This is a genomic window from Acidovorax sp. 69 (assembly GCF_002797445.1).
Taxonomy (GTDB): Bacteria; Pseudomonadota; Gammaproteobacteria; order Burkholderiales; family Burkholderiaceae_C; genus Acidovorax.
Map to the genome: position 1 here is coordinate 3,866,947 of NZ_PGEP01000001.1, position 115,343 is coordinate 3,982,289.

Genomic DNA, 115,343 nt, shown 5'->3' on the forward strand with positions numbered 1-115,343 from the left:
GCCCAGGACCCTGTCAAATAAAAAGGGCCACCCCAGGGCGGCCCTTTATCACAGCAGCTCCGAAGAACTGCCGATGGACGCGGTACGAATTATTTCTTGTCGCCGCCAGGGATCTTGCCTTCCACGCCCTTGACGTAGAAGTTGATGCCGCCCAGGAACTTGTCGTCAGCCACCGCGTCTTTTTCGAGCACAGGCTTGCCGTCCTGACCCACGATGGGGCCCTTCCAGATGCTGAAGCTGCCGTCGGCCAGGCCCTTCTTCACGGCTTCGACCTTGGCCTTGGTGTCGGCAGGCACATCTTCAGCAATGGAGACGATGTCGATAGCGCCTTCCTTCACACCCCACCAGCTCTGGCCAGACGCCCAGTTGCCATCCAGCACATCCTTGGTGGCCTTGACGTAGTAAGGGCCCCAGTTGATCACGGCCGACGCCAGGTGGGCCTTGGGGCCGTAGGCGGTCATGTCCGAATCCCAACCGAAGGCGCGCTTGCCCTTTTCTTGGGCCGTCTTGAGCACGGCGGGCGAGTCGGTGTTCTGGAACAGGATGTCGGCACCGCCGTTGATCAGGCTGGTCGCGGCTTCTGTTTCCTTCGGTGGGCTGAACCATTCGTTCACCCACACCACCTTGGTCTTGATCTTGGGGTTGACCGACTGCGCACCCAGCGTGAAGCTGTTGATGTTGCGGATCACTTCAGGGATAGGCACCGAGCCCACCACGCCCAGCGTGTTCGACTTGGTCATGGCGCCCGCGATGATGCCCGCCATGTACGCGCCTTCGTAGGTGCGGCTGTCATAGGTACGCATGTTCTCGGCCGTCTTGTAGCCGGTGGCATGTTCGAACTTCACACCCTTGTTGTCTTCTGCCACTTTGAGCATGGACTCCATGTAGCCAAAGGTCGTGCCAAAGATCACCTTATTGCCCTGGCCAGCCAGGTCGCGCAGCACGCGCTCGGCGTCGGCCGATTCAGGCACGCTTTCAACGAAGCTCGTCACCACCTTGTCGCCAAACTCCTTCTCGACGGCCTTGCGGCCGTTGTCGTGGGCAAACGACCAGCCACCGTCACCCACAGGGCCGACATAGGCAAACGCAATCTTCAGTGGCTCGGGCTTGGGAGCCGGTGCCTCTGCCACAGGGGCCGGAGCAGGCGCGGGGGCCGGTGCCGGTTCTTCCTTCTTGCCACAGCCCACGAGGGCGGCAGCAGCCACGGCGGAGAGCGCTGCCACTTTGAGCAGGGAGCGTTTCTGCAGATCAGTCATGTCGGTTTCCTTATTGAAGAAGTGAGGCTTGCAAAGGTTGGGGGGCGAAAACAATCATTATGGTGCGATCTACTGCCGGGTCATCTGCAATTCTTGGGCCTGGAGCAACTACGAGCCCGGATAGAACGACTTGCCCAGCGACGCCGGCATGTTGATACGGATCCACGCCGGGTTGCGCGAGATCAGCGCCAGCACCACGATGGTGGCTACATAGGGCAGCATGCTCAGCAACTGGCTGGCCACCTGCACGCCCGTGGCCTGCAAATGGAACTGCAACATGGTCACCCCACCAAACAGGTAAGCACCAAGCAACACCCGTGCCGGGCGCCAGGTGGCAAAGGTGGTGAGCGCTAGCGCAATCCAGCCGCGCCCGGCCACCATGCCCTCCACCCACAGCGGGGTGTAGACCGTAGAGATGTAGGCACCCGCCAGCCCGCACAGCGCACCCCCGACCACCACGGCCGCCAGCCGGATACGGCGCACCGGGTAACCCAACGCGTGGGCCGACTCAGGGGATTCACCCACCGAACGCAGCACCAGACCCGCACGCGAGCGGTACAAAAACCAGATCAGCCCCGCCACCAGCAGCATGGTGAGGTACACCAGCGGGTGCTGCTGGAACAGCGCGGGGCCGAGCAGCGGCACATCGCCCAACACAGGAACGGCGTACTTCGGCAGCTCGGGCAGCTTGGCCTGCACATAGCTGATGCCGGCAAAGGCCGAGAACCCCACCCCGAACAGGCTGAGCGCGAGCCCGGTGGCGTACTGGTTGGTATTGAGCCAGATCACCAGCACACCAAAGATAGCGGCCAGCACGGCGCCAGCGGCCATGCCTGCCGCAAACCCGAGCCAGGTATTGCCCGTGTGCACCACGGTGGCAAATCCTGCAATGGCGGCGCACAGCATCATGCCCTCGGCGCCCAGGTTGACGATGCCGGCCTTTTCGTTGATCAGCAGGCCAAGTGCTGCAATGGCCAACACGGTGCCCGCACTGAGCGTGGCGCCGATAAGCAGTGCATAAGACTCCATCAGACACCTCCTTTCTTGCTGCCAACCCAGCGCACGCGGTAGGCAATCAACGTGTCACAGGCCAGCAGCGTGAAAAGCAGCAGGCCCTGGAACACGCCCGTCAACGACTTGGGCAGGCCCAGGCGCGACTGCGCCAGCTCACCGCCGATATAGAACATGCTCATGAGGATGGCCGACAAAATCATGCCCACCGGGTGCAGGCGCCCCACAAAGGCCACGATGATGGCCGCAAAGCCATAGCCTGCCGGCACATAGGGCGTGAGCTGGCCGATCGGCCCCGCCACTTCCAGAGCGCCCGCCAGGCCGGCTGCGCCGCCCGAGATCAACAATGCCGTCCACAGCGCGCGGCGCGACGAAAAACCCGCGTAGCGCGCCGCCGCTGGCGCCAGCCCGCCCACCTGCTGGGCAAAACCCGCACGGGTACGGAACAGGAACACCCACAGCGCACCCGCACCGGCCAGGGCCAGCAGCAGGCCAATCGACATGCGCGAGCCCTGCATCAGACGCGGAATCTGCGTGACCTTTTCAAAGTTCTTGGTCTGGGGAAAGTTGTAGCCCATGGGGTCCTTCCATGGGCCATAGACCAGGTAGCCCAGCACCAAAGTGGCCACATAGACCAGCATCAGGCTCACCAGAATTTCATTGGCATTGAACTTGTCACGCAGCAGCGCCGTGAGCCCCGCCCATGCCATGCCGCCCAGCACGCCGGCCAGCAAGATGGCGGGCACGATCCACGGCCCCGTGGTCTTGTCGGCCAGCAGCGCCATGCCCCCCGCCGCCACGGCGCCGATGACAAACTGCCCTTCGGCGCCGATGTTCCACACGTTGGAGCGAAAACACACGGCCAGCCCCAGAGCGATGAGCAAAAGCGGCGTGGCCTTGACCATGAGTTCACCGATGGCGTACGGCGTCTTGATGGGTTCCCAAAAAAACACCTGCAGCCCCCGAGCCGGGTCTTTGCCCAGCGCCATGAACAAAACCACCCCAATCAACACCGTGAACGCCAGCGCCAGCAAGGGCGAGCCGTAGGTCCAGAGCTTCGAGGCCTGAGGGCGCGCTTCGAGCTTAAGCATGCTGCGCCTCCCCTTCCCGGGCCTGTTGTTGATGCTGCTGCGCCAGATGGGCTTGCACATCGGCATGCCACAGGCCGCTCATCCATTCGCCAATGCGTTCCACCGTGGCCTCGGTACGCGGCACCGAGGGCGACAGGTGTCCCTTGGCCACCACATGCAGCCGATCGCAGATTTCAAACAATTCGTCCAACTCCTCACTGACCACCAGCACCGCACAGCCCGCGTCGCGCAGCGCCAGGATGGAGCCGCGAATCTGCGCCGCCGCGCCCACGTCCACGCCCCAAGTGGGTTGCGAGACGATGAGCAGCTTGGGGTTGGCGTCCATCTCGCGCCCCACGATGAACTTTTGCAGGTTGCCACCCGACAGCGACTTGGCCGCAGCGTGGGGCCCTCCCGCCTTCACGTTGAAGCGCTGGATGATGTCCTGGGCATGCTTTTGCAATGCCCCCACCTTGATCCAGCCGCTGCCGCCCACCGAGTTGGTGCGCGTGAGCAGCAGGTTGTGCGCCAGGCCCATGGTGGGCACGGCGCCCCGGCCCAGGCGCTCCTCGGGCACAAAATGCAGACCCAGCGCGCGCCGCTGGCCCGGGCCCATGCGGCCCGCGTTCTGGCCTGACACCTGGATGCTGGCGGGCTCGGCGCGCTGGTCTTCGCCCGACAGGGCGTACAGCAACTCCTTTTGCCCATTGCCCGATACGCCCGCGATGCCCACCACCTCGCCCGCCTTCACCTCGAACTGCAGGTCGATCAGGTCTACACCAAACTGGTCCACGCGCGGCAGCGACAGGCCCTGCACGCGCAGCACCGTGGCGCCGGTCTGCACGGCGCGGTGTTCCAGCGCGGGCGGTTCGGCGCCAATCATCAGGCGCGACAGGGATGCATTGGATTCTTCGGCCGGGTTGCACACGCCCGTGACTTTGCCGCCGCGCAGCACCGTGCAGGCGGTGCACAGGGCACGGATCTCGTGCAGCTTGTGGCTGATATAGAGGATGCTGCAGCCCTCGCTGGCCAGCTTGCGCAGCACGACAAACAGCTTTTCGACGGCCTGGGGTGTGAGCACCGAGGTGGGCTCGTCCAGGATCAGCACCTTGGGGTTGGTGAGCAGCGCGCGGATGATTTCCACCCGCTGCATCTCGCCCACGCTCAGCGTGTGCACCGGGCGCAGCGGGTCAATGTCCAGGCCGTACTCGGCCGCCTTGGCGGTGATGCGCTGGGTGACCTCGGCCAGAGCCTGGCTTTTGTCCAGGCCCAGCCACACGTTCTCAGCCACCGTGAGGGTGTCGAACAAACTGAAGTGCTGGAACACCATGGCAATGCCTAGCGCCCGCGCCTCTTGCGGGTTGCGCACCTGCACGGCCTGGCCGTTGAAGAACACGCTGCCTTCGTCGGGCTTGACCGAGCCGTAGATGATTTTCATCAGCGTGGACTTGCCCGCGCCGTTTTCGCCCAGCACGGCATGGATTTCACCAGGCAGCACCGTGAGCGACACACCACTGTTGGCCACCACGGCCGGGTAGCGCTTGGTGATGCCCACAAGCTGCAGCCGGGGCGGCGGCGATGCGCCCGGTGCGGAAGGAGTAGGGGGTGAACTCATGCGGGGGATTGTCTCTCAGTTTTACAACTTGTTATAAGAATGAAAACACCTTCTTGCGCTTGTTCAGCATGCGCTAGCAGCTATTCTTTTCGTAGCGAAGCAGCCACGGTTTTTACACAGTCGCGCAACCAGGCGGCCGCTGCCGAGTGGTGCGTGCGTGCATGCCACAGCTGGTAGTACATGAGTCGGGGAAACGCCACCGGGCAGGGCAGGATGGCCAGCGGAAGCTGCTCTACATACCGTTCGCAATACTGGCGGCCCGTGGTCAGCACAAGCAAGCTCGATGCCACGATGCTGGGGATCAGGCTGAAATGCGCGCAGCGCGCCGTGATATGGCGCTGCATGCCCAGGCTGTCCAGGTGGGCGTCGATCACGCCGCGCGCACCGGGGTGGGTGGGCGTGGGGGCAATGTGTTCGGCGGACAGCCAGCTTTCCACGTCCCAGCCACGCCGCACGGCGGGGTGGTCCTTGCCGACCAGGCAGACCACCTCGTCGCCAAACAGGCGGCCCATGTGCAGGTCGTCCGGGGGCTGGGGCCAGTTGCCAATGACCACATCCACCTCGCCCTGGGCCAGGTGTGCGTGGTAGTGCGTGTCGGCCGACAGGGGCAGGATCTCGATGGGGCACAAGGGCGCCTCGACCTTGATGCGAGCCACCAGTTGGGGCAAGAACAATGGGTCCAGGTAATCGCTGGCCGCCACACGGAAGGTGCGGGTGGCCGTGCGTGGGTCAAACCCGCGCGCGTCGGAGAACAGCGCCTCTGCCGACCGCAGGATGGCCCCAGCGGGCTCCACCATGCGCAGCGCAGCGTCGGTGGGCATCATGCTGGCGCCGGAGCGCACCAGCAGCGGGTCGCCCGACAGGTCGCGCAGCCTTTTCAATGCAGCCGACACCGCCGGCTGGTGCATGCCCAGGCGGACGGCGGCCCTCGATACGCTGCGTTCAGTGAGCACGGTGTGCAAGACCCTTATCAGATGGAGGTCTATCTTGTCGAAAAGGGCGTGGTCTCTCATAGCGGTGCGGGCATGGGTGTCATAAGCTTGTGCTTATGCTGGTGGTGGCGCTGCGCTCTACCCTCTGTTGAACTGTAAAAATCGAAGTGGCCTCTGTGATGACAACCCGACCCTTGCAATTCCTGCGCCGTGGCCAACCAGTGGCGCTGGCCAATGTACCACCCGACCGCACGCTGCTGGAGGTGCTGCGCGAGGACCTGGGCTGCACCGGCACCAAGGAAGGCTGCGGCGAAGGCGACTGCGGCGCCTGCACGGTGGTGCTGGGCGAGGAACGCGGCGGCCAACTGCACTACAGCGCCGTGAACAGCTGCATCCGCCTGGCCCATTCGGTGGACGGCATGGCGCTGTGGACGGTGGAAGACCTGGCCGAAGACCCGCTGATCCAGCCCGTGGGCGACGCCCCCGCTGCGGCGCGGCAGGCCATCACCTTGCACCCAGCGCAAGAGGCGATGGTGCAGTGCCACGGCTCTCAATGCGGTTTTTGTACGCCCGGTTTCGTGATGAGCCTCTTTGGCATGTACCAAAACCATGTGTGCCATGGCGAGCCCATCACCCGCGAACTGGCCCAGGAAGAACTCTCGGGCAACCTGTGCCGATGCACCGGCTACCGCCCCATCCTTGATGCTGCCCAGCAGATGGCATCGCTGCCCGGCATGGCGGTCAACGAGGCCGAATTGCTACAAAAACTAGAGCTGCTCCGGCATGATTCACTGGCGCAAGCGGCCGATTCAGCCTACATCGCGCCCTCCACCCTCCCGGAACTGCTCGCGGCCCGTGCGGCGCACCCTGGCGCCCAAGTGGTGGCCGGTTGTACCGATGTGGGGCTGTGGGTGACCAAGCAGCACAAGCAGTACACCCAGGTGCTGGACGTGACCCGCGCGGCCGAGCTGCGGCAGGTGGCACAGCACCCTGACGCCATCCACATCGGCGCTGCTGTCACGCTGACCGACGCGTTTGCAGCCCTCACCACCCAGTGGCCGCAGCTGCACCGTTTTGCCACGCGGTTTGCCGGGTTGCCGGTGCGCAACTCGGGCACGCTGGGCGGCAATGTCGCCAACGGCTCGCCCATTGGCGACTCGATGCCGCTGTTGATCGCGCTGCGCGCCCAGGTGGTGCTGGCCAGCCAGGCCCGGGGCGAGCGCCAGCTGCCGCTGGAAGACCTGTACACCGGCTACCGGCAGAACGTAATGGCGGCCGATGAGCTGCTGATGCGCATCGTGGTTCCCCGCCCCTCGGCGCATGAACAGCTGCGGGCGTACAAGATCTCCAAGCGGTTTGACGACGACATCTCCGCCGTCTGCCTGGTGCTCAACCTCGACATCGCGGGCGGCACCGTGCAACGCGCCAGCATTGGCGCGGGCGGCGTGGCTGCCACCCCGGCCCGCGCACGGCAGACCGAGGCGGCGCTGACTGGCCAGCCCTGGACCGAGGCCACCGCGCAAAGCGCTGCTGCAGTGCTGCAGGCCGAGTTCAACCCCATCTCCGACATGCGCGCCAGCGGTGCCTACCGCCGCCAGGTGCTGGGCAGCCTGCTGCAGCGCTACTGGCTGGAGAGCCAGGGCCAGCCCTCTGTCAGCCTGGACACCCTGACGCTGGAGGCCGCCGTATGAACGCTCCCCACACCATCGCAGACACCGCCCTGCCCGCGCCCACCCGCGCCGCCATGGGCCAGTCGCACATCCACGAAAGCGCCCGCGCCCAGGTGGCCGGGGCTGCGCACTACATCGACGACCTGCCCGAGGTGAAGGGCACGCTGTACGCCGCGCCCATCCTCTCGACCGTGGCGCATGGCACCCTGAACGGCGTGGACGCCACCGCCGCGCGGGCACTGCCCGGCGTGCGCGGCGTGGTGCTGGCGGCCGACGTGCCCGGCGACAAGATCCTGGCCGCGTTCGGGCACGACGAGCCCGTGTTTGCGCTGGGCAGCGTGCAGCACATCGGCCAGGTCATCGGCTTGGTGGTGGCTGACTCGGTGATGCAGGCACGTCGCGCCGTGCGTGCCGTGAAGCTCGACATCACCCCCTTGCCCGCCGTGCTGACGGTGCAGGAAGCGCTGAAGACCCAAAGCTATGTGCTGCCGCCCGTGTTCGTGCGGCGGGGCGACGCAGCAACAGGTTTGACGCAATCGGCGCACCGCATGCAGGGAGCGTTTGAAGTCGGCGGGCAAGAGCATTTCTACCTCGAAGGCCAGATCGCCTACGCCATGCCGCTGGAGCAAAAGCAGTGGTGGATCTACTCCAGCACCCAGCACCCCGGCGAGGTGCAGCACTGGGTGGCGCACGCTTTAGGCATAGACAACCATGCGGTGCGCGTGGAGTGCCGCCGCATGGGCGGTGGCTTTGGCGGCAAGGAAACCCAGGCCGGGCACCTGGCCGTGTGGGCCGCTGTGGCCGCCAACAAACTGGGTCGCCCCATCAAGCTGCGGCTGGACCGGGACGAGGACTTCATGGTCACCGGCAAGCGCCACCCGTTTGCGTACGAGTACGACGTGGGTTTTGACGACACCGGCCGCGTCACGGGCTTGAAGCTGCAGATGGCCGCCAACTGCGGCTTCAGCGCCGACCTGTCGGGCCCCGTGGCCGACCGCGCGGTGTTCCATGCCGACAACGCGTACTACCTGAGCGACGTCGAGATCGCCTCGTACCGCTGCAAAACCCACACCCAGAGCCACACCGCGTTTCGGGGCTTTGGCGGGCCCCAGGGCGTGATCGTGATCGAGGCCATCTTGGGGGATATCGCGCGTGCGCTGGGCCGCGATGCGCAGGACGTGCGCCTGGCCAACCTGTACGGCAAGGACGCGAGCAGCGGCCGCAACGTCACCCACTACCAGATGGCGGTGGAAGACAACATCCTGCACGCGCTGCTGCCTGCGCTGGAGCAGACCTCGGGCTACCGCCAGCGCCAGGCCGAGATCGCGGCCTGGAATGCGCACAACCCGGTCCTCAAGCGCGGCATGGCCATCACGCCGGTCAAGTTCGGCATCAGCTTCACGGCCACGCTGTTCAACCAGGCGGGCGCGCTGGTGCATGTGTACACCGACGGCAGCGTGCAGGTGAACCACGGCGGCACCGAAATGGGCCAGGGCCTGCACACCAAGGTGGCGCAGATCGTGGCGGATGAGCTGGGCGTGCCCCTGCACCGCGTGCTGGTCACGGCCAGCGACACCAGCAAAGTACCCAACGCCAGCGCCACGGCGGCCAGCAGCGGCACCGACCTGAACGGCCGCGCTGCGCAGTACGCTGCGCGCAACGTGCGCGACAACCTCGCCTCGTTCGTGTGTGGGCTGGACGGTTGCGGTGCCGGGGCCATCCAGTTTGCGGGTGGGCAGGTCATCTCACCCAAGACGGTGCGCCGTTTCGAGGACGTGGTGCAAGCCGCGTATGCCAACCGCATCCAGCTGTGGAGCGATGGTTTCTATCGCACGCCCAAGATCCACTACGACAAGACCACCCTCACCGGCCGACCGTTCTACTACTTCAGCTACGGCGCGGCCTGCTCCGAAGTGGTGATCGATACGCTGACCGGCGAGAGCCGCGTGCTGAAGGTGGACATCCTGCACGACGTGGGCCACAGCATCAACCCGGCCATCGACATTGGCCAGATCGAGGGTGGTTTTGTGCAGGGCATGGGGTGGCTGACCACCGAGCAACTGGTGTGGAACGACAAGGGCCTGCTCACCACCCACGCGCCCAGCACCTACAAGATACCGGCCACGGGCGACATCCCGGCGCACTTCAAGGTGAATTTGTGGCCAGAAGCCAACCGCGAGGACAACGTGGGCGGCAGCAAGGCCGTGGGCGAGCCGCCGTTCATGCTGGCGATCAGTGTGTATGAGGCGTTGCGCAATGCGGTGGCAGCGGGGCGTAGCGGGGTGGATGCTGCAGCGCCGGTGGCGTTGATGGCGCCGGCGACGGCGGAGAATGTGCTCAAGGCATTGGGGCGGTTGGAAGAGTGATGGTTTTGGCTGCTGGTGCCAGTGGGATATGGGCTGGTAGCTATTGATTTTGAATCAACCTCCCTGTTCGTCGATTGATGTGCCGGTGTGACTGCATGCTTCGTCTAAGGGCGGAGGCCGGGAGTCGCCCGGCATGCGAGTCCCTTTCTTTCGCGTCGCCGAAAGAAAGGAACCAAAGAAAGGGCGACCCCACTGTCTGCGTCCCCTGCGCTTCGCTCCGGGGCAACCTGCGGTGCTCGGGTTTGGCGGGGTCTCGCTCAACTCGCGCCGCTGCGCGTCGCTCAGACACACGCGAGCCCTGATCCGCCAAACCCTGCGCTCCTCGGCGCATCCACAGGGGCAAGGCGGACAGAACAGCCACACGGGTCTTTGCTGCGCTCGGCCCTACATCGCGGGCGCAAGCGCCACGCGCTGCGCAGGCGTGGCCGAGCGCAGCGATGGCCCGAGTGGATGTCCGGCTGTTCGGTTGTTTGGATGTTCGGCTGTCCCCCCTGCTGGCTGCGCCTGCGGCGGGGCGGTTGCGGGGTGGCACGCGCGTCGGAGCGCGCGTGCTTCGTGTACTGACTCGCCGTGGATGTCTGAACGAAGCTGCAACGCAGCGCAGTGAGTTCCACGGCGCACCCCGCAGCCGCCACGACGCAGGTTTGCCCCGTAGCGCCAGCGAGGGGGTCGCAGACTGGGGGTCGCCTTTCTTTTGGGTACTTTTCTTTGGCGAAGCAAAGAACAAGTACCTCGCCCGCCGGGGCGACTCCCGGCCTCCGCCCTCAACCAAGGCACGCCACCCAATCAACGCACAAAAACCAACACTACAAAATCAATAGCTACCACCGCATATCCCACTAGCGCATCCAGCCCAAAAGCCCTCAAACAGGCCCCAAAGCCATCCGCCCCGAAGAAGTCACCGACGCATCCCTCGCATGCCGCGTCTCCACCCGGTTGCGCCCCGCCCGCTTGGCGTCATAACAAGCCATGTCCGCCGCATACAACACCGACGGCACATCCTGCAAACTCGCGTCCAGCACCACCAGGCCAATGCTCACCCCCAGCGTAAAGCTGCGCCCCTGGTACGACGGCTCCCAGGCATGCACCGCGGCACGCAGCTGCTCGGCCACCGCCTGCCCCCGCGCCAGCGCACAGCCGGGCAACACCACGGCAAACTCATCGCCGCCCAGCCGCGCCGCCCAACCGATCGGACGCACCTGCGAGGCCAGCAGGCGGGCCACGTGGCGCAACACATCGTCGCCCGCATCGTGGCCAGCGATGTCGTTGACCACGGTGAAGTGATCCAGGTCGAGAAACAGAACCACGCCATCCCCCTGCGGCTCACTGCCCTCGTCGTCGGCACCACGCAGGCGCGTGGAGCGCTCCGCCATGAGCAGGCCCAGCCGTTCATCGAAGGCCGCGCGGTTGTAGAGCTGTGTGAGTGCGTCGTGCATGCGCTCCCACGACTGCTGTACCCGCGCCTCGCGGGCGGCGGTGATGTCTTCCAGGATCCAGACCGTGCCGCCATGCATCTCGTCGGGCCGCACGCCCCGCCCCTGCACCCGGGCCCACACGGGCGTGCCGTCCTTGCGCATAAAGCAGATGTCGCCATCGAACGCACCGTGGGCCGCCATCTCGGAGCGCACCCGCGCACCCACCTGGACATAGTCCGCATCGCTGGCGTAAACGGTGCGTGCGGGGCGCCCCTGCAGCTCTTGCGCCGTGTAGCCCAGCATCACGCAGGCCTGTCGGCCGACCACATCCAGCATGCCGTGGCGCGAGATGATGATGCCCACCGAAGCGCTGTCCAACACGGCCTGAAATTGCCCATCAAGGGTGTCCTTGTGCTGCTGCTGCAGGTTGCCCTGGTAAACCAGGCCCTGGAAAACGCGCACCAGATCACCCACTTCGCCCCCTGCGCGCGGCCAGTCCATGTCTTCAGGCGATTGCTGACCGGCGCTGGTCTTGAGGAGCTGGCGCGCCTTGTGGGTGAGCTGTGCCAGGGGATGAGCCATCCAGCCCATCAAGACCACCGCCAACAGCATGCACAACGCCATGCTCGCCACGGCCAGCCACCAGGCTTCGCGCTGGGCGCCCCGCAGCGGCGCCAGCAGCGCCTGCGACGTGCTGACCCGCGCCACGATCCACTGGGGCAGGGGCATGCCGGCCATGCTCACGATGTGGTCAGGCTGCACATGCGTCATGCCCCGCCCCACCACCGGCTGGGCCTGGGTCAGCCAGCGCCCGTACACGGGTGCCAGCCCGGCCTCGTCGCGCACCTGCCCCAGGATGCGGGTGGGGTCAGAGTGCGACAGGATGGTGCCGTCGCGCGTGAAAACAATGAGCTGCGAATCATCGCGTGCGGGCAGCGTCATCGACGGGGGCAACAGGCTTTGCGATTGCAGGCGCAGCGCTCCCGCCACCACCCCCAGCACCGTGCCGTCCTCGCGGTGCAGCGGCATGGTGAACATGACGCGTGCGTCGCTGGTGCGGCCCGCAATCAGCTCAGACACCAGCGGCTTGCCATCGACCAGGGTGCGGCGCAAGGCATCACGCTCGGCGGGGTCCAAGTCGGCGGCTTTTTGCAAAAGCCCGGCGCGCAGGTTAAGGCGCAGCTCGCCGTTGTCGCGGGCCACCTGCATCGTGTCGAAAAACTGCACAGCGGGAAGCCCCTGCTGCAGCAGCCATTCCAGTGACGAGGGGGATTCCAGCATGCCCGGCGTGATGCCTGCAGCCACGGTGCGCAGCACCTTCTGGCTTTGTTCGATCTTGCTGGCCAGCAGGCGGGCCACCACCTCGACCTCATCGGTTTGCTGACTCACCATCCGGCGCACGGCCTCTTGCCCCGATGCGCGGGTAACCAGCCACGCGGCCACCGCGCCCGACAAGGCCACAGCCAGCACCGCCACCAGCATGAGCCGCAACACCAACGCCCCCGGCACCAACCAGACTGGCGCGTCGTCGGGCGCAGCCGAAGGTGCTGGAGAGGTCATGGCCGCTCCGACAAGGGCGCGCCGCAGGCTCGCAGGGGGTTAGGCATGGGGACGGGTCACCAGAGACATGTCCCAACAAATATACGCAGCCCCCGATCGTCGGGGCTTGGGTGGAACCCTTGGTAAAACGCAAGGAAAAACCCTGAGTCCACAGCCCTGCCAAGGGCGCAGAAAGGGCCGGCCTCAGCAGCCCGCCATTGATTGCAATGCCCGGGGTTGGGGCAGGTTCAACACATTGCCGGTGCCGTGGATCAGGCCCAACTCCCGCAAATGGCGCAGCACGCGCGAGAAGGTCTCGGGCGCAATGCCCAGTTGGGCGGCAATCAGGCGCTTGCGCTGGTGCAGCGTGACCTGCATGGCACCGCTGTTGTCGGATTCGGCGTGTTTGAGCAACCACTGCGCGCAACGGGATTCGGCATCTTGCGCCAGGCGGCTCACGGCCAACTCGGACTGTTGCCGGTAACCCTGTGCCATGTCGAGCAGCAAGCCCCTTGCACCGGGCGCCATGGCGGCAAGGCTGCGGCGGAACTCCTCGATGGGCAGGCGCCGCACTTGCAGCCTTGTGTCGGCCACCATGTCCACCGGGAAGGGCATACCCATCAGGGCCGACGCGGCATCCAGCCAAAACGGCCCCTCTACGGCACCGAGCTGGTGACGCAGGAAGCCGTCGTCCAGCACGCCGCGCAGCACGCGACCGCTTTCCAGGTGCAGCACGGAGGTCAGCACCTCGTTGCGCCTGCGCAGCACTTCGCCAGGGGCGATCACCTCGGTTTCAGCGGGCAAAGAGAAAAGTGTAGAGGGCAGCATGGAAGCCACTTTGCCGTGCTGCCGCCGCCATCGCATTGAGCAAGATCAAAGCAAAACCACGTGAGAAGCCCCGCCACACAAGCCTTTGAGAAAAAGCACACGAAGGCTGCATCAATAACGGCGAAGCAACACGCTCCATGCAAACCACCCCAGCCGTCGGGCCCTCCCGCCATTGAAACCGGAGCTGTAAGAACCTGTTTCAGCAAAGGCACGGAAATTGCAAAGTACAGCGGGCTGGCCGTGGCCCTGCACCACGGTGCAACAAGGGGCCAGCCACAACCCGCCAACGCCGGAGGTCCGGCACTTTCTCTCCCAGGAAATTCCATGAAAAAAAACCTGATCGCACTGTCTTTCTCACTGGGCGGCGCACTGCTGTGCGCCACCGGGGCCCAGGCCCAGAGTTCTGTCCAACTGATGGGCCTGACCGATGTGTTTGTCGGCTCCCTGAAAAACGCTGGCGACGCTGGTAGCAGCAAGGTGGTCAACAGCGGTGGCATGACCACGTCGTGGTTCGGCGTCAAGGGCACGGAAGACCTGGGCGACGGGCTCAAGGCCAACTTTGCACTCACGTCTTTCATCAAGGTGGACAGTGGTATCCAGGGCCGGTTCGTCAACGACACGTTCTTCTCGCGCGATGCCAACGTGGGCCTGAGCGACAGCTGGGGCACCGTGACCGTGGGGCGCGGCCTGGCCCCCAACTTCCTGCCGTCCATCCTGTCGAACCCGCTGGGCGACTCGTTCACCTTTGCGCCGCTGATCCTGCACATGAACGTGCCGCTGTTCAACGGCACGGGCTGGGGTTCAACCACGCCGTCCGACACCGGCTGGTCCAACGAAATCATCTACAGCACGCCCAATTTTGGCGGGCTGACCGCCAACCTGCACTACCAGTTTGGAGAAATTGCGGGCGACAGCGGCAAGAAGAACATCGGCGTGAACGCGCTGTACTTCAACGGCCCCATCACCGTCACCGGCTTCTACGAACGTGACCAGATGAGCAACCCCGCCGTGCCCAGCACCTACCTGGGCACCACCAAGACCGACTGGATGCTGGGTGGCGCCTATGATTTCGCCATCGTGAAGGCCTTTGCCAGCTACGGCCAGGCCAAAGCCGACAACACAACCAACAAGGCCAAGACCACGCAGCTGGGTGTGTCGGTACCCGCAGGCGCCACCGGCAAGGTGCTGGCATCGTGGGCACAGACCAAGATGACGGCCACCGACATCTCACGCAAGACCTTCACCGTGGGGTATGACTACTTCCTGTCAAAGCGCACCGATGTATACGTGATGGCCATGAACGATCGCATCACCAACCAGACCAAGGGCAACAGCTTTGGCGTGGGCATCCGCCACCGGTTCTGAGTCCTGCACAGGCCCTCTGGGGCCTTTTTCAAGCCAAATGAGCCCCAAGCGCTAGTGCAGAATGCCTGAGCAGCTACAAAATCAGTAGCGCACGGAAATCATTCACATTGGTGTGTGTGGGGCCAGTGACCAGCAGGTCATCGAGCCCCGCAAAAAAGCCCCAAGCATCGTTGCGCGCCAGGTGGTCGTCGATGCGCAGGCCCGCAACGCCCGCGCGCGCCAGCGTGTCGGGGCCCACAAACGCCCCCGCGTTGTCTTCGCTGCCGTCGATGCCATCGGTGTCGGCGGCCAGCGCCCACACGGCGCCCTCGCCCTGCAGCGCCTGGGCCAGGCCCAGGCAGAACTCACCCGCCCGCCCGCCGCGCCCCCGGGGCACATCCGGCGCACGCGGGCGCACCGTGACGGTGGTCTCGCCCCCCGACAGGATCACACACGGCGCCACAAAAGGCTGGCCGCGCCGCGCCACCGCACGGGCCAGTGCTGCATGCACCTTGCCCACTTCGCGCGACTCGCCCTCGATCTCGTCCGACAGCACATAAGCAGGCAACCCCGCCGAACGGGCCAGCGCTGCCGCTGCCTCCAGCGCCTGCTGCGGCGTAGCAATCAAATGCACGGCGTGCCCGGCAAAACGCGCGTCGCCGGGTTTGGGAGTTTCCAGGCTGCCCGCCTGCAGCGCGGTGCGGATGGCCGGGGGCACCTCGATGCCATAGCGCGCCAGGATGCCCAGCGCATCGGCGCAGGTGGTGGCGTCGGGCACGGTGGGGCCGCTGGCAATCACCGAAGGGTCGTCCCCCGGCACGTCGCTGATGGTGAGCGTGACCACCTGCGCCGGCGCGCAGGCCGCCGCCAGGCGCCCGCCCTTGATGCGCGAGAGGTGCTTGCGCACGCAGTTCATCTCGCCAATGTGGGCGCCGCTGTCGAGCAGGGCGCGGTTGATGCGCTGCTTGTCTTGCAGCGTCACGCCGTCGCAAGGCAAGGTCAGCAAAGACGAGCCCCCGCCGGAGATCAGGCACAGAACCAGGTCGTCTTCCGTCAGCCCCTGGGTCAGGTCGAGGATGCGTTGCGCCGCCGCCAGCCCGGCCGCGTCGGGCACGGGGTGGGCAGCCTCCACCACCTCAATGCGCTGCGGCAGACCCGTTGGCCGCGGTGGAACATGCCCATAACGGGTGACCACCAGGCCCGACAAAGGTGCGTCCTGCGGCCAAAGCGCCTCCAGCGCCTGCGCCATGGCACCGCCAGCCTTGCCAGCGCCCAACACAAGGGTGCGGCCCTTGGGGGGCTCTGGCAACTGTGCGCGCATGCCGTGCAGGGGCTGGGCGCTGCGCACCGCGGCATCAAAAAGGGCCCGTAAAAAATCACGGGGGTGGGACCGGAAATTCGGCAAGGGGGGAATGGCCGATGCTGCGGCGTGGGCAGGCAGGTTTTCGTGCATGGCGCACATTGTGCAGTGGCGTGTTGCCCACAGATCTGTAACCAACCTGTCACAACCTGCCGCTATCTTTGGCAACTTGCTCAGGGACCCACAGACGCGATGCAGAACACCCAATGGAGTCGGCTGGAGGCCATGATGGCGCTGCTGTCGCCCACCGCACGCAACGGCACAGGCCCGCTGGCACGGCTCATGCGCGAGGGGGGGCTGCACTGCGTGTTCCAGCCCCTGGCAGATCTGCGCGAGGGCTGCATCTATGCCCATGAAGCCCTGATCCGGGGACCCAAAGACACCCCTTTGCACACCCCCGATGTGCTGCTCGACCTGGCCCAACAAGAAGGCATCCTGCAGGACTTCGAGCTGTTGTGCGTTTTCAAGGCCTTGAGCCAATGGGGTCGGCACGAGGCCCCTGGTCGCCTGTTTGTGAACATCAGCGCCGACGCGCTGGTGCATGGCGTGGCGCTGGTGGGCCCCGATCAGCTCGGCGAGACGGTGCGCAGTTTTGGTGTGAGCGCCCGCATGCTGGTGCTGGAGATCACCGAGCACGAGCGCGTGACCGACATGCCCCAATTGCGCCAGGCCATCAAGGCCGTGCACGCCTGCGGTGCGCGCGTGGCGCTCGATGATTTTGGCGATGGTCGCTCCAGCCTGCGGCTGTGGTCCGAGGTCAAGCCCGACTTCGTCAAGATCGACAAATACTTCGTCCACGACATCAGCGACCATCCCGAAAACCTGCAGATGCTGCAGGCCATCAAAGGCATTGCAGATGTGTTTGGCACCCAGCTCATCGCCGAAGGCATCGAGACCAGCGACGACCTGCGCGCCCTGCGCGACCTGGACATCCCTTTTGGCCAAGGCTGGTTGCTGGGCCGCCCCGCCCCCGCGCCGCGCGAAGCGGTAGATGGCCCCGCGCTGGAGGTGATGCAAGACCGCCGCGTGGCCGTATTGCCCCACCTGGGACAAACGGCGCGCCCGGGCATTTTGCGCAGCCTGCTGGTGGTGCAGGCGCCCACAGCAGCCCCGGGCACCAGCAACGATGCCGTGGCAGCGATGTTCCACAAGCATCAAGGCCTGCACGCCCTGGCCGTGGTGGATGGCACCCGGCCCGTGGCCCTCATCAACCGCCAGCAGTTCATGAACCACTACGCCACCCTGTACTTTCGGGAAGTACACGGGCGCAAGCCCTGCATCGCGTTTGCCAACAACGCACCGCGGGTGGTGGAACTCGATTGTGATGTGGACCAACTTGTGGGCATCCTCACCTCACAGGACCAGCGCTACCTGAGCGACGGCTACATCGTGACCGACAACGGCCGCTACCTGGGCCTGGGCACCGGCGACCAGCTGGTGCGCGCGGTGACCGAGACACGCATCGAAGCTGCCCGCCACGCCAACCCGCTGACCTTTCTGCCGGGCAACATCCCCATCAGCCTGCACATGCAACGGCTGCTGGAGAGCGGTACCGAATTCGTGGCCTGCTATGCCGATCTGAACAATTTCAAGCCCTTCAACGACCACTATGGCTACTGGCGCGGCGACCAGATGATCCGCCTGGTCGCGCGCCTGGCCACGGCGCACTGCGACGCGCGGCGCGACTTCGTGGGCCACGTGGGCGGGGACGATTTCATGCTGATCTTTCAAAGCAGCAACTGGCTTCAGCGCTGCAAGAACATCGTTCATGACTTTGCACGCGAGGCCATCACCCTGTTCGACGAGCCCGCGCGGCAGGCCGGTGGCATCCAGGCCGAAGACCGGCACGGCGTGCAACGGTTTTTCCCGTGCACCACACTGGCCATCGGCGCCGTGCGCATCACGCCCGGGCGCTTTCGGCATGCCGAAGAGGTGGCCAACCTGGCCGCCGTGGCCAAACACGAGGCCAAGCAGGCCGCCACAGGGGTCGTGCTGTATGGTGGGTTTACCGAGTCGAGTCTGGGCGCACTGGCTGCGACGCGCGCGCTGCAGGATGTATTGGCGGCGTAAGGTCTGGCTGGATCGCGTCCCAAGGACGTAACACCGACGCAAAGACAGGGTTTGGCTCAACGGCATTAGGTTATTGACGTCAAACGGTTTAGGGCAAACAGGTCCGCTTGGCGCCCACAGCGGTCCGTCGGAGCACCGCCACAAAGCCGTCAATGGTGATGTAGGGAGCTATGGCCTGGGCGAGCAAGCCGCTTGCAGTATTTTTGCGAAGCAAATTTGTGCCCAGAGTGCAAGACATACCCTGCGAATTGGTCCGGTCTACATAACGTTGGGCGTCTTGGGGTAGTTCTCAGCGTATGCGACACTAGTGATTTACTATTGACACTAGTGTATTTCAGTGTGACACTAGTGCCTACATACATATAGGAGACTCAAATGCCACAGTTCACCGTTGATGAAGACTTGGCCGCATTGGTTGAGAAGTTAGCCAAGCCAAAGCCTTTCGAGAATCTTTCCTTCAATGCCGCATTGCGCCGCGTGCTCCAGGCGCAGATCCAGCCAAACAAAGTCGACTCCGAGTTGGAGCAACTACTTGCTGAATCTATGGCTTTGAAAAAGGGAACGAAAAAGGCTGCCTCACCTAGTCCTCAGCAATGGGCGGCAAGTGTCTCTGAATTGAAGACGAAGAAAGGCTTGGGTACATGGCAGGCTATCTGCGACGTCCTAAAGATTGAAACGGCCGGAGACTCGGCGAGAAGGAAGCTGCGGAATTGGGTGAAGACCAATCGTCCTAGTTGGCCACCGGTTCCTGAGCTCAGCGGGGATTGAAGATGCGACGCCCAACCCTTCATACCAGTGGACCTGAGTAAAAGCCGCGTAGACCCCTCAATTCGAACGTTGAGAGTCCGCCTCCACTACTAGTCGTAGAGTGCTCCTGGCCGATTCCTGCCGCCGCCCTCAACCCTCTCAAGGCACCGTAGACGCACCCGCCTCAAACCAACGGCCAATAAGCGCACGCTCTGCGTCGGTGATGCCCGTGGCGTTGTTCATGGGCATCAACTTTTGCACCACGGCCTGCTGGTAGATGGCCTGGGCGTGTTGCTTGACGTTGTCGGGCGAATCCAGCCGCAGGTTCTTCATCTGCACCTGCTCGCCGTGGCACATGTAGCAGCGCTGCTCCAGCACCGCCTGCACGGATTTATAGTCATTTTGGCCGCTAGCGCTGGATGCGATTGCTCCAGCAGCTCCTGAAACAGGAGCAACCGCCGCCGGCGTGGCCACCGGCGCCGGGCGCATCCACACGATGGCCCCCAAGATCACGGCCACACCGACCAAGGCGTAGGGCAGCGGGTTGCCATTGCGACCCAGCTTGTAGCCGTGGCGCATCACGAAAAATTGGCGGATAGCGGCACCCGCGAACATCATCAGGATGAGCACCAGCCAGTTTTGCGGGTGGCTCCAGGTAAAGCTGTAGTGGTTGCTGAGCATGGCAAACAGCACGGGCAGCGTGAAATACGTGTTGTGCACGCTGCGCTGCTTGCCGCGCTTGCCATGGATCGGGTCCACGGGCTGGCCGGCCTTGATCTGGCTGATGACCGTGCGCTGGCCGGGGATGATCCAGAAGAACACATTGGCGCTCATGGATGTGGCGATCATCGCGCCCACCAGCAAAAATGCGGCGCGGCCCGCAAACCAGTGGCAGGCCAGCCACGAGGCCACGCACACCAGCACCAGCACCAGCGCGCCCACAATGGCGTCGCCGTTCTTCTTCTGGCCAAAGATGCGGCAGATCGCGTCGTACAACAGCCAGAACACCACAAAAAATGCCAGGGCCACCGCGATGGCCGTGGCGGGCGCCCAGTCCATGCGCGACTTGTCTATGAGGTAGGTGCTGGCGCTGTACAGGTAAGACACCGTGAACAGCGCAAAGCCGCTGATCCAGGTGCTGTAACTTTCCCAGAAGAACCAGTGCAGATGGCCGGGCAGTTTGGGGGGCGACACCGCGAACTTGACCGGGTGGTAGAACCCGCCGCCGTGCACGGCCCACAGCTCGCCGCTGACACCCTGTTTTTTCAGGTCGTCGTCCTCGGGCGGCGTGAGGCTGCTGTCCAGAAAGACGAAGTAGAACGACGAGCCAATCCAGGCAATCGCAGTGATGACATGGACCCAGCGCAAGAGCAGGTTGGCCCAGTCGAGAAAGTAGCTTTCCATATCTCAACCTTGGTGGCGCAGGGGCGCCACATTGAACGTGTTTGTGATCTCGCAGGGGACCGCGTTGGAGCGCAATCGGGATGAGTGGATGCTCCGGATGCGCCGCATGGGCTAATGCCCATGCAAGCAGCCGGGGCGTCCAATCGCCCAATTTCGCTCCAACCCTTCGGGCAGTGGTCTTTGCGGGCGGTCTACGGCGTTGCGGCGCTTGCGGATAGCCGAGCTATCCACTGCGCACCGCGCCTAGCATTCCATCCCGCAAAGACCGCTGCGCGGCCCCTGAGAGACCACAAACACGTTCTTACAACCTGCTCACCACTGCGGGCGCTCTGAGCAGAAGAAGAGGTCGCGCACCTGGGCAGGAATCCTGCTGGGCACCGCTGCGACCGATGGATCAAAGTGTATGCAGGAATTGTTCCCGATTCCAGCCCCACCCTGGGGCCGCGGGGCCGGAGTTACCCTCGGTCTCCTCCGTTCAGGGTCTGCAAAAGCTGCGCCGCCACGGCCACGGCAATCACCTCGGGCTCTTTGCCCGCGATGCCGGGGATGCCAATGGGACAGGTGACCTCCGCCATTTCTTCGGGTGCAAAACCGCGCCCATGCAGGCGGTTGGCAAACGTCGCCCATTTGGTCTGGCTGCCAATGAGCCCGATGAAAGGCAGATCCCCCTGCTCGCGCTGGCGGCGCAGGCAGGCCGCCACCACATCCAGATCTTCGGCGTGGCTGAAGCTCATGATCAGCACACGGCTGCCCGGGGCCAGGCGGGGCACGGCCAGTTGCACGGGCTCGGAGTGTTCGCACACCACCCCCTCGGGCGGGTCGGGCGGGAACACACCGTCCCGGCTGTCGATCCAGGTCAATGCAAACGGCAAAGGGGCCAGCACCCGCGCCAGCGCATGGCCCACATGCCCGCCACCAAACAGCGCCACAGGATGCAGCCGGGGCGCGAGGCGGCTGGCCAGCCCGGCGGCGTTGCCCGCAGCCAGCGTCTCAAAGCCCAAGTGCACCACCCCGCCACAGCATTGCCCCAGTGCCGGACCCAGTGCAAACCGCAGGGGCGTGGGGCCGGCATCGTGCCCCCCCACCAGACGGCGGCGCGCCTCGGCAATGGCCTGCAGCTCCAGGTGCCCGCCACCGATCGTGCCGACCAGGCCGTCGGCAAACACCGCCATCCAGGCCCCGGGTTCACGCGGCACGGACCCTTGGGTAGACTCCACGGTTACCAGACAGGCTGGCCCGGCAATCAAGCCATCCAGCAACCTACGCAAATTCGTCACCGTTATCCCTTTGTAACGCCCCACCATCGCTGCCGGGTTATCGTGCCAGCAGCCCCTGTAACCCTTCACACCATGCCCGATACGCCGTCCACCCGCCCCACCGGAAAGCGCAGCCACTGGTTGCTCGCAGGCATCATGGCCGCTGGCGCAGCACTGCTGTCGGCCTGCAAAGCCCCCCCTGAACCAGCACCCGCCCCCGACAGCATCCCATCCACCAGTGCGGACACGAGCGGCGTCAAAGGCCCCGTCCCTGCAACAGCTGGCTCAGCGCGCCCCTCGGCAGCGGCCACGCCCCAAGCCTATCGGCAAGATGCGGCCACGCACCTGTATGGCTTGAACCGCGAGCGCGTCTTCAAAGGCAAGCTCCCCCCGCAGTTGTATGCCATCGGCGTGCTGCAGCTGGACATCGACCGCACGGGCAAGGTCACCCGCCTGCACTGGATGCGTGCCCCCCGCCATGCGCCCGAAGTGGTCACCGAGATCGAGCGCACCGTGCGCGCTGCAGCACCGTTCCCGGTGCCAACCCGCATGGGCAAGGTCACTTACACCGAGACCTGGCTGTGGGACAAGAGCGGGCATTTTCAGCTCGATACATTGACCGAAGGCCAACTCTGAAACACCGTCTGTGCCTCGCCCCCGTGACTGGTGCGCAGCGCCCGACTCACACCTGACACTGGCGCGGCACAGGCCAGGGCTGCCGCGCAAGGGCCGCCCCGCCGCGCTGGCGGCGTCGCCCTGCGGGGGGAGATGCGAAGCGGCGCAGGGGGTTTCTCATCACGAACCTCGGTACGTCGAATAGCTCCAGGGGCTGACCAACAAAGGCACGTGGTAGTGCTGGTCGGTATGGGCAACGCCAAAATCCAGGCTCACCTGGTTGAGGAAATTGGGTTCAGGCAGCTCCACGCCCTTGGCCTTGAAGTACCCCGCCACGTCAAAACGCAACCGGTACGTGCCGGTGCGCAGGCTGGTGTTGTCGAACAGGGGCGCATCGGTGCGGCCATCGTGGTTCAACACCAGACGCTTGATGAGCGTGGCAGCATCGCCATGGGTCGAGTACAGGGCGACCTCCATGCCGGCGGCGGGGCAGCCATGCATGGTGTCCAGAACGTGGGTACTGAGGCCCATAGGGAATCTCCTGAAGTGGGAACCACGGTCCATCGGCGACGATTGCCGGATCGCAGTGTGTAGACCAAAAGTGTATACACTTTTCGCCATCCACCGTATCATGCAGCCATGGAATCCTCATCCACCAGCGCCATTGTTGAAGCGCTGACCCGCGCCATCGTAGAACATCGCCTGCAGCCCGGCACCAAGCTCGCCGAGCAAAAGCTGGCCGACCACTTTGGCGTGTCGCGCACCCTGGTGCGCCAGGCGCTGTTTCAGTTAGCACAGAACCGTCTGGTCACGCTGGAGCCCGCGCGCGGCGCGTTTGTCTCCACCCCCTCGGTCGAAGAAGCGCGCCAGGTGTTTGCCGTGCGCCGCATGCTGGAGACCGAGATGACCCGCGCTTTTGTGCGCAGCGTGACACCCGCCAAGATCAAGGCCCTGCGCGCCCACGTCGCCAGCGAGAAAGCCGCCATGGGCACGGCCGATGCCAGCAGCCGCACCGAGCTGCTGGGCGACTTTCATGTGCGCATGGCCGAACTCATGGGCAACGAGGTACTGGCGCAGATGCTGGGCGACTTGATCTCACGCTGCGCCCTCATCACGCTGATGTACCAGTCGGCCAGCGCAGCCGAGCATTCGCACGAAGAACATGCCGACATCGTGACCGCCCTGGCCGCGCGCGATGAAGACCGCTCCGTGCACCTCATGCAGAGCCACCTCGAACATGTGGAAGCCAGCCTGACCTTTGACCGCAAGCGCCCGGCCAGCGACCTGGCCGCAGCCCTGGCCCCCATGACAGCCTGACCCCTGACGTTTGTTTTCACCGCCCATGATCTACGACTCCACCCAAGCCTACCCCCGCGACCTGATCGGCTACGGCAAGAACCCGCCCCACGCGCACTGGCCCGGCGGCGCCCGCATTGCCGTGCAGTTCGTGCTGAACTACGAAGAAGGCGGCGAGAACGCCGTGCTGCATGGCGATGCGGGCAGCGAACAGTTCCTCTCCGAAATGTTCAACCCCGCCAGTTACCCCGAGCGGCACATGAGCATGGAAGGCATCTACGAATACGGCTCGCGGGCGGGCGTGTGGCGCATCCTGCGCGAGTTTGAAACGCGGGGCCTGCCGCTCACCGTGTTCGGCGTGTCCACCGCCCTGCAGCGCCACCCCGAACTCACCGCCGCTTTCGTGGAGCTGGGCCATGAAATTGCCTGCCACGGCCTCAAGTGGATCCACTATCAGCACATCCCCGAAGAGGTGGAGCGCGCCCACATGGCCGAGGCCATGGCCATCATCGAGCGCCTGACGGGCCCGCGCGCAAGCGCGGAAGGCCAGGTGCACGGCCTGGGCTGGTACACCGGCCGTGACAGCCCCAACACCCACCGCCTGGTGGCCGACTTTGGCGGTTTTGAGTACGACAGCGACTACTACGGCGACGACCTGCCCTTTTGGATGAAGGTCCAGCGCAGTGACGGCAGCGTGGCCCCGCAGCTTATCGTGCCCTACACACTCGACTGCAACGACATGCGTTTTGCGCTGCCCCAGGGCTTCTCGCACGCAGACCCGTTCTTCCAGTACCTGAAAGACACGTTTGATGCGCTGTATGCCGAAGGCGACCCCGCCGGCGACAACGCGCCCAAGATGATGAGCATTGGCATGCACTGCCGCCTGCTGGGCCGCCCTGGCCGGATCACGGCGCTGCAGCGCTTTCTGGACCACATCGCGCAGCACGACAAGGTGTGGGTGGCCCGGCGGATCGACATTGCCCGCCACTGGGCGCAACACCACCCGGCCCCCATTTTTTGAATCAAATCGACCTCTAGCGCATACAAAATATGCGCTAGCAGCTCACTTTTTTGAAGCACACACCATGCCCCTGACGCTGGAACAAATCAACACCGCGGGCACCGCCGACGCCCTGCAAATGCTCGACGGCGTGTACGAGCATTCGCCATGGATCGCCGAGCAGGCGCTCGCGCAGCGCCCATTTCGCGCGCTGGCTCACCTCAAGCATGCAATGGCCCAGGTGGTGCGCACGGCCCCAGCCGAGGCGCAGCTCGGCCTGATCCGTGCCCACCCCGAGCTGGCAGGCAAGGCCATGGTGGCCCAGAGCCTCACTGCCGAATCCACCAACGAGCAATCGAAGGCGGGCCTGACGCAGTGCACGCCCGAAGAATTCGCACGCATCCAGCAGCTCAACGCCGACTACAACGCGCGTTTTGGTTTCCCGTTCATCCTGGCCGTGCGCGGGCCACGCGGCACGGGGTTGAACAAGCAGCAAATCATCGACACCTTTGCGCGGCGGCTGGACAACCACCCCGCGTTCGAGGTGGCCGAGGCGCTGCGCAACATCCACCGCATCGCCGAAATTCGCCTCACCGACAAGTTTGCGGCCGAGCCCCTGCTGGGCAACGATGTGTGGGACTGGCACGAGAAACTGGCAGAGCACTCTGACCCCGGCTTTGCCGAAAAGGGCCAGCTCACGGTGACTTACCTCACCGACGCCCACCGTGCCTGCGCCCAGCGCATCAGCCACTGGATGCGCGACTGTGGCTTTGACGAGGTCGAGGTCGACGCCGTGGGCAATGTGGTGGGCCGCTACCACCCGGCTGCTGGTGCAACGACGCCAGGCAAGTACCTGATGACCGGCTCGCACTACGACACCGTGCGCAACGGCGGCAAGTACGACGGCCGCCTGGGCATCTTCGTGCCCATGGCCTGCGTGCGCGAGTTGTACCGCGCGGGCAAGCGCCTGCCCTTCGGTATCGAGGTGATCGGCTTTGCGGAAGAAGAAGGCCAGCGCTACAAGGCCACCTTCCTGGGCTCGGGCGCACTCATCGGGCATTTCAACCCCGCCTGGCTGGACCAGAAGGATGCCGGCGGCGTCACCATGCGCGAGGCCATGCAGCATGCAGGCCTGTGCATTGACGACATTGCCAAGCTGCAGCGTGACCCGGCGCAATACCTGGGCTTCATCGAAGTCCACATCGAACAAGGCCCCGTGCTCAACGAGCTGGACCTGCCACTGGGCGTGGTCACATCCATCAACGGCGGCGTGCGCTACGTGGGCGAAATGATCGGCATGGCCAGCCACGCAGGCACCACCCCCATGGACCGCCGCCGCGATGCCGCCGTGGCCGTGGCCGAGCTGGCGCTGTACATCGAGCAGCGCGCCGCCAAGGACGGCGACTCGGTGGGCACCATCGGCCTGCTCAGTGTGCCCGGCGGCTCCATCAACGTGGTGCCGGGCCGCTGCCAGTTCAGCCTGGACCTGCGCGCCCCCACCGACCCGCAACGCGACGCGCTGGTGAAGGACGTGCTCGACCAGTTGGGCCAGATCGCCGCACGGCGCGGCATGCGCTACACGCTGGAAGAATCCATGCGCGCCGCCGCCGCCCCCAGCGCAGCCGCCTGGCAGCACCGCTGGGAGCGGGCCGTGGACGCCCTGGGCGTGCCCGTGTTCCGCATGCCCAGTGGCGCAGGCCATGACGCCATGAAGCTGCACGAAATCATGCCGCAGGCCATGCTGTTTGTGCGCGGAGAGAACTCCGGCATCAGCCACAACCCACTCGAATCCACCACCAATCACGACATGCAGTTGGCGGTGGATGCCTTCTCGCATGTCCTGCAACAGCTCTCCGAGGAAACGCCCGCATGACCACCACCGCACCGACCGACTACAGCGCACTGGATGCCTGGATCGACCAGCACTTTGACGAGGAAGTCCGCTTTTTGCAGGCCCTGGTGCGCGTGCCCACCGACACACCGCCCGGCAACAACGCACCCCACGCCGAACGCACGGCCGAGCTGCTCAAGGACTTCGGCTACGAGGCCGAAAAACATGCCGTGCCGACCGCTGACGTGTTGGCCTATGGCATGGAGTCCATCACCAACCTCATCGTGCGCAGACCGTATGGCGATGGTGGCAAGACCATTGCCCTCAACGCCCACGGCGACGTGGTGCCCCCCGGCGAAGGCTGGACACACGACCCCTACGGCGCCGAGATCGTCGACGGCAAGATGTACGGCCGCGCCACCGCCGTGAGCAAGGGCGACTTCGCCAGCTTCACCTTTGCACTGCGCGCGCTGGAAGCCGTGGCCCGACCCGCCCGTGGTGCAGTGGAACTGCACTTCACCTATGACGAAGAGTTTGGCGGCGAACTCGGCCCCGGCTGGCTGCTGCAAAAGGGCCTGACCCAACCCGACCTGATGATCGCCGCGGGCTTCAGCTACGAAGTGGTGACGGCCCACAACGGCTGCCTGCAGATGGAAGTGACGGTGCACGGCAAGATGGCCCACGCCGCCGTGCCACACACCGGCGTAGACGCGCTGCAGGGCGCGGTGCACATCCTGAACGCGCTGTACGCACAGAACCAGGAGTACCTGAAAGTCACGTCCAATGTGGCGGGCATCAAGCACCCCTACCTCAACGTCGGTCGCATCGAAGGTGGCACCAACACCAACGTGGTGCCCGGCAAGGTCACGTTCAAGCTCGACCGCCGGATGATCCCCGAGGAGAACCCGGTGGAAGTGGAAACCACCATTCGCCGCATCATCAATCAGGCGGCAGCAGAGCGCGCGGGCATCAGCGTCGATATCAAACGCCTGCTGCTGGCCAACGCCATGACGCCGCTGGCGGGCAACCAGCCTCTGGTGGATGCCATCCAGAAGCATGCACAGGCGGTGATGGGCGAGCCCTTGCCCGCCGTGGGCACTCCGCTGTACACCGATGTGCGCCTGTATGTAGAGCGCGGCATTCCCGGCGTGATCTACGGCGCTGGCCCGCGCACCGTGCTGGAGTCGCACGCCAAGCGCGCCGATGAGCGCCTGGACCTGGAAGACCTGCGCCGCGCCACCAAGGTGATCGCGCGCACGCTCAAAGACTTGCTGGCGTAAGCCGCCGATACGCGGGCTGCATGGCCTGCGTATGCAATCTGCATAACCCAGTAGCGGCGCGCACAGCGCGCCAGTTCTACACTTGCTGCGGGCACATTCCTCCGGGAATGCGCCCGCATTTCATTTGGAACAGATCAATAACACCGGAGCACCTACCAATGAACATCCGCCACACCCTGCTGGCTGGCAGCGTCGCGCTGGCACTGGCCAGCCTGACCGCCTGCGGCAGCACACCGCCAACCGCCAAGGCCAGTCCGCCGGCCTCTGCACCCGCTGCACAACAGACGGCAGCGGCCCAGGCCGCCAGTGCCGCCTATGACTTCGACATGGATGTGTTCCACCCCGTGGTGGCGCGCAACGGCATGGTCGCCACCGAGCAGGAACTCGCCTCGCAAGTGGGCCTGGACATCCTCAAGGCGGGTGGCAACGCAGTAGACGCGGCCGTAGGTATCGGCTTTGCACTGGCTGTGGCCCTGCCCAATGCGGGCAACCTGGGCGGCGGCGGATTCATGATGGTGCACGACGCCAAGACCGGCAAAAGCGTGGCCCTCGATTTCCGCGAAGTGGCACCGATCAAGGCCACGCGCGACATGTACCTCGATGCCAAGGGCAACGTGGTGGATGGCAAGTCGCTGTTCACCCACTACGCCGTGGGCGTGCCCGGCACCGTGGCCGGTATGGAGCATGCGCTCAAGAGCTGGGGCACCCTGCCCCTGTCGCGCGTGATCGCCCCGGCCATCGAGCTGGCGGACAAGGGCTTCCCGGTCAGCGAAACGCTGGCCAAGATCCTGCAGCAGGAAAAGAAGAACATGGGCAAGTGGCCCGCCACCCAGGCCATCTTCTGGAAGAACGGCGAGCCCCTGAAGGTGGGCGACGCGCTGGTGCAAAAGGACCTGGCCCAGTCCATGCGCCTGATCAGCCAGCAGGGCGCCAAGGCATTTTACGAGGGCGAAATTGCCCAGAAGATCGCGGCCGAGATGGCGCCACATGCTGGCGCCCTCACCCTGCAGGACCTGCGCGAGTACAAGGTGGCCGAGCGCGTACCCACGCGCGGCACCTACCGTGGCTATGAGATCGTGACCATGCCGCCACCCTCCTCCGGCGGCCCACACCTGGTGCAGATCCTGAACATGCTGGAGCCCCTGCCCCTGGCCCAGTGGGGCCCCAACAGCGCGCAGACCATCCACTACATGGCCGAAAGCATGAAGTTGGCGTACGCCGACCGCGCAGAGTACCTGGGTGACCCGGATTTTGTGAAGATCCCGCTCAAGGGCCTGACCTCCAAGCTCTACGCCGAATCGCTGGCCAAGGGCATCGACGCCAACACCGCACGCTCGGGCAAGAGCATCAAGCCCGGACAGCCCCAGCCGTATGAAAGCGACCAGACCACCCACTACTCCGTGGTGGACAAGGCCGGCAACGCCGTGGCGGTGACCTACACACTGAACACCAACTTCGGCAGCGGCATCGTCGCCAAGGGCACGGGCATTTTGCTGAACAACGAGATGGACGACTTCTCGGCCAAGCCCGGCGTGGCCAATGCCTACGGCCTGGTCGGCGGCGACGCCAACGCAGTCGCAGCCAAGAAGCGCCCCCTGTCGTCCATGACGCCCACCCTGGTGCTCAAGGACGGCAAGCCCACCCTGGTGACCGGCAGCCCCGGCGGCGCGCGCATCATCACCACGGTGCTGCAGACGGTGGTGAACACGATTGACTTTGGCATGAACCCCGCTGAAGCCGCTGCGGCACCGCGTGTGCACCACCAATGGACGCCCGATGAGTTGCGTGTGGAAAAGGGCCTGTCGCCCGACACCATCGCACTGCTCAAGCAACGCGGCCACAACATCGCCGTGAAGCCCTCGATGGGCCGCACGCAGACGATCCAGCTGCGTGGCGGTGCGATGTACGGGTATTCGGACCCACGCAATCCCGACGGCAAAACCCTGGGCTATTGAATACGTCAAATTTGATAGCAATGAGCGCTTGATGGACAAGCGCTAGCAGCCAAAATCACGAAAAATCCCGCTCGCCCCCAAGGCCTGCGGGATTTTTCATGGGCCGCGCCACAGGGCACGCCCCACCCCGCCCCGCCATACGCATGGATTTGCCCGCGATCGTTCGCAGAAAAAGTGGGCCGCCAGCGTCGCAGTGCGCCATGCCCCCGCTCAGGTGTCCACCCTGCGTCCGCTCCATAGACCGCACCCGGCACCAGAGTGAGGCCATCGCTTTCCCCGCTGGGCGAGGCGGGGTGGAGTGGGGTGGGCAAGAAGACTGCGGTGTTGCGCAGCGCGCGCCTTTCTGCCAGCGGAGGCCATGGACCACCGCAGCCTCAGTGACATCCAGTGCGGCCTCACAGCACGCACCACGCGGGGAGCATCGCTGTACCCACAAGCACATGCTGGCGCGCGTGGGCCACATGGAAGGCACACTGCCCCCTGCCCCCTGGTATCGGCCGCCTGCGTGAATCCCTGGCGCCACTGACCAGAAAACGCGCCACGGCACCCTCCAAGAATCAGGACTGGACACAGCCTCCACCGGCTCCAGGCAGCTACAGGCGGCGGCCCCACACTGTCAGGCGGCCCTCACTTCAAAGGTGTGGCCGGTTTTTGGCCGCCTGTTCTAAGGGTTTACCGGGATAAGCGTGTTCGATCATTTTGTATACGATTTTTGTATGGACATCTGTGCACCATCTGGCGCCCGTGTCCATGCCGTATTCACACCGAAACACCCGAAGGACACCCATGAACCCGCCCGTACACCCCGTGGACGAACACCTGCCCCTGGGGCGACTCACGGCGCTGGGCCTGCAGCATGTGCTGGTGATGTACGCCGGCGCCGTGGCCGTGCCGCTCATCGTGGGCCGCGCGCTCAACCTGACGCCCGACCAGGTGGCCAAACTGATCTCGGCAGACCTCTTCGTCTGTGGACTGGTCACGCTGATCCAGGCACTGGGTGCCTCGCGCTGGTTTGGCATCCAGCTGCCCGTGATGATGGGCGTGACGTTCGCCTCGGTGGCGCCCATGATCTCGATGGCGCAAAGCACGGGGGGTACGGCCGGGGCCGGGCTGATTTTTGGCTCGGTGATCGGCGCGGGGGTGATCTCGATCCTGATTGCACCGCTGGTCAGCCGCATGCTGCGGTTCTTTCCACCCGTGGTCACCGGCACCATCATTGCGGTCATCGGCATCAGCCTGATGCGCGTGGGCATCAACTGGATTTTTGGGAACCCGGTAGGCCCCACGGCACCCAATGTGGTGAACCCAGAACACATCAAATGGCTGAGCGAGATGCAGTCCGTCGCCGGCGCACCAGGCTCATCGTTGCCGCCCGTCCCCAAGGGCTTCGCGGTGGTGCCCACGGTGCCCAACCCCAAATATGCGGACCTGACCGGCGTGGGCATCTCGGGTCTGGTGCTGTTGTCCATATTGCTGATCGCCAAGTTTGCCAAGGGCTTCATCGCCAACATCTCGGTGCTGCTGGGTATCGTGATCGGTGCGGTGGTGGCGGTGGCCATGGGCATGATGAACTTCGACAAAGTGACCAAGGCGCAGTGGTTTGACCTGGTGCTGCCGTTCGAGATTGCAGGCCCCGTGTTCGACCCTGTCCTGATATTGACCATGACCCTGGTGATGATCGTGGTGATGATCGAATCCACCGGCATGTTCCTGGCCCTGGGCGAAATGACCGACCGCAAGGTGGACCAGGCCGCTCTCACACGCGGCCTGCGCACCGACGGCCTGGGCACGCTGTTGGGCGGCATCTTCAACACCTTTCCGTACACCAGCTTCTCGCAGAACGTGGGGCTGGTCGCCGTCACGGGCGTCAAGAGCCGATTCGTCTGCGTGGCGGGCGGCGTGATCCTGATCGTGCTGGGGGTGCTGCCCAAAATGGCCGCGCTGGTCGAATCGCTGCCCACGATGGTGCTGGGCGGCGCGGGCCTGGTGATGTTCGGCATGGTCGCGGCCACGGGCATCCGCATCCTGGGCGGGGTGGACTTCAAGAACAACCGTTTCAACGCCATGATCGTGGCGGTATCGATCGGCGTGGGCATGGTCCCGCTGATTGCGCCCAACTTCCGCCAATGGATGCCACATGCCATCCATCCCCTCATTGAATCCGGTATCCTGCTGGCCTCGATCGCGGCTGTGGCCCTGAACGTTTTCTTCAATGGCGCCAGCCGCGACACCTCCGCCGCTGTGAACGCCGCACGCCAGGCCGACGCCCACTAGGCCTGACGCCTGCCCGCTGCCTGAAAACTGCACACCCCCTGACAGCCCCGGCTGCCAGGGGGTTTTGGTTTCATGCTGCATACGCATAAACCTGCATGCCAGCGCCCCACGCCATCGGGTACGCTTGTTTTGCATTCCGCCGAGGACTTCCAGGATTTTTGTATGACACAGAACATTTCCGCCGCCGAGCAGGCCCTGCGCGACGCTGCCCGCGAATACCACCGCAACCCCACCCGCGGCAAGATTGCCGTCACCCCTACCAAACCCTTGTCCAACCAGCGCGACCTGTCGCTGGCGTACTCGCCGGGCGTGGCCTACCCTTGCCTGGACATCGCGGCAGACCCGTCCAAAGCGTTTGACTACACCTCGCGCGGCAACCTCGTGGCCGTGATCACCAACGGCACGGCCGTGCTCGGCCTGGGCGACATCGGCCCGCTGGCCAGCAAACCCGTGATGGAGGGCAAGGGCTGCCTGTTCAAGAAGTTTGCGGGCGTCGATGTGTTCGACATCGAGCTGGCCGAGCGCGACCCCGACAAACTCATCGAGATCATTGCGGCGCTGGAGCCCACGCTGGGCGGCATCAACCTGGAAGACATCAAGGCGCCCGAGTGTTTCTACATCGAGCAAGAGCTGTCCAAGCGCATGAACATCCCGGTGTTCCATGACGACCAGCATGGCACGGCCATCATCAGCAGCGCCGCATTGCTCAACGGCCTGGAGCTGGTGGGCAAGCAGATCGACCAGGTCAAGATCGCGGTCTCGGGCGCGGGTGCCGCTGCCATTGCCTGCGTGAACGTGATGGTGGGCCTGGGCGTGAAGCTGGGGAACATCTTCATGTGCGACTCCAAGGGCGTGATCTATGAAGGCCGCCCCGGCGGCTATGACGAATCGAAAGCGCGCTACGCCCAGAAGACCGAGGCCCGCACACTGGCCGATGCCGTCAACGGCGCCGACGTGTTCCTGGGCTGCTCGGCCCCTGGCGTGCTCACCGCCGAGATGGTCAAGACCATGGGCACCAAGCCCATCATCCTGGCGCTGGCCAACCCCGAGCCCGAGATCCGCCCCGAACTGGCCAAGGCCGTTCGCCCCGACTGCATCATCGCCACAGGCCGCTCGGACTACCCGAACCAGGTCAACAACGTCCTGTGTTTCCCCTACATCTTCCGGGGCGCACTCGACTGCGGTGCCACCAAGATCACCGAAGCCATGAAGCTGGCCTGCGTGCGCCAGATTGCCGACCTGGCCAAGGCCGACATCAGCGAAGAAGTGGCCAGCGCCTATGCGGGCAAAGAGCTGACCTTCGGCCCCGACTACCTGATCCCCACGCCGTTTGATTCGCGCCTGATCCTCAAGATCGCGCCCGCCGTGGCCAAGGCTGCGGCTGAATCGGGCGTGGCCACGCGCCCCATCGAAGACATGGAGGCCTACAAGGAAACGCTGTCGCGCTTTGTCTACCAGACCGGCATGCTGATGCGCCCCGTGATCAACGCGGCCAAGGCCCTGCCCGATGCCCAAAAGCGCGTGGCCTATGCCGATGGCGAAGACGAACGTGCGCTGCGCGCCGCACAGATGGCGATCGACGACAAGATTGCCGTGCCCATCCTCATCGGCCGCCCCGCCGTGATTGCGGCCCGCATCGAGAAGGCCGGGCTGCGCATGCAGCTCGGCAAGGATGTGGAGGTCTGCAACCCTGAGGACGACCCCCGCTTTCGCCAATACTGGGAGCACTACCACCAATTGCTCAAGCGCGACGGCGCGACGGCCGAGGTGGCCAAGGCCGCCGTACGGCGCTCCAACACCATCATTGCCTCGCTGATGGTCAAGCTGGGCGATGCCGACGCCATGATCTGCGGCCTGGTGGGCACGTACGAGACGCATCTGGAGCGCATCCACAGCATCATCGGCCGCCAGGAAGGCGTGAACGACTACGCCGCCCTGAACGCGCTGATGACCAGCCGAGGCACGCTGTTCATCGCCGACACCTACGTCAACGAAGACCCCACGGCGCAGCAGCTGGCGGACATCGCCTGGATGTCGGTGCAGGAAGTCCAGCGGTTTGGCCTGCCCCCCAAGGTGGCCTTCCTGTCGCACTCCAGTTACGGCTCATCCAAACGCGCATCGGCCAAGAAGATGCGCCTGGCCCGCGACCTGTTCGTAGCCGCCCACCCCGAGATCGAGTGCGATGGCGAACTGCACGGCGACGCCGCGCTGGAGCCGAACATCCGCAACGCCTACATGGCGGACTCGACACTGACCGACTCGGCCAACCTGCTGATCTGCCCGAACCTGGACGCGGCCAACATCCTGTACAACGTGCTCAAGACCACCACCAGCGGGGGTGTCACGGTGGGGCCCATCCTCATGGGCGCCGCCGCCACGGCCTACATCCTGACCCCGGCCGCCACCGTGCGCCGGGTGCTCAACATGACGGCCCTGGCCGTGGCCAGCGCAGCCGCCCGGCCACGCTGAGTGCGCTGGGCCGGCCGTGCGCAGGCCAGTCCACCCACCGTTTCAACGGGGCCTACGGGCCCCGTTTTTCATGGGTACGACAGCCCTTCGCACCGCGCCTGCACCATTTGGGGAAACCCAGCATGTCTGCATGCACCACTTCGGTGAACAATGGGGCACGGCAAAACACCCACATGCGCAAACCGGGCATCGTTTTTGCTGACTGCAGGTGTATGGCCCCTGGATGGGGCCCATGCCTTCCCTCACCGCATTTCCCCTCGCCCGACAGGAGCCCCCGATGAAAAAAAGACTGTTCATGCAAACCGCTGCCGCCCTGGCCCTGATCGGCAGCACCTCGCTGGCCCAGGCGCAAGCCACCACGCCCATCAAGTTTCAGCTCGACTGGCGTTTTGAGGGCCCTGCCGCCCTGTTCCTGCAGCCCGTGGCCAAGGGCTACTTCAAGGCTGCGGGCCTGGACGTGACCGTGGACGCCGGCAACGGCTCGGGCGGTGCCGTGCAGCGAGTGGCCTCGGGCACCTATGACATGGGCTTTGCCGACCTGGCCGCCGTGATGGAATTCCACGCCAACAACCCCGACGCGCAGAACAAGCCCGTGGCGGTGATGATGGTTTACAACAACACGCCCGCTTCGGTCATGGCACTCAAGAAGAGCGGTATCACCAAACCTGCCGACCTGGCCGGCAAGAAGCTGGGCGCACCCGTATTCGACGCAGGCCGCCGCGCGTTCCCCATCTTCCAGAAGGCCAACGGCATCGGCAGCGTGCAGTGGACCGCCATGGACCCCCCGCTGCGCGAAACCATGCTGGTGCGCGGCGACGTGGACGCCATCACGGGCTTCACATTCACCTCGCTCCTGAACCTGGAAGCCCGTGGTGCCAAGGCGGCCGACGTGGTGGTGCTGCCCTATGCGGACTTCGGCGTGAAGCTCTATGGCAACGTGATCATCGCGTCGCCGAAGCTCGTCAAGGAGAACCCCGCTGCCATCAAGGCCTTCCTCTCGGCGTTTGCCAAGGGCGCCAAGGAAGTGATCGCCAACCCCGCCGCTGCCATCGAGCATGTGAAGGCGCGTGACGGCATCGTGAACGTGCCGCTCGAAACCCGCCGCCTGCAGCTGGCCATCGACACCGTCATCAACAGTCCCGACGCCCGCGCCGAAGGTTTTGGCAAGGCGGTGCCGGGCCGCCTGTCGCTGATGGCGTCGCAGGTGTCGGATGCTTTCAACACCAAGACGCGTGTGAACGCCGACGACGTGTGGAACCCCAGCTTTTTGCCCAGCGCGACCGAGCTGAACATCCTGCCCAAGAAGTAATCACTATTAATTTGATAGCTTCAGGCGCATGATTGACTAGCGCTTGCGGCTATTTTTAGCAAAAAACTTCCATGCAGGCTGCTGACAACTATTTTGTGGATTTCCGGGACGTCTGGCTCGCCTACAACGACGAGCTGCGTGCCAAGAACCAGTTTGCGGTCGAAGCCATCGACCTGCAGGTGCGCCAGGGCGAATTCATCGCCATCGTCGGCCCCTCGGGCTGCGGCAAGTCCACCTTCATGAAGCTGGCCACCGGTTTGAAGATGCCCTCCATGGGCAAGATCCTCATCGACGGGCAGCCGGTGACGGGGCCGCTCAAGGTGTCGGGCATGGCCTTCCAGGCGCCTTCGCTGCTGCCCTGGCGCACCACGGTGGATAACGTGCTGCTGCCGCTAGAAATCGTCGAGCCCTACCGCAGCCACTTCAAGCAAAAGCGCAAGGAATACGAAGAGCGCGCCCGCAAGCTGCTGCAAAAGGTGGGGCTGGCGGGCTATGAGGACAAGTTCCCCTGGCAGCTGTCGGGCGGCATGCAGCAGCGCGCCAGCATCTGCCGCGCGCTGATCCACGAGCCCAAGATGCTGCTGCTGGACGAGCCGTTTGGCGCGCTGGATGCCTTCACCCGCGAAGAGCTCTGGTGCATCCTGCGCGACCTGTGGACCGAACAGAGATTCAACGTGATCCTCGTCACCCACGACCTGCGGGAGTCGGTCTTTCTGGCCGACACCGTGTATGTGATGAGCAAGAGCCCCGGGCGTTTTGTGGTGCGCAAAGAGATCGAGTTGCCCCGCCCACGCGACCTGGAGGTGACCTACACCAAGGAGTTCACCGACATCGTGCATGAACTGCGCGGCCACATTGGCGCACTGCGAAAAGCAGGCGCGCCCATCCAGCAGTAACCCGGAAATCTCCCCACCATGCACAAGAAAACCGTAGAGCGCTGGTCCCCCTGGATCTTGCTGGGCGCCACCATCCTGCTGTGGCAAATCGTCTGCTCGGCCTTCAATGTGTCCGAGTTCATCTTCCCCAGCCCCTGGGCCATTGCCACCCAACTGGTGGAATTTGGCGGCGTCATCGCAGGCCATGCCTGGCGCACCTTCTGGGTGACCATGGCAGGCTTTGGCCTTGCCATCGTCGTAGGGGTGCTGCTGGGCTTTGTGATCGGTAGCTCACGCCTGGCCTATGCCGCCGTGTATCCGCTGATGACGGCCTTCAACGCACTGCCCAAGGCGGCGTTCGTGCCCATCCTCGTGGTGTGGTTCGGCATTGGCGTGGGCCCGGCCATCCTCACGGCCTTTCTCATCAGTTTCTTCCCCATCATGGTCAACATCGCCACCGGCCTCGCCACCCTGGAGCCCGAGCTGGAAGACGTGCTGCGCGTGCTGGGCGCCAAGCGCTGGGACGTGCTGACCAAGGTGGGCCTGCCGCGATCCATGCCGTACTTCTACGGCTCGCTCAAGGTGGCCATCACGCTGGCGTTTGTGGGCACCACGGTGTCGGAGATGACCGCTGCGAATGAAGGCATTGGCTACCTGCTCATCAGCGCGGGCTCGTCCATGCAGATGGGCCTGGCGTTTGCGGGCCTGATGGTGGTGGGCGCCATGGCCATGGTGATGTACGAGCTGTTCAGTGCCATCGAAAAGCGCACCACCGGCTGGGCGCACCGGGGCTCGCAAGGCGAGTGAATTGGCACGGACGGCCGTCAAAAAAACAGCCGAAACACCCCTAGCGCTTATCTGCAAAGCGCTAGCAGCTACATTTTTAGGAGTGAATAACACCATCCACGGTGTAAGAGCACCGCCGCCGCTATACTTCGCGCCCCGTTGCACCGCAGGATCGCCCGGCATGCGCTTGACCGCTTTTTTCCACCCGCTGGCCACCCACGCCACCGTGACCGTGCTGGCAGCCCTGGCCCTGACCGCATGTGGTGGCACCACGCCCACCCGGCCCGACGCGGGGACGCAGCCCCCTCTTCCCACCTCCGCTCCCCCCATTCGCGTGGGCATTGCACTGGGCGGCGGTGCGGCCAAGGGTTTTGCGCACATTGGCGTGATCAAGATGCTGGAGGCCAATGGCTTTGCCCCCGCCGTCATCTCCGGCACCAGCGCGGGCAGCGTGGTGGGCGCGCTGTACGCCAGCGGCATGAACGCCTTTGAAATGCAGGAAAAGGCCGTGGCGCTGGATGAAGCAAAGATCCGCGACCTGCAACTCTCGTCCGGCGGCCTGGTGCTGGGCCAGAAGCTGGAAGACTATGTGAACGAGCAGGTGCGCCGCAAACCGCTGGAGCAGATGGCCAGGCCCTTTGTGGTGGTGGCCACGCGGCTCGAAGACGGCGAGCGCACCGTGTTTGCGCGTGGCAACACCGGCCAGGCGGTGCGTGCATCCAGCAGCGTGCCTGGCGTGTTCCAGCCCGTCGCCATCGGCAAATACCATTTTGTGGATGGCGGCATCGTGAGCCCCGTGCCCGTGGACGCCGCGCGCCAGCTGGGTGCGGACATCGTGATTGCCGTGGACATTTCCAACAAGGCCCGGGGCCAGACGCCAGCCAACATGCTGGGCGCATTGAATCAGTCGATTGCCATCATGGGCCAGAAGCTCGGCCAGGCCGAGCTGGCACGCGCCGACGTGATCATCCGCCCGCAGGTGCTGGACATTGGCGCGGCCGACTTCAGCCAGCGCGCCAACGCCATCGTGGAAGGCGAAAAAGCCGCCCTGGTGGCCATGCCGCAGATCCGTGAGCGCATTGCCCAGTTGCAGGCCGAGCGCGCCCGGTCCGCGCAGCAGGCGCAACAAAAAGTGATCGAGGCCGAGCACAGGGTCTGTGTGGACAACCGCTCGCGCCTGCAACGGCTGGCGGGCATGGCGGGGCTGGACGACTCCTGCGCGGCGCCGAAGTAGCCCACCGCGCAGCCGGGCCACCCCTGAGCGTTGCACATGGGGCGCGCCGTAAGCTTCGGGGCTTGGGGTACAGTCAACCGCGCCGCAGGCTGGGCATCGCCAGCACCACCGCAATCACCCCACCACCTGTTTTCCCATGTCCTCCCCGTTCTCCGCCATCAAACCCGGCATCAAGCTGGCCGATCAAGTCGCCAGTGCGCTGGAGGCCGAGATCCGCACGGGCCGCATTCAGGCAGCCGAAAAGCTCCCCACCGAGGCCGCGCTGGCCCTGCAGTTCCAGGTCAGCCGAACCGTGGTGCGCGAAGCGATTTCGCGCCTCAAATCGTTGGGGCTGGTCGACTCACGCCAGGGCAGCGGGGTGTATGTGCAAGCGCCGGGCATAGAGCCCTTGCAGTTTGAGCTGCCCCACGCCGCACCGCGCGAGGCCGTGATGCAGATCGTGGAGGTGCGCCGCGCACTCGAATCCGAGGTGGCTGAACTGGCCGCCCTGCGCCGCACCAGCGAAGACATCGCCGCCATCCGCCAGGCCATGCAACACATCGCCGAGGCCGTGCGCGCGGGCCGGGATGGCGTGGAAGAGGACGTACTGTTCCACCGCGCCATTGCCCATGCGGCGGGCAACCCCTTCATGATCAGCACGCTGGACTACCTGGCGCAGTTCCTCAAAGGCGCCACCCGCGTAACCCGCGCCAACGAGGCGCGGCGCGAGGATTTTGCCGACGCGGTGACCCATGAGCACACGCAGATCGTGTTAGCCATCGAGGCCGGCGACCCCGTGGCTGCGCGCGCGGCGGCAGCACAGCACATGAAAAATGCACTGGCCCGCATTGCGCAGGCCGACCTGGCGTTCTGGGCGCAAGACGGTGCGCGGCTGGCCCAGCCGCTGGTAGCGGCGTCGGCACCGCTGGTGTTCTAAACCCCAACTCGGGGCGAGCGATAGCGGCTGCGGGTTGCCTCTGCCATCCCTAGAACGCTATCAAAGACATAGCTAGCAGCGCATGCAGAATGGGCGCATCAACCCCAAAAGACCCCTAATGGGGTGCATTCCGCCCACACCCAACCCATCTGATACGGGTTAACCCGCACCAAAAGGATGCGCAATAATTTGTATGATAACCATATAAACACACCAACCAGAGTGCCTGCGGGAATGGCAACAAGGGGTTTGCAAAGCCCCGTTCCCCGTATTGACACCCTTCCATCCCGGAGATATCCCGCACATGTCCACCCTCGCACTTCTCGGCATCGGCGCCGGCAGCATTGGCCTGCTCCTGTTGCTCATCATTCGCTGGCAGGTCCACGCTTTCGTGGCGATGATGCTGGTGAGCTTTCTGGTGGCGTTTGCCACGGGCATGCCCATTGGCGACATCATCAGCACGCTGATTGCGGGCATGGGCGGCACGCTGGGTTCGGTCGCCATCCTGGTGGCGCTGGGCTCCATGCTGGGGCGCATGATCGAGGTCTCGGGCGGTGCGGCCAGCCTGGCCAACCGCTTTACGCAGCTGCTGGGCCCCACGCGGGTGCCCATGGCGCTCACGGCGGCTGCGCTGGTGTTGTCGATTCCCGTGTTTTTTGATGTGGGCTTCATCATCCTGGTGCCTATCGTGTATGGCTTTTGCAAGGCGGCGGGTGTCAACCCCATCAAGTTCGGCCTGCCCGTGGCGGGCATCATGCTGGCCGTCCACGTGGTGGTGCCTCCGCACCCCGGCATCGTGGGCGGCGCCGCCATCGTCAAGGGCGATATCGGCTGGATCACCATCATTGGCCTGGCCATCTGCATTCCGCTGGCGGTGCTCTCGCAGTACGTGGCAGGCTGGCTCAACCGCAAGGGCTATCCCATGCTGCCCACCACCGCCGAGCAGTTTGCAGCCTTTGGGAAAAGCGACGAAACGGCCCCGTCCAAAACCCGCAGTGCACCCGGCGTAGGCACCATTCTGGCGCTCATCCTGATCCCGCTGGCCCTCATCATGGCTGGCACCACGGGTGCTACCCTGCTGCCCAAGGGCGACAGCCTGCGCAACGTGCTGGGCTTCATCGGCTCGCCCATTTTTGCGCTGATGGTGGCCGTGGGCCTGGCGATGTTTTTGCTGGGCCGCAACCAGGGCTGGAACCGCGAACGCACCAACGCCATCATGGAATCGGCCCTGCCCCCTGCCGCCACCGTGATCCTGGTGACCGGCGCGGGTGGTGTGTTTGCCAAGGTGCTCACGGCCAGCGGCATTGGTGCTGCGCTGTCGCAAAGCCTCACGGCCACGCACCTGCCGCTGATATTGCTGGCGTTCATCATCTCGCTGGCCCTGCGCGCCGCACAGGGTTCGGCCACCGTGGCCATCATCACCACCTGCGGCTTGCTGGCCGATGCGATGGCCGGTGGCGGGTATTCCCCCTTGCAAGTGGCGCTGCTCACGGTGGCCATTGGCTTTGGCAGCCTGGGCCTGTCGCACGTCAACGATTCAGGCTTCTGGATCGTGACCCGCTACCTGGGCCTGAGCGTGGGCGATGGCCTGCGCACCTGGACGGTGCTGACCACTGTGCTGGGCCTGGCAGGTTTTGCAATGACCGCCCTGCTCTGGGCCCTGGTGGCCTGAGCCCCTTTTTCCTGATTCACTGAAGGACTGACAACATGACCCAACCCACCGTAGGCATCATCGGCCTGGGCGCCATGGGCGCCGGCATTGCCAAAACCTTGCGCAACAACGGCTTCGCCATCCACGTGTGCGACGTGCGCCCCGGCGTGGCCGAAGCCTTTGTGGCCGAAGGCGGCACCGCACACGCCACCACGGCGGCCCTGGCGGCAGTGAGCGATGTGGTCGTGTCGGTGGTGGTCAACGCCGCGCAGACCGAGAGCGTGCTGTTTGGTGAGAACGGTGCAGCAGCTGCCATGCGCCCTGGCAGCACCTTCGTGATGTGCTCCACCGTGGATCCTAGCTGGTCAGTGGCCCTTGAAGCGCGCCTGAATGCGCTGGGCCTGCACTACGTGGACGCACCCATCTCCGGCGGCGCTGCCAAGGCGGCATCGGGCCAGATGACCATGATGACCTCGGCCCAACCCGAGGCCTATGCCGCCGCCAACGCCGTACTCGACGGCATGGCAGGCAAGGTGTACCGCCTGGGGGACAAGGCGGGCGCGGGCAGCAAGGTCAAGATCATCAACCAGCTGCTGGCCGGTGTGCACATTGCCGTGGCCGCCGAAGCCATGGCCCTGGGCTTGCGCGAAGGGGTGGATGCTGCTGCGTTGTACGAAGTGATCACAAACAGCGCAGGCAACAGCTGGATGTTTGAAAACCGCATGGCCCATGTGCTGGCGGGCGACTACACGCCGCTGTCGGCTGTCGATATCTTTGTGAAGGACCTGGGCCTGGTGCTGGACACCGCCCGCGCCAGCAAATTCCCCCTGCCGCTGGCCGCCACCGCACACCAGATGTTCATGCAGGCATCGACCGCAGGCTTTGCCAAGGAAGATGACAGCGCCGTGATCAAGATCTTCCCTGGCATCACCCTGCCCGAAGGGAAGGAGAAAAAGGCATGACGCGCGCACGTGCACTTTTGGGCTGCATTGCCGACGACTTCACCGGCGCGACCGACCTGGCCAACAACCTGGTGCGTGCCGGCATGCGCGTGGTACAGGCCATGGGCGTGCCCACGGCCCCGTTGGATACCGAGGCCGATGCCATCGTGGTCGCGCTCAAGTCGCGCACCATTCCCAAAGACGCAGCCATCGCCCAGTCGCTGGCCGCGCTGCAGTGGCTCCAGGCGCAGGGCGCCGAGCAGATCTACTTCAAGTACTGCTCCACGTTTGACAGCACGGCCGAGGGCAATATCGGCCCCGTGACCGATGCGCTGATGCAGGCCCTGGGCACCGATTTCACCATCGCCACGCCCGCCTTCCCCGACAACAAGCGCACCGTGTTCAAGGGCTACCTGTTTGTGGGCGATGTGCTGCTGAGCGAGAGCGGCATGCAGAACCACCCGCTCACGCCCATGGCCGACCCCAACCTGGTGCGCGTGCTGCAAGCGCAGACCGCAAGCCGCGTGGGCTTGATTGACCACAGCGTGGTGGCGCAGGGCGAGGCCGCCATCCGCGCACGCATCGATCAACTGAAGGCCGAGGGTGTGCGCATGGCCGTGGTCGATGCGGTGTCGAACGCCGACCTTCTGCGCCTGGGCCCGGCGCTCAAGGGCATGCCGCTGGTCACCGCGGGCTCAGGCGTGGCCATTGGCCTGCCGGGCAACTTTGGCGTGGCGCCCAGCAACGAGGCAGCCCGCCTGCCCGCCGCTCAAGGGTTGCAGGCCATCGTGTCGGGCAGCTGCTCGGTGGCCACCAACCAGCAGGTGATGGATTTCATCAAAGCGGGCCAACCCGCCCTGGCCATCGACCCGCTGCGCATCGCCGCAGGCGTGGACGTGGCCGCCGAAGCGCTGGTATGGGCGGAAGGCCACATCGGCCAAGGCCCGGTGCTGGTGTATTCCACCGCCGAGCCATCGGCTGTGCGCGCCATACAGGGCAAGCTGGGGTCTGACAAGGCCGGTGCCATGGTGGAAGACACCATTGCGGCCATTGCACGTGGCCTGGTGCAGCGCGGCGTGCGCCAGCTCATCGTGGCGGGCGGTGAAACCTCGGGGGCCTGCGTGCAGGCCTTGGGCATCACGCAAATGCGCATTGGCGGTCAGATCGACCCCGGCGTGCCGTGGTGCCATGCCGTGGCCCCCGATGCGAAGGACGGCCTGCACATCACGCTGAAATCGGGCAACTTTGGCAGCACCGATTTCTTCACCAAGGCTTTTGCACAATTGCAGGCATGAGCAACACCGCCGCCACCACCTCCGCCTTCATGGATGAAAGCGAAGCCCGCGCCGAAATCTGCCGCGTGGGCCGCAGCCTGTTTGAGCGCGGCTACGTGCACGCCACCGCGGGCAACATCAGTGTGCGCCTGGCCGATGGCTATCTCATCACCCCCACCGATGCGTGCCTGGGCACGCTGCAGCCCGAGCGGCTGGCACGGCTGGACGCGCAAGGCCAGCAGGTGGCTGGCGACCGGGCCAGCAAGACGATTGCGCTGCACCGGCAGATCTACGAAGCCTCTGCAAACACCAAAGCGCCCGCACGCTGCGTGATCCACACGCACAGCACGCACCTGGTGGCTTGCTCGCTGCAAGCCGACACCGCTGCAGGCGGCCAGCTGGCGCCCGATGCCCAATTGCTGCCGCCCATCACGCCCTACTTTGTGATGAAAGTGGGCCGCGTGCCGCACATCCCTTACCACCGCCCCGGAGACGCCGCAGCGGCGGCGCTGGTGGCGCAGACGATCACCCGGTACGCCACTCAAGGCAGCCCTGTGCGCGCCGTGATGCTGGCACGCCTGGGGCCCAACGTGTGGCACGACACGCCCGCCGCCGCCATGGCCGTGCTGGAAGAGCTGGAAGAAACCGCGCGTCTGTGGCTGCTGTGCCAGCCCCGGCCTGCGCCGCTGACCGAGCCCCAGATCGAAGAACTGCGCCATACCTTTGGCGCCCAGTGGTAAGGCCACGCCTTAGCCCAAGACAGAAGGAATCCGATGCCCCGCTTTGCCGCCAATTTGTCCATGCTCTACAACGACGTGGACTTTCTAGACCGCTTTGCCGCTGCCGCCCACGACGGCTTCAAGGCGGTGGAATACCTCTTCCCCTATGCCTACCCCGCCCAAGAGCTGGCCGCACGCCTGCAGGCCCACGGCCTGCAGCAGGTGCTGTTCAACGCCCCGCCCGGAGACTGGGACGCCGGTGAGCGCGGCCTGGCCAGCCTGCCGGGGCGCGAAGCCGAGTTCCGCCAAGGCATCACCAAGGCCGTTGAATACGCCCAGGCCCTGAAGTGCCCCCGCATCCATGTGATGGCAGGCCTGGTGCCGCAGGGCGCAGATGCCGCCACCGTGCGTGCCACCTACATCGCCAACGTGGGCTACGCCGCCGAGCAGGCTGCGCCCCACGGCATCCAGATCCTTCTGGAACCCATCAATGGCCGCGACATGCCCGGCTTCTTCCTGAGCCGCCAGGACCAGGCCCACGCACTGATCGCGGAGATCGGTGCGGCGAATGTGAAAGTGCAGATGGACCTGTACCACTGCCAGATTGTGGAAGGCGACCTCGCCATGAAAATCCGCCAGTACCTGCCCACCGGCAACGTCGGGCACCTGCAGATCGCTGGCGTGCCCGAGCGCCACGAGCCCGATGTGGGCGAGCTGAACTACACCTACCTGTTTAAGCTGCTCGACAGCCTGGGGTATGACGGCTGGATTGGCTGCGAATACCGCCCGGCCCGCGGCGCCGCTGCGCACGCCACCTCGGATGGATTGGGCTGGCTCAAGCCCTGGCTGTAAACCGGTCTCTCTGCGCTGGCACAGACCCGCACCAAAGCAGCTACAGCATGCCAGCCGCTGGTGCGGCGCGCACCATCGCGCAGCACACCGGGCGTCTTCCGGCGACTGCACGCGACACCCAGGCATGGCACAGATCCTGCGAATACCTCGCTACCAAGAGTAGAAGCGTTCAGCGGCCACCGCCCGGAAATTGCTCTTGAAGCATGCAATGGACCGACGCCCTCGGAGGGTGCCGGGTCTGGCAGCGTGTCTTCAGGATGCGGGGAATCCTCTCTTGCCTGAACGCGTTGTGGGTTGCATGCCCGTTCGGCTGGGTGTGAGGCGCGGCTTTTGCACCCGGCTGTGGTTGACCCACCATCGCCAATGGAGTGCCTCATCATGCAACGCCGTTCCCTTATCCGCGCCACCGGCGCCGCCGCCCTGCTGTACGCCACACCCTTTGTGCGCGCCCAGGGCAATCTGCAGAAATTCAAGTTCAACCTGGGTTGGAAAATCGAGGCCTCGGGCGCAGGTTTTTTGCTCGCGCAGCAACGTGGCTACTACAAGGACGCCGGGCTGGATGTGGCCGTCGACACGGGCAACGGCTCGGCATCGGCGATCAGTCTCGTGGCAGGTGGTGCGTATGACGTGGCATCGGCCGACCTCTCGACCATGATCGAGTTCAACACGGCCAACCCGCAGGCCAAGCTGGCGGCCGTGGCCATCCAGTACGACCTGAACCCCAATTCGGTCATGGTGCGCAAGGACGGCGCCATCAAGAAGCCCACCGACCTCGCGGGCAAGACCATCCTGGGCCAGCCCTTCAACGCCTCGCGCAAACTGTTTCCGGCCTTTGCCAAGGCGCAGGGCTTTGATGGCAGCACGGTGAAATGGGAGAACGTTGCGCCCGACATCGGCGACACGCGGTTCGTCAAAGGCGACTTCGATGCCGCTGCGTACTTCTTCTTTACCGGTCTGCTCAACCTGAAGGCGCGGGGTCTGGGACCCGATCAGATCACGGTCTTCCGCTTTTCGGACTACGGCCTCAAGTCGTACGGCAACGGGCTGATCGCCAACGCCAAGAGCATGCAGGAAAACCCCGAGGCCATGAAGGCGTTCGTGAAAGCCACCACGCGCGGCTGGGTCGATGCGATTGCCGACCCGCGTGCAGGGGCTGCAGCCATCAAGGCGCGCGAGCCGCTGGCCAATGAAGAGATCGAATTCGAGCGCCTGCAGCTCATCGTGGACGGCACGATGAAAACCGCTGAGACACGCGCCAACGGCTGGGGCGCTGCCACTGCCACACGCCTGCAGGCCACCATCGACGAGACCGTGGCGGCCTTTGGCCTCAAGAGCACTCTGGCGGTGGCTGACATCTGGACCGACCGCTTCCTGCCCACAGCGGCCGATCGCAAGCTCAAGGCCTGACCAGGGGATCGCCATGGGCATCCCCCTCATCGACCTCAGCGGGGCGCTGCAGTCTGGTGCGCCCCACAGCCCGGCCGTAACTGCTGTGGCGACCCAGCTGCGCCAGGCCTGCATGGGCACTGGCTTCTTCTACGTGCTGAACCATGGCGTTCCAACAGAAGTCATCGCGCGCCAGTTTGCCCTGGCGCAGCAGTTCTTCGATCTGCCGCTGGCGGACAAAGAAGCCATCTCGCTGCACCGTTCGCCCTCCATGCGTGGCTACGAAAGCCTGGGTGGGCAGACGTTGGACGCCAGCGCTCGCCCGGACCTCAAGGAAAGTTTTTACTGCGGTCTGGATTACGCGGCCGACCACCCCTATGTGCAGCGCGGCTACCACTCTTACGGCTGCAACCAGTGGCCCGAAGCGCTGCCCGACCTGGCCGTACACAGCCGCACCTACATCGCCGCCCTGCAGCAGTTGGCGCTGCGGCTGATGCAGTTGCTAGCGCTGTCCCTTCACCTTCCGGAAGACTTCTTTGACCACACGCACCAGAGTCCCATGCTCACCCTGCGCCTGCTGCGCTACCCGCCGCACCCCGAGGGCGCCGATGCGTTGACCTTTGGCGCGGGCGAACACACCGACTGGGGCGCGATCACCCTGCTGGCGCAAGACCGCCACGGCGGGCTGGAGGTGAAGCTGCCCGATGGCGAATGGGCAGCGGCCACGCCGGTGGACGGAGCGCTGGTGGTGAACCTGGGTGACATGATCCCGCGCTGGACCAATGGGCTGTACCGCTCCAACCCGCACCGCGTGCGCAATGTGCACAGTGGCGACGCACCACGCCACTCCATTCCGTTCTTCTACACGCCCGACTACGAAGCGCAGGTGGTGCCTGTGCCCACCTGCGTTCCCGCAGGCGAGGCACCGCGCTTTGAACCCTGCACCGTGGGCGAGCACTTGCAGGCGATGTACCGCAAGACCTACGGCATGGGGCACGCCACCACTTCGGCCAGCGCAGCGGTGATGGCATGAAGCTCTGGTTCAACTTGCTGTGCCGTGACATCGATGCACAACTGCAGTTTTATCAAACCCTGCTGCAGTTGCCCGAGGCTGCGGGTACACGCTCGGCCATCTACCGTGCGGTGGAGACAGAGCACTTTCAGCTCGGTTTCAACGCGCACGAGGCCTATGCCCTGCTGGGCGTTGCCGACCGACAACCCGACGCGGCGGTACGGCCACCGCGCAGCGTGACGGGCTACGCCACTTTCATGCTGGACACGGCGGATGCCGTGGAGGCGGCAGGGGTGAAGGTGACAGCCCTGGGAGGGCAGATCATCAAGCCGCCCTACGCCACCTACTACGGCCAGTGGCAGGCGGTGCTGGCCGACCCGGAGGACAACGTGTTCCGCGTCAGTGCCATGGGTGGGCCGCGCAACGCCGTGTGAAGCAGGCGCCCACCCGATCCGCAATCAGCCATCCAAAGCAATGACGAGGTCACCCAACGGCTACCCCGTCCGCACACATCAATACGCCTTGAAGTTGGCCGCCACCCGCTGGTTCAGGTAGGCGCCCGCGGCAATCGCCGGGTACTTCTTGCCGGGCCCTTCGATGATGGCGTCGCGGTTGGCTTGCGCAAAGAATGCCATGCTGTAGCGCGGACCCATGTACTCGCCCGGCAAAGGATTCTTCACGCGGTGAAAGTTGCTGGGCAGCTGGTCATCGCTCCAGCGCATCAGCATGTCGCCGATATTGCAGGTGATCGCCTGCTCGTCGGGCGTCACCGACGTCCAGGCCTGGCTGTCCATCTCCTTGCCGGGGCACACCTGCAGACCGCCCTGGCCCTGGCGCTGGAAGAGCAAGGTCAGGCAGTCAAAGTCGGTATGAGCCCCAGCGCGCCACAGGCCCAGGTGGGCCTGCTGCTCGGGGGCGTGGCAAAGTAGTGCAACAGGCGCAAGGTGCTTTGGTAGCTGGCCTGTGCAGGGTCGTGCGCGCGGGCAAAGAAGTCCTCGTCAAACCCCAGCTTCCATGCAAAACACGACAGCACCTGCATCGCCACCTGCCAGCACTGCCCCTCGAAGGCGAGCATGGTGGCCTGAAAGCCCGCCAGCTCCTCGTCGGTAGGCCACAGGCCATCCATGTGCGGGCGGGTGATCTGGTACGACTCCTTCTGGTCGGGCGTTCCGGTGGATGGCCGCACCTGGGCGCGGCTTTCCCAGCCCACGTTGAGCGCCTTCTTGAGCGAGTATTGCGCCTTCACGGCATCCGGCAGCGCAAAGAAGCGCTCGGTCATCGCAAAGGCGTTGCGCACCTCGGCCAGGTCAATGCCATGGTTCACGATCTGGAAGAAGCCCACATCGACGGCGGCATTCCATAGCTGGTCGGCAATCTCGGTCTTGCGCTGTGCAAAGTGTGTGAGGTCGATGCGGCGGATCTCGCGGCTCGCGGTTTCCGAACCCATCGCGCCCATGCGCGTTTCTTTTTGCAGCTCGGCGAGGTCATACGTGGCGGTGCTGGTCATGCGGTTCTCCTGAAGACAAGTGGAAGGAAGAAAGGCCCTCCCGCCTGGCGCTTCAAGAGTGGATGGCACCGCTTGCACAGGCAGGGTGCCGTCACATCTTGAAGCCACGGTGTGCACGGGCGCACACCGCTGTGCGCACAGCGGGCTTCAAGAGCAATTTCCGGCTGGCGTCGTTTCATGCGGGGTGGCATGTTGGCTACGCAGTGAACGCTTCTACTCTTGCCCTGGATGATGCAAGAACAATGCCCAAGGCACCCGCGAGTGCACCCTGCAAGGCAGGCAGTGGGCGCATCAAAGCCATGCATACATGTCACTGTTTGTGACTGGCATGCCAAATGCATAGCGCAACCCATCACAGCGGCGGGCTCGCAGACAGCCCGGCGTTGCACGACGGCCAAGCACCCCACCACACCACAAACGGAGACAACCCATGCACGCACTCATGTCCACATCCCCCGCCCCGCTTGAAGAACCTGTGCTTTTGGATGACACCGATGGCACCTATTTGCGCCAAGCCATTGCCTGGTCGTGCACAGCGCGCGCGCGCGGCAACCGGCCCTTTGGTGCGGTGGTGATCGGCGCCGACGGCAAGCTGCTGGCCGAGGCCTATTGCAACACCACCGAAACCGGCGACTGCACCGGCCACGCCGAGACCAACGCCGTGCGCCAGCTCAGCCCCCGCATGGACCGCAACACGCTGGCCAAGGCCACGCTCTATTCGTCGGCAGAGCCTTGTGTGATGTGTGCAGGAGCCATCTTCTGGTCTGGCATCGGGCGCGTGGTGTTTGGCATTGATGCTGTGCGCCTGCGCGTTTTTCGGGGTGAGCGCGCCGAACAACGCGACGCCGAGCTGTCGTGCCGCGACGTGTTTGCGGCCTCGCCCCACGCCATTGAATGCATCGGCCCGACGCTGGTGGAAGAAGCCAGCGCACCCCATGTCGGGTTCTGGAAAACCTGAAACCCGCCAGTGCAGGCAGAATCTGCGCCGCCCCTCACGCATCACCCATGCCCCGCACCACCGTCATGACTGAATCCGACGCCGAAGCCGCCTCCGGCGCCCTGCTCAGCCGCGCCAAACAAGGCCGTGAGCGCATCCTGGGGGCCATCCGCGAGGCGGCCATTGCCGAGTTCAGCCGCCATGGCTTCAAGGGCGCATCCACCAAGGCCATTGCCGAGCGCGCGGGCCTGACCAAGCCCCAGCTGCATTACTACATCAGCAGCAAGGAAGAGCTGTATGAAGAGCTGCTGTATTCGGTGCTCAACGGATGGTCGGGCGCTTTCATCTTTGACAACAACAGCGACGACCCCAAGAAGGTGCTGAGCAGCTACGTGCGCAAGAAACTCGACTACGCACTGGACAACCCAGGCCTGTCGCGCATCTTCACCACCGAGGTGCTGGGCGGCGGCCGCAACCTGGGCAGATACTGGCCCGTGGCCGTCAAGTCCACCCAACAGAAGGTGGACCTGATCAACCGCTGGATTGCCGAAGGCCGCATGCGCAAGGTGGACGCCAAGGTGCTGCTCATGCAGATCTGGGGCATGACGCAGCACTACGCAGACTATGGCGTGCAAGTGCACATCATGCTGGGCCTGGCGCCCGACGAAGCCATCGACCGCGAGCCCGTCGTGCGTGAACTCACCAGCTTTGTGCTGCTGGGCTGCGGCCTCGCACCAGACTAAAGCCCCGCGCACATTTCTGGGCGGCCCCCGGATGCTGCGGGGCCAATACCGGGCGATTTGCACCAGCACGCGGCGCTGATGGGCCCCGTTGATCCATCACAAAGACGTTTTACCGATTTTTGTGGCTGGCACAGCCTTTGCAACAGTTTGACCAATCGATCAAATCACATGGTCAAACAATGCAGACAGCCCCTGACACAGCCACCACAGCCGAGACTGCCAGCGCGGAACACCGGTTCGAGCTGATCCTGCAGCGCAGCCAGATGCGCCTGCCCGTTGCACCTGGCGAGAGCATCGCCGACGTCTTGCAGCTCGCTGGCGTGGCGCTGGAGACGCTGTGCGAGCAGGGCATGTGCGGCACCTGCGTGACCCGCTGGCTGGACGGCGAGCCCGACCACCGCGACAGCTGTCTGAGCGCCGACGAACAGCGCACCCACGTGGCGGTGTGCTGCGCACGTTGCCACAGCCCCACGCTCACGCTCGACCTCTAGGCCCACCCACACCACCCACCCGAAGGACACCCGCCATGCGCATCCTCGTGATCTATTGCCACCCGGTAGAGACCAGCTACAACGCCGCCCTGCATACCGAGGTGGTGCAGCAGTTGCGCGGCGCGGGCCATGAGGTGGACGACTGCGACCTGTACGCCGAGGGCTTCAACCCCGTGATGACTCGCGAGGAACGCCTGGGCTACCACGAGGTACCGAGCAACCAATTGCCTGTGCAGGGCTATGTAGACCGCCTGCTGAAGGCCGAGGCCGTGGTGTTCTGCTTTCCCACCTGGTGCTTTGGCATGCCGGCCATGCTCAAGGGCTTCTTCGACCGGGTGCTGATGCCCGGCGTGGCCTTCGACATCAGCGACCCGCACAACGTCAAGCCCTCGCTCACGCACATCAAGCGCATCTCGGCTGTGGTCACCTATGGCCGCCCGCGCTGGACAGCGCTGTTCATGGGCGACCCTCCCCGCAAGTCCATCACCCGCTACATGCGCCTGCTCACGGGTGGCAAGGCGCGGGTGGACTACCACGCCTACTACCACATGAACGTGGCCACGCCACCCCGTCTGGCGGACTTCAAGGCCCGCGTGGGGCAGGCCATGGCCCGCTTTGCGTAAGACCACGTTCTAAGGACCACGGCATGCACGCATCCAACACGCCCGACCACATCCTGCGCGCCCGGCTGCCGCGCTGGCTTCTACCCACGCAATGGCCCCAACAGGGCCACCAACCCGCGCTGGCCGACCTGCATCTGGCCCAGGGCCGCGTGGTGCACGTGCAGCCCCACGGCACGGCACCCGATCCGCAAGGCACCCGGTGGGACGTGGCCGGTGCCCTGGTTCTGCCCGGCCTGGTGGACGCCCACACACACCTCGACAAAGCCTTCACCCTGCCGCGCATGGGTGTCGTCCAACCCGGCCTGCTGGGCGCCATCGACGCGATGATGGTAGACCGCTTGGGATGGACCGAGGCCGACATCCACGCCCGCGCCAGCCGCGCGCTGCAATGGGCCTGCGAGGCCGGCACAGTGCACCTGCGCACCCACTGCGACTGGTGGGAGCCTGAGGCCCAGCCCTTGGCCTGGAACGTATTGCGCGCACTCGCCCACGACTGGGCCGACCGCATCACGTTGGAGCGCGTGAGCCTGATCCCCCTGCACCTGTACGCCAACCGCAGCACCGCCATGCGCCTGGCTGCCACCGTGGCTGACAGCGGCGGCGGCGCCCTGCTGGGTGGCTTCGTGCATTCCACCAACTGGGACCCACAGGCCTTGCGCCATTTGTTCGAGGCCGCGCAACACCACGGCCTGAACGTGGACCTGCATGTGGACGAAGAGCTGCACCCCGGCGCCAAAGGACTGGCCACCACGGCCGCGCTGCTCAAGGAGCTGAGGTTCGAAGGCCATGTGGTCTGCGGCCACACCTGCGCCCTGGCTGCGCAGGACGAGGCGACCGCCCTGGCAACGCTGGACGCTGTGGCGCAAAGCCCCATCACGCTGGTCACGCTACCCATCACCAACCTGCTGCTGCAGGACGCCACCACTGGCCGCACACCCCGCCAGCGTGGCCTCACCCTGGTGAAGGAAGCGCGCGCACGCGACATTCCCGTGCTGGTGGCCAGCGACAACGTGCAAGACCCGTTCTGCCCGGTGGGCAGCTTTGACCCGCTGGAGGCCCTGGCCACCGGCGTGCTGGCGGCGCAGCTCGACGCGCCGTTCGACCAGTGGAGCGAATCACTGTGCCGAGCCGACTGGCTGCGCACGGGCCCTGCGGCACTGCCCCTGCAGCCCGGCACTGTGGCCGACCTGCTGGTCTTCACCCAAGCCGACCACTGGGGCTTTCCGTCGCGTGCACAAGGCCGCGTGGTGCTGCGCCAGGGCCGCGTCGCCAGCGGCCATGCACCCGCCGCCTGGCATGTGCCCACACCCCAGTTGACAAGGAGCCCGGCATGACCGCCACACCATCCACCACTGGCACCACTGGCACCGCGCCAGGCATTGCCCAGCCCCTGGCCCGCTACGCCGCCTGGCGCCGCGCGGGCGACTTCATTTACCTCAGCGGCGTCATCGCCGTGGACCCTGCGGCCAGCCGCATCGTGCGCGGCTATGCCGACATTCCTGACGAAGCCGCCACGCTGATCGGCCGCACCGGCGAGTTCAGCAGCGACATCAAAGAGGGCCCCATCCTCGCGCAGAGCTGGTACGTGCTCGACCGTATTCGTCTGACCATGGAAGCCGCGGGCGGCCAGATGTCGGACGTGTTCAAGCTCGTGCAGTACTTCAAGAACCTGGACCACTTCCCCCAGTACAGCCGCGTGCGCAAGCTGTTCTTCCCGGGCGAGCCGCCGGCCTCCACCGTGGTGGAGGTCTCAGGCATGTTGCCGACCCCCGACATTCTCATCGAGGTAGAGGCCACCGCCTATCTCCCTCTGCACTAACGCGTCCCCTTACACGAAAGACCCCGCCCATGCTGCACGGCTACAACCCGCCCCACCGCTACCTGCCCTACCTGAGCTGGACCGAGATCGTGGACCTGCCCGACAAGGAGAACACCGTCATCGTTCTGCCCACGGGCGCCACAGAGCAGCACGGCCCCCACCTGCCCTGCGCGGTGGACACGGTCATCAGCGCCGGGGTGGTGGGCCATGCGCTGGCCCGCCTGCCAGCGGATGTGCCAGCGTTTGCGATGGCGCCCATCACCTACGGCAAGTCCGAGGAGCACCTGCACTTCCCTGGCACTGTCACCCTCAGTGGCGAAACCCTGCTGGCCACCATGAATGAGGTGGGCGAGTCGGTCTACCGCGCAGGCTTTCGCAAGTTGCTGTTCGTCAACGGCCACGGCGGCCAGCCGCAGGTGATGGAGATGTGCGCGCGCGAGCTGCGCCTGCGCCATGGCGACTTCATCGTGGTGCCCAGCTTCACCTGGCGCGTACCGCACGTGGCGGGCAAGTACCTGTCGGAGCAGGAAAAGAAACTGGCCATGCACGCGGGCCACGCCGAGACCGCGCTGATGCTGGCCTTGGCCCCAGACACCGTGCACATGGAGCGCGCGGTGGTCAACTACCCGCCCGTATTCGACTCGCCCCTGCTCTCGCCCGACGGCCGCCCCGCCTGCGCCTGGAGCGCACGCGACTTCGGGCCCAGCGGCATCATCGGCGACCCGCTGCCCGCCACCGCCGAGCAGGGCCACGCCATCCTCGATTCGCTGGCCGTGAGCTGGGCCGCCGCCATCACCGAGCTGCACAAGCTTCAATGGGCCGCACGCCCCGAGCCCACCTGGGGCCGCGCCAACCACACCGGCCATGTGGAGCAGTCCAGCGCCCTGGCTTGAAACCTGCAAACGCAGCCACATCCCCTTTCCCTTCTCCCCTCGTTGCCCCTTCGTTCACCCTCCACCACCCTACCGGAGTAAAGCCATGATGAAGACCGCTTCCCGCCTTTCCAAACTTGGTGCAGCCGCGCTGCTCGCTGTTGGTGCGCTCGCCACCACATCGGGCACCGCCCAGGCGCAAGAAAAGTTCACCTACATGACCAACTGGTACGCGCAGGCCGAGCACGGCGGCTTCTACCAGGCGGTGGCCACGGGTCTGTACAAGAAGTACGGCCTCGATGTGTCCATCAAAATGGGTGGCCCGCAGGTCAACATCGTGCAGATGATGGCCGCAGGCCAGGCTGAGTGTGTGATGGGATCGAGCGACCTGCAGATGATCCAGATGCGCGAGGGCGGCGTGCCCGTGGTCAACGTGGCCGCAGTGTTCCAGAAAGACCCGCAGGTACTCATCGCGCATGAGGATGTGAAGAAGTTCGAAGACCTCAAGGGCAAGACCATTCTCATTGCCTCGTCGGCCCAGCGCGGCTACTGGCCCTGGCTCAAGGCCAAGTACGGTTTCACCGATTCGCAGACACGCCCTTACACCTTCAACATCCAGCCCTTCGTGGCCGACAAGAACACAGCGCAACAGGGCTACCTGACGTCGGAGCCGTTCGCCATCGCCAAGGCCGGCGTCAAGGCCAACACACTGATGTTCAGCGACCAGGGCTACCCCGCCTACGCCACCACCATCTCGTGCATGGACAAGACGGTGAAGGACCGCAGCGCCGCCGTGGCCTCGTTCGTGAAGGCGTCGATGGAAGGCTGGAAGAGCTACCTGGCCGACCCGGCCCCTGCCAACGCCCTCATCAAGAAGGACAACCCCAACATGACCGATGAGCAACTGGCCTACAGCGTGGCCAAGCTCAAGGAAATGGGCATGGCCACGGGCGGTGACGCAGCCGCCATGGGCATCGGCATCATGACCGACGCACGCGCCAAGGCCAGCTACGACTTCCTGGTCGAGTCCAAGCTCATCGACCCGGCCAAGGTGAAGCTGACCGAGACCTACACCACGTCGTTCGTCAAAGACCTCAAAGTCCTGCCCTGAGCCTGACAGCCCTGAAACAGCGGCCGGTGCGCTCCCTTGCCAGCCCGGCCGCATCCATCGAAAGGCGACCATGACATCCCCCACTGAATCTCCGCCGCTGGCACACGCCCCGATGCCCGCCACCTATTCCACACCCGCCGTGGAGGTACTCTCTGCCGAAAAGACCTACCCCAATGGCACCCAGGCCCTGCTGCCTGTGGACCTGACCATTGAGGAAGGCGAATTCGTCACGCTGCTCGGCCCCTCGGGCTGCGGCAAGAGCACGCTGCTGAAAATGGTCGCGGGCCTGCTGGAGCCCACCGACGGCCGCCTGCACCTGTGGCGCAAGCCGGTGGCGCAATTGGAAGAAAGCGGCAAGAAGATGGCATTTGTCTTCCAGTCGCCCACGCTCATGCCCTGGGCCAGTGTGCAGACCAATGTGCGCCTGCCGCTGGACCTGGCCGGTGTGCCCCGCGCCGAGGCCGATGCCCGCGTGACCGAGGCGCTGGCGCTGGTGGGTCTGTCCAAGTTCGCCAGCGCCCTGCCCCGCGCGCTGTCCGGCGGCATGCAGATGCGCGTGTCGATCGCGCGTGGCCTGGTCACCCAACCCGACTTGCTGCTGATGGACGAGCCCTTTGGCGCGCTCGACGAGATCACGCGCCACAAGCTCGACGCCGACCTGCTGGACCTGTGGCGCAAGAAGAAGCTCACAGTGATTTTTGTGACCCACTCGATCCACGAGGCGGTGTTCCTCTCCAGCCGCGTGGTCATGATGGCCGCGCGCCCCGGCCGCGTGGTCGAAGAGTTCCGCATTGATGCGCCCTACCCCCGCACCGCCGACTTCATGGTGTCGCCCGAATTCAGCCGCTACGCCAAGCGGCTGCAAGACAGCCTGCTGCGCGCCAGCGTGGACACCGAGGAGACCGTGGCATGAGCACCCCCTTCCCCTCCGCTCCGATGGCATCACCGGTAGCTGCCTCCAGCACCACAACCACAACCGCACCACGCACTGCCTCGCCGCAGGCGGCATCCGCAAAAGCCGCGACGAAGGCAGCGCCCAAACGCCCACCGTTGATGGCGCAACCCCGCGTACAGCGCGTGGTGTACCCGCTGCTTGTTGGCGTGGTGCTGATTGCGCTGTGGCAAGGTCTGGTCACAGCGCTGGAACTGCCGCCCTACTTGGTGCCATCGCCCATCCTGATGATGAAGACGCTGTTCACCGACTGGGCGGCACTGGGCGGCTCGCTCTGGGTCACCGTCAAGATCACGGTGCTGGCATTTCTGGTGGCCACGGTGGCCGGGGTGCTGATCTCGTTCTTGTTCGTGCAGAGCAAACGCATCGAGACCGCTCTGTTCCCCTACGCCGTGCTTCTGCAGGTCACGCCCATCGTGGCCGTGGCGCCGCTCATCATCATCTGGGTGAAGGACCCGATGGCCTCCATGGTGATCTGCGCTGCGCTAGTGGCGCTGTTCCCCATCATCAGCAACACCACGCTGGGCTTGCGCAGCGTGGAGCCGGACCTGCAAAGCTACTTCAAGCTCAACCGCGCCACCCGCATGCAGACCCTGCTGCGCCTGCGCATTCCGAGTGCGCTGCCCTACTTCTTCGGCGGGCTGCGCATCTCCAGCGGTCTGGCACTCATCGGCGCCGTGGTCGCCGAGTTCGTGGCCGGCACCGGCGGCCAGGGCGCTGGGCTGGCGTACCAGATCCTGCAGGCAGGCTTTCAGCTGAATATCCCGCGCATGTTCGCTGCGCTGCTGCTGATCTCGCTGACGGGTGTGGCGCTGTTCGCCCTGATGGCCTGGCTCACAAGAGCTGCACTAGGCAGCTGGCACGCGAGCGAAAACTCGCACGACTGACCCGCACCGCCACCATTTTTTTATACCGCGCCCGCGTGGTGGGGCCGCGCCTTGCCCCACCACCCGCTGCACCGACAGGAGAGACAGACATGACCACCGCCACCCCCGCCCACCAACTGCCCGAGCAGCTGCCCGACCTGGACTGGATTGCTGACCCGCTGCGCGTGGGCCGCCTGTCGCAGGACTTTGCCTGGTTCAGCCCCGTGCTCAAGCGCGACCTGGCCGGTAAACGCGGCGATGTGGCCGTGCGCCCGCGCACGGAAAACGAAATCCGCCAGGTGGTGGCCGCCTGTGCCAGTGCGGGCATCCCCCTCACCGTGCGCGGCAGCGGCACCGGCAACTACGGCCAGAGCACGCCACTGCACGGCGGCGTCATCCTGGACCTGTCGGGCTACAACGGCTTTGGCTGGGTGCGTGGCGGCGTGGGCCGCGCGCAAGCCGGCATTCGCCTGTCGGACTTCGACGCACAGGCCAAACCCCTGGGGCAGGAGCTGCGCTGGCTGCCCTCCACCTACCGCAGCGCCACGCTGGGCGGGCTGTTTGGCGGCGGCTTTGGCGGCGCGGGCTCCATCAACCATGGTCCGCTGGCCGCGCCCGGCAACGTGCTGGCGGTGCGCGCCATGACGGTGGAGCCCGAGCCCCAGATCATCGAGCTGCGCGGCCCCGAGGCCATGCTGCTGCACCACACCTACGGCACCAACGGCATCGTGCTGGAGCTGGAGGTGGCACTGACCCACGCCGTGGAGTGGACTGAATGCATCGCCACCTTTGAGCAGTTCGATGCTGCACTGGAGTTTGCCGACCGCTTTGGCAGCGCGCCGGGGCTAGAGAAAAAAGAGGTGTGTTTTCTGGCCGCGCCCATTCCCCAATACTTCACCAGCCTGGCCGAGCATTTTCCCGCCAACCAGCATGCCGTGCTACTGCTGGTGGCACCGCACTCCGAGGCTGGCATGCGCGACATGGTAGCCCAGCACGGCGGCCAGGTCACCTACCGCAAGACCGCCGATGAGGTGGCCAGCAGCCACAAGACGCTGCTCGAATACACCTGGAACCACACCACCTTGCACGCACTGAAAGTGGACAAGGGCCTGACCTATATCCAGAGCGGCTTCAACCCCATGCACCGCCTCAAGCAAGTGAAGGCGCTGGAGGCCGCGCTAAAGGGCGAGGTGATGATGCATCTGGAGTTTTTGCGCACCAAGGAAGGCGCCTTCAACTGCAGCGGACTGCAGATCATCCGCTACACCACCGAAGAGCGCCTGAACCAGATCATGCAGATCTACCGAGACCACGGCGTGCAGATCAACAACCCGCACGTGTTCATCGTGGAAGACGGCAAACAGAACCACCTGGACCCCGCCGTAGTGACCATGAAGCGCCGCTTTGACCCTCAAGGCCTGCTCAACCCCGGCAAGCTGCGCAGCTGGTACGCGGCCGAACCATCGGCCCCCACACAGACACCGGTACGCCAAACAGCGTAGGCACAGTTTGTAGCCAAACAGGCTGCAAGCGCACGTCCGAAGTGCATAATCAGCTACTCATTTAGTAGCAAATCACTCGCCCCATGCCCTGGCACGCCCGCCTGCAGCTCGACTACACGGCAGAACACAACGCCCGCACCGTGGCCCGCTATGAGCACAACGGGCCGCTGCGCATCCTGCAAAGCCTGTACCCCGAGGGCGACGCCATCTGCCACAACGTGCTGGTGCACCCGCCCGGCGGCCTGGTGGGCGGCGACACACTGGACATCACCACTACCGTGGGGCCCGGCGCGCATGGCCTGGTCACCACGCCCGGCGCCACGCGCTTCTACCGCTCCACCGGCCCGCTGGCGCTGCAGCGCAGCCACCTCACCCTGGCCGAGGGCGCGCGCCTGGAATGGCTGCCGCTGGAGGCGCTTTGCTACAGCGCCTGCCACGCCGAAAACCACCTCACGCTGAACCTGGCCCCCGGCGCCGAGTGCATCGCCTGGGACGTGACCGCCCTGGGCCTGCCCCACGCAGGCCAACCGTTTGAACAAGGCCGCTTCACCCAGCACCTGGAAGTGCCCGGCCTGTGGCTGGAGCGCGGCGTGATCGACGCCGCCGACCACCGGCTGCTGAACAGCCCGCTGGGCCTGGCGGGCCACCGCTGCATGGCCAGCCTCTTCTTTGCCACCGGCTCTCTGCTTGACCGCGCACGCCGTGATGCCGCTCTGGACGCCGCTCGTGCTGTGATGGATCAACACCCCCAGGTCAAAGCCACCGCAGGCGCCACCAGCCCCAACGACCGCATGGTGGTGGTGCGCGTGCTCGCGCCGCAGGTGGAGCCTGCGATGAAGCTGCTCAAGGCCGTGCGGGTGGCTTGGCGGGAGGTGTTGTGGGAACTGGAAGGCGAAGCGCCCAGGATTTGGGCCATGTAGGCCAGCAGGACACGGCGGGCGCCGTTAGGCAGCAGGCGGCGAGGCCCACAACAACACCAGCCGATCCCGCACACGGCGACCAAACGTCCAGGCGATTTCATCGGGCGTTAGCGCGGGGCACAACTGGCGGGCTGCTGCCATCGCCGCTGCCGCCCCCTCTGGCTGCTCCTGACGGTCCAGAACAGCTGCCTCCAAAATGCGCGCCAGATGAAACCTGGGATCGTGCCGAATGGAGGCTCGCGCCTCCACCAGTGCCTCGTCCAACCGTTCCGCGCGCAGCAAGAACAGGCCCAACGCCCACTTCCAAAACCCCAGGCGCCGGTCCCGTGGGCTGATGCGCATCCCTAGCCGCATGGTGTCGATGCCGCGCTCCAGTTGGCCTTTCAGGACCAGCGAGGCGCCCAGCGCCACATGCGCCTGCGCGTTGCTCGGATCGATCTCCAGCGCACGCTGAAGCACCTCAATGCCCTGGTCGTGATGCCCCAGGTCGCTCAGGGCGCAGCCTGCGTAACCCAGAACCTCGGAGCTTCCGTCATCCAGTTCAATGGCTTGCTGCGCTGCCTTCAAGACTTCAGCAGCGACACCGGGGCCGTTGGGAGCGAGGTACCCGATGTTCATGGACAAGGCCGTCAGCAAGGCATAGTGCGCGTAGCCGAGACCGAAAGCCGGGTCGAGCGCAATGCCCTGGCGCAGTTGGGACCGCGCCTCGGTCATCGCATCCCGGCTCCAGCCCTGCAGCGCGATCGATCCGATCGCCTGGTGGTAATGGGCCCAGACGTTCAGGTTCTCCGGGCGCTGGCGGCGGATGTGGGCAATTTCGGCTCGCGTCAGCTCGGGCTCCAGCTCAGACATGATTCCCCGGGCGATGTCTTCCTGCAAATCAACCGTTTGGTCACGGTGGCGGTCAAACCGGCCGCTCCATAAAACATGCCCCGACGCAGCATCGATAAGCTGCGTGGAGACTCGCAGAAGATCGCGGTGCGGACGGACGCTGCCTTCCACGACAAACCGAACGCCCAACTGGCGCGCGACGTCAGGCAGGGCAACCGCGTGGCCACGAAACGCAAAGGACGACGCCCGGGAGATCAATACAAAGCCAGGCACGCGGGCCAAAAGCGCGATGACGTCTTCCGCCAGGCCATCCGCCAGAAAGCCCACATGCGGGTCGTCAGACAGCACACTGAAGGGCAGCACCGCAATGGTCGGTCGGACCTCCTGGACTGACGGTGCCGCGAGAGGGATGGGGGCGTGGCCGGGCTTGGGCTCCAATGCAAACCGATACCCTTTGCCAGGAATCGTGACGATTGCGCGAGGCCCCAACAGCTTGCGCAAGGCCGATATCTGCACCGACAGATTGTTCTCTTCCACCACCAGGCCAGGCCACACCGTGTCCAGGATCTCGGCTTTGGAGACCACCCTGTCGCGTTGGGCCAGCAGGCACAAAAGCAGATCAAAAGCGCGGGCACCGATGGCAGTCGCAACGCCCTCTACCCAAAGCGCTCGCTCGGCCGGCCGGACTTCAAAGCGATCAAAGTGATAGAGGTCTTGCATCAGCCACCTTAGACAGCGCCATCGTTAGGAAGATTTAGCGGATTCTTGCGAACTTTAAAGGACCGGCGTGGCCCTGCTCGGTACCGTGGGGGCACCTACCACTTCCGCAGAGAAAACATCATGCCCACATTCGTGATCGAGCGCACCATTGCCGGTATCGGGGCTGCCAGCGCGGCAGACCTGCAAGCCATCTCCCGCACATCGTGCGACGTGCTCCGCAGCATGGGCCCGGACGTACATTGGGTCCAAAGCTATGTGACGGGGGACAAGGTCTACTGCGTCTACAACGCCGCCAGCGAACAGCTTGTGCGCGAGCATGCCCGGCTGGGCGGCTTCCCCATCGACAGCGTAGCGCGGGTCGTCACCACCATCGACCCCACCACGGCTGAGGCCTGATGCCCCGCTGTGTGCCAGAACACCACCCATTGTTGAGGAGACTTGCCATGACAAGCAGCGTTTACGAAGCCCAGAAAAACTTGCGCGGCCAATACAAGCACACGCCCGCGTCGGCCCGGGTCACCGACGAGGCGTTCACTCGCGGGCGCGACTTGGCGGATCCCTTCCATTCCCAGGTTCATGTCGTGAACGGCGGCTCCGCGGCCATACCGTTCGGCGTGCACAGCGGCGTGGGGGGGCCGTATGACGCGCCTTGTCCAGGCGACCTGCTGTGCGCCGCGCTGGCCGCTTGCCAGGAGTCGTCAATCCGCCTCGTGGCAAACCTCATGGGGATCGAGCTGACCGCATTGGAAGTCCGCGTCAAGGCCACTGCCGACCTGCGCGGCGCCATGGGCATTGAGCCCGATGTACCAGTGGCCTTCCAGTCCATCGACTGCGACGTGCATCTGCAGGCACAAGATGGCACCCCGCCCGACATGCTGGACAAGCTGCGCGTGGCCGCCCAGCGGTGTTGCGTGGTGGGACAAACGCTGCTGTCACCGCCAACACTGAAAACCACCTTTCACATGGGTGAGGGGCAGTGACTGGGTTAACGGCAGAGCGACAGAGCGACGGCCCACGCTGGCGGAGACCATGGCACGGAGAGCAACCCTCCGCGCCCCCCCCGCGCAAGGGGTTGCCCAGCCCTCAGCCGCCTGGCACCGTCAGCAGGCCATCCGCCTTGAACATCGCGCGAATCCCCCGCACCGCCTGCCGGATCCGCGCCTCGTTCTCGATCAGCGCAAACCGCACGTACTCATCGCCCTGGTCGCCAAAGCCGATGCCTGGCGAAACGCACACCTTGGCTTTGTCGAGCAACTGCCGTGCAAACTCCAGCGAGCCCAGAGCGCGGTAGGGCTCGGGAATGCGGGCCCAGATGTACATGCTGGCTTTGGGGCAGTCCACAGCCCAGCCGGATTCGATGAGGCCTTTGTAGAGCACGTCGCGGCGGCGCTGGTACTGGGCGGCGATGTCTTTCACGCACTGCTGGTCGCCCTCCAGCGCAGCGATGGCGGCCACCTGCAGGGGCGTGAAGGTGCCGTAGTCGTGGTAACTCTTGATGCGGGCGAGCGCCGCCACCAGGTCCAGGTTACCTACCATGAAGCCAATGCGCCAGCCGGCCATGTTGTAGCTTTTGCTCAGGGTGAAAAACTCCACCGCCACGTCCTTGGCGCCGGGCACTTCCATGATGCTGGGGGCACGGTAGCCGTCATACACGATGTCGGCATAGGCCAGGTCATGCACCACCAGGATGTCGTGCTTCTTGGCCAGGGCGATCACGCGTTCGAAGAAGCCCAACTCCACACACTGCGCGGTGGGGTTGCTGGGAAAGCCGAAGATCATCATCTTGGGCTTGGGGTAGCTGCCGCGGATGGCTTTTTCCAGCTCGGCAAAAAAGTCCACATCGGGCGCCACGGGCACGCTGCGGATGTCAGCACCGGCAATCACCGCGCCGTAGATGTGGATGGGGTAGCTCGGGTCGGGCACCAGGACGGTGTCGCCCCGGTCCAGCGTGGCCAGCATCAGGTGGGCCAGGCCCTCTTTGGAGCCGATGGTGACGATGGCCTCGGTGTCGGGGTTGATGTCCACCGCATAGCGGTCTTTGTACCAGTGGCTGATGGCGCGGCGCAGGCGCGGAATGCCTTTGCTGGCGCTGTAGCCGTGGGTGTCGGGCCGCTGGGCCACTTCGGTGAGCTTGGCGACGATGTGCGGTGGCGTGGCCCCGTCAGGGTTGCCCATGCTCATATCGATGATGTCTTCGCCACGGCGGCGGGCGGCGAGTTTCAGCTCGGCCGTGATGTTGAAGACGTAGGGAGGGAGGCGATCAATGCGCGCAAAGCGGCGCTTGCCTTGAGAAGCAGACATGCTGGTGAACTTTCACGTAAGCGCCCGGAACCGTCCGAGCGACGTGGCCAACAATGGGGTTGGCCCGCGTTCAATGTATCTCACAACGCGGTGATCCATCCGCACATTGCAGCGCTGTCGCGCCGCCGCTACGGTCAGGCCGCTGCGCCCTGTGTGGCACGTTGAATGGCGCGCTCGCTCATCAACGCCCAGGCAAACATGGCCACACCACCAATGCCCAACAGCACACCCACCCAGCCGGTGGATGTCCAGCCCATGCCCTGCGCAATGGCAACACCCCCCAGCCACGCGCCGAGGGCGTTGGCGGCATTGAAGGCCGAGTGGTTGAGTGCGGCGGCCAGCGTTTGTGCGTCGCCCGCCACGTCCATCAGCCGGATCTGCAGCGCGGGGCCAATAGCGACCACGGTGCCCAGGAAGAAGGTGGCCAGCGCAGCGCTGACAGGGTGGTGTGCTGCAGGCACAAACAGCGCCATGACTACGATGGACCACAGCAGCACCTTGCCCACGGTGGGCATGAGGGCCTTGTCGGCCATGCGCGAGCCGACGATGTTGCCCGCCACCATGCCCAGGCCAAACAGTGACAGCACAAAGGGCATGAGCGCAGGGGGCATGCCCGCTACTTCCAGCAGCGTGGGCTTGATGTAGCTGAACACCGCGAACATCCCGCCAAAGCCGATGGCACCAATGCCCAGCGTGAACCACACCTGCTTGCGTGCCAGAGCCCCCAGCTCACGCAGTGGGCTGGCGCCGTGAGACGCGGGCATGGCAGGCACCCACAGCCGCAACATGACCACAGCCGCCACAGCGATGAGACCCACGAAGACGAAGGCAGCGCGCCAGCCAAAGTGCTCGCCCAACGCCGCCGCAATAGGCACGCCGACCAGCGTGGCGGTGGTCAGCCCGAGCATGACCCAGCCCACGGCGCGCGCCCGGCGCCCTGGCGGTGCCAGCGCCGCAGCCACCAGTGCGGCCACGCCAAAGTAGGTGCCATGTGGCAGGCCGGTGAGCAAACGCATGGCGCTGAGCGAGGCATAACCAGGCGCCAGGGCCGATGCAAAATTGCCCAGCGCATACACCACCATCAGCGCCATCAGCAGTGCGCGCCGCCCCCAGTGGGCGCACAGCACCGCCAGCACGGGCGCACCGACCACCACGCCCAGGGCATAGGCGCTGATGACGTGGCCGGCCTGCGGAATGCTCACGCCAATGTCGCGCGCCACCTCGGGCAGCAGGCCCATGATGACAAACTCTCCCGTGCCGATGGAAAAACCACCCACCCCGAGGGCCAGCACGGCACGCACCAGGGTGCGCTCATCAGTGCGGTCATCGGCGGGGGTGAGGGTGGTAAACGATGAGGACGGGGACACGGTCATGGCAATCGGAGGGAGCTGCACAGGCGAACAGCAGCGACAAGAGAATGGCGCGGGGAAGCAACCCCACACAGACAAGGGAAAACCCTAGCTTTGGAACCATAACATGCCCCGCCATGCGGCGCTGACGCGGGGGATTGACACCAACAAAACATCTCGCGCCACCCGGCCTGCACCGCAGCGTCCTCGACAAGATCCGACCACAGGTTGGATGGGCGCACCTGCCGCAGGCCGAGCGCAACCACATCACCGCGTGTGGCATCGACGGGACGCATGGCCCGACAGTGTGGAGCGATCTGGCCCGGATGCCGGGCTGCTGAAGCGCCTGCCAGGCCAGTCGCTCCTCCTCCACTGCGTATTTCTGCGCGCGCCTTGCCGCGTTACCGCGAAGCCACCAGCAACTGCACAAACATCTGCACCTTGGCGTTGCACTCGGGGCTGATGGAGGTGAACTCCAGCCCTGCCAACCACTGGTCGCCCTCCGGCTTGAAGGTGATGACACGGGCGTACACGTCCATGGCGCGGTAGTCCACCAGCGTCAGGTCGAACTCCAGCTTGATCTCGCTGTGCAGCTCCAGAGGCTCGGTCACCTCAACCAGCAGGCCGTGGTAGCCGATGTCCCGGATGGCCGCGTGTACGATTTGCGGCACGATGATCTTGTCCTGCAAGCGCTGGCACAGACAAGGCAGGCGGGCATCCACGCGGTGGCTGCGGCGGAACTCCTGCCGGGGCACCTTGAGCTTGCGCGATGGAATGGCCACCAGTTCGCGCAGGCTCACGGGTTCGTGCCGACCCTTCACATACACCAGCATGGGTGCCGTGGCCGACACCAGCCCCCAGCAGCGCTGGTAGGTCGCCTCGCTGATGAGCACCTGGCCCCGCAGGCTGAAGGCCTCGATGCGCGAAGCCAGGTTCACCTCTTCGCCAATCACGGTGTACTCGGAATACAGCTCCGACCCAAACCGGCCCGCCATCACATTGCCCGTGTTCACGCCAATGCCCAGAAACACCTGGGGCAGGCGCTCACGCATGTGCTCCAGGTTCAGGTCACGCATGGCGATCTGCATCTCCACGGCACACAACAGCGCACGGTCCACGTCGTCGTCGCGGGCCACCGGTGCGCCGAACAACACCATGATCGAGTCGCCCATGAACTTGTCGATGGTTCCCTGGTGCTTGAAAACTACTTCACTCAGGCGCGACAGACAGCGGTTGAGCGCCGCGATCACCACGGCCGCTGGCAGCGATCCCGACAGTGCCGTGAAGCCCCGCAGGTCCGCGAGCAGGATGGTGACTTCACGCGGCGCCACGGCCAGGCCGTCTGTGGCGGCACCTTCGGGGCACTCGATGCCGCGCAAGATGATGGCCATTTCGGCCTGTGCCGAGTCACTCAGGGGCGCGCCGGTCTCGCGCTCGATCAGCGCCTGCAGGCGGCGCACGGCGTCGTGGTTGAATTCTTTGTGCATGAAAGACGGGGGGTATGAACCTGTTCAAAGGCCGGATTGCCAGCGCACACCCGCCCCAAGACGCGCGATGGCAACCAGCCCACAACAACACCCAGAATAGGCGCCCGTCCCGGGGTGGGTCAAGCCGGTGAAACCAGTGCGGGCCAAACCGCAACACCCCGCGCTTGCAGTGCGCGGGCCCGGTGCGCGGCCTGCACAGCGCTGGCGCCATGCAAGACACTGAAACTTTGAGTCATTTTGGCCGCCAGCGCTTGAATATCAAGCGCTGATAGCTATCAAAATCAAAGCAATCAGCACCTAGCTAAACGACGCTATCACCGGGTGCTGCGCCCCCACAGCGCTGCCACCCACGGGCTTGCGCTGTTTGCACAAGAACTCCCCCGACACCCCGTCATAGTCCCAGCGTGCGGCGTACCGAGTCCACCCGCCAGGCGAGGCACCCGAGGCTTCGATGCTCAGCACCACCAGGCTGTTCGGGCTGCCATGGCGCAGGCGGTGCGACACCGCCGTGCCCGCACGGCTGGCCCACAGGCCCGGCCGGGGCTCCAGCAAGCCAGGCTCGTGCACATGGCCCGACAACAGCATCTGAGCGCCGGCAGTCTGCCAGCGTTGCACGGCTTCGTCGGCGCGCGCGGGGCGATGCGCGGGGTCGTCCGCAGTGCGGCCTACCAGCGGGTGGTGGCTGGCCACAATGCGCCACGCATCCGGCGGTGCACGCGCCAGCAACAGGGCCACATGCTCAATCTGCGCGGATGACAAGCTACCCCGCTCATGGCGCCAGGCGCGGGTGGTGTTCACCCCCACCACATAAAACGCACCGGCTTGCCGAACGGGCTCCTGATCGATCCCGAACCAGTGGGCATAACGTTCATAGGCCCGCCCCCAACGCAACCACCACGCAAACAGCGGCAGGTCGTGGTTGCCCGCCAGCACCAGGGTGGAACGCGCATGCAGGCCGTGTACAAAATGCGCCGCCTGCTCAAACTGCGCTGCGGTGGCGCGCTGGGTAAGGTCCCCCGACACCACCACCATCGACACCCCCAGCCGGTGCGCCAGACGCTGCACCGCATCACACACAACACGGTCATGTGCGCCGAAGTGCAGGTCCGACAAATGCATCAAGACAGTCATGGTAATGGCCTGGGCACTGCGGGCGAATGACAGCGCCGCATCACGCGGGCAGCAAACCGGGCACAGGCGCGGGCGCATCCTGTGGCGGCGTGGCCATCACACCATGAGCGTCCGGCGCATCGGCTCGCACCTGATTGCCGGGCGCTACCAGCCACAACGGCCGCGCGCTCAGGCGAAAGTGCAGGGGCGGCGACATCCATTCGCGCTCGCCATCAAAAGCCACCTTGACTTGGGGTGGGCGCCAGCTGGCCGGGGCCACGCTCAGCTCAGAACAGGCCATGCTGACCACCGCATTGTCTTTGCCCAGCTGGCCTGTGGCCGCATTCCACACCGTGCGCGCAATGGCCCAACGGCCCTGGGGCTTGAGCATCACTACCGCCAGCTGCCCGCCGTCGGCCACCATCTGCGCCTGTGGCAGGCCCATTCGATCCAGCTGCAAAGGGTTGTTGCCCACGAACAGCGTGGTGACCAGGTGCTCCTCCTGGCGTGCTTCGGCGCCCTGGTGGGTTTTCATCACCACCCGCCAGCGGCGGCTGGATGCGGGGCGGAACAGACTCCAGACCGCAGAGGCCACAGCGACCCAACGCGATCGCCCAAACCGGCGCGAGGCCATTTCGCGATCGGCCAGCAACTTGGGGTACAGCCCCACACTGGCATTGACCACAAACATGCGGCGGTTGACAAACCCCACCTGCACAGGCCGCACATCGCCCGCGTGCAGCGCTTGCAACAAGTCCTGCACGGCGGTTTCGGGGTCCAGCGCCAGGCCGTGTTCACGGCTGAAATAGTTGAAGGTGCCCATGGGCACCACCCCCACCGGCACCCCGGCGCGCAACGCCGCCGCAGCCACCGCATTGATGGTGCCGTCGCCCCCAGCAGCGACCACCAGCCCACCGTCTGCATGGGCGGCTTGCGCTGCGGCCTCGGCCAGCGGCACGATGTCGCCGCGCCGGTCGGGCACATGCCAGACGACGTCGTGAGTTTGCAAGGCAGGCACGCCCTCCAGCTTGGCGCGCAACAGGTCCAGGTCCGCCCCTGGGCGCTTGGGTACCACCAGGTGGATAGGGCCATGGAAGCGGATGGGGGGTGGATGCTCAAGAGGTGTCATGGTGCAGATCTGCAGCGGGGCCACAGACACAGGCGATACCAGTGTCTACACCCCGAAGTTCGGATTTTTCAAGGCCCCATGCTCGCAGCCCGACCGGCGCTGCACAGCCAGCCACCGCCCACTGCCCTTGTCGGCGCAGGCCGACAACCACAGGCCAGCCGTCACGACGACGGTGCTGCTGCAGTCCCTGGTGGCATTCACCCAGAAACTTTGAGGCTGCTGGACGGTCCTGTACAAAGGGCCGCCGTGCGGCGGGCGTGACACACCCCGGCCGCAGCCGAATCCCTACAACAACGATGCCCCCTTCAACGACAACCACCACTGCAGCCACCACCCTCACCACACAGGCCGCCGAACTCGGGACCCTCCTCGCCCACCACCCGTTGGCCGTGTGGGCAATCGGCATGCTGGCCGCTGCGCTGCTGGGGTTGGCGGGCCTTGCAGCCCTGCGTTGTGTGCAGCGACACCGCCCTGTATTGCCCCCTGTACCCCCCATGCGAGCGCACGGGACTTTGCTGGCGGCCATGGGTGTATCCGCTTGCACATGGGTGCTGGCGGGTGCCGCCATGGCCGACTTGGCAGCAAGCGGCCGCCCCGGCGGACCTTGGGGGGCGTTGGACGACGCATTGGCAGCGGGCCTGCAGGTGCAGACGCCCACCGCTGTACTGCAGCTGTTCTCCGCACTCACCCACCTGGGCGACACCGGGGTGCTGACGGCGTTGACCGCCACGGTGACCCTGGTGCTGTGGCAGCGCCAGCAGCGGTTGCTGGCCACCGGCTGGCTGGTGGCCATGGCCGGCAACGGCGCCCTGACCCGTGTGCTCAAGAACCTGTTCGAGCGGGTGCGGCCTGAACACCTGCACGGCATTGCGCAGGCAGAGGGATTCAGCTTTCCCAGCGGGCACAGCAGTGCATCCATGGTGGCCTACGCCATGCTGGCCTACCTGGCAACACGGCAACTGACACGCCCATGGCATGCCCCTGCCGTGGCAACCGCAGGGGTCCTGATCTTCACCACCGGATGGAGTCGCGCTGTGTTGCAGGTGCACTACGCCAGCGATGTGCTGGCAGGCTGGCTGCTCGGGGGAACATGGATGCTGTGCACCGTGCTCATCATCGAAAGCCTGCGGGGCTGGCGCACCCCAGCGCCCGGTCGGGCCCGGGCCTGAACACTCAGATCGCGACGAGGTTGCGAATGCCCTTGGCCTCCATCTCGCTGCCGGGGCCGCGTGCAATCACCTCGCCGCGCTCCATCACCAGGTAGTCGTCAGCCAGTTCCTCCGCGAAGTCGTAGTACTGCTCGCACAGCAGGATCGCCATCTCACCCTTGTCGGCCAGCATGCGGATCACGCGGCCGATGTCCTTGATGATGCTGGGCTGGATGCCTTCGGTGGGCTCGTCCAGGATCAGCAAACGCGGGCCGGGGGCCAGCGCGCGGGCAATCGCCAGTTGCTGCTGTTGCCCCCCCGACAGGTCACCGCCCCGGCGCTTGAGCATCTGCTTGAGCACAGGGAAGAGTTCATACAGGTGTGGCGGCACGGGGGTAGAACCACTTTTGTAGGCCAGGCCCATGCGCAGGTTTTCTTCCACCGTGAGGCGGCCAAAAATCTCGCGGCCCTGTGGGACGAAGCCGATGCCGGCGCGCGCACGGTCATACGGCGTGGCTTTGTCGATGGGTTTGCCATCGAACGTGATGCTGCCGCTCTTGATGGGAACCAGCCCCATGAGGCTTTTGAGCAGCGTGGTTTTCCCCACCCCATTGCGACCGAGCAGCACGGTGACTTTGCCGGGCGTGGCAGTGAGGCTCACGTCGCGCAGGATGTGGGAGCCGCCGTAGTACTGGTTGATGTTTTGGACGGTGAGCATGGTGACCTGGAGTGTTTTGAGCTTGTAGCGCCTATTCCATATGCGCCAGTAGCTATATTTTTGATAGTGGATGCCTTCACCGACCGAGGTACACCTCGATCACGCGCTCGTCGGCCTGCACCTGGTCGAGCGTGCCTTCGGCCAGCACCGACCCATCGCACAGCACCGTCACCTTCTCGGAGATGGTGCGGATAAAGCCCATGTCGTGCTCCACCACCATGAGCGAATGTTTGCCCTTGAGCGTGAGGAACAGCTCAGCAGTGCGTGCGGTCTCCTCGTCTGTCATGCCCGCCACGGGCTCGTCGAGCAGCAGCAGCTTGGGGTCCTGCATCAGCAGCATGCCAATCTCCAGCCACTGCTTTTGCCCATGGCTCAGGTTGCCGGATTGGCGCGTCACGCTGTCGGCCAGGTGGATGGTGTGCAGGATGTCGGCCAGCCGGTCGGACTGCGCTGAGTCGAGCTTGAAGAACATGCTCGACTTCACGCCCTTGTGGGTCTTCAAGGCCAGCTCCAGGTTCTCGAACACGCTGAGCTGCTCGAACACGGTGGGTTTCTGGAACTTGCGGCCTATCCCTAAGCTGGCGATCTCGGGCTCGTTGTGGCGCAGCAGGTCGATCGTGCTGCCGAAGAACACTGTGCCCTGGTTGGGCCGCGTCTTGCCGGTGATGATGTCCATCATCGTGGTCTTGCCCGCGCCATTGGGGCCGATGATGCAACGCAGCTCGCCGGGGGCAATGTCCAGGCTCAGGCCGTTGATGGCCTTGAAGCCATCAAAACTCACATGCACGTCTTCGAGGTACAGGATGCGGCCATGGGCCACGTCCACTTCGCCAGGGACGGCGACACGCGAGAAACCTGCGGCACGGCCGCCGGATTCGGTTTGGCCCGTGGCCGCTGGCGCCAGCTTTTCCTGAAAACGCCGCGCCCCTTCTTCCATCAGATCGGGCGTCATTGCGCGGCTCCCTTCGTCGCGGTTGTTTTTGCCTGGGTCTTGGCCTTGAGCTTCTTCACCAGCCCCACCACGCCATCGGGCAGGAACAGCGTGACGGCAATGAACAACGCGCCCAGAAAGTACAGCCAGAACTCTGGCGCCGTCACCGTGAGCCAGCTCTTGGCACCGTTGACGATGAACGCACCGACGATGGGCCCGATCAGCGTGGCACGCCCCCCCACGGCGGCCCATACGGCGATCTCGATGGAGTTGGCGGCGCTCATCTCGCCGGGGTTGATGATGCCGACCTGGGGCACGTAGAGCGCACCCGCCACACCGCACATCATGGCACTGATGGTCCAGATGGTGAGCTTGTAGGGCAGCGGCGAGTAGCCCGAGAACATGACCCGCGTCTCCGCATCGCGCACGGCCTGCAGCACGCGGCCGAACTTGCTGCGCACCAGCCAGCGCGCCAGCAAGAAGAAGCCGAGCAGCGACAGCCCGGTCATCACAAACAGCAGCATGCGCATGGTCGGAGTGGCAATGGGCGTGCCCAGAATGCGCTTGAAGTCGGTAAACCCGTTGTTGCCGCCAAAGCCCGTCTCGTTGCGAAAGAACAGCAGCATGGCCGCATACGTCATGGCCTGGGTGATGATGGAAAAGTACACGCCCTTGATGCGCGAGCGGAAGGCGAAGTAGCCGAACACGAACGCAATCACGCCCGGCACCGCCACGATGAGGAACAGCGTGGCGACGAAGCTGTCGGACAACATCCAGTGCCAGGGCAGCTCCTTCCAGTCGAGGAACACCATGAAATCGGGCAGATCGCTCTTGTAGTTGCCGTCGCGGCCAATCTGGCGCATGAGGTACATGCCCATCACGTAGCCGCCCAAAGCGAAGAACAAGCCGTGGCCCAGGCTCAGGATGCCGGTGTAGCCCCAGATCAGGTCCATGGCCAGCGCGCAGATGGCGTAGCACATGATCTTGCCGACCAGGGCCACGGCGTAGTCGCTCATGTGCAACGGGCTGCCCGCAGGCACCCACAGGTTGAGCACGGGCGCCACGGCGCACACCACGATGAGTGCAACGAAAAATGCAGACCAGCCGCCGCGTGAGAGCAGGGGTACCGGAGCGGGCAGCTGGATGGGGGAAGTGGATGGAGTCGTCATGGTGTGTCTGTCTCTGTCGGCCACTCAATCTGCGGTGCGGCCCTTGACCGCAAAGATGCCCTGGGGCCGCTTCTGGATGAAGATGATGATGAACACCAGAACTGCAATCTTGGCCAGCACCGCACCCGCCCAGCCTTCCAGAAATTTGTTGAGCACACCCAGGCCCAGCGCCGCATACACCGTGCCTGCCAGCTGGCCCACGCCGCCCAATACCACCACCATGAAGGCATCGACGATGTAGCTCTGGCCCAGGTCGGGGCCCACGTTGCCCACCTGGCTCAAAGCACAACCTGCCAGGCCCGCGATGCCCGAGCCCAGCGCAAAGGCCATGGTGTCGATGCGTGCGGTGTTCACGCCCATGCACGACGCGATGGGGCGGTTTTGGGTGACGCCGCGCACAAACAAGCCCAGGCGCGTGCGGCCGATCAGGTAGCCCATGCCCAGCAGCACGGCGATGGCAAAGCCGATGATGACCAGCCGGTTGTAGGGCAGCGTGAGGTTGGAGAGCACCTGCACCCCGCCACTCATCCACGCAGGGTTCTCCACCCCCACGTTCTGCGCGCCAAAAATCGTGCGCACCAGTTGCATCAGCACCAGGCTGATGCCCCAGGTGGCCAGCAACGTCTCCAGCGGGCGGCCGTACAGAAAGCGCAGCACGCCACGCTCCAGCACCGCGCCCACGGCGGCGGATGCGCCAAAGGCCAGCGGCAGCGCAGCGACCAGATACCAGTCAAACGCGCCCGGAAAATACTTTTGAAAGATGCCTTGCACCACATAGGTGGCATAGGCGCCAATCATCATCAGCTCACCATGGGCCATGTTGATGACGCCCATGAGGCCGTAGGTGATGGCCAGGCCCAGCGCCACCAGCAGCAGGATGGAGCCCAGGCTGATGCCCGAGAACGCAGCGCCCAGGCGCTCGCCCCAGGCCAGTTTTTCATCCAGCGCCTTGAGGGCCGTTTGCAGCGCGGCCTTGACCTTGGGGTCTTCTTCGACCGTGGCCCGCTCATTGAGCAGCAGGCGCGTGTCGGGCGTGGCGCTGAGTGACAGTGCCTGGGCAGCGGTGATGCGCTGTGCGGCGTCGTCACTGCCCAGCAACGTGGCAGCGCGGGCCAGCTCCAGCTGGGTCTTGATGTTGTCGTTGGTTTCCAGCGCAAGCGCCTTGTCCAGCAAGGGCAAACGCCCCGCATCGGGCTCTTTGGTCAGCGCCTTGGCAGCGGCCATGCGCCGGGTTTCGTCTTTGCCAAACAGCGCCAGGCCCGCCAGGGCCGTGTCGATCTCGCCGCGCATGCGGTTGTTGTTGATGATGTCTTCGGCATCGGCAGGCACGGGCACTTCGGCGCCAGTCACAGGGTCGATGCCCTTGTCGTCACGCACGATCAAGGCCTTGCCGCCCGCCACTTTCACCGCATCGTCAGCCAGTGCCTGCAGAAAGGCGGCGATGCGCTCGCTGGGATCCACCACGGCCTGCTGCACAGCGGCCACACGGTCATCGGTCTCGCCAGCGGCCATGGCCAGGGCCTGCTCAGCGGTGAGGGCGTTCGCTTGAACCGTGGCACACAACAGTATGCAGGCAAGCAGCCGGGAAAATAGTGAGGAAAGCATGGAAGGGCCAGTCGGTCAAAAAGGCGGTCGGCCTGTGCCACGCGCACAGCCCATACCAGTGCCCCCGCGCAAGGGCCGCCCCGCCGCGCTGGGGGCGTCCCCCTGCCCGCATCGCGCAGCGATGCGAGAGCGGGGGGAAGGCGCAAAGCGCCTCAGGGGGGTTACTTCTTTTCGGGCTCGTCCTTCTTCTTGTCGTTGCCTTCGATGTAAGGGCTCCATGGCTTGGCCTTCACAGGGCCAGGGGTCTTCCACACCACGTTGAACTGGCCGTCGGCCTTGATCTCGCCGATGAACACGCTCTTGTGCAGGTGGTGGTTCTTCTCGTCCATCTTGGAGACGATGCCCGACGGCGCCTTGAAGGTCTGGCCGGCCATGGCGGCGATGACCTTGTCCACATCGGTGCTCTTGGCCTTTTCAACCGCTTGCTTCCACATGTTGATGCCGATGTAGGTGGCTTCCATCGGGTCGTTGGTGAGCGGCTTGTCCTTGTGTCCAGCGATGCCCTTGGCTTTGGCGTAGTCGCCCCACTTCTTCATGAACGCGGTGTTCTCTGGGCTCTTGATGGACTGGAAGTAGTTCCAGGCGGCCAGGTGGCCCACGAGCGGCTTGGTGTCCACGCCGCGCAGCTCTTCTTCGCCCACGCTGAATGCGACCACGGGCACGTCCTTGGCCTTCAGGCCCGCGTTGCCCAGTTCCTTGTAGAAAGGCACATTCGAGTCGCCGTTGATGGTGGAGACCACCGCCGTCTTGCCGCCCTGGCTGAACTTCTTGATGTCGGCCACGATGGTCTGGTAATCGCTGTGACCAAACGGCGTGTACTTTTCGTCGATGTCGGAATCCTTCACGCCCTTGGACTTGAGGTAAGCGCGCAGGATCTTGTTGGTGGTGCGGGGATAGACGTAGTCGGTGCCCAGCAGCACCCAGCGCTTGGCGCTGCCGCCGTCCTTGCTCATCAGGTAGTCCACCGCAGGGATGGCCTGCTGGTTGGGCGCGGCACCGGTGTAGAACACGTTCTTGGACAGCTCTTCACCTTCATATTGCACGGGGTAGAACAGCAGGCCGTTCATTTCTTCGACCACCGGCAGTACCGACTTACGGCTCACCGAGGTCCAGCAACCGAAGATGACCGAGACCTTGTCCTGGCCCAGCAGTTGCTTGGTCTTTTCAGCGAACAGAGGCCAGTTGGAGGCAGGGTCCACCACCACGGGTTCGAGCTTCTTGCCCAGCACGCCGCCCTTGGCGTTGATCTCGTCGATGGCCATCAGCACGGTGTCTTTCAACACAGTTTCCGAAATGGCCATGGTGCCCGAGAGGCTGTGCAAGATGCCGACCTTGATGGTGTCCTGTGCGTAGGCGGGCAGAGCCGACAGGCCAGCGAGCGTAGCGACGGCCGCGAGGGCCTTGAGGGAATAACGACGTTGCATGTGTGCTTCTCCGGTGGGTGGTTTCAAACCGCTTCGGCCGACGGGCTCCTTCGTGGAACCTTTGGATCGGTCGATGGATTGAATTCTGGAGACAGCCCCCGCCTTCGCAAATACGCCGGGTGGCGTACATCATCACAAGGCCTTCCCCCTCCCCGCGCTGGAGAAGGCCGCAGGCACCCGGGATGTGCAAACGTCGCAAGGGCCGGAACGGCGGGATGCGGCAGACGCCCAGCGCACAACGAGGATCCGCAGCAACGCCCCGCGGGATGGCCCAGGCACCAGAACCCTTCATGGCATCAGGGTATCTACGCATTTACACCAAAAAACGATCTATCCGACTGCATCAAACATGTGGATTTCCACAATGGAGAGGGCGGATCTGCGACGTACAGTCACGCACCCCGTTTTTGTTGTCCCAGAGGCACCCCATGCAACCCAGCCATTCCACGCCCAAAAAGCTGCCCCTCTACCGATCCCTTTACATCCAGGTGCTCACCGCCGTGGTGGTGGGGGTTCTGCTGGGGCACTTCTACCCGGCCCTGGGCGAGCAGATGAAGCCCCTGGGTGATGGTTTCATCAAGCTGATCAAGATGATCATCGCGCCCATCATCTTCTGCACCGTGGTGATCGGTATCGCGGGCATGGAAGACATGAAGAAGGTGGGCAAGACTGGCGGGCTGGCTCTGTTGTACTTCGAGGTCGTGAGTTCGGTGGCCCTCGTCATTGGCCTGATCTTCGTCAACGTGTTGCAGCCGGGCGCGGGAATGAACGTGGATGCCTCGACGCTGGACACCAAGTCCATCGCGGCCTACACCGGCCCCGGCAAGATGACCACCACCACGGACTTCCTGCTGAACATCATCCCCACCACGCTGATCGACGCCTTCGCCAAGGGCGAGATCCTGCAGGTGTTGCTGATCGCGGTGATGTTCGGCTTTGCGCTGCACCGCTTCGGTGGCCGCGGCACGCTGGTTTTTGACATGATCGAGAAGACCTCGCACGTGCTGTTCACCATCGTGGGCTACATCATGAAAGTGGCCCCCATCGGCGCTTTCGGTGCGATGTCGTTCACCATTGGCAAGTATGGCGTGGGCACGCTGCTGTCCCTGGGCAAGCTCATGGGCGTGTTCTACCTGACCTGCCTGATCTTCATCTTCGTGGTGTTGGGCACGATTGCCAAGTTCCACGGCTTCTCGATCTGGAAGTTCATCAAGTACATCAAGGAAGAGCTTCTCATCGTGCTGGGCACCTCGTCCAGCGAATCGGTGCTGCCGCGCATGATGGAAAAGATGGAGCTGCTGGGCGCCAAAAAATCCACCGTGGGCCTGGTGATTCCCACTGGCTACTCGTTCAACCTGGACGGCACCTCTATCTACCTGACCATGGCGGCCGTGTTCATTGCCCAGGCCACCAATACGCCCATGACACTGACACAGGAGATCACGCTGCTGGCCGTGTTGCTGCTCACCTCCAAGGGCGCAGCGGGCATCACGGGCAGCGGCTTCATCGTGCTGGCGGCCACGCTGTCGGCGGTGGGCACGGTGCCGGTGGCGGGCCTGGCACTGATCCTGGGCATTGACCGCTTCATGTCCGAAGCCCGCGCACTGACCAACCTGATCGGCAACGGTGTGGCCACCCTGGTGGTGGCCAAGTGGACGGGTGACCTCGATACCGAGCAACTCGACAAGCACCTGAACAACCCCGGCTGGCAGGACGCCCAGGAGCCCGAGGTGCTGCTGGACAAAAACACGGCCCACATGGACACTTCGGCCCGACCCTGATCCCCATTTTGTTGGAACCTCACCAAGGCCCTGCCCGGTTAACCCGGGCAGGGCTTTTTTTGTCCCGTCGCCAAGACTTGAACGCAAGCGTCCACAGACCACGCACAGAGGCCCCACCCGGCACCAGGGGTGGATGCCGGCGGGGCTCCACCGCTTTGCCAAGCGTGTGCCGCACAGCGTCACATAGCCGACATTCACCATGGGCATTGCGCTGCACAGTGGCGCTAGGATGGCCCCCTGCCCTTGCCGCTCATCGCCCCCTGTGAGGCCATGGTGGCAGGCGCGCACCTTTTTTGAACATTCAGGACAACCCATGGTGAAACGACGCACAGTGCTTCTCGGCGGCGGCGCAACAGCTGGCGCGCTGGTCATCGGCTGGGGAGTGATGCCCCCACGACAGCGCCTTCACACTGCGCAGCGCCTGCCCCCGGCGCCCGGGCAGGTGGCGCTCAACGGCTGGCTCAAGGTGGATGCGGACAACACGGTGACCGTGATGATGGCCAAGTCTGAAATGGGCCAAGGCACACACACCGGCCTGGCCGCGATCCTGGCCGAGGAGCTGGACGCCGACTGGGCCCAGGTGCGGCTGGAGATGGCGCCCATCGATGACATCTACAACAACCTGGCCACTGTGGTGGACGGCCTGCCGTTTCACCCAGACAACGACGGCACGATCAAGGCCGTGGCAGGCTGGCTCACCGCCAAAACCATGCGCGAGGTGGGTGTGATGATGACGGGCGGCTCGTCCAGCATCAAGGACTTGTGGCAACCCATGCGCGAGGCCGGTGCCCACGCCCGCGCCCTGTTGATCAGCGCCGCCGCCGCGCAGTGGAAAGTGCAGGCGGCCGAATGCACCACCAACGCAGGCTGGGTGGAGCACGCTGCCGGTCAACGTGCCACGTTTGGCGAACTGGCCGCAATCGCAGCGCAGCAGCCATTGCCGGGCAAGGTCACGCTCAAAAAACCCGCCGCATTCAAACTCATTGGCAAACCGCTGAAGCGCATCGAGGCGGCCTCCAAGCTCAACGGCACTGCGGTGTTTGGCATCGATGCCAACCCGCCCGGCCTGCTGCACGCCAGTGTGGTGATGTGCCCCACGCGCGGCGGCAAGGTGGCCCGCTTTGACGGTGCCGCCGCACAGGCGTTGCCGGGCGTGAAGAAGGTGCTGGCAGTGCCCCCCTTTCACGGCGGCACCGGCGCGGTGGCCGTGATTGCCGACACACCCTGGCACGCCAAGAAGGCGGCGGCGGCCGTCACCGTAGAGTGGGACCACGGCCCGGCCGCCACGCTGTCGAGTGCCGCCGTCATGACCCAGCTGGTCCAGGCGCTGGACCAGGCCCAGGGCTTTGGTTACCACAGCGTGGGCGACGTGGACACCGCCATGCAAGCAGCCACCACCACCCTCACCGCCGACTACCACGCGCCCTACCTGGCCCACGCCGCGATGGAACCCATCAATTGCACGGCGCAGTTCAAGGACGGTACTGCCACTGTGTGGACATCGACCCAGGTGCCGGGCCTGGCGCGCATGGCGGCCGCCAAGGCCCTGGGCATTGACGACAACCAGGTGACCGTGCACCAACTGCTGCTGGGTGGTGGCTTTGGCCGACGGCTGGAGGTGGACTACGTGGCCCAGGCCGCCGCGATTGCCAGGGCCGCCGATGGCGCGCCGGTGCAAACCCTGTGGTCCCGCGAGCAGGACACGCAGCACGACTTCTACCGCCCCGCCTGCGTGGCCCGTTTCAAGGCGGGGCTGGACGCGCAAGGCCAACTGGTGGCCTGGCACAACGTATCGGCCGGCCAGGCCATCGTGCCGCAGGTACTGGCCCGCACCTTTGGCCTGCCCGGCGCCGGGCCCGACAAGACCACGTCCGAAGGCGCGTTCGACCAGCCCTACGAGTGGCCCCATGCACGCATCGCCCACGAGATCATCGACCTGCCACTGCCCGTGGGCTTCTGGCGCTCGGTGGGGCATTCGCACCAGGCGTTCTTCAAAGAGAGTTTTGTCGACGAGGCGGCCCACGCGGTCAAACAAGACCCGGTGGCTTTCCGCGCCGCGCTCCTCCAGAAGCACCCGCGCCACCTGCGTGTGCTCAAAACTGCCGCAGAGCTGGCTGGCTGGGGCACGCCCCTGGCCGCCAATGCCACGGGCACCCGGCGCGCGCGGGGCATCGCGCTGCACCAGTCGTTCGGCTCGATCGTGGCGCAGGTGGCCGAAGTGTCGGTGGGGCCTGACAAGGCCCTGCGCGTGCACCGCGTGGTGTGTGTGATCGACTGCGGCGCAGCGGTCAACCCCAATCTCATCACCCAGCAGATGGAAAGCGCCGTAGTGTTCGGCCTCACTGCGGCAGTGCATGGCGAAGTGACCATCAAAGACGGCCAGGTGCAGCAAAGCAACCTGCACGACTACCCCCTGCTGCGCATGGCCGATTGCCCTCAGATCGAGACCCACATCATCGCCAGCGCCGAACCGCCCGAGGGCGTGGGCGAACCCGGTGTGCCCCCCATCGCACCCGCCGTGGCCAATGCGGTGTTTGCCTTGACCGGCCAACGCCTGCGCGCATTGCCCCTCAAGCTCAGCTGACCCCGACGCACCGGAGCCCCCATGACCACCACCATCACCCTCAACGGCCAACCCATCGCCGTCCATGCCGAACCCGACACGCCCCTGCTGTGGGTGCTGCGCGGCGAGCTGCAGATGAACGGCACCAAGTTTGGCTGCGGCATGGCCCTGTGCGGCGCCTGCACCGTGCACCTGAACGGCGAGCCCGTGCGTGCCTGTATCACGCCCCTCTCTGCGGTCGGCAATGCCCCTGTGACCACCATCGAAGGCCTGCAGGGCCCCGAAGCCACGGCGCTGCGCGAGGCGTGGACGGCGGTCGACGTGGCCCAATGTGGCTACTGCCAGAGCGGACAGCTGATGTCCGCCTGCGCACTGCTCAAGAAAACGCCACGGCCCAGCGACGCCGACATCGCTGCCGCCATGTCGGGCAACGCCTGCCGCTGCGGCACCTACCCGCGCATCCGCGCGGCCATCCACCAGGCGGCGGGGAACAAAGTGGCTTGATGGGTTTTTATTATTTTGATAGCAAACTATCCAATAAATACAAGCACTTCACTGCATTTTCGCCACATTTTTTCTACCCTGACTCTGACGGCTTGCGTCCCACGGGTCGCGCACGCACACCGCTCCAGCCCACCATGGCCCGCATGCGCCACGGTTTGTGCACGAAGAGGGGGCTGGATAGCGCCGGACACGGGGGTGCGGCCAGGCGGAGTGCAACTTTCACGCAAGGGGCCACGCCGGGCCAGGAGCAGCATGCGCTGAAAACGGCGCACAGGCCGCCCGGCGCATGGGGCCCACCCAACCGTCAGTTCAGCCGCGCCCCACGGGCATCGCCTTGCGGGCCGTTGAGCGAATGCGCGGCATCCGTACCGCCGCAGTGCGACTCGTCGCAGTGCACCACGTTGCGCCCTGACTCCTTCGCGCGATACAGCGCCTGGTCCGCCAGGTTCACCAGCGCTTCAAAATCCAGGCACGCACCCTTGCGCAAGGTGGCCACACCAACGCTCACCGTGACCGAGACCGTGGCCCCTGTGTCATTGACCGGCACCCGCAGCGCCGCCACTTCGTACCGCAAGGATTCCGCCGCGTGCAGGGCGCTGGCGCCATCGGTTTCGGGCAACACGATGACGAATTCCTCGCCCCCGAAGCGGGCCACGATGTCCACGCCGCTGCGCCTGCGCCCGGCACAGGCCTGGGCCACCGCGCAGATCACCCGGTCGCCAGCCAGATGTCCCCAGGCGTCATTGACCGCCTTGAACAGATCGATGTCCACCACCAGCAACGACAGCGGGTGATCAAACCGCACGGAACGCTTGTATTCATTGGCCCCCAGCTCCATGAGCGTGCGCCGGTTGGCCAAGCCCGTCAGCGCATCGTTGGCTGCGAGCCGCTCCAGCGCCGCGTTCAGCTCTTGCAACAGCTGGTTCTGCGCCACCAGCTGCTGGTTGATCTGCGCAATTTCGTCTTCTTTCTGCTTGCGGTCGTGGATGTTGAAAGTGACCCCGATCAGGCGTTTGCCCGGGGTGGCGCTGCTGCGGTCCATGATGCGGCCGTAATTGGCAAACCAGATCCATTCGCCCGCCTTGGAGCGCAGCCGGAACTCCGCACGGTACTGCGGCGTTGTGCCCGCCACATGGGCGGCCACCGCCTGGCGCACGACCTCCAGGTCACCCGGATGAAACAGACCGTAGATGTCCTGCAGGCCCGACACCATCTCGTCCTCGGTAAATCCCAGCTCCAGGAAGGTCTTGACCGCCTTGTGGGTGACCTGGCCGGTCACCAGGTCGTTCTCCCACAGGTCCAGCCCGGCGGCCTCCAGCACCAGCTCCAGCCGCTCCCTGTTCAGGTCTTCCTTTTCACCCATGGTGCTGCGCATCCATCACTGTGTACATCACAGCGCCAGTGGTGACCGCCTGACAATCCGCCCATTTGCACGTAGGCTCAGCCATCGCACGTTCCTTTTCGATATGGCTGGCACGATACGCCAGCGCGGGGGGTTGTCAACCCAAGGCCCGCCGCTGTGGGGCACCCTGGCGACGTGCGGAGGCAGCCCGGGGGAAAGCACACTGGCAGAGCGCTGCGCCTTCGCCTATGCTCTGCCCAGCGGTTATCCTGACAGAGCAATCCCTTCCAAGACACCATGAGCACCCCCGAAAAATCCACCGTCTACAGCACTGAAGACCTCCTGATCAGCCTGTGCAACTCCGTCACCCGCGTGCTGGGCGTGGCCACGCACAGCCAGATCCACTACTCCGGCATGGTGCAGCGCATCAGCAAGACCTGCCTGAAACCCGACATCGGCTGCTTTGTGCTGTTCGATGGCGGCTTCTCGGGGCTGGTGATCATCAACTTCTCGGCCCAGGCGGCCATGGAGTTGTACGCCAACTACCTGCTGAACATGGGCATGTCCAAGGATGACCTGGTCAGCTCCTACACGTCCGACGAAGTGAGCAACGTGATGGGCGAGCTGATGAACCAGGTGGTGGGCGACTTCACTGGCAAGGTGCGCCGCGAACTGCAGACCCACATCACCCAGAACCAGCCCAAGATGCTGGTGCTGAACAAGCAGGTGCAGCTCTCCGTGGACGCCAACCTCGACAAGCCCGAGGCCCGCCGCGTGACCTTCTACACCAGCAACAACAATATCTTCTATCTGGAACTGGCCATCGATCGCACCGAGTTCATCAAACTCTACGACTTTGAAGCCCAGGAAGTGCCGGACGCCGACGCACTCATGGCGCAGTCACAAGAAGCCCCCCCCGTGCCCGCACCACTGCCCGCTGGGCAAGACGACACCGATGCGCTGCTCAAGTCGTTGGGCATGTGAAAATCATCAAAAACAATAGCTACTAGCGCTTTATAAATAAGCGCTAGAGCCGGTTTTTACTGAAATTTTCAAGGTAGGCATGTGGAGGCGTGGCACAAAGGCTTCGCCGCCTGCCTTACTTCAAAATGAATAGCTTCCCGCGCTTCGTCGATAAGCGCGAGAAGCCCCAAAGCCCATCCATCTGCCTCTCGGGCTTGGGGCCGCTGCCCGATGCGGATCGTCCACACAGCCAGCGCCTGTGCGGACACGCGGGATTTCCGCTGCAAGGTCAGCGCCGCGCGCCTAGCCGCTCCGCGATCCAGATGCCACCCAGCACCATTGCCAGCGCCAGTGCGTGGTACGCCCCCACAGGCTCGCTGAGAACCCACACGGCCAGCGCAGGGCCGAAAACGGGGTTGAGGTTGAGGAACACACTGGCACGCGCCGGGCCGATCAGCTCCACCGCGCGGATGAAAAGGATCTGCGAAACAAAAGACGGCAGCAGCCCCACGTAAACCAGAATGAGCCAGCCCTGCAGCGTCGGCCAGAAAAAGCGCCCGGTCGCCACTTCGGCCGCCAGCAGTGGCAAGGAGGCCAGAGCCGCCACGCCCGCCACCGCAGAGAAGAAAACCAGCGGAGGCACCGGCGGCCGGGACCTGAGCCCCAGCGTGTAGCCGGCATACAGCACCGAGGCCAGCAGGATCCACAGGTCGCCCCTGTTGAAGTCAAGCGCCGCCAGCACGGCCCAAGTGCCCCGCGAGGCCACGATGGCCACACCCGCCAGCGTAATCACCACACCTGCCATCTGCAATGCAGTGACACGCAGCCCCAGAAACAGCACACCGCCCAGCAACACCAGCACCGGAATCATTCCCTGGATCAGCGCCAGATTGACGGCCGTGGTGTGGTGGGCTGCAGCGTAGAACAGCGCGTTGAAAGCGGTAAAACCGCTGACGCCCATGAGCGCCAGATATGTCCAGCGCCCCCGCAGCGCAGGCAGGTGCTGCGCCACCTGTTGGCGCGCGACGAACCACAGCGCGATGCAGGCGATGCTCCAGCGCGCCGTGGTGAGCATCATGGGAGACACATGGCCCACGGCCAGGCGCGCCGCGACGGCATTGCTGCCCCAGATGAGGGTGGTCACGATCAGAAGCAGGGCCGGGCGCTGGTAAAGGCCACGCCAAAAAGCACCACGCGCAGCGGCAGAAGGGGAAGCGGACATGGCAGCGAGCGTAGCAAACTCGGTGTGAGCCGCCATCCATGCAGATCACCCGCTCGCAGGCACAGGCTGCGAAGCCAAAACGCCCAAGGCGCTACCCCTCAAACTGCGGATGCAGCTGTCGGATGCGGTTCATCGCCATCGCCGCAGCGGCCGTGCGGGTCTCCACCCCCAGCTTGGCAAAAACGCGCTCCAGGTGCTTCTTGACCGTGGCGGGGCTGGCGCCAAGGATGTCGCCGATGTCGCGGTTGATCTTGCCCTTGACGACCCAGTACAGCACCTCGGCCTCGCGGGCGGTGAGCTTGAAGGACAGGCTCATGGATTCGATGATCTTGGCGTCCGACACCTCGCGCATCACGATGAGCCAGTCGCCGCCGCCAGCGCTGTCACCCGCCTGCTGGTGCAGCCGGAAGGTGAGGCGGCGTGCACCCTGCTCCACGGCCAGGCGCGGCGGCTCGGCCAGGGACGCCGCCAACAGCTCGGCCGCGTTGTCGGCCAGCACATGGCGGCGCAGCCAGGCCTGCACAGGCTCGGGCGCCCATTGGCCAAATGCGGTGGGTGCACCGTCGGGCCCCACTTCGCCGAAGTAGCTTTGCAGCAGCTCGCGCGCCAGCGGGGTCTGCCACACGATGCGGCCGTCCGACGCGCGCACCGTGATGCTGGCGTAGCCAAAGGCGTCGAGTGCATTGCGCGCCTCGCGGGCCTGGCGCGCGTCCTGCCGCGCCTTGCGGGCCGCCCCCAGGTGCACGCCCATACGGGCCATGACCTCGCGCGGTTTGATGGGCTTGGTGACGTAGTCCACACCGCCTGCCTCCAGCGCAGCCACCAGGTGCTCGGTCTCAGTGAGCCCGGTCATGAAGATGATGGGGATGTGCGCCGTGGCGGGGTTGGCCTTGAGCCGCCGTGCCACTTCAAAGCCATCCATTCCCGGCATCATGGCGTCGAGCAAAACAATGTCGGGCAGGGCCTGGGCCGCGCGCTGCAACGCGGCCTCGCCATGGGTGGCCACCAACACGGTGTAGCCCGATTCGTCGAGCGCATCGTGCAGCACGGCCAGGTTGTCGGGCACATCGTCCACGATCAGCACCACGTCGCTGTCGGTGCGGTCCAGCGCTGCGCCCGGTGGGGCTTGCACCCAGGGCGAAGGGGGAATTGCGGTGTTCATCACGATGGCGCCTGCTCCAGAATCTGGCCCATGGCATCGAACTGGAACTGCTTGGCCAGTTGCCGCATGGTGGTCACAAAAATGCTGTGCGCAGGCTGGCTGCGTTCGATGTCGTCCAGGGTGTTGAGGATGCCACGGTAGTAGCCCAGCGCCACCACCTGTCCCAGTGCAGTCAGGGCGTTGGCATCGGGGTAGGTCAGGGGCTGTGGCTGCGTAGATGCGGCCGTTGTTGTTGACACGTCAGCCCCCTGAACAGCGGCCTCGTCGTGCAGCCACTGCAGGCCCAGGCGGCGCTCCAGCCAGTCGATCAGCTCGGTATGGCGCACGGGCTTGACGATGAAGTCCTCCGGGCGGATGTCCACATCGTTGTCCAGCGCCTTGTCGAACGCGTTGGCGGACACGATGGCGCAGTGGAGTTCTGCGAGGTGCATCTGCCGCACACGCCGCAGGGTCTCCCACCCGTCAATACCGGGCATGGCCAGGTCCATGAAGATCGCGTGCGGCCGGTAGCCCGCAGCCAGCAGATCGAGCGCATCGTGCCCACTGGCGGCCTGCCGCAGCTCAAAACCCAGGGGTTCCAACAGCTCGCGCAGCAGCTCGCGGTCGGGCTCCTCGTTGTCCACCACCAGGATGCGACGGCGCTCGCCCGCATAACCCCTGCGGGTGCGCTGTGCGCGGGCTGCCGATGCAGTGGGCACGGGTGCGGCCTTGCCCAGGGCCTCGGCGTGCACTTCGGGCAGGAACAGCTTGACGTGGAATACCGACCCCAGGCCAGGGGTGCTGGTCACCGTCAATTCCCCCCCCATCAGCGCCGTGAGCATTTTGGCAATGGTCAGGCCCAGGCCTGCCCCCGGCGCTGCCGCAACGGCGCTTGCGCTGCTGGCACCGCCGCCCCGCGCGAAAGGCTCAAAGATGCGGTCGATCTCGTCAGCCGTGAGTCCTGGCCCCGTGTCCTGCACCTCGATGCGGGCCATCTCGCGCGCATAACGCACTCGCAAGGTGACGGTGCCATGCGCCGTGAACTTGACGGCGTTGCCCAGCAGGTTGATGAGGATCTGGCGCAGGCGCTTTTCGTCGGCCCGCACCACCTCGGGGATCACCCCTAACACATCGAACTGGAACGCCAGGCCCTTGGCGGCCGCCTGCAGCTCGAACAGGCTGGCCATCTCGTGCAGACCATCGGCAAAACGCGCGGGTGCCACATCCAGTGTGAGCTTGCCCGACTCGATGCGCGCGATGTCCAGCGTGCCTTCGATGAGCGACAGGAGGTGCTCGCCGCCCCGGCGGATCACGTGCACGGCCTGCTTGCGGTGCGGGGGCACGCCTGCGTCTTCGCCCATCAGCTGCGCATAGCCCAGGATGGAGTTGAGCGGTGTGCGGATCTCGTGGCTGATGGCGCTGATGTAGCGGCTCTTGGCCTGGTTGGCCTGGTCAGCGGCGCGCTGGGCGGCCTCGGCCACCTGGCGCGCCTGCTCGGCCACGCTGCGTGCGGTCTGCAGGGCTTCGTCGGTCTGGCGGTGCAATTCGATCTCGCGCACCAGAAGGCCGGTCTGGCGGTTGGATTCTTCCTGTGCCACCTGGCGGCTTTTGTGCGCCAGCACCAGCCACCAGGCCACGATGCCCGAGATGACCAGCAGCGCAAGGTACGCCTTGAGTAGCCCCGAGCGCAGGGCCACAGCGGGCGCTGCCATCACCTCGATGTCGGTGGCCGCTTGCGCAATGGTGTTGAGTTCCTGGTGGTACAGCAGGCCCATCACCGAGGCCAGCAGCGGCGCTATCACCAGCATCAACAGCAGAAAATGGCCCAGGCCCGTGTCCAGGTAACGCCACATGGCGCGGGGCAGCACCCAGCGCAGCGCGGCCGACCACTGCACTGCCATGCTGGCGTGGGGCTTGCACAGGTCACCACAGCGCGCATCCAGCGTGCAGCACAGCGAGCAGATGGCGCCCCGGTAGGCGGGGCACTGGGCCATGTCGGGCGCTTCGTACTCGCGCTCGCAGATCACGCAGCGCTGCGCGGTGGTGCGCCGGTAGCTCATCCGGGCCTCTGTGCCCAGCCCTCCTTCGGCATTGCGGCGCAGCGGGCCATGCAGGGGCACGGCCACCACGTCGGCCAGCGCAGCGGGCTCCGACTGGCGGGCAATGTAATAGCGCCCCCCGGTGGCCCATGCAATGAGTGGCGCGGTCACAAAGGCCACCGCCATCGCAATCACGGCCGAAAAGGCTTGCGGCAACGGGCCAAACAGCCCCAGGTGTGCGCTGATGGACAGGATGGACGCCAGTGCCATCGAGCCCACACCCACGGGGTTGATGTCGTACAGGTGCGCGCGCTTGAACTCAATGCCCTTGGGAGACAGGCCCAGCGGCTTGTTGATGACGAGGTCGGCCACCACCGACATGATCCAGGCGATGGCGATGTTGGAGTACAGCCCCAGCACCTCGCCCATGGCGCGGAACACGTTCATCTCCATCAGCATGAAGGCGATCAGCGTGTTGAACACCACCCACACCACCCGCCCCGGGTGGCTGTGCGTGAGCCGCGAGAAGAAGTTGGACCACGCCAGCGAGCCCGCGTAGGCATTGGTCACGTTGATCTTGAGCTGCGAGATCACCACAAACAACGCCGTGGCCGCCACCGCCCAGCCGTAGTTGGGGAACACATATTCATACGCGGCCAGGTACATCTGGTTCGGGTCGACCGCGCGCTCGGCCGGCACCATGTGGGTGAGCGCCAGGTACGCCAACAACGCACCGCCCAGCATCTTGAGCACGCCCAGCACCACCCAGCCTGGCCCGCCCACCAGCACGCCCAGCCACCAGCGCCCGCGCGTGGCGGGGGTGGAAGCGGGCATGAAGCGCAGGTAATCGGCCTGCTCCCCCATCTGGGTAATCAGCGCAATGCCGACTGTGAGGGCTGCACCAAACAAGGGCAATTGAAACGTCGCGCCGCGCATCAATTCACCACCGTAGTGCACAACCCCAGAAAACGCACCAGGATCGCGCACCAACACATAGGCAAACGGCACCACCAGCATCACCAGCCACAGCGGCTGTGTCCACATTTGCAGCCGGCTGATGGCCGAAACGCCATGGGTGACCAGCGGAATCACCACGATGGCGCAGATCAGGTAACCCCAGGTGGGCGGGATGTCGAGCGCCAGCTCCAGCGCGTAGGCCATCACGGCGGCCTCCAGCGCGAAGAAGATGAAGGTGAACGATGCGTAGATGAGCGAGGTGAGCGTAGAGCCGATGTAGCCAAACCCCGCGCCGCGCGTGAGCAAATCCATGTCCACCCCGTAGCGCGCCGCATACACGCTGATGGGCAGCCCCGCCAGAAAGATGATGAGCCCCGTGGCCACGATGGCCCAGAAGGCGTTGATGAAGCCGTACTGCACCAGCAGCGTGGCACCCACGGCCTCCAGAATCAAAAACGACGCCGCACCAAACGCCGTGTTGGCCACCCGCCATTCAGACCATTTGCGAAAGCGCTGCGGGGTGTAGCGCAGCGCGTAGTCTTCCATGGTCTCGGTGGCCACCCAGCTGTTGTAGTCGCGGCGCACCTTGACCACTTGCTGGGGCGCTTGCGCATCCACATCCTGCCCCGACGGCTGCACCGGCACAGCATCAGCAGGGGCAATGGGGGCAGTGAGAAGTGGCATGGGCATGGAATGACGGCAAGCCCTGCAGGTGCAGTTTCCATGCCACGGCCAACCCTAGCGCGCACAGTCCCTGCGCCAGATGACGTATGGCGGGCACGGGGCTTGCTGCCTATGATGGAACGGCTCTCATCAGATCCCCCCGTACGCCACAGAACACACCCCTCATGGTCACCCCGCATTGACGGCCGCACGAGCCAATGACCCCAGCATTGAGTAAAACGATATGGAACTGACTCCTCGCGAAAAAGACAAGCTCTTGATCTTCACCGCCGCCCTGCTGGCCGAGCGGCGCAAGGCCCGAGGCCTGAAGCTCAACTACCCGGAGGCCATGGCCCTGATCAGCGCCGCCGTGATGGAAGGCGCCCGCGACGGCAAGACCGCGGCGCAACTGATGAGCGAAGGCCGCAGCGTGCTGACCCGCGCCGACGTGATGGACGGCATCGCCGAGATGATTCCGGACATCCAGGTGGAAGCCACCTTCCCGGACGGCACCAAGCTCGTCACCGTCCATCAGCCGATCGTCTGACCTCTTTTTCCCCTTTCTCTCTGTGGAGCCCCCATGCGCATCGCACTCTCACACCGCCACACAGTCGCTCTTTTTTTCATAGCAGTCAGCGCAATCAGTACAAGCGCCAGTGCCCATACCGGTGCTGAATCTCACATCCACAACAGCTTTCTGAGCGGCTTTGCCCACCCCTTGTTCGGCCTGGACCACCTGGCCGCCATGGTCGCCGTGGGCCTGTGGAGCGCCCTGGCTGCGCGCAGCGCCGGACGCGAATTGCTGTGGGGCCCCGTGGGCTTCGCAGCCATGCTGCTAGTGGGCGCGGTGCTGGGCCTGCAAGGTGTGGCCCTGCCTGCGGTGGAGCCGATGATTGCCGCGTCGCTGCTGGTCACCGGCCTGCTCGTGGTGTCGCGCCTGCGGGTGCCGGGCGCGTTGGCAGCGTTGGGCGTGGGCGTGTTCGCCGTGTTTCATGGCGTGGCCCACGGCTATGAGCTGGCAGGCAGTGACAGCGCCTGGCAAACCCTGGCAGGCATGCTGACAGCCACGGTACTGCTGCACGGCGCGGGTCTGGCGGCTGGCTGGGCACTGCGCAACCGCCACACATGGCTGGCACGCGCTGCCGGGGCTGGCGTGGCCGCGTTCGGCGGTGCGTTGCTGTTGCAGCAGATGGCGTGATGGCAGTGATCCCAACGATGCATGCCAAGCTGACAAGCCTCTCTCCCCGACCCTCTCCAGCCAGGGGAGAGGGAGTAGTTCCTAACCATGGATAACTCACCATGATCCCAGGCGAACTCATCACCGAACCCGGCGAGCACCTGCTCAACACCGGCCGCCGCACCCTCACCCTGCTGGTGCGCAACACCGGCGATCGGCCCATCCAGGTCGGCTCGCACTATCACTTTGCCGAAACCAACAACGCCCTGGGTTTTGACCGCACGGCTGCACGCGGCATGCGGCTGAACATCGCATCCGGCACCGCCGTGCGGTTTGAGCCGGGCCAGGAGCGCACGGTCGAGTTGGTGGACTACGCGGGCGAGCGCAAGGTGTTCGGCTTTCAGGGCATGACCCAGGGCGCGCTGTAGCCCCTGCTCTACCAATTTTGAGCCAAATTGGCCTCTAGCGCTTTATTAATAAGCGCTGGCAGCTATCAAAATAATAGTAATTAGTTCTCGCGGAGCACCCCACCATGGCAACCATTGGAAGACGCGCCTACGCCGAAATGTTCGGCCCCACCGTGGGCGACCGCGTGCGCCTAGCCGACACCGAACTCCTCCTTGAAGTCGAAGCCGACCACACGCTGCGCGCAGGCAGCTACGGCGAAGAGGTGAAGTTTGGCGGCGGCAAGACCATCCGCGACGGCATGGCGCAAAGCCAGCGCACCAACGCGGGCGGCGCGGTAGACACGGTGCTGACCAACGCCCTGGTCATCGACCACACCGGCATCTTCAAAGCTGACATCGGCCTGCGCGCGGGCCGCATTGCCGCCATCGGCAAGGCAGGCAACCCCGACACGCAACCGGGCGTGGACATCATCATCGGCCCCGGCACCGAGGTCATCAGCTGCGAAGGCAATATCGTCACCGCAGGCGGCATCGACAGCCACATCCATTTCATCTGCCCGCAGCAGATCGAAGAAGCCCTGGCCAGCGGCATTACCACCATGCTGGGCGGCGGCACCGGCCCCGCCACCGGCACCCTGGCCACCACCTGCACGTCCGGCCCGTTCAACCTGGAGCGCATGCTGCAGGCGGCCGATGCGTTCCCGATGAACCTGGGCTTCTTGGGCAAAGGCAACGCCAGCCTGCCCGATGCGCTGCAGGAGCAGATCAACGCAGGTGCCATTGGCCTCAAGCTGCATGAAGACTGGGGCACCACGCCTGCCGCCATCAGCAACTGCCTGGACGTGGCTGAAGCCACCGACACGCAGGTCGCCATCCACTCTGACACGCTCAACGAATCGGGCTTTGTGGAGAACACCATCGCCGCCGTGGGCGGGCGCGGCATCTGCGCGTTTCATACCGAAGGCGCAGGCGGCGGGCACGCGCCCGACATCCTGCGCGTGGTGGGTGAAGACAACTTTTTGCCCAGCTCCACCAACCCCACCATGCCGTACACGGTGAACACGCTCGACGAGCATGTCGACATGCTCATGGTGTGCCACCACCTCGATGCCAGCATTGCCGAAGACCTGGCTTTTGCAGAAAGCCGCATCCGCAAGGAGACCATCGCCGCTGAAGACATCCTGCACGACCTGGGCGCCATCAGCATGATGAGCAGCGACAGCCAGGCCATGGGCCGCGTGGGCGAAGTCATTCTGCGCACCTGGCAGACCGCGCACAAGATGAAGGTACAGCGCGGCAGCCTGCACGGCGACACGGCCCGCAACGACAACACGCGCATCAAGCGCTATGTGGCCAAGTACACCGTCAACCCCGCCATTGCCCATGGCATTGCCCATGAAGTAGGTTCGCTCGAAGTGGGCAAGTGGGCGGACATCGTGATCTGGAAACCCGCGTTCTTTGGCGTGAAGCCCGCGCTCATTTTGAAGGGCGGCCTGATCGCCATGGCCGCGATGGGCGACCCGAATGCGTCGATTCCCACCCCCCAGCCCGTGCACTACCGTCCCATGTTTGGCGCGTTTGGTGGGGCCCTTGCCAAGACCTCGCTCACCTTCGTCTCGCAGGCCGGTTTGGCGGCGGGCATTGGCGACAAGTTTGGCCTGCGCAAAACGCTGAGTGCCGTGCGCAACGTCCGCGGCGTGCGCAAGCAGCACATGGTGCACAACAGCTACACCCCCAAGATGGAAATCGACGCCCAAACATACTCGGTGCGGGCCGACGGCCAGTTGCTGACCTGCGAACCTGCCACCGTGTTGCCCATGGCGCAGCGCTACTTTTTGTTCTGAGATCGCGCCCCATGAGCGACTTGCTGCACGACCTGCAAATCCGACTGGACGGCCTCTCCGATCCACGCATCGAAGCCTTCATGCAAGAGCATTTGAAGGACATGCACGCCACCTCGCCGCCCGAGAGCGTGCACGCTCTCGACATGGCGCAGCTGCGCCAGCCCGAGATCCGCTTCTGGACGGCCTGGCGCGGCGATGGCGAGCTGGTGGGTACCGGCGCGCTCAAGCATCTGGACACCGGGCATGCCGAACTCAAGTCCATGCGCACTGCGGCCAGCGCGCGCGGCCAAGGCGTGGGACGCGCCGTGCTGGAACACATCCTGTGCCAGGCGGTGGACCTGGGCTATCAGCGCATCAGCCTCGAAACTGGAACCCAGCCCTTTTTTGAACCCGCGCACCAGCTGTACCTGCGCTACGGGTTTACCGACTGCGCCCCTTTCGGCAGCTACCGGACAGACCCCCACAGCCGCTACATGAGCCGCGCGCTGTAGATCGGCCGCACACCACAGGTGACGGCCAAGGCCACAATGTGTTCCTTGTCCACCTTGCCCCCTCCGCCCCTCTTGCCATGATCCAGGTCTCCAAACTTCTCCCCCAAGGCCAAGGCCTCGCTCCCGTGCTGCTCAAGCGCGCCACCACCATCGCGCTGGACTGGGACGTGCGCCAGAAAAGCCGTTTTGCCGCCACCGACTCCGCCGGGCGCGAGCTGGGCATCTTTTTGCCGCGTGGCACGCTGGTGCGCGGCGGCGATGTGCTGGTGGCCGAAGACGGCTCCATGGTCCGCGTGATCGCCGCGCCTCAGCCGGTGCTCGTCATCACGCATTGCAAAAACCACGGCACCCCGTTCGACCTGACCCGCGCCGCCTACCACCTGGGCAACCGCCATGTGCCCATCGAGCTGCAGCCCGACCACCTCAAGATCGAACCCGACCACGTGCTGGCCGACATGCTGCGTGCCATGCACCTGATCGTCAAAGCGCAAGACCTGCCGTTTGAACCCGAAGGCGGTGCCTATGCCGCAGGGCATGGCGGCGGGCACCACCACAGCGGACACGACCATGACAGCGACCATGACCATGACCATGGTCACGCCCACGACGCTGCACACGACCACGCCAACGCAGTGGCGCATGGCCACGAACACACGCACACGCACACGCATCCGGATGGGCCCGCGCAGTCCGCTGCACCGGCGGCTGCTCCAGCACGCGGCCGCACGGTAGCGATCCCTGTGGTCGCCCAGGGCCATGTGCATGGCCCCGACTGCAACCACGATCACTGACCACTGCCCACTGCCAGTGACCTTGCCAGTGACCTTGCCAGTGACCATGACCTCCACCCCCACCGTTCGGGCTGAGCCCGTCGAAGCCGAGACACGGCGCCTTACCAGCCGTTCGACGCGCTCAGGGCGAACGGACTGAAGAGATAGCAGCGTGCGCCCAGACCGCCCCGCCCCCCTGCCAGCAGCCAGCCTGCTGCAACTCATCTGGCTCGCCTCGCCCGCGCTGCCCGTGGGCGGCTTCTCGTATTCAGAGGGGTTAGAAAGCGCTATTGAAAATGCAGGTCTTGCCACTGAGGCTGCTGTGGGTGAATGGCTGCTCGACCAGCTCCATATCACCCAATCCCGCGGCGACATGGCCCTGATCGCCAAGGCGGTAGGCGCCTGGCGCCGGGGCGACATGGCGCATGTGAAAGAACTCAACGACTGGGTGCTGCACACCCGCGAAACGAGCGAGCTGCGGCTGCAGGCCGAGCAGATGGGCCGCTCCATGGCCGACTGGCTGCGCAACCAGAACCTGGGCGACGAACAGGCCCTGCCCGCCATCCGCCACCTGGCCGCCCTGCCCCCCACCTACCCCGTCGCCTTTGCGCTGGCCGCATCCACCACCCAGGCGCCTGTGCGCGATGTGCTGCTGGCCTATGCCTTTGGCTGGGCCGAGAACATGGTGCAGGCGGCCCTCAAATCCATGCAACTGGGCCAAAGTGCAGGCCAGCGCATCCTGGCGCGGCTGGCCGATGCCATCCCTGCTGCCGCAGACCATGCCATCAGCCTCATGGACAGCGAACGCCAGGCCTTCTCCCCCATGCTGGCCATCCTGAGCGCCCAGCACGAGGTGCAATATTCAAGACTTTTTCGCTCTTAGCGCACGCCCCATATGCGCAAGCAGCTATTGATTTAATAGTAAACAACGCCATGACCAACACGCTGCACCACATCGCCAATCGCACTAAAAACCTGCCCCCCTGCGTGTAGGCATCGGCGGCCCCGTGGGCTCCGGCAAAACCACGCTGCTCGAAATGCTGTGCAAAACCATGCGCGATGACTACGACCTCATCGCCATCACCAACGACATCTACACCAAGGAAGACCAGCGCCTGCTCACCGTGAGCGGCGCCCTGCCCGCAGAACGCATCCTGGGCGTGGAGACCGGCGGCTGCCCGCACACCGCCATCCGCGAGGACTGCTCCATCAACCTCGAAGCCATCGACCGCATGCTCGGCGAGTTCCCCAACGCCGACATCGTGTTTGTGGAAAGCGGTGGCGACAACCTGGCCGCCACCTTCAGCCCCGAGTTGAGCGACCTCACCATCTACGTCATCGACGTCGCTGCGGGCGAAAAAATCCCCCGCAAGGGCGGCCCCGGCATCACCAAAAGCGATTTGTTCATCATCAACAAGACCGACCTGGCCCCCCATGTGGGCGCCAACCTGGATGTGATGCACGCCGATACCACCCGAATGCGCACCAATACCCAGGGCCTGCTCAAGCCCTTTGTGATGACCAACCTGAAGACTCTGGCGGGCGTCGCCGATGTGGTGAAGTTCATCGAGACGCGGGGCATGCTGAAAAACCAAGCCCCCTCAATCGACTAGAGCCATCGCGCTCTCACGGAGCGGCCCCTGGTGATTTTGCGACTGTCAGAAATTCTGCAGGTTGGCATGACTCACGGAGCGCTTTTTGTTGTGAATGGCGCAGCGAGAGAGGCACACGAGTCCAACGGCTAATCGACCTCTATTCACTGAAGCCAGCGTCGGCGCTGAATCCATAGAACTCCCAGCAACAGCGTGCTCAGCATCATCAGTCCCCACTCGCCAAGAGTAGGAACCGACACCGCGGTGCTGGCAGACCCCGCCACAGTCGTACTATTGAAAACTTCGGTGACATCGCTGGGTGTGAGGACGCGACCATAAACGCGAACCTCATCAATTAACCCCCCGAAAAACTCGTCGTTACGACCTTGAGCATTGATTCCAATCCGCAACGGTTGAGCGTTATCAGTAGCCAACACGACGCCTAGTTTTGTGTCCTGAATTGATCCATTTACATAAAACAAAAGAGTGCTGCCGTCATAACTCACAGCGACATGAGTCCAAACACCCTGAGGCAGAAAAAAACCGGAGGAATGATCGTTGCCTTCACCGATCATTCGTAGTTCTCCCCCCCCCTCCATCAGTACAGAGAACCGCTGATTTGCGTTAGTTTGCCCCCAGCTCACCACGTTTCCGTTGTCGGCCGTGGATGACGGATTCACCCAAAATGAAACCGTACGGGCATCACCGCCGCCAGGCAGGACCCCTGCGAGCCCTGATACCTCTACAAAACTAGTTGCGTTGTTAAAACTACCAGCCTGTCCAACCCGCCCGGCGGCGTACGTCAGCGAGGTGGCTGCACCATTTCGCCCGCCCCCAGATGAATCGTTGACGTTGTTCTCAAAGCCGTACCAGCCAAGCAACCCTGTAGTCATATCAGCATGAGCCGAAATAGCAGCGACCGCAATCAAGCCACCGACAACAGCCCGCATCAATCGCGGTACAAGCTTTAAAGTCATATACAGTTTTTTCAACAAGAGATAGTTACATTTTCTATCAAAAATTTATTCACACGGTTTGAGAGTTCTTTCTCTTTATTTTCACCACAGCGTGCACCGCGCCAGGGCACGGGGGCAACACAGCGCCCTGGTCCACATGCGGATGTGGTGAAGTTCATCGAGACGCGGGGCATGCTGCAAAAATCAGCACCCGCAGTCAGCTAGAATCCGCAGCTTCCGTTCCCGGAGACGTGGGTGAGCGGTTTAAACCAGCAGTCTTGAAAACTGCCGACGGGCAACCGTCCGTGAGTTCGAATCTCACCGTCTCCGCCAAAAAACGGCTTTGCGATGATGGCGCCCACTCACTTGTGGGCGTTTTTGTTGGTACTGCAGGCGCAACGCGCCACCACTTTGCAAGCCTGCCCCCAAGAGCAGCGATCCCCCCCCCCCCCGCACGCACCCATGGCTGGCATGCGGCGGCCACTGTTTGTGCGCTGGTTTTGAGGGGCTGTTGGGTGGCTACGCTACGGCAAAGCCCCCACCTAAAAAGCTGCGTCCACACATTTGCCCTGATGTTCGTGGGCTGGCCCGGGGCTTTTGCTCTCACGCCTGGCCCCCTATCTGCGTGATGCCCGAAACAGATTGACTGCACTCGGCTCTGCATGCAGGCTGCAGCGAGGTTACAAACTCCAGAACCACCCATACCCTGTGAAGTTGGGGCACCCTGCACAAAACAATGTTTTACTTTCCGACAAGAAAGTGCCACCCTGTCCCTAGCGATGGCCAGAGGTAGTTGACCTTAGGTTGACAGAGAAGATTGTCTTTGCCTCAACCCTCGAGATCTGAGTGACCCCACACATGTCGAACTTCCGGTTGAGAACCTGGCTGGTTGTTCTGATCCTGATGGCTGTCCTGCCATCACTGGTGGTGGTGCTGATCAACCACCAGAGCAACCAGGCGGTCTCGCTTGAACGAGCAACGACACAGATGGAGGCCGTGGCCCGCCTGGCAGCGGCGACCCATGAGCAGTCTGTTGAGGGAGTACGACAGATCCTTGGCACCATTTCGAGCGGCCCCTCGGTACGCCGCTACGATCTGGAGCAGCTGTGCATCGAGTTCATCGACAACGTGGCAAAGGCCAGTCCGAGTTACAGCATCATCGGCGTCTTGACCCTGGAGGGCAAGGCGCGTTGCATGAAAGATGAACAACTCAAGGCCATCGACTTCAGCGATCGTCAGTACTTTAAAGACGCCATCGAAGGCCGACAGTTCACGGTGGGCGAATATGTCTTTGGCCGGGCCAGCGGAAAAAAGGCACTCACCTACTCGGTGCCTGTCTACGACTACCAAGACCAGCTCAAGGGGGTGGCCTTTGCGGGCCTGGATCTCGAAAAGGTTGATCAGCGGCTCAAGGGCTTGCATCTTGACCCAGACACACAGATTTTTCTCGTGAGCTCATCGGGCCTGCTGCTGGCCTCGACACACAAGACACTGGACGACATTGGCAGCTTGCACGACGACCCGGGCCTGAAGGAATTGCTCTCGGCGCAGGCAAAGCCACAAGACCGCTCGGGCCCCATACAGGTAGGCGAATCGCTTTATGTGATCGCGCCGGTAGACCACGCAGGCATGTCCAGGACGTTTTTCGTGACGCGGGCCAACCAGCAGGCCATTCTTGGCCGAGGCCTGAGCCAGTTGCGATCGCAGCTGCTGGTCCTGATGGCCAGCGCGGTGTTGAGCGTCCTGTTGGCCTGGGTGATAGCAACACGAAAGATATCGGTGCCCATCCAGCGGCTGGTGCAACGGATGAATCTGGCTGGCAAGGGCGGTTACGGGTCAATACCCCAGACCGAGGAAGTGGTGCTGACATCGCTGGAGTTCAACCTGCTGAACCACCACCTCAGCGACATGCTCCGGCAGCTCCAGCTTCATCAGGCCGCAGTGGCCTCCAGCAGCGATGGCATCGTGATCTGCGACGCATTGCAGGCAGACATGCCGATGGTCTATGTCAATCCTGCTTTCGAACGCATGACGGGTTACGCCGCCAGCGAGGTTTTGGGTAAAAGCTGCAGGTTCCTGCAGTCGGAAGACCGGGACCAACCGGCCGTTGCCCAGATTCGACAAGCGGTGGCGGCCAACAAGGAGGTGGCGGTCACCCTCCGGAACTACCGGCATGACGGCTCGCTGTTCTGGAACAGCCTGCGGATTGCGCCCGTCAGAGACGCCAGGGGGCTGGTGACCCACTATGTCGGGATCCAGACCGACGTCACCGGCCGGATACAGAACGAGGAGGAGCTTGCGCGGCGGGCGAGCCATGACTGGCTGACAGGCCTGCCCAATCGCACGCTGCTGGAGGACCGGATTTCGCTGGCCATAGAGCGTGCCAAGCGCGAGAACGCGGCCTTCACGATCGCCTTCATCGATCTCGACAACTTCAAGGTCTTCAACGACAGCATCGGGCACGCGGCGGGGGATACATTGCTGGTGGAGGTCGGCAGAAGGCTGACCCAATCGGTTCGGGCGCAGGACACGGTCAGCCGCCTGGGTGGTGATGAAATTGTCGTGGTGTTCGAGGGGCTCGGTGAGCCCTCCCTGCTCCGCGAGGCCCTGATCAGGCTGCAGAATCGGCTGGAGGAGCCGGTGCACCTGCACGGCAAAGACTATGTGGTGGCCGCCAGCATCGGGATCGCCAATTTCCCCAAAGACGGTGACTCCGCCCAGTCGCTGCTCCAACACGCGGACATCGCGATGTACAAGGCCAAGGCCGATGGACGTGGCGTGGTGCGGGCGTATGACCCGGCGCTGGACGCCCGCAGCAACGAGAAGCTTGAGCTCAGCAACGCGCTGCGCAAAGGCTTGGCCAACCGGGAGTTTGAACTGCACTACCAGCCCAAGGTGGAGTCCGGCACCGGGCTTTTGAGTGGATTCGAAGCACTCGTGCGTTGGCATCACCCTGTGCATGGGCTGATCCCGCCGCTTCAGTTCATCGCACACTCGCAGAGCAGACCGGCCTGATCGTGTCGCTGGGTCGTTGGGTTCTGCAAGAGGCATGTGCCCAGCTGCAGCAATGGCGCACCGATGGCGTGGTGGATGTACCCATGGCGGTCAACGTGTCAGGTATCCAGTTCCGTCAGGATGACTTCAACGCGACGGTGGCAAGCGCATTGGCCAGCACGGGGCTGCCGGCAGACCGTTTGCACATTGAGATCACGGAGTCCGTGATGATTGACGGCCAAGAGAGCTTGCGTGCGACGCTTCACCGCATCCGATCGCAGGGCGTGAAGATCGCGCTGGACGACTTCGGTACCGGCTACTCTAGCCTGAGCTACCTGAAGCGCTTTCCCATCGACTACGTCAAGATTGACCGCTCATTTGTCAGAGACATCACCACCGATCCGGCCGATGCAGCCATTTGCAGCACCATCATCTCGATGGCGCACAACCTGGGCATGCAAGTGATCGCTGAAGGCGTAGAGACTGCCGAGCAAGCCCAATTCCTGCGCGAGCGCCGGTGTGACCAGCTTCAGGGCTATCTGATTGGCAAGCCCAAGAATGCATCAGAGGTGGCACAGGGGCAAAATTCATACCCTCCCGATGCGGGGGAAACTCACATTAGATCCAAGTCCCCAGTCTGAGTGATATTGAATTGCCCTACATGGTCCGCCCAAGGAGAACAAGCTTCTACGTCGTGATGGTCTGAAGGGTTTGCTGCCTTACATCCGGGCTGTTGGTGCAGTGGTGGCTGCTGCCCATGATGGCTATTCGCGGCGGGGATTCCTATCTCCGGGATGTACTCAAGGTACTGGCGATTTGTCGGAATTTCCCAACCCGGTTTGACCGCCATTCCATCGACACGCTTTGAGCAGGTTCTCCTTGAAATCGGTGTTGTAGGTTTGAGGCGCTCCGCGCTGAAGGATCAGGCAGTCACCGCCTCAAGCGGATTCCAACGGGTGCGGTCGAAGGCCATGCCCCTGGCTAGAACTGCCCACGCGGTGCGCGCCATCTTGTTGGCCAACGCGACCACGACGGTGTTGTGATGTCGTCGCTGCAGCAACCGTTCCATCCCGTCAGATTTTCCGGATCGGGCAATCACGGCCCTGGCGCCGGCGATCAACAAGGTCCGCAGGTAGGTGTTTCCACGCTTGGAAATGCCCAACTGCTGCGTCTTCCCGCCGGTGCCCACGTGACGAGGGACCCGCTCTACCATGAGGCGAACTGCCGAGCGGATTTGAATCGCCCCGCCACGCCCAAAAGGTACGACGCAGTTGCCGCGCTGCTGCGGCTGGCACACGCTGTCTTGATCAAAGTCAATTTGATGAAGAGCACCAAAAACGAGACCCGCCACCCCAGTGGTGTTACAGATGGGCACCCACTGTGAGGAGCCTTACGGTATGGTGAAGGTCCCGCTTCCCGGAACCTCTCTCATGATGAACATCCCTTTTGCCGCCGCTGGTGGCTTGGTCGTTGCCGTGCTGACGACCGGTTGTGCAAGCCACGGGCAGCCAGTCGCGCAGTCTGGCAGCCCCACGGCGGCAATGTCCACCCAAGTGGTGCCGTGCAACGCCCAGCCGGCCCAGTTCGCCGTCGGACAAAACAGCACCGCATCGGTGATGGAGTCGGCACGGGTGCGATCCGGCGCACAAATAGCCCGCATCCTGCGCCCAGGCCAGATCATCACCAAAGAATTCGATATGCAGCGGCTCAACCTGGAGGTGGGCAACGATGGCCGCATTCTGGCGGTGCGCTGCGGCTGACCATTACCGGGCGGCGGACGCCCCATTGACCTGCCGCTGTGCGGGGCCCGGAGCCTGAATCGGCACCGAGGTGGCCGCCTTCGGCGGTAGCTCGCCGCAGTGTCAATCCGCCAGGAATAGCTCCTGCAGATCACTCAGGAAATCGAATCCCCGCTCTGTCGGGCGCACGCGGGCCATGTCGCGCTCGATGAGTCCCTTGCGCTCTGCCGCCTCCAGCCCCTTGGCAATGGCGGTGATCGGCAGGCCCGTGCGGGCCATGAAGTCCTGGAGCGCGAAACCATCACGCAGGCGCAGCGCGTTGAGCATGTACTCAAACGGCAGATCTGCCCGGCGCACCTCGTCATCCTGCGCCACAGCTCGCCCGGCCAGGGCGTTGTCCATGTACAGACGGGGCTCACGAAAGCGCACCTGACGCACCACACGGTGCGCAAAACTGAGCTTGCTGTGGGCGCCCGCGCCAATACCCAGGTAGTCACCAAACTGCCAATAGTTGGTGTTGTGAAAACACGCGTGGCCGGGCTGGGCGTAGGCGGAGATTTCGTACCGTGCCATACCGGCCTGGCCCGTCATCTCAGTGATGCGGTCCAGCATGGCGTAAGCCTGGTCGTCTTCGGGGATGACCGGGGGAAACTTGGCGAAGTAGGTATTGGGCTCGATGGTCAGGTGATAGATGGAGATATGCGGTGGCTTGAGGGCCAACGCTGTCTGCATGTCCTGCTCCAGCTCCAACGACGTTTGTCCTGGAAGCGCATACATGATGTCGAGGTTGAAGGTGTCAAACGCCTGCGCGGCCTCTTCGACCGCCGCGATGGCCTGGGCGCGGTCGTGCACCCTGCCCAACGATTGGAGGTGCTGGTCGTTAAAGCTCTGAACCCCAATCGACAAGCGCGTAACCCCAGCCGCCCGGAAAGCCCGAAAGCGGTCTTTCTCGAACGTGCCGGGATTGGCTTCCAGCGTGATCTCGCAGTCGGGCTCCAGCCGCAGGCGGGCACGAATGTCACCGATCAGCCGATCGATGGCAGTGGGCGAAAACAGGCTGGGCGTGCCCCCGCCAATGAAGATGCTGTGCACCGTACGGCCCCAGATCAACGGCAGTGCCGCTTCCAGGTCGGCCATCAGGGCATCGATGTAGCGCTGCTCCGGCACCTGACTGGTATTGCCATCGCGGAATTCATGCGAGTTGAAATCGCAATAGGGGCACTTTTTGAGGCACCAGGGCAGGTGCACGTACAGCGACAGCGGTGGAAGGCTCTGCAGTTGCAGCAGGCCAGGGCGCATGTAGTGCTGGATGTCGCGCACTGGCGCAGGTTCAGCGTCGCTCTGCGGCAGGATAGGAATATGGCCCATGGTCTCAGCGCCCATTCACAGCCAGCGCTCGCGCATCAGCGCCAACATCTGCGCGGCAGACCGGCCCCGGTGGCTGTGGGTGTTCTTGACCTCTACGGGCAATTCGGCAAAGGTCTTGCCAAATTCTGGAATGAGCATGACCGGGTCGAACCCAAAGCCATTGCTACCACGGGGTTGCGCAGTGATCTCGCCCACCACACGACCGACAGCGATCAGCGGTTCCGGGTCTTGTGGGCTGCGCACGGCCACCAGGGTGCTGACCATGGCGGCACGGCGGTTACCCACACCTTGCAACTGCTCCAGCAAAGCACGTACGTTGTTGGCATCGCTTTTTTCGTAGCCGAACTGGGTGCAGTAGTAGGCCGTGTCTACCCCAGGCAACCCGCCAAAGGCGTCGACGCACATGCCAGCATCGTCAGCCAAGGCGGGCAGTCCGGTATGTGCAGAGGCAAATCGGGCCTTGGCCAATGCGTTCTCGACAAAGGTCCGAAAAGGCTCCTCGGCCTCGCCCACGCCCAAATCGGCCTGGCGCACCAATTCGACGCCCAGTGGCGCGAACATGGCTTGCAGCTCGGCCAATTTGCCGCGGTTGTTGGATGCAAGAACAATTTTCATAGCCAAAATGACCTGTAGCGCCTGTTCAGCATGCACAAGCAGCTATCAATTAGTGAGTAAAACAACCCTTATCGGATTTCAAGAAGCGCTTGCTGCTGCATCTGCATCAGCTCTCCAATGCCTTTTTCGGCCAGCACCAGCAGTTGGTCCATTTCTGCACGGGTAAAAGCCACGCCTTCAGCCGTGCCCTGCACCTCCACGAAATGGCCCGCACCAGTCATCACCACGTTCATATCGGTATCGCAGTCCACGTCTTCGATATATTCCAGATCGAGCAGTGGTGTGCCTTGAACAATGCCCACGGAGATGGCCGCCACGGGCTGAAGCAAAGGCGTTTGCATGATCTTTCCGCTGGCGAGCAACTGGTTGACTGCGTCCTGAGCGGCCACCCAGGCACCGGTGATGGCAGCGGTGCGCGTGCCTCCGTCGGCCTGGATCACGTCACAGTCGAGCTGAATCGTGCGCTCACCCAGCAGCTTGAGGTCGAACACGGCGCGCAGCGAACGACCGATCAGGCGCTGGATCTCTTGTGTACGGCCGGTTTGTTTGCCACGTGCCGCTTCACGGTCACTGCGGGTGTGCGTAGCCCGCGGCAGCATGCCGTATTCGGCGGTGACCCAGCCTTCGCCACTGCCGCGCTTGTGTGGGGGCACGCGCTCCTCGACCGAGGCCGTGCAGAGTACCTTGGTGTTGCCAAACTCAATCAGCACCGACCCTTCGGCATGCATGGTGTAGTGGCGGGTGATGCGCACAGGGCGCAGCTGGTCGGCAGTGCGGCTGCCGGTGCGGATATAGGTGGTCATGGTGGGGTGACGAACAGAAATTGCGTACAAACACCGGACATGCGCTCACTGCTTGGCAGCGCATCACGGCATCCGGCAAAAAAACAGGTCTCTCGTGCAGAGACAACGACAGGAACGCCAATCAGGCCATCAGGCCTTGCGCGCTGCAGAACGGCGGATGGCTTCGTTGATCTCGGCAATGGAGCGCTCGATGGCCGCATCGTCGAGGTCATCCACCAGCCCGTCCAGCGGGCCTGCCTGAATGGTCGATGCAAACACGTCATCACTAATGCTGTCGGTGGACACCCCTTGGGTGGACTCGAAGGCATCGGGCGTCTCCCATTCCAGGGCGATCACGGTGACATTGTCACTGGTGTCCCCCGCCTTGCGCAAAGCGTCCTCCACCAGGTCAGGCACTGCATGCGACACCGTGTTGCGGGCCAACTGCTTGGCGATGTCTTCGTCGCTGAGCGTTCCCCACAGGCCATCCGAGCACAGAAGGATGCGGTCGCCCTGCTCCAGATACACCGGGCCGGTGATGTCATAGATGGGTTTGGTGGGAGACCCCAGGCAGGTGAACAACACGTTGCGATTGATGCGATCAAGGCCCGGCGGCGGCGTGTTGCGCAGCTCCATATAGGAGTGGTCGCGCGTGCGCGTCAGCAGGTCTCCATCACGCACCATGTACAGGCGCGAGTCGCCACAGTGGATCCAGGTGGCAGTACCGGCCTGAAGCACCGCTGCCACCAGTGTGGTGCGGGGCGTGTCGAGCATGCCTTTGTCGGTGGCATAGCGCAGGATCTGGTGGTGCGCGGCCAGCAGCGCCCCCGACAGGAACTCCTGCACATCCTTGAGTTGTGGCTTTGCCTGGCGCTGGAACAGCGCTGAAATGGTCTGCAGCGCGATCTGGGCAGCCACCTCTCCCTCAGGATGACCGCCCATGCCGTCGGCCAGCACAAACAGGCCTGATTCGCGCGTGTAGCAATAGCCCATGCGGTCTTCGTTCTTCTCACGCCCGCCACGGCGGCTGATCTGGAATACGGAGAACTTCATAGTGGCCCACGCAGACAAGGATGCAGCAACGCATCGTTAATGAATATGCATCCCGTCTGAACCCGCTTTGCGTGAGTCGTTTTCATTTGGGCTTGGCTCCGATGCCAGTGGCTTCACCCACCTTTTGCACATTTTTCTTGGTGTCCGACACCAAGGTGTCGAGCTGCAGGCGCATTTTCTCGGCCACGGTGAGCTTGGTGTAGCGGCGCTCGCCCTCACGGCTAAGCTCCTTTTGCAACGCAAACACCGACTGAGGGCGCGAGAGTGGGTCAAGCGCCATGCACCACTCCACCACCTCAATCAGATTGTCCGAGTACACACCGCGCAACTTGGTCAACGCCAGCGACAAACGGTCTTTGTCGATGCGCTGGGGGGCCTCATTGGGCGGAAAACCCTGCATGCAGGCGTAGATACAGGCTCCGATGGCGTAGATGTCCGTCCACGGTCCCATCTGCGAATCTCGCCGGTACATCTCGGGGGCGGCAAAACCAGGCGTGTACATGGGACGGATGAAGTTGCCCTCTTTGGACAACACTTCGCGCGCCGCGCCAAAATCGATCATCACGGCTTTGTTGTCGTCGGTGATGAAGATATTGGCAGGCTTGATATCCAGGTGCAGCATCTTGTGCTGGTGCACGATGCGCAGGCCACGCAACACTTCGTCGAACAGCGAGCGAATGGTGGACTCACGAAAGACCTTCTGTGTCTTGAGGTCGCGTGCGGTGATGATGAAGTCCTGCAGGGTCGCGCCCTCCAGGTAGTTCATCACCATGTAGACGGTTTCGTTTTCGCGGAAGAAATTGAGCACGCTCACTACCGAGGCGTGCGAGATTTGCGCCAGCGAGCGCCCTTCTTCAAAAAAACTCTTGAGACCCAGGCGGTAAAGCGAGAGTTTTTCAGACGGCACCTTGGGCAGCAACTCGCCTGGCGCACGCGTGGCCAAGGAGGTGGGAAGGTATTCCTTGATCGCAACCTGCTGACCTTCGCCGTCGGTCGCTAGGTACACCACGCCAAAGCCCCCGGAGGACACCCTGCGAACCACGCGGTATCCACCAATGGCGGTGTCGGGCGGCAGGGGAGCCGGTTTGATTTTTGACATATTTTGCGAAGATGACTCGGGGGTAGAGCGGAACCCGGATAATCGCCGGATCGCAAGCAACCATCAAAAAGTCCAATGCCAGTTTACAGCATGACCGGATACGCCAGCGCACAGCATGGTGCATCTGCCACTGGCGCTGAAGCCGACGCCCGAGCCCCCCAGTCGCGCAGGCTGGGGCTGGAAATCCGCTCGGTCAACAGCCGCTTTCTGGACCTCTCGTTTCGCCTGCCAGATGATCTGCGCGCCCTGGAGCCCGCCCTGCGCAGCCTGCTCACCGCACGCCTCAAGCGCGGCAAGGTCGAGGTCCGGGCTGCGCTGGACAACGAAGACAGCAATACCCTGCAAGACCCGCCCGCCCGCCTGCTGCAGCGCCTCAACTCATTGCAGGACTCCGTCAAAGCCTGGCTCCCCACGGCAGCTCCACTCACGGTAGCGGATGCGCTGCGCCTGTGCGCCAATGCCCACTCGGGCACCGAAGACTGGAGCGAAGCCGTTCCGGCTTTGGCAGAAGAAGCCTTGACCGCCTTGATGGCCGCCCGGGAGCGTGAAGGCAAGCGCCTGGCGGCGATGTTGCTGGATCGGGTCAAGCAGTTGCGCACGCTGGCACAGCAAGCGGTTCCCATGGTTCCATTGCTGGTGGAACAGCAACGACTGAGATTCATGGAACGCTGGAAAGAGGCCATGGCCCTCACCGATGGCGCCACATTGCCCGAAGCCGCCCGCGATCGGGCATTGACCGAGGCCACCGCCTTTGCCATTCGCATCGATGTGGCCGAGGAAATTACGCGGCTCGACTCCCATTTGGACGAGATCGAGCGCCTGCTCAAAAAAGGCGGGGAAGTGGGAAAACGCCTGGACTTCCTCATCCAGGAGCTGCATCGCGAAGCCAATACGCTGGGCTCCAAATCGGCCGCACTGGACCTGACTCGCATCAGCGTGGACATGAAGGTCCTGATCGAGCAGATGCGCGAGCAAGTGCAAAATATCGAATAACACTCATTTTTTGATAGCGCATGGCGCACATCAACTATGGACTATCCAGGAAATCTCATCGTAGTGGCAGCCCCCAGCGGCGCCGGCAAGTCCAGCCTGGTCAAGGCTCTGCTGGAGCTGGACTCCCACGTTCACCCTTCCGTCTCACACACCACTCGCCCCCCCGGGGCCAGGAAAAGCACGGCCGAGAGTATTTTTTTGCGTCAGAGTCTGAATTCGACGCCATGATCCAGGGCAACGCCTTTGTGGAATGGGCGCATGTGCACGGCAACCGGTACGGCACCTCCAAGAAGGCCATCGAAGAACGCATTGCCCAAGGCACGGATGTGATCCTGGAAATCGACTTCCAGGGAGCCCTCCAGATCAAGCAGGCTTTTGCCAACGCTGTACTGGTTTTCATCCTGCCGCCCAGTTGGGAAGAACTGCGCTCGCGCCTGGAACGCCGGGGTGAAGACTCTTCGGATGTCATCGAAGTCCGTCTCAAAAACGCAGCCATCGAGATGGCCCAGGTGAGCAAATTCGACTTCGTTATAATCAATGAGTTGTTTGAGCGCGCGCTTTTCGACCTGAAAGCCGTAGTTCACGCCCAGCGACTCAAGTACGTCGCCCAGCGCCGCGCACGTGCTGACACTTTCCAGTCGCTCAATATCACCTGAATCTCGGAGTAAAACGATGGCACGCATCACTGTAGAAGACTGTCTGGAAAAGATCCCCAACCGCTTCCAGCTCGTGTTGGCCGCCACATACCGCGCGCGCATGCTGAGCCAGGGCCATGCCCCCCGCATCGAAAGCCGCAACAAGCCCGCCGTGACCGCCCTGCGCGAAATCGCCGAAGGCAAGGTTGGCCTGGAAATGCTGAAGAAGGTTCCTGGTTGAGCCTCCTACAGGGTCGCATCCCAAAAAGCACCGCCGCAGCGGTGCTTTTTTTTTCCCAGAAGCCGTCTGATGCGCACCCGCGCTACATTTAAGGAATGAACGCGGTGCTCAACTTACCTTCCGCAACGCAGCCCCGGTCTGGCGATCCCTCCACAGCGGGCCCGCTCTCGGCAGCCGCGGCGGCAGCCAACGCGGCCGCCGCTAGCTTTGCCGCGCTGACGGACAGCCTGGACTATCTGGATGCGACCAGCATTGAACAGGTTCGCCAGGCATACCGTTTTGCGGACGAGGCTCATTTGGGCCAGCTGCGCAACAGTGGCGAACCCTACATCACCCACCCCATTGCGGTGGCGGCCCAATGCGCCACGTGGAAGCTGGACGCCCAGGCCCTGATGGCTGCCCTGCTGCACGATGCCATGGAAGACTGCGGCGTCACCAAGGCCGACCTGATCGACCGTTTCGGCGCTCCAGTAGCAGAGCTGGTGGACGGACTCACCAAACTCGACAAACTGCAGTTCAACACCCGTGAAGAGAACCAGGCCGAGTCCTTCCGCAAGATGCTGCTGGCCATGGCGCGCGATGTACGCGTCATTCTCATCAAGCTGGCAGACCGCACACACAACATGCGCACGCTATCAGACATGCCGCGCAGCAAATGGGGCCGCATATCATCTGAAACGCTAGAAATCTACGCTCCCATCGCTCACCGCCTGGGGCTCAATCAGACCTACCGTGAACTGCAGGATCTGGCGTTCAGACACCTGCACCCGTGGCGCTACGCGACCCTGTCCAAGGCAGTGAACAAATCGCGCAACCGCCGCCGAGATCTGGTGCAAAAAGTACAGTCCGAGGTGGACGCCGCCTTTTCAAAGATCGGAATGAAGGTGCGCCTGGCGGGCCGCGAGAAGACGTTGTATGCCATCTACCAGAAGATGGATCTCAAGCACCTGAGCTTTGCCCAAGTCACGGACATCTATGGCTTTCGGGTGATTGTTCCCGCAGTGACCGATTGCTATACGGCGCTGGGGGTGCTACACCAGATGTACAAACCGGTGCCGGGAAAGTTCAAGGATCACATTGCGATTGCCAAACTCAATGGCTATCAGTCCCTGCACACCACTCTTGTGGGCCCCTCGGGGGTGAACATCGAGTTCCAGATGCGTACGGATGAAATGCACGTCATTGCAGAGGCTGGCGTTGCTGCGCACTGGCTGTACAAAGCCCAGAATGGCGACGGAACCTCCGCAGAACGCTTGGGCACCAAATGGCTGCAATCGCTACTGGACATCCAGAACGAGACGCGCGACGCGGCCGAGTTCTGGGACCATGTGAAGGTGGATCTTTTTCCCGACGCGGTTTACGTCTTCACACCCAAGAGCCAGATCATGGCGCTACCGCGCGGGGCCACCGTGGTGGACTTCGCTTACGCGATCCACAGCAACGTGGGCGATAGAACCACGGCAGCCAAGATCAACAATGAGCAGGTGCCGTTGCGCACAGAACTCAAAAACGGTGACGTGGTGGAGATCATCACCGCCCCTGTTTCTACCCCCAATCCGGCGTGGTTGGGGTTTGTCCGCACGGGTCGTGCTCGTTCAAAAATTCGCCACTATCTCAAGACCCTGGCCCAAACGGAGTCCGAGGGACTCGGGGAAAAACTGCTGACGCAGGCGATTCGTGCGGAAGGCCTGGAGCAATTGCCGCCGCTCAGCCCTGAAAACCTGCCCCTGTGGGACAAACTGCTGCGCTTTACCGGCAACCGCAGCCGCAGCGAACTCATGACCGACCTGGGTCTGGGTAAACGCATTGCCAGCATTGTGGCCAAGCGGCTGATGGTGCTGATGACGGAGCACGGACATCGCCCTGATGCCCTGCTCATGACACGTGAACGCTACACATCGCACGAAACCTTGTCCCAGGGAGCGGTCACCCTCGACGGCAGCGAAAATGCCTCCGTGCAATACGCCCCTTGCTGCCGCCCTGTGCCAGGGGACAGCATCGTCGGCTACCTGGGCCGCGGAGAAGGACTTGTGGTTCACAACACCCACTGCAGCGTGGCCAAGCGTCTTCAGCACAAGGACAGCGAACGGTTTATCGCTGTGGACTGGTCTGACGAGCCCACACGCATGTTTGAAACCGGCGTGGTGGTGACTGTCACTAACGGCAAGGGCGTTCTGGCACGCGTGGCCGCACAACTGGCGAACTCCGAAGCGGACATTACCCATGTCGACATGGACGATGAAGCAGCACTGGACACCACAGATCTGCGTTTTATCGTGGCTGTACGGGATCAAGCCCACTTGGAAGTGGCGCTGCGGAACCTTCGTCGAACCCAGGCGGTCATTCGCGCAGCGCGAATTACACCGCAGGCATAGCCCACCCAGCGAGAGCCGCACACACAAAAGCCCTGGGGACGATAAAACGCCCCTCGCAACTTTGTTATCCAATGCGGGGAGACGGGTACTGCACGTCTACCACCTCCAGGGTACGAACACCTCCTGGGGTTGGCAATTGGACTTCATCGCCCACACGGGCTTTCAGCAGCGCTCGCGCGACTGGAGAGATCCAGCTGACCTGCAACTCGCGGCTGTCAGCCTCATCTATGCCCATGATGGTGATTGTGCGTTCAACACCCTCATCATCCACATAAGTCACGGTTGCCCCAAAGAAAACCTGATCGCTTCCCACATGCAAGCTGGGGTCCACGACTTCGGCAATCTCCAGCCGCTTGGTCAGAAATCGGATGCGCCGATCAATTTCGCGCAGGCGTTTCTTGCCATACAAATAGTCGCCGTTTTCTGACCGATCGCCGTTGCTGGCCGCCCAATGCACAACATCGACGATCTTGGGGCGCTCGTTGTCGATCAATTCAAGCAACTCATCCCGCAAGCGCGCGTAACCCGCAGGAGTGATGTAGTTTTTGCCACCTGCGGGCAGTGGTGGTAACGCCAGCTCATCATCGTCAGCACCACCATCAGCCTCTTTGGTAAAAGCCTTGCTCATAGCCAGATCCCCCGATCAGCGCAAAGCGCGTGAACAAATGAAAAAGCCTGCAATCTTTCGATTGCAGGCTTTAAACATTGGTGCGGCTGGCAGGAATCGAACCCACGACCCCTTGGTTCGTAGCCAAGTACTCTATCCAGCTGAGCTACAGCCGCTAAGCTTTGAATTATAGCATGATTTCTTGGCGACCCTTGAAATCACTTTATTTTGTTTATTTATCCGCAGGCGGTAAAAACAAACAAAACCCTCTTCCAACGCAAGCCAAGATTGTAATGCACTCACAGGCCTCAAAAAGGGAAGCAAGACACATTGCGACAAAAAAATGGCTCTGATCATGATGATCGCCCATGCGGATGATGGGTGGTAGGGCGTGTTGGACTTGAACCAACGGCCAAAGGATTATGAGTCCTCTGCTCTAACCAACTGAGCTAACGCCCCAAGCCATGCTCCAGCGCTTTACAACGGGGCAAGCGCCGTATTGTAGGGGCTTACTTGCGGTAGCTGAGCGCGTTGGAAACCAGCTTCGAAGTGATGTCCACTATCTGAATCATCCGGTCGTAGGGCATGCGCGTAGGGCCGATGACACCCAGAGTACCAACCACTTTGCCATCCACTTCATACGGAGCGCTAACAATGGACAACTCTTCAAAAGGCACAACGTGACTCTCGCCGCCAATGTAGATGCGTACGCCCTCGGCCTGGCTGGAGATGTCCAGCAAGCGCAGTATCTGGGTCTTCTGCTCGAACAAATCAAAGGCACGCCGCAAGTTGCCCATGTCATTGGAAAAATCGCTCACTGCCAGAAGATTGCGCTCACCAGAGATCACAACTTCGTCCTGCGCTTGCGACAGCGCCTCGGAACCCACGTTCACGGCCGCCTGCATGAGTAATGCAATCTCACCGCGCAACACATCTACCTCGGACTTCAAGCGCTCACGCACTTGCTCCATGGCGAGGCCAGCGTAGTGCGCGTTCAGGAAGTTGGATGCCTCAATGAGTTGCGACTGAGAGTAGTCAGCCTCCGTGAAGATCACCCGATTCTGAACATCACCTTCGGGTGAGACGATGATCACCAAAAAGCGGCGCTCTGACAGCCGCAAAAACTCAATATGGCGGAACACTGAGGTTCGCCTTGGGGCCATCACCACGCCCACAAACTGCGAAAGGTTCGACAGCAGTTGCGCCGCGTTGGCAATCACCTTTTGTGGTTGCTCTGGCGCCAGCTGAGGTGCCGTCAACGGATCCCTTTGCACCGTCAGCATGGTGTCTACGAACAGCCGATAACCCCGCGCGGTGGGAATCCGGCCTGCGGAGGTATGTGGGCTCGCAATCAGGCCCAACTCCTCAAGGTCCGCCATGACATTGCGAATCGTCGCAGGCGAGAGATCAAGCCCGGATGCTCGAGACAACGTCCGAGACCCGACAGGTTGCCCGTCGGCGATATAGCGCTCGACCAGGGCTTTGAGCAACAACTTGGCACGGTCATCGAGCATGGAATGATTTTAATGATGTAATTTCGCGATGACGTCCAAATTCCGCCGTGTCGCACTCATAGGCAAGTATCAAGCTTTATCTGCGGGCTCCGCGGGCGACAGCTCTCGTCAGGCACTAGAAGGCATTGCCCATTTTCTGGAGAACCAAGGGTGCGACATCGTTCTTGAGGCAGAGACGGCAAGCAATACGGGAATAGCAAACTACCCTTCACTGAATGTAGACGACATCGGGACCCGGTGCGATCTGGGATTGGTGGTGGGCGGAGATGGCACTATGCTTGGTATCGGCCGACGGCTCGCCCGTTTTGGAACCCCGCTCATTGGCATCAACCAAGGCCGACTGGGGTTCATCACCGACATTCCGTTGGATACCTATCAAACCACGCTGCCCCCAATGCTTCAAGGAGCGTATGAAGAGGATCTGCGGCCACTAATGCACGCCACCGTGGTGCGGGATGGTCGTGTGGTTTTCGAAGCCCTTGCGATGAACGATGTGGTTGTGAACAGAGGCGCGACATCCGGCATGGTGGAGCTGCGTGTTGAGGTGGATGGGCGCTTTGTAGCCAATCAACGCGCAGATGGTCTCATCATTGCATCACCAACCGGATCAACGGCCTATTCGCTGTCCGCCGGTGGCCCGATGCTGCACCCGTCCATTCCTGGCTGGGTTCTAGTACCCATTGCTCCCCACACGCTCTCGAACCGTCCCATCGTTCTGTCGGATGCCACAGAAGTCGCAGTGGAAGTTGTGAGTGGCCGGGATGTCAGCGCCAACTTTGACATGCAGTCATTGGCCTCCTTGCTCCACGGTGACCGCATACTGGTCAAGAGATCGGAACACTGCGTGCGATTTCTGCACCCCCAAGGTTGGAACTACTTTGCAACGCTGCGCAAGAAGTTGCGCTGGAACGAAGGAGGCTCCTGACCATGGCGCTCAGACGAATCACGCTCCGTGATTTTGTGATCGTTCAGGCTCTAGAGCTAGAGCTGCATTCTGGATTCACGGTACTGACCGGCGAGACGGGTGCGGGCAAATCCATCCTTATCGATGCACTTCAACTGGCGCTGGGCGCGCGGTCGGACGCAGGCGTCGTTCGCGAGGGCTGTCCCAAAACGGACATCTGCGCCGAATTTGATTGCCCAGAACATGTTCAACCATGGTTGGAAGATGCTGGGTTTGAAGTCAACGATTTCCTATTGATGCGACGCACAGTGGATGCGCAAGGCAAGAGCCGCGCCTGGATCAATGGCACACCCGCCACGGCGGCACAACTGCGTGCCCTGGGAGACATGCTGCTTGATATTCATGGCCAGCATGCTTGGCAGAGCCTCACGCGCCCTGAATCGGTTCGCGGCCTGCTCGACGCGTTTGCGGGGATCAGTACCAGCGACACATCGGCACGGTGGGCGCAATGGCGCTTAGATCAGAAAGCACTGCAGCAAGCGCGCCAGGCCCAAGCCACATTGCATCAAGAACGCGAGCGTCTGCAGTGGCAAATCGGCGAAGTGGACAAGTTGGCGCCAGCACACGGCGAATGGGAGGAACTTGACGCGCAGCACAAGCGCCTTTCGCACGCTCAAACGCTTCTGGACAGTGCCAATGGTGCACTCCATATCCTGCGGGATGACGAGATCGGCTCCATCGCGGCGCTGACACGCGCCCACACGCTCTTACAAGCCCAGGAACACATCGATCCAGAGTTTGCCAACCTCTCCGACATCCTTGCATCGAGCTTGGCACAGACCAATGATGTTGTGCACTCGCTCCAAGCATACCTGCGGCGCGCAGACATTGACCCTCAGCGTCTGACAGAACTGGACAGCCGACTATCGCTGTGGCTGACTCTGGCACGGAGGTACAAGCGCCCTCCCGAGGAACTACCCACACTGCTGGCGGACTGGAAGATCGAAATGCGCCAACTGGACGCAGCTATCGATCTTGAGCAGCTTCAAGTTGCAGAAGCGTCGAGCGCCAAGGCGTACCACTCGGCTGCGCGGGCAGTGTCGCTGGCACGGACAAAAGCAGCCCCCAAACTTTCGAATGCCATCACCCGGGCCATGCAAGGCCTGGGCATGGAGGGAGGAAAATTCGAAGCATCTGTATCCAAGGCACAAGAATCTGCGCCCCATGGCATCGACGAAGTGGTGTTTCTGGTCGCTGGCCACCCTGGGATGAGCCCCAAACCTATCGGCAAGGTCGCCTCCGGTGGCGAACTTTCGCGCATCTCGCTCGCCATCTCGGTCACCACCAGCGAGCTTGGCATGGCGCCCACCCTCATCTTTGACGAGGTCGACGCTGGCGTTGGCGGTGCTGTCGCAGAAACCGTGGGCCGGCTGATGCAACAGTTGGGAACCGACCGCCAAGTTCTTGCCGTGACCCATCTCCCCCAGGTGGCCGCGTGTGCACACCATCACATCAAAGTGGCAAAACGGAAAAGCCCCGATGGGACCACGAGTATCGTGCAGGCAGTTCAGGGAGAGCAGCGCGTCGTGGAGATCGCCCGCATGCTGGGCGGAGAACGCTCGACAGAAACAACGTTGGCCCATGCCCGCGAGATGCTGAGCAACGTGGGGAACCCTCCCCCTAAAAAGGACTCTTGATGGCGCTGGAAATCGTCTTGATTACGGGCATGTCAGGCTCTGGAAAATCAGTGGCCCTGCACGCACTGGAGGACGCTGGGTACTACTGTGTGGACAACCTCCCACCAGAACTTCTCCCTGCCTTCGTTGCCTTGGAGCACCGCCACCATGGCAACCGAGTTGCCATTGCCATGGATGTGCGGAGCGCTACCTCATTGCACCAGGTTCCTCAGGAATTGAACCGTCTGCGCAGCCAGGATGTCGCGGTTCAATCGATTTTTCTGGATGCCACCGTTGATACGCTGGTGCGGAGATTCTCCGAGACACGCCGGCGCCACCCCTTGTCCCACGACGACCTTCAACAAGGCCGCAGGGCCCTGGTGCAGATCATTGAGCTAGAACGCGAACTCCTGGCTGACCTGCGCGAACAATCGCATGTCATCGACACGAGCACGATACGGGCCTCACAGCTGCAAAGTTACGTCAAGAGCCTGATGTCCACAGCGCAAGGAC

Annotated in this window: 96 protein-coding genes, 3 tRNA genes and 3 pseudogenes (1 of these 102 running past the window's edge); 64 read left to right on the forward strand and 38 right to left on the reverse strand. The window is 64.0% G+C overall.

Features of this window, described 5'->3' with window-relative positions:
- Positions 1–89 precede the first annotated feature (89 nt).
- The 5 genes from CLU85_RS17730 to CLU85_RS17750 all read right to left on the reverse strand — a co-directional run bounded on the left by CLU85_RS17730 (position 90) and on the right by CLU85_RS17750 (position 5,965).
- Positions 90–1,256, reverse strand: a complete 1,167-nt coding sequence (locus CLU85_RS17730; RefSeq protein ID WP_100411420.1) for a BMP family ABC transporter substrate-binding protein — start codon at positions 1,254–1,256, stop codon at positions 90–92.
- Positions 1,257–1,364: 108 nt separating this feature from the next.
- Complete coding sequence (locus CLU85_RS17735; RefSeq protein WP_100411421.1) at positions 1,365–2,285, reverse strand: ABC transporter permease; 921 nt, start codon at positions 2,283–2,285, stop codon at positions 1,365–1,367.
- Positions 2,285–3,358, reverse strand: a complete 1,074-nt coding sequence (locus tag CLU85_RS17740; protein ID WP_100411422.1) for an ABC transporter permease — start codon at positions 3,356–3,358, stop codon at positions 2,285–2,287. The genes CLU85_RS17735 and CLU85_RS17740 overlap by 1 nt, the downstream gene beginning before the upstream one ends.
- A complete protein-coding gene (locus CLU85_RS17745) occupies positions 3,351–4,952 on the reverse strand; it encodes an ABC transporter ATP-binding protein (protein ID WP_100411423.1) in 1,602 nt (533 codons plus the stop codon). Before CLU85_RS17745 ends, CLU85_RS17740 begins: the two co-directional genes overlap by 8 nt.
- 80 nt (positions 4,953–5,032) lie before the next feature.
- Entirely contained in the window at positions 5,033–5,965 is a 933-nt protein-coding gene (locus tag CLU85_RS17750; protein ID WP_100411424.1) for a LysR family transcriptional regulator, read from the reverse strand.
- 98 nt (positions 5,966–6,063) lie between these two features.
- On the opposite strand from CLU85_RS17750, the gene xdhA reads away from it, so the two are divergent.
- Positions 6,064–7,575 (forward strand): xanthine dehydrogenase small subunit, encoded by a 1,512-nt coding sequence (gene xdhA, locus CLU85_RS17755; RefSeq protein WP_198509215.1) that lies wholly within the window; start codon positions 6,064–6,066, stop codon positions 7,573–7,575.
- Entirely contained in the window at positions 7,572–9,920 is a 2,349-nt protein-coding gene (gene xdhB, locus CLU85_RS17760; protein ID WP_100411425.1) for a xanthine dehydrogenase molybdopterin binding subunit, read from the forward strand. Before xdhA ends, xdhB begins: the two co-directional genes overlap by 4 nt.
- Before the next feature lie 863 nt (positions 9,921–10,783).
- On the opposite strand, the gene CLU85_RS17770 is transcribed toward xdhB, so the two are convergent.
- Both CLU85_RS17770 and CLU85_RS17775 read right to left on the reverse strand, forming a co-directional pair.
- Positions 10,784–12,895 carry a diguanylate cyclase domain-containing protein gene (locus tag CLU85_RS17770; RefSeq protein WP_100411427.1) on the reverse strand — a complete coding sequence of 704 codons (2,112 nt, stop codon included), beginning with the start codon at positions 12,893–12,895 and terminating at the stop codon, positions 10,784–10,786.
- 183 nt (positions 12,896–13,078) lie between these two features.
- Positions 13,079–13,702 carry a Crp/Fnr family transcriptional regulator gene (locus CLU85_RS17775; RefSeq protein WP_100411428.1) on the reverse strand — a complete coding sequence of 208 codons (624 nt, stop codon included), beginning with the start codon at positions 13,700–13,702 and terminating at the stop codon, positions 13,079–13,081.
- Positions 13,703–14,026: 324 nt separating this feature from the next.
- Here CLU85_RS17775 and CLU85_RS17780 point away from each other — a divergent pair, with 324 nt between their 5' ends.
- A complete protein-coding gene (locus tag CLU85_RS17780) occupies positions 14,027–15,067 on the forward strand; it encodes a porin (RefSeq protein ID WP_100411429.1) in 1,041 nt (346 codons plus the stop codon).
- Positions 15,068–15,140: 73 nt separating this feature from the next.
- Here CLU85_RS17780 and CLU85_RS17785 read toward each other — a convergent pair whose 3' ends face one another.
- Positions 15,141–16,499 carry a glycerate kinase gene (locus tag CLU85_RS17785; RefSeq protein WP_369858251.1) on the reverse strand — a complete coding sequence of 453 codons (1,359 nt, stop codon included), beginning with the start codon at positions 16,497–16,499 and terminating at the stop codon, positions 15,141–15,143.
- 99 nt (positions 16,500–16,598) lie between these two features.
- Here CLU85_RS17785 and CLU85_RS17790 point away from each other — a divergent pair, with 99 nt between their 5' ends.
- Both CLU85_RS17790 and CLU85_RS17795 read left to right on the forward strand, forming a co-directional pair.
- Entirely contained in the window at positions 16,599–18,476 is a 1,878-nt protein-coding gene (locus CLU85_RS17790) for a phosphodiesterase (protein ID WP_232727861.1), read from the forward strand.
- A gap of 375 nt (positions 18,477–18,851) precedes the next feature.
- A complete protein-coding gene (locus CLU85_RS17795) occupies positions 18,852–19,244 on the forward strand; it encodes a hypothetical protein (protein WP_100411431.1) in 393 nt (130 codons plus the stop codon).
- A 138-nt stretch (positions 19,245–19,382) separates the two neighbouring features.
- On the opposite strand, the gene CLU85_RS17800 is transcribed toward CLU85_RS17795, so the two are convergent.
- Positions 19,383–20,627, reverse strand: coding sequence for a urate hydroxylase PuuD (locus CLU85_RS17800; RefSeq protein ID WP_100411432.1), 1,245 nt, complete (start codon positions 20,625–20,627; stop codon positions 19,383–19,385).
- Between the two features lie 455 nt (positions 20,628–21,082).
- Positions 21,083–21,904, reverse strand: coding sequence for a xanthine dehydrogenase accessory protein XdhC (gene xdhC / locus CLU85_RS17810; protein WP_100412628.1), 822 nt, complete (start codon positions 21,902–21,904; stop codon positions 21,083–21,085).
- A 72-nt stretch (positions 21,905–21,976) separates the two neighbouring features.
- On the opposite strand from xdhC, the gene CLU85_RS17815 reads away from it, so the two are divergent.
- Complete coding sequence (locus CLU85_RS17815; protein ID WP_369858252.1) at positions 21,977–22,519, forward strand: hypothetical protein; 543 nt, start codon at positions 21,977–21,979, stop codon at positions 22,517–22,519.
- A gap of 159 nt (positions 22,520–22,678) precedes the next feature.
- Here the strand turns inward: CLU85_RS17815 and uraH are convergent, their stop codons facing one another.
- On the reverse strand, positions 22,679–23,029 hold the full coding sequence (gene uraH / locus CLU85_RS17820) for a hydroxyisourate hydrolase (protein WP_100411433.1): 351 nt from the start codon (positions 23,027–23,029) through the stop codon (positions 22,679–22,681).
- A gap of 108 nt (positions 23,030–23,137) precedes the next feature.
- On the opposite strand from uraH, the gene CLU85_RS17825 reads away from it, so the two are divergent.
- From CLU85_RS17825 to CLU85_RS17920, 20 genes are all read left to right on the forward strand, one after another.
- Positions 23,138–23,815, forward strand: coding sequence for a GntR family transcriptional regulator (locus CLU85_RS17825; RefSeq protein ID WP_100411434.1), 678 nt, complete (start codon positions 23,138–23,140; stop codon positions 23,813–23,815).
- A 25-nt stretch (positions 23,816–23,840) separates the two neighbouring features.
- Positions 23,841–24,815 carry an allantoinase PuuE gene (gene puuE / locus CLU85_RS17830; protein ID WP_100411435.1) on the forward strand — a complete coding sequence of 325 codons (975 nt, stop codon included), beginning with the start codon at positions 23,841–23,843 and terminating at the stop codon, positions 24,813–24,815.
- A 64-nt stretch (positions 24,816–24,879) separates the two neighbouring features.
- Complete coding sequence (gene uraD / locus CLU85_RS17835; RefSeq protein WP_100411436.1) at positions 24,880–26,667, forward strand: 2-oxo-4-hydroxy-4-carboxy-5-ureidoimidazoline decarboxylase; 1,788 nt, start codon at positions 24,880–24,882, stop codon at positions 26,665–26,667.
- Positions 26,664–27,905: an ArgE/DapE family deacylase gene (locus CLU85_RS17840; protein ID WP_100411437.1), complete on the forward strand. Its 1,242-nt coding sequence runs from the start codon at positions 26,664–26,666 to the stop codon at positions 27,903–27,905. The genes uraD and CLU85_RS17840 overlap by 4 nt, the downstream gene beginning before the upstream one ends.
- A 158-nt stretch (positions 27,906–28,063) precedes the next feature.
- Positions 28,064–29,860: a gamma-glutamyltransferase gene (ggt, locus tag CLU85_RS17845; protein WP_100411438.1), complete on the forward strand. Its 1,797-nt coding sequence runs from the start codon at positions 28,064–28,066 to the stop codon at positions 29,858–29,860.
- A 786-nt stretch (positions 29,861–30,646) separates the two neighbouring features.
- Positions 30,647–32,134: a nucleobase:cation symporter-2 family protein gene (locus CLU85_RS17850; RefSeq protein WP_100411439.1), complete on the forward strand. Its 1,488-nt coding sequence runs from the start codon at positions 30,647–30,649 to the stop codon at positions 32,132–32,134.
- 162 nt (positions 32,135–32,296) lie between these two features.
- Positions 32,297–34,603: an NADP-dependent malic enzyme gene (locus CLU85_RS17855; protein WP_100411440.1), complete on the forward strand. Its 2,307-nt coding sequence runs from the start codon at positions 32,297–32,299 to the stop codon at positions 34,601–34,603.
- A 277-nt stretch (positions 34,604–34,880) separates the two neighbouring features.
- Complete coding sequence (locus CLU85_RS17860; RefSeq protein WP_100411441.1) at positions 34,881–35,912, forward strand: ABC transporter substrate-binding protein; 1,032 nt, start codon at positions 34,881–34,883, stop codon at positions 35,910–35,912.
- A gap of 71 nt (positions 35,913–35,983) precedes the next feature.
- Positions 35,984–36,808 carry an ABC transporter ATP-binding protein gene (locus CLU85_RS17865; protein ID WP_100411442.1) on the forward strand — a complete coding sequence of 275 codons (825 nt, stop codon included), beginning with the start codon at positions 35,984–35,986 and terminating at the stop codon, positions 36,806–36,808.
- A gap of 18 nt (positions 36,809–36,826) precedes the next feature.
- A complete protein-coding gene (locus tag CLU85_RS17870; protein WP_100411443.1) occupies positions 36,827–37,594 on the forward strand; it encodes an ABC transporter permease in 768 nt (255 codons plus the stop codon).
- A 160-nt stretch (positions 37,595–37,754) separates the two neighbouring features.
- Positions 37,755–38,807: a patatin-like phospholipase family protein gene (locus CLU85_RS17875; protein ID WP_100411444.1), complete on the forward strand. Its 1,053-nt coding sequence runs from the start codon at positions 37,755–37,757 to the stop codon at positions 38,805–38,807.
- Positions 38,808–38,943: 136 nt separating this feature from the next.
- The gene (locus CLU85_RS17880; RefSeq protein ID WP_100411445.1) at positions 38,944–39,723 is read left to right on the forward strand and encodes a FadR/GntR family transcriptional regulator; all 780 of its coding nucleotides are present in this window, start codon (positions 38,944–38,946) and stop codon (positions 39,721–39,723) included.
- 304 nt (positions 39,724–40,027) lie between these two features.
- Complete coding sequence (locus CLU85_RS17885) at positions 40,028–41,395, forward strand: GntP family transporter (RefSeq protein ID WP_100411446.1); 1,368 nt, start codon at positions 40,028–40,030, stop codon at positions 41,393–41,395.
- 35 nt (positions 41,396–41,430) lie between these two features.
- Entirely contained in the window at positions 41,431–42,336 is a 906-nt protein-coding gene (ltnD, locus tag CLU85_RS17890) for an L-threonate dehydrogenase (RefSeq protein WP_100411447.1), read from the forward strand.
- On the forward strand, positions 42,333–43,610 hold the full coding sequence (gene otnK / locus CLU85_RS17895; protein WP_100411448.1) for a 3-oxo-tetronate kinase: 1,278 nt from the start codon (positions 42,333–42,335) through the stop codon (positions 43,608–43,610). Before ltnD ends, otnK begins: the two co-directional genes overlap by 4 nt.
- A gap of 29 nt (positions 43,611–43,639) precedes the next feature.
- Positions 43,640–44,329 (forward strand): aldolase, encoded by a 690-nt coding sequence (locus CLU85_RS17900; protein WP_100412630.1) that lies wholly within the window; start codon positions 43,640–43,642, stop codon positions 44,327–44,329.
- 33 nt (positions 44,330–44,362) lie between these two features.
- Positions 44,363–45,160, forward strand: coding sequence for a 2-oxo-tetronate isomerase (gene otnI, locus CLU85_RS17905; RefSeq protein WP_100411449.1), 798 nt, complete (start codon positions 44,363–44,365; stop codon positions 45,158–45,160).
- A 378-nt stretch (positions 45,161–45,538) separates the two neighbouring features.
- A complete protein-coding gene (locus CLU85_RS17910; RefSeq protein ID WP_100412631.1) occupies positions 45,539–46,567 on the forward strand; it encodes an ABC transporter substrate-binding protein in 1,029 nt (342 codons plus the stop codon).
- 13 nt (positions 46,568–46,580) lie between these two features.
- Complete coding sequence (locus tag CLU85_RS17915) at positions 46,581–47,579, forward strand: isopenicillin N synthase family oxygenase (RefSeq protein WP_100411450.1); 999 nt, start codon at positions 46,581–46,583, stop codon at positions 47,577–47,579.
- On the forward strand, positions 47,576–47,992 hold the full coding sequence (locus CLU85_RS17920) for a VOC family protein (RefSeq protein ID WP_100411451.1): 417 nt from the start codon (positions 47,576–47,578) through the stop codon (positions 47,990–47,992). The genes CLU85_RS17915 and CLU85_RS17920 overlap by 4 nt, the downstream gene beginning before the upstream one ends.
- Positions 47,993–48,070: 78 nt before the next feature.
- Here CLU85_RS17920 and CLU85_RS17925 read toward each other — a convergent pair.
- Positions 48,071–49,065: pseudogene (locus CLU85_RS17925) on the reverse strand (isopenicillin N synthase family dioxygenase).
- Positions 49,066–49,507: 442 nt separating this feature from the next.
- Between CLU85_RS17925 and CLU85_RS17930 the strand changes: the two are divergent.
- The 12 genes from CLU85_RS17930 to CLU85_RS17985 all read left to right on the forward strand — a co-directional run bounded on the left by CLU85_RS17930 (position 49,508) and on the right by CLU85_RS17985 (position 59,901).
- Positions 49,508–50,023, forward strand: a complete 516-nt coding sequence (locus CLU85_RS17930) for a nucleoside deaminase (protein WP_100412632.1) — start codon at positions 49,508–49,510, stop codon at positions 50,021–50,023.
- 65 nt (positions 50,024–50,088) lie between these two features.
- Positions 50,089–50,745 carry a TetR/AcrR family transcriptional regulator gene (locus CLU85_RS17935; RefSeq protein ID WP_100412633.1) on the forward strand — a complete coding sequence of 219 codons (657 nt, stop codon included), beginning with the start codon at positions 50,089–50,091 and terminating at the stop codon, positions 50,743–50,745.
- A 179-nt stretch (positions 50,746–50,924) separates the two neighbouring features.
- Positions 50,925–51,236, forward strand: coding sequence for a 2Fe-2S iron-sulfur cluster binding domain-containing protein (locus tag CLU85_RS17940; RefSeq protein ID WP_100411452.1), 312 nt, complete (start codon positions 50,925–50,927; stop codon positions 51,234–51,236).
- Between the two features lie 35 nt (positions 51,237–51,271).
- On the forward strand, positions 51,272–51,859 hold the full coding sequence (locus CLU85_RS17945) for an NAD(P)H-dependent oxidoreductase (RefSeq protein ID WP_100411453.1): 588 nt from the start codon (positions 51,272–51,274) through the stop codon (positions 51,857–51,859).
- A 23-nt stretch (positions 51,860–51,882) separates the two neighbouring features.
- On the forward strand, positions 51,883–53,193 hold the full coding sequence (locus CLU85_RS17950) for an amidohydrolase family protein (RefSeq protein WP_100411454.1): 1,311 nt from the start codon (positions 51,883–51,885) through the stop codon (positions 53,191–53,193).
- A complete protein-coding gene (locus tag CLU85_RS17955; RefSeq protein WP_100411455.1) occupies positions 53,190–53,678 on the forward strand; it encodes a RidA family protein in 489 nt (162 codons plus the stop codon). Before CLU85_RS17950 ends, CLU85_RS17955 begins: the two co-directional genes overlap by 4 nt.
- 29 nt (positions 53,679–53,707) lie before the next feature.
- Positions 53,708–54,571 carry a creatininase family protein gene (locus CLU85_RS17960; protein ID WP_100411456.1) on the forward strand — a complete coding sequence of 288 codons (864 nt, stop codon included), beginning with the start codon at positions 53,708–53,710 and terminating at the stop codon, positions 54,569–54,571.
- Positions 54,572–54,656: 85 nt separating this feature from the next.
- Positions 54,657–55,661 (forward strand): ABC transporter substrate-binding protein, encoded by a 1,005-nt coding sequence (locus CLU85_RS17965; RefSeq protein WP_100411457.1) that lies wholly within the window; start codon positions 54,657–54,659, stop codon positions 55,659–55,661.
- 112 nt (positions 55,662–55,773) lie between these two features.
- Complete coding sequence (locus CLU85_RS17970) at positions 55,774–56,574, forward strand: ABC transporter ATP-binding protein (protein ID WP_100411458.1); 801 nt, start codon at positions 55,774–55,776, stop codon at positions 56,572–56,574.
- A gap of 140 nt (positions 56,575–56,714) precedes the next feature.
- A complete protein-coding gene (locus CLU85_RS17975; protein ID WP_100411459.1) occupies positions 56,715–57,500 on the forward strand; it encodes an ABC transporter permease in 786 nt (261 codons plus the stop codon).
- Between the two features lie 89 nt (positions 57,501–57,589).
- Complete coding sequence (locus CLU85_RS17980) at positions 57,590–58,981, forward strand: FAD-binding oxidoreductase (RefSeq protein WP_100411460.1); 1,392 nt, start codon at positions 57,590–57,592, stop codon at positions 58,979–58,981.
- A gap of 83 nt (positions 58,982–59,064) precedes the next feature.
- Positions 59,065–59,901 carry an urease accessory protein UreD gene (locus tag CLU85_RS17985; protein WP_100411461.1) on the forward strand — a complete coding sequence of 279 codons (837 nt, stop codon included), beginning with the start codon at positions 59,065–59,067 and terminating at the stop codon, positions 59,899–59,901.
- A 24-nt stretch (positions 59,902–59,925) separates the two neighbouring features.
- On the opposite strand, the gene CLU85_RS17990 is transcribed toward CLU85_RS17985, so the two are convergent.
- Positions 59,926–61,452 (reverse strand): winged helix-turn-helix domain-containing protein, encoded by a 1,527-nt coding sequence (locus CLU85_RS17990; RefSeq protein WP_100411462.1) that lies wholly within the window; start codon positions 61,450–61,452, stop codon positions 59,926–59,928.
- Between the two features lie 120 nt (positions 61,453–61,572).
- Between CLU85_RS17990 and CLU85_RS17995 the strand changes: the two genes are divergently transcribed.
- Positions 61,573–61,848 (forward strand): DUF4242 domain-containing protein, encoded by a 276-nt coding sequence (locus CLU85_RS17995; protein WP_100411463.1) that lies wholly within the window; start codon positions 61,573–61,575, stop codon positions 61,846–61,848.
- Positions 61,849–61,895: 47 nt separating this feature from the next.
- On the forward strand, positions 61,896–62,432 hold the full coding sequence (locus CLU85_RS18000; RefSeq protein WP_100411464.1) for an OsmC family protein: 537 nt from the start codon (positions 61,896–61,898) through the stop codon (positions 62,430–62,432).
- Between the two features lie 103 nt (positions 62,433–62,535).
- Here the strand turns inward: CLU85_RS18000 and alaC are convergent, their stop codons facing one another.
- The 5 genes from alaC to CLU85_RS18030 all read right to left on the reverse strand — a co-directional run bounded on the left by alaC (position 62,536) and on the right by CLU85_RS18030 (position 68,828).
- Complete coding sequence (gene alaC / locus CLU85_RS18005) at positions 62,536–63,753, reverse strand: alanine transaminase (RefSeq protein WP_100411465.1); 1,218 nt, start codon at positions 63,751–63,753, stop codon at positions 62,536–62,538.
- A gap of 134 nt (positions 63,754–63,887) precedes the next feature.
- Positions 63,888–65,126: an MFS transporter gene (locus CLU85_RS18010; protein ID WP_100411466.1), complete on the reverse strand. Its 1,239-nt coding sequence runs from the start codon at positions 65,124–65,126 to the stop codon at positions 63,888–63,890.
- Between the two features lie 377 nt (positions 65,127–65,503).
- Positions 65,504–66,589: an adenylate/guanylate cyclase domain-containing protein gene (locus CLU85_RS18020; protein ID WP_100411467.1), complete on the reverse strand. Its 1,086-nt coding sequence runs from the start codon at positions 66,587–66,589 to the stop codon at positions 65,504–65,506.
- 297 nt (positions 66,590–66,886) lie between these two features.
- Positions 66,887–67,720, reverse strand: coding sequence for a metallophosphoesterase (locus CLU85_RS18025; RefSeq protein WP_100412634.1), 834 nt, complete (start codon positions 67,718–67,720; stop codon positions 66,887–66,889).
- Positions 67,721–67,760: 40 nt separating this feature from the next.
- Positions 67,761–68,828: a diacylglycerol kinase family protein gene (locus CLU85_RS18030; protein ID WP_232727862.1), complete on the reverse strand. Its 1,068-nt coding sequence runs from the start codon at positions 68,826–68,828 to the stop codon at positions 67,761–67,763.
- A 296-nt stretch (positions 68,829–69,124) separates the two neighbouring features.
- Between CLU85_RS18030 and CLU85_RS18040 the strand changes: the two genes are divergently transcribed.
- The gene (locus CLU85_RS18040) at positions 69,125–69,997 is read left to right on the forward strand and encodes a phosphatase PAP2 family protein (RefSeq protein WP_100411469.1); all 873 of its coding nucleotides are present in this window, start codon (positions 69,125–69,127) and stop codon (positions 69,995–69,997) included.
- Positions 69,998–70,001: 4 nt separating this feature from the next.
- On the opposite strand, the gene urtE is transcribed toward CLU85_RS18040, so the two are convergent.
- The 5 genes from urtE to urtA form a co-directional block, all read right to left on the reverse strand.
- Positions 70,002–70,694: an urea ABC transporter ATP-binding subunit UrtE gene (gene urtE / locus CLU85_RS18045; RefSeq protein ID WP_100411470.1), complete on the reverse strand. Its 693-nt coding sequence runs from the start codon at positions 70,692–70,694 to the stop codon at positions 70,002–70,004.
- 76 nt (positions 70,695–70,770) lie between these two features.
- Entirely contained in the window at positions 70,771–71,646 is an 876-nt protein-coding gene (urtD, locus tag CLU85_RS18050; RefSeq protein WP_100411471.1) for an urea ABC transporter ATP-binding protein UrtD, read from the reverse strand.
- Entirely contained in the window at positions 71,643–72,794 is a 1,152-nt protein-coding gene (gene urtC / locus CLU85_RS18055) for an urea ABC transporter permease subunit UrtC (protein ID WP_100411472.1), read from the reverse strand. The genes urtD and urtC overlap by 4 nt, the downstream gene beginning before the upstream one ends.
- 24 nt (positions 72,795–72,818) lie before the next feature.
- The gene (gene urtB, locus CLU85_RS18060; RefSeq protein WP_100411473.1) at positions 72,819–74,399 is read right to left on the reverse strand and encodes an urea ABC transporter permease subunit UrtB; all 1,581 of its coding nucleotides are present in this window, start codon (positions 74,397–74,399) and stop codon (positions 72,819–72,821) included.
- 161 nt (positions 74,400–74,560) lie between these two features.
- Complete coding sequence (gene urtA, locus CLU85_RS18065; RefSeq protein ID WP_100411474.1) at positions 74,561–75,823, reverse strand: urea ABC transporter substrate-binding protein; 1,263 nt, start codon at positions 75,821–75,823, stop codon at positions 74,561–74,563.
- 428 nt (positions 75,824–76,251) lie between these two features.
- On the opposite strand from urtA, the gene CLU85_RS18070 reads away from it, so the two are divergent.
- From CLU85_RS18070 to CLU85_RS18080, 3 genes are all read left to right on the forward strand, one after another.
- Entirely contained in the window at positions 76,252–77,604 is a 1,353-nt protein-coding gene (locus CLU85_RS18070) for a dicarboxylate/amino acid:cation symporter (RefSeq protein WP_100411475.1), read from the forward strand.
- A 313-nt stretch (positions 77,605–77,917) separates the two neighbouring features.
- On the forward strand, positions 77,918–80,188 hold the full coding sequence (locus CLU85_RS18075; RefSeq protein WP_100411476.1) for a xanthine dehydrogenase family protein molybdopterin-binding subunit: 2,271 nt from the start codon (positions 77,918–77,920) through the stop codon (positions 80,186–80,188).
- 21 nt (positions 80,189–80,209) lie between these two features.
- The gene (locus CLU85_RS18080; protein WP_100411477.1) at positions 80,210–80,671 is read left to right on the forward strand and encodes a (2Fe-2S)-binding protein; all 462 of its coding nucleotides are present in this window, start codon (positions 80,210–80,212) and stop codon (positions 80,669–80,671) included.
- Positions 80,672–80,975: 304 nt separating this feature from the next.
- Here the strand turns inward: CLU85_RS18080 and CLU85_RS18085 are convergent, their stop codons facing one another.
- Positions 80,976–82,034 (reverse strand): sensor domain-containing diguanylate cyclase, encoded by a 1,059-nt coding sequence (locus tag CLU85_RS18085; RefSeq protein ID WP_100412635.1) that lies wholly within the window; start codon positions 82,032–82,034, stop codon positions 80,976–80,978.
- A gap of 276 nt (positions 82,035–82,310) precedes the next feature.
- On the opposite strand from CLU85_RS18085, the gene CLU85_RS18090 reads away from it, so the two are divergent.
- Entirely contained in the window at positions 82,311–82,997 is a 687-nt protein-coding gene (locus CLU85_RS18090) for a DUF3334 family protein (protein WP_100411478.1), read from the forward strand.
- Between the two features lie 268 nt (positions 82,998–83,265).
- Here CLU85_RS18090 and CLU85_RS18095 read toward each other — a convergent pair whose 3' ends face one another.
- The 3 genes from CLU85_RS18095 to CLU85_RS18105 all read right to left on the reverse strand — a co-directional run bounded on the left by CLU85_RS18095 (position 83,266) and on the right by CLU85_RS18105 (position 89,025).
- Positions 83,266–84,198 carry a DMT family transporter gene (locus CLU85_RS18095; RefSeq protein ID WP_100412636.1) on the reverse strand — a complete coding sequence of 311 codons (933 nt, stop codon included), beginning with the start codon at positions 84,196–84,198 and terminating at the stop codon, positions 83,266–83,268.
- Positions 84,199–84,289: 91 nt separating this feature from the next.
- The gene (locus CLU85_RS18100) at positions 84,290–85,360 is read right to left on the reverse strand and encodes a response regulator (RefSeq protein WP_100411479.1); all 1,071 of its coding nucleotides are present in this window, start codon (positions 85,358–85,360) and stop codon (positions 84,290–84,292) included.
- A complete protein-coding gene (locus CLU85_RS18105; protein WP_100411480.1) occupies positions 85,360–89,025 on the reverse strand; it encodes an ATP-binding protein in 3,666 nt (1,221 codons plus the stop codon). Before CLU85_RS18105 ends, CLU85_RS18100 begins: the two co-directional genes overlap by 1 nt.
- 217 nt (positions 89,026–89,242) lie before the next feature.
- Between CLU85_RS18105 and CLU85_RS18110 the strand changes: the two genes are divergently transcribed.
- The 8 genes and pseudogenes from CLU85_RS18110 to ureG all read left to right on the forward strand — a co-directional run bounded on the left by CLU85_RS18110 (position 89,243) and on the right by ureG (position 95,300).
- Positions 89,243–89,545: an urease subunit gamma gene (locus CLU85_RS18110; protein ID WP_100411481.1), complete on the forward strand. Its 303-nt coding sequence runs from the start codon at positions 89,243–89,245 to the stop codon at positions 89,543–89,545.
- A 33-nt stretch (positions 89,546–89,578) separates the two neighbouring features.
- A complete protein-coding gene (locus tag CLU85_RS18115; RefSeq protein ID WP_100411482.1) occupies positions 89,579–90,196 on the forward strand; it encodes a HupE/UreJ family protein in 618 nt (205 codons plus the stop codon).
- Positions 90,197–90,297: 101 nt separating this feature from the next.
- Entirely contained in the window at positions 90,298–90,603 is a 306-nt protein-coding gene (locus tag CLU85_RS18120) for an urease subunit beta (protein WP_100411483.1), read from the forward strand.
- Positions 90,604–90,707: 104 nt separating this feature from the next.
- Positions 90,708–92,426: an urease subunit alpha gene (ureC, locus tag CLU85_RS18125; RefSeq protein ID WP_100411484.1), complete on the forward strand. Its 1,719-nt coding sequence runs from the start codon at positions 90,708–90,710 to the stop codon at positions 92,424–92,426.
- An 11-nt stretch (positions 92,427–92,437) separates the two neighbouring features.
- Positions 92,438–92,917 carry a GNAT family N-acetyltransferase gene (locus CLU85_RS18130; RefSeq protein ID WP_100411485.1) on the forward strand — a complete coding sequence of 160 codons (480 nt, stop codon included), beginning with the start codon at positions 92,438–92,440 and terminating at the stop codon, positions 92,915–92,917.
- 77 nt (positions 92,918–92,994) lie between these two features.
- Positions 92,995–93,708, forward strand: a complete 714-nt coding sequence (ureE, locus tag CLU85_RS18135) for an urease accessory protein UreE (RefSeq protein ID WP_100411486.1) — start codon at positions 92,995–92,997, stop codon at positions 93,706–93,708.
- Positions 93,709–93,859: 151 nt separating this feature from the next.
- Positions 93,860–94,570: an urease accessory protein UreF gene (locus CLU85_RS18140; RefSeq protein WP_100411487.1), complete on the forward strand. Its 711-nt coding sequence runs from the start codon at positions 93,860–93,862 to the stop codon at positions 94,568–94,570.
- Positions 94,571–94,620: 50 nt separating this feature from the next.
- Positions 94,621–95,300 (forward strand): annotated as a pseudogene (gene ureG, locus CLU85_RS18145) (urease accessory protein UreG).
- A 143-nt stretch (positions 95,301–95,443) separates the two neighbouring features.
- On the opposite strand, the gene CLU85_RS18150 reads toward ureG, so the two are convergent.
- Positions 95,444–96,274, reverse strand: coding sequence for an IPTL-CTERM sorting domain-containing protein (locus CLU85_RS18150; protein ID WP_157803987.1), 831 nt, complete (start codon positions 96,272–96,274; stop codon positions 95,444–95,446).
- Between the two features lie 206 nt (positions 96,275–96,480).
- Between CLU85_RS18150 and CLU85_RS18155 the strand changes: the two genes are divergently transcribed.
- The 3 genes from CLU85_RS18155 to CLU85_RS23540 all read left to right on the forward strand — a co-directional run bounded on the left by CLU85_RS18155 (position 96,481) and on the right by CLU85_RS23540 (position 99,870).
- Positions 96,481–96,568, forward strand: a tRNA-Ser gene (locus CLU85_RS18155).
- Between the two features lie 525 nt (positions 96,569–97,093).
- Positions 97,094–99,250 carry a diguanylate cyclase domain-containing protein gene (locus CLU85_RS18160; protein WP_100411488.1) on the forward strand — a complete coding sequence of 719 codons (2,157 nt, stop codon included), beginning with the start codon at positions 97,094–97,096 and terminating at the stop codon, positions 99,248–99,250.
- 2 nt (positions 99,251–99,252) lie between these two features.
- Positions 99,253–99,870 (forward strand): EAL domain-containing protein, encoded by a 618-nt coding sequence (locus CLU85_RS23540; protein WP_157803988.1) that lies wholly within the window; start codon positions 99,253–99,255, stop codon positions 99,868–99,870.
- Positions 99,871–100,151: 281 nt separating this feature from the next.
- Here CLU85_RS23540 and CLU85_RS18170 read toward each other — a convergent pair whose 3' ends face one another.
- Positions 100,152–100,580, reverse strand: coding sequence for a transposase (locus tag CLU85_RS18170; RefSeq protein ID WP_369858260.1), 429 nt, complete (start codon positions 100,578–100,580; stop codon positions 100,152–100,154).
- 79 nt (positions 100,581–100,659) lie between these two features.
- On the opposite strand from CLU85_RS18170, the gene CLU85_RS18175 reads away from it, so the two are divergent.
- On the forward strand, positions 100,660–100,989 hold the full coding sequence (locus CLU85_RS18175; protein WP_100411490.1) for an I78 family peptidase inhibitor: 330 nt from the start codon (positions 100,660–100,662) through the stop codon (positions 100,987–100,989).
- Positions 100,990–101,091: 102 nt separating this feature from the next.
- Here CLU85_RS18175 and hemW read toward each other — a convergent pair whose 3' ends face one another.
- From hemW to CLU85_RS18200, 5 genes are all read right to left on the reverse strand, one after another.
- Complete coding sequence (gene hemW / locus CLU85_RS18180) at positions 101,092–102,336, reverse strand: radical SAM family heme chaperone HemW (RefSeq protein WP_100412638.1); 1,245 nt, start codon at positions 102,334–102,336, stop codon at positions 101,092–101,094.
- Positions 102,337–102,351: 15 nt separating this feature from the next.
- A complete protein-coding gene (gene rdgB, locus CLU85_RS18185) occupies positions 102,352–102,951 on the reverse strand; it encodes an RdgB/HAM1 family non-canonical purine NTP pyrophosphatase (RefSeq protein WP_100411491.1) in 600 nt (199 codons plus the stop codon).
- Between the two features lie 68 nt (positions 102,952–103,019).
- Positions 103,020–103,754, reverse strand: a complete 735-nt coding sequence (gene rph / locus CLU85_RS18190; protein ID WP_100411492.1) for a ribonuclease PH — start codon at positions 103,752–103,754, stop codon at positions 103,020–103,022.
- Between the two features lie 129 nt (positions 103,755–103,883).
- On the reverse strand, positions 103,884–104,786 hold the full coding sequence (locus CLU85_RS18195) for a PP2C family serine/threonine-protein phosphatase (RefSeq protein WP_100411493.1): 903 nt from the start codon (positions 104,784–104,786) through the stop codon (positions 103,884–103,886).
- Positions 104,787–104,868: 82 nt separating this feature from the next.
- The gene (locus CLU85_RS18200; RefSeq protein WP_100411494.1) at positions 104,869–105,885 is read right to left on the reverse strand and encodes a serine/threonine-protein kinase; all 1,017 of its coding nucleotides are present in this window, start codon (positions 105,883–105,885) and stop codon (positions 104,869–104,871) included.
- A 75-nt stretch (positions 105,886–105,960) separates the two neighbouring features.
- Between CLU85_RS18200 and CLU85_RS18205 the strand changes: the two genes are divergently transcribed.
- From CLU85_RS18205 to CLU85_RS18220, 4 genes and pseudogenes are all read left to right on the forward strand, one after another.
- Entirely contained in the window at positions 105,961–106,878 is a 918-nt protein-coding gene (locus tag CLU85_RS18205; RefSeq protein WP_198509217.1) for a YicC/YloC family endoribonuclease, read from the forward strand.
- A 36-nt stretch (positions 106,879–106,914) separates the two neighbouring features.
- A pseudogene (gene gmk, locus CLU85_RS18210) lies at positions 106,915–107,534 on the forward strand (guanylate kinase).
- Positions 107,535–107,550: 16 nt separating this feature from the next.
- Positions 107,551–107,754 (forward strand): DNA-directed RNA polymerase subunit omega, encoded by a 204-nt coding sequence (rpoZ, locus tag CLU85_RS18215; RefSeq protein WP_005794722.1) that lies wholly within the window; start codon positions 107,551–107,553, stop codon positions 107,752–107,754.
- A 95-nt stretch (positions 107,755–107,849) separates the two neighbouring features.
- Positions 107,850–110,129 carry a bifunctional (p)ppGpp synthetase/guanosine-3',5'-bis(diphosphate) 3'-pyrophosphohydrolase gene (locus CLU85_RS18220; protein ID WP_100411495.1) on the forward strand — a complete coding sequence of 760 codons (2,280 nt, stop codon included), beginning with the start codon at positions 107,850–107,852 and terminating at the stop codon, positions 110,127–110,129.
- Between the two features lie 64 nt (positions 110,130–110,193).
- On the opposite strand, the gene greB is transcribed toward CLU85_RS18220, so the two are convergent.
- The 4 genes from greB to hrcA form a co-directional block, all read right to left on the reverse strand.
- Positions 110,194–110,757, reverse strand: coding sequence for a transcription elongation factor GreB (gene greB, locus CLU85_RS18225; RefSeq protein ID WP_100411496.1), 564 nt, complete (start codon positions 110,755–110,757; stop codon positions 110,194–110,196).
- Between the two features lie 78 nt (positions 110,758–110,835).
- Positions 110,836–110,912: transfer RNA gene (locus CLU85_RS18230), tRNA-Arg, on the reverse strand.
- Positions 110,913–111,118: 206 nt separating this feature from the next.
- Positions 111,119–111,195 (reverse strand) — tRNA-Ile (locus tag CLU85_RS18235).
- Between the two features lie 50 nt (positions 111,196–111,245).
- Positions 111,246–112,250 (reverse strand): heat-inducible transcriptional repressor HrcA, encoded by a 1,005-nt coding sequence (gene hrcA / locus CLU85_RS18240; RefSeq protein ID WP_100411497.1) that lies wholly within the window; start codon positions 112,248–112,250, stop codon positions 111,246–111,248.
- Positions 112,251–112,278: 28 nt separating this feature from the next.
- Between hrcA and CLU85_RS18245 the strand changes: the two genes are divergently transcribed.
- The 3 genes in view from CLU85_RS18245 to rapZ are tightly spaced (at most 2 nt apart) and all read left to right on the forward strand, a layout consistent with a single transcriptional unit that may run on beyond the window.
- Positions 112,279–113,175 carry an NAD kinase gene (locus tag CLU85_RS18245; RefSeq protein ID WP_100411498.1) on the forward strand — a complete coding sequence of 299 codons (897 nt, stop codon included), beginning with the start codon at positions 112,279–112,281 and terminating at the stop codon, positions 113,173–113,175.
- Positions 113,176–113,177: 2 nt separating this feature from the next.
- Positions 113,178–114,851, forward strand: coding sequence for a DNA repair protein RecN (recN, locus tag CLU85_RS18250; protein ID WP_100411499.1), 1,674 nt, complete (start codon positions 113,178–113,180; stop codon positions 114,849–114,851).
- Positions 114,851–115,343, forward strand: the 5' portion of a protein-coding gene (rapZ, locus tag CLU85_RS18255; RefSeq protein ID WP_100411500.1) for an RNase adapter RapZ. 371 nt of this gene lie beyond the right edge of the window; the window shows 493 of its 864 coding nt (coding positions 1–493); it begins with the start codon at positions 114,851–114,853; the stop codon falls past the right edge of the window. Before recN ends, rapZ begins: the two co-directional genes overlap by 1 nt.

What these genes read in the sequence shown, in the direction of transcription:
- CLU85_RS17730 (WP_100411420.1), bottom strand. Translation starts at nt 1,256, where the DNA reads ATGACTGATCTGCAGAAACGCTCCCTGCTCAAAGTGGCAGCGCTCTCC.
- CLU85_RS17735 (WP_100411421.1), bottom strand. Translation starts at nt 2,285, where the DNA reads ATGGAGTCTTATGCACTGCTTATCGGCGCCACGCTCAGTGCGGGCACC.
- CLU85_RS17740 (WP_100411422.1), bottom strand. Translation starts at nt 3,358, where the DNA reads ATGCTTAAGCTCGAAGCGCGCCCTCAGGCCTCGAAGCTCTGGACCTAC.
- CLU85_RS17745 (WP_100411423.1), bottom strand. Translation starts at nt 4,952, where the DNA reads ATGAGTTCACCCCCTACTCCTTCCGCACCGGGCGCATCGCCGCCGCCC.
- CLU85_RS17750 (WP_100411424.1), bottom strand. Translation starts at nt 5,965, where the DNA reads ATGAGAGACCACGCCCTTTTCGACAAGATAGACCTCCATCTGATAAGG.
- xdhA (WP_198509215.1), top strand. Translation starts at nt 6,064, where the DNA reads ATGACAACCCGACCCTTGCAATTCCTGCGCCGTGGCCAACCAGTGGCG.
- xdhB (WP_100411425.1), top strand. Translation starts at nt 7,572, where the DNA reads ATGAACGCTCCCCACACCATCGCAGACACCGCCCTGCCCGCGCCCACC.
- CLU85_RS17770 (WP_100411427.1), bottom strand. Translation starts at nt 12,895, where the DNA reads ATGACCTCTCCAGCACCTTCGGCTGCGCCCGACGACGCGCCAGTCTGG.
- CLU85_RS17775 (WP_100411428.1), bottom strand. Translation starts at nt 13,702, where the DNA reads ATGCTGCCCTCTACACTTTTCTCTTTGCCCGCTGAAACCGAGGTGATC.
- CLU85_RS17780 (WP_100411429.1), top strand. Translation starts at nt 14,027, where the DNA reads ATGAAAAAAAACCTGATCGCACTGTCTTTCTCACTGGGCGGCGCACTG.
- CLU85_RS17785 (WP_369858251.1), bottom strand. Translation starts at nt 16,499, where the DNA reads ATGCACGAAAACCTGCCTGCCCACGCCGCAGCATCGGCCATTCCCCCC.
- CLU85_RS17790 (WP_232727861.1), top strand. Translation starts at nt 16,599, where the DNA reads ATGCAGAACACCCAATGGAGTCGGCTGGAGGCCATGATGGCGCTGCTG.
- CLU85_RS17795 (WP_100411431.1), top strand. Translation starts at nt 18,852, where the DNA reads ATGCCACAGTTCACCGTTGATGAAGACTTGGCCGCATTGGTTGAGAAG.
- CLU85_RS17800 (WP_100411432.1), bottom strand. Translation starts at nt 20,627, where the DNA reads ATGGAAAGCTACTTTCTCGACTGGGCCAACCTGCTCTTGCGCTGGGTC.
- CLU85_RS17815 (WP_369858252.1), top strand. Translation starts at nt 21,977, where the DNA reads ATGCCCGATACGCCGTCCACCCGCCCCACCGGAAAGCGCAGCCACTGG.
- uraH (WP_100411433.1), bottom strand. Translation starts at nt 23,029, where the DNA reads ATGGGCCTCAGTACCCACGTTCTGGACACCATGCATGGCTGCCCCGCC.
- CLU85_RS17825 (WP_100411434.1), top strand. Translation starts at nt 23,138, where the DNA reads ATGGAATCCTCATCCACCAGCGCCATTGTTGAAGCGCTGACCCGCGCC.
- puuE (WP_100411435.1), top strand. Translation starts at nt 23,841, where the DNA reads ATGATCTACGACTCCACCCAAGCCTACCCCCGCGACCTGATCGGCTAC.
- uraD (WP_100411436.1), top strand. Translation starts at nt 24,880, where the DNA reads ATGCCCCTGACGCTGGAACAAATCAACACCGCGGGCACCGCCGACGCC.
- CLU85_RS17840 (WP_100411437.1), top strand. Translation starts at nt 26,664, where the DNA reads ATGACCACCACCGCACCGACCGACTACAGCGCACTGGATGCCTGGATC.
- ggt (WP_100411438.1), top strand. Translation starts at nt 28,064, where the DNA reads ATGAACATCCGCCACACCCTGCTGGCTGGCAGCGTCGCGCTGGCACTG.
- CLU85_RS17850 (WP_100411439.1), top strand. Translation starts at nt 30,647, where the DNA reads ATGAACCCGCCCGTACACCCCGTGGACGAACACCTGCCCCTGGGGCGA.
- CLU85_RS17855 (WP_100411440.1), top strand. Translation starts at nt 32,297, where the DNA reads ATGACACAGAACATTTCCGCCGCCGAGCAGGCCCTGCGCGACGCTGCC.
- CLU85_RS17860 (WP_100411441.1), top strand. Translation starts at nt 34,881, where the DNA reads ATGAAAAAAAGACTGTTCATGCAAACCGCTGCCGCCCTGGCCCTGATC.
- CLU85_RS17865 (WP_100411442.1), top strand. Translation starts at nt 35,984, where the DNA reads ATGCAGGCTGCTGACAACTATTTTGTGGATTTCCGGGACGTCTGGCTC.
- CLU85_RS17870 (WP_100411443.1), top strand. Translation starts at nt 36,827, where the DNA reads ATGCACAAGAAAACCGTAGAGCGCTGGTCCCCCTGGATCTTGCTGGGC.
- CLU85_RS17875 (WP_100411444.1), top strand. Translation starts at nt 37,755, where the DNA reads ATGCGCTTGACCGCTTTTTTCCACCCGCTGGCCACCCACGCCACCGTG.
- CLU85_RS17880 (WP_100411445.1), top strand. Translation starts at nt 38,944, where the DNA reads ATGTCCTCCCCGTTCTCCGCCATCAAACCCGGCATCAAGCTGGCCGAT.
- CLU85_RS17885 (WP_100411446.1), top strand. Translation starts at nt 40,028, where the DNA reads ATGTCCACCCTCGCACTTCTCGGCATCGGCGCCGGCAGCATTGGCCTG.
- ltnD (WP_100411447.1), top strand. Translation starts at nt 41,431, where the DNA reads ATGACCCAACCCACCGTAGGCATCATCGGCCTGGGCGCCATGGGCGCC.
- otnK (WP_100411448.1), top strand. Translation starts at nt 42,333, where the DNA reads ATGACGCGCGCACGTGCACTTTTGGGCTGCATTGCCGACGACTTCACC.
- CLU85_RS17900 (WP_100412630.1), top strand. Translation starts at nt 43,640, where the DNA reads ATGGATGAAAGCGAAGCCCGCGCCGAAATCTGCCGCGTGGGCCGCAGC.
- otnI (WP_100411449.1), top strand. Translation starts at nt 44,363, where the DNA reads ATGCCCCGCTTTGCCGCCAATTTGTCCATGCTCTACAACGACGTGGAC.
- CLU85_RS17910 (WP_100412631.1), top strand. Translation starts at nt 45,539, where the DNA reads ATGCAACGCCGTTCCCTTATCCGCGCCACCGGCGCCGCCGCCCTGCTG.
- CLU85_RS17915 (WP_100411450.1), top strand. Translation starts at nt 46,581, where the DNA reads ATGGGCATCCCCCTCATCGACCTCAGCGGGGCGCTGCAGTCTGGTGCG.
- CLU85_RS17920 (WP_100411451.1), top strand. Translation starts at nt 47,576, where the DNA reads ATGAAGCTCTGGTTCAACTTGCTGTGCCGTGACATCGATGCACAACTG.
- CLU85_RS17930 (WP_100412632.1), top strand. Translation starts at nt 49,508, where the DNA reads ATGTCCACATCCCCCGCCCCGCTTGAAGAACCTGTGCTTTTGGATGAC.
- CLU85_RS17935 (WP_100412633.1), top strand. Translation starts at nt 50,089, where the DNA reads ATGACTGAATCCGACGCCGAAGCCGCCTCCGGCGCCCTGCTCAGCCGC.
- CLU85_RS17940 (WP_100411452.1), top strand. Translation starts at nt 50,925, where the DNA reads ATGCAGACAGCCCCTGACACAGCCACCACAGCCGAGACTGCCAGCGCG.
- CLU85_RS17945 (WP_100411453.1), top strand. Translation starts at nt 51,272, where the DNA reads ATGCGCATCCTCGTGATCTATTGCCACCCGGTAGAGACCAGCTACAAC.
- CLU85_RS17950 (WP_100411454.1), top strand. Translation starts at nt 51,883, where the DNA reads ATGCACGCATCCAACACGCCCGACCACATCCTGCGCGCCCGGCTGCCG.
- CLU85_RS17955 (WP_100411455.1), top strand. Translation starts at nt 53,190, where the DNA reads ATGACCGCCACACCATCCACCACTGGCACCACTGGCACCGCGCCAGGC.
- CLU85_RS17960 (WP_100411456.1), top strand. Translation starts at nt 53,708, where the DNA reads ATGCTGCACGGCTACAACCCGCCCCACCGCTACCTGCCCTACCTGAGC.
- CLU85_RS17965 (WP_100411457.1), top strand. Translation starts at nt 54,657, where the DNA reads ATGATGAAGACCGCTTCCCGCCTTTCCAAACTTGGTGCAGCCGCGCTG.
- CLU85_RS17970 (WP_100411458.1), top strand. Translation starts at nt 55,774, where the DNA reads ATGCCCGCCACCTATTCCACACCCGCCGTGGAGGTACTCTCTGCCGAA.
- CLU85_RS17975 (WP_100411459.1), top strand. Translation starts at nt 56,715, where the DNA reads ATGGCGCAACCCCGCGTACAGCGCGTGGTGTACCCGCTGCTTGTTGGC.
- CLU85_RS17980 (WP_100411460.1), top strand. Translation starts at nt 57,590, where the DNA reads ATGACCACCGCCACCCCCGCCCACCAACTGCCCGAGCAGCTGCCCGAC.
- CLU85_RS17985 (WP_100411461.1), top strand. Translation starts at nt 59,065, where the DNA reads ATGCCCTGGCACGCCCGCCTGCAGCTCGACTACACGGCAGAACACAAC.
- CLU85_RS17990 (WP_100411462.1), bottom strand. Translation starts at nt 61,452, where the DNA reads ATGCAAGACCTCTATCACTTTGATCGCTTTGAAGTCCGGCCGGCCGAG.
- CLU85_RS17995 (WP_100411463.1), top strand. Translation starts at nt 61,573, where the DNA reads ATGCCCACATTCGTGATCGAGCGCACCATTGCCGGTATCGGGGCTGCC.
- CLU85_RS18000 (WP_100411464.1), top strand. Translation starts at nt 61,896, where the DNA reads ATGACAAGCAGCGTTTACGAAGCCCAGAAAAACTTGCGCGGCCAATAC.
- alaC (WP_100411465.1), bottom strand. Translation starts at nt 63,753, where the DNA reads ATGTCTGCTTCTCAAGGCAAGCGCCGCTTTGCGCGCATTGATCGCCTC.
- CLU85_RS18010 (WP_100411466.1), bottom strand. Translation starts at nt 65,126, where the DNA reads ATGACCGTGTCCCCGTCCTCATCGTTTACCACCCTCACCCCCGCCGAT.
- CLU85_RS18020 (WP_100411467.1), bottom strand. Translation starts at nt 66,589, where the DNA reads ATGCACAAAGAATTCAACCACGACGCCGTGCGCCGCCTGCAGGCGCTG.
- CLU85_RS18025 (WP_100412634.1), bottom strand. Translation starts at nt 67,720, where the DNA reads ATGACTGTCTTGATGCATTTGTCGGACCTGCACTTCGGCGCACATGAC.
- CLU85_RS18030 (WP_232727862.1), bottom strand. Translation starts at nt 68,828, where the DNA reads ATGACACCTCTTGAGCATCCACCCCCCATCCGCTTCCATGGCCCTATC.
- CLU85_RS18040 (WP_100411469.1), top strand. Translation starts at nt 69,125, where the DNA reads ATGCCCCCTTCAACGACAACCACCACTGCAGCCACCACCCTCACCACA.
- urtE (WP_100411470.1), bottom strand. Translation starts at nt 70,694, where the DNA reads ATGCTCACCGTCCAAAACATCAACCAGTACTACGGCGGCTCCCACATC.
- urtD (WP_100411471.1), bottom strand. Translation starts at nt 71,646, where the DNA reads ATGACGCCCGATCTGATGGAAGAAGGGGCGCGGCGTTTTCAGGAAAAG.
- urtC (WP_100411472.1), bottom strand. Translation starts at nt 72,794, where the DNA reads ATGACGACTCCATCCACTTCCCCCATCCAGCTGCCCGCTCCGGTACCC.
- urtB (WP_100411473.1), bottom strand. Translation starts at nt 74,399, where the DNA reads ATGCTTTCCTCACTATTTTCCCGGCTGCTTGCCTGCATACTGTTGTGT.
- urtA (WP_100411474.1), bottom strand. Translation starts at nt 75,823, where the DNA reads ATGCAACGTCGTTATTCCCTCAAGGCCCTCGCGGCCGTCGCTACGCTC.
- CLU85_RS18070 (WP_100411475.1), top strand. Translation starts at nt 76,252, where the DNA reads ATGCAACCCAGCCATTCCACGCCCAAAAAGCTGCCCCTCTACCGATCC.
- CLU85_RS18075 (WP_100411476.1), top strand. Translation starts at nt 77,918, where the DNA reads ATGGTGAAACGACGCACAGTGCTTCTCGGCGGCGGCGCAACAGCTGGC.
- CLU85_RS18080 (WP_100411477.1), top strand. Translation starts at nt 80,210, where the DNA reads ATGACCACCACCATCACCCTCAACGGCCAACCCATCGCCGTCCATGCC.
- CLU85_RS18085 (WP_100412635.1), bottom strand. Translation starts at nt 82,034, where the DNA reads ATGGGTGAAAAGGAAGACCTGAACAGGGAGCGGCTGGAGCTGGTGCTG.
- CLU85_RS18090 (WP_100411478.1), top strand. Translation starts at nt 82,311, where the DNA reads ATGAGCACCCCCGAAAAATCCACCGTCTACAGCACTGAAGACCTCCTG.
- CLU85_RS18095 (WP_100412636.1), bottom strand. Translation starts at nt 84,198, where the DNA reads ATGTCCGCTTCCCCTTCTGCCGCTGCGCGTGGTGCTTTTTGGCGTGGC.
- CLU85_RS18100 (WP_100411479.1), bottom strand. Translation starts at nt 85,360, where the DNA reads ATGAACACCGCAATTCCCCCTTCGCCCTGGGTGCAAGCCCCACCGGGC.
- CLU85_RS18105 (WP_100411480.1), bottom strand. Translation starts at nt 89,025, where the DNA reads ATGCCCATGCCACTTCTCACTGCCCCCATTGCCCCTGCTGATGCTGTG.
- CLU85_RS18110 (WP_100411481.1), top strand. Translation starts at nt 89,243, where the DNA reads ATGGAACTGACTCCTCGCGAAAAAGACAAGCTCTTGATCTTCACCGCC.
- CLU85_RS18115 (WP_100411482.1), top strand. Translation starts at nt 89,579, where the DNA reads ATGCGCATCGCACTCTCACACCGCCACACAGTCGCTCTTTTTTTCATA.
- CLU85_RS18120 (WP_100411483.1), top strand. Translation starts at nt 90,298, where the DNA reads ATGATCCCAGGCGAACTCATCACCGAACCCGGCGAGCACCTGCTCAAC.
- ureC (WP_100411484.1), top strand. Translation starts at nt 90,708, where the DNA reads ATGGCAACCATTGGAAGACGCGCCTACGCCGAAATGTTCGGCCCCACC.
- CLU85_RS18130 (WP_100411485.1), top strand. Translation starts at nt 92,438, where the DNA reads ATGAGCGACTTGCTGCACGACCTGCAAATCCGACTGGACGGCCTCTCC.
- ureE (WP_100411486.1), top strand. Translation starts at nt 92,995, where the DNA reads ATGATCCAGGTCTCCAAACTTCTCCCCCAAGGCCAAGGCCTCGCTCCC.
- CLU85_RS18160 (WP_100411488.1), top strand. Translation starts at nt 97,094, where the DNA reads ATGTCGAACTTCCGGTTGAGAACCTGGCTGGTTGTTCTGATCCTGATG.
- CLU85_RS18175 (WP_100411490.1), top strand. Translation starts at nt 100,660, where the DNA reads ATGATGAACATCCCTTTTGCCGCCGCTGGTGGCTTGGTCGTTGCCGTG.
- hemW (WP_100412638.1), bottom strand. Translation starts at nt 102,336, where the DNA reads ATGGGCCATATTCCTATCCTGCCGCAGAGCGACGCTGAACCTGCGCCA.
- rdgB (WP_100411491.1), bottom strand. Translation starts at nt 102,951, where the DNA reads ATGAAAATTGTTCTTGCATCCAACAACCGCGGCAAATTGGCCGAGCTG.
- rph (WP_100411492.1), bottom strand. Translation starts at nt 103,754, where the DNA reads ATGACCACCTATATCCGCACCGGCAGCCGCACTGCCGACCAGCTGCGC.
- CLU85_RS18195 (WP_100411493.1), bottom strand. Translation starts at nt 104,786, where the DNA reads ATGAAGTTCTCCGTATTCCAGATCAGCCGCCGTGGCGGGCGTGAGAAG.
- CLU85_RS18200 (WP_100411494.1), bottom strand. Translation starts at nt 105,885, where the DNA reads ATGTCAAAAATCAAACCGGCTCCCCTGCCGCCCGACACCGCCATTGGT.
- CLU85_RS18205 (WP_198509217.1), top strand. Translation starts at nt 105,961, where the DNA reads ATGCCAGTTTACAGCATGACCGGATACGCCAGCGCACAGCATGGTGCA.
- rpoZ (WP_005794722.1), top strand. Translation starts at nt 107,551, where the DNA reads ATGGCACGCATCACTGTAGAAGACTGTCTGGAAAAGATCCCCAACCGC.
- CLU85_RS18220 (WP_100411495.1), top strand. Translation starts at nt 107,850, where the DNA reads ATGAACGCGGTGCTCAACTTACCTTCCGCAACGCAGCCCCGGTCTGGC.
- greB (WP_100411496.1), bottom strand. Translation starts at nt 110,757, where the DNA reads ATGAGCAAGGCTTTTACCAAAGAGGCTGATGGTGGTGCTGACGATGAT.
- hrcA (WP_100411497.1), bottom strand. Translation starts at nt 112,250, where the DNA reads ATGCTCGATGACCGTGCCAAGTTGTTGCTCAAAGCCCTGGTCGAGCGC.
- CLU85_RS18245 (WP_100411498.1), top strand. Translation starts at nt 112,279, where the DNA reads ATGACGTCCAAATTCCGCCGTGTCGCACTCATAGGCAAGTATCAAGCT.
- recN (WP_100411499.1), top strand. Translation starts at nt 113,178, where the DNA reads ATGGCGCTCAGACGAATCACGCTCCGTGATTTTGTGATCGTTCAGGCT.